Genomic DNA, 111024 nt, shown 5'->3' with positions numbered 1-111024 from the left:
GTGGCTTTCGGCTTCGCCATCGTCTCGGGACTGTTCCTGTGGGAGACCTTCCGCGGCGACAGCGACCGGACCATCGGCACCGACCCCGAGGGCGAGAACCAGGGTTAGAGCTAGCGGCCCTCGGCGAACGCGTAGGCCGCCCGGACGTAGATCTCGGCGTTGGCCCGCAATGCGTCGACCGTGGTGTACTCGTCGACCCCGTGGACCGTGTCGGTGCCGAGTGCGAACTCCAGGGTCGGGATGCCCGCGTGCCGGAGTTTCTTCGCGTCGCCACCGCCGGTCGCGGACCGTCGGAAGACGCGGTCGCCGGTGACGGCTTCCGCGGTCTCGGCGACGGCCGGGACCAGCGGGTCCGCCGTGGGCGTGAAACTGCCGACGCTCCAGTCGCACTCGGCGACGACGACGCCCTCGTGGTCGTCGATGCGGTCGCGGATCTCCTCGATGACGGCCCGTGTATCGACGCCCGGCGATAGCCGGACGTCGAGTTCGGCCCGGGCGTGTTCGGGGACGGTGTTGATGGCCTCGCCACCCTCGATGGTGCCGAGGTTGCAGGTGGGATGCGAGAACAGTGCTCCCGCGGCTTCCTCGCCGAGGTGCCCGGCGTAGTACTCGACGGACTCTTCGATGACGTCGTCGACCGCCGGGTCGGTCTCGAAGGTGACCGTGCAGAGGTAGCTTCGCAGGTCGGTGATGGCGCTGTAGAGGCGGTCGATGGCGTTGGTCCCGAACATGGGGCGCGACCCGTGGGCGGCTTCGCCCCCGGCTTCGAGGGTGAGCCAGATGCTCCCCTTGTCGGCGACGGTGACGGAGTGACGGCCGCGCTCGCAGGTCGTCTCCCCGATGATGCAGCCGTCGGCCGCGATGGCGTCGCGTTCGACCATCGCGCGGACGCCGGCGTGGCCGCCGGTCTCCTCGTCGCTGACGACCGCGAAGCAGAGCGTGACCGGTGGCTCCCCCTCGGCCTCGGCGAAGGCACGGGCCGCTTCGAGCATCGCCGCGAGGGGCCCTTTCATGTCGGTCGCGCCGCGGCCGTACACCCGGCCCTCGGCCTCGTCGTACTCGCCGAGTGGGTCGCGAGTCCAGTCGTCGGCGTCGTACGGGACGGTGTCGACGTGGCCCATGAAGCAGAGGGTCGCGTCTGTGGCGCCGGGCAGGGTCGCGAGCAGGTTGGGCTTCGCCGGGTCCGCGACGACGCGGTCGGTCCGGTAGCCGAGCCCCTCGAAGAACCCCTCTAGCTGGTCGACCAGTCCGTCGGTCTCGCCCGGCGGGTTCTGCGTGTCGACCGAGAGCAAGTCGAGTGCCCGGTCGACGAGTCGACGGGTGTCGGTAGCGGCCGCGACCACCGCGTCGGCCGGGGCGGTCATCCGGCACCACCGCGTCGGAGTCGGTTCATGGTGGATGGTACGGTCGAACGATGCAAAAGTATTGCCCAAGTTAGACACAACCGAACGGCAGAGCGTACGCTTTTGCTCCCACTTGGCGCGCTAGAGGCAGCCACACCGGTTCTGGTATTGTGCAAATCGTCCAAAACCGTTTTGTACTCCCGGGGCGTACTGCAGGATGAAATGTCGAACCAAGACGAACTCGAGGAGATCCGAGAGTCCAAGCGAGAGGAGATCATCGACCAGGAGAACGCTGCGGACACCCCGGACGAGCCCGTGCAGGTCGAGGGGCCGGACCACTTCCAGGAGCTCGTCGGGACGTACGACGTCGCCCTCGTCGACTTCTACGCCGACTGGTGTGGCCCGTGTATCGCGCTCGGCGAGTTCATCGGCGAGGTCGCTGCGGAGACGGACGCCGCCGTCCTGAAGGTGGACGTCGACCAGCAGCAACAGCTCGCCAGCCAGTTCGGCGTCCAGAGCATCCCCAACATGCTCGTGTTCAAGGACGGCGAGCCGGTCCAGCGCCTCGTCGGCCTGAAGGACAAGAGCGAGCTCGTGGCCGCGGTCGAGGCCGCAGCCTGAGGACGGACGGGAACGACCGGGTCAGTACCCGGACGGCAGGTCGTACTCTTCTTCGAACCGCTGTGTCCCGCTGGGCTCGGCGTCGGCGTGCTCGACGTAGTAGGTGAGCAGGTACGTCTGCGTGAAGGCGGTGACGAGCGTCGTCGAGGCGATGCCCACGAGCACGATGGCCGCGAACGTCGCGGTCTCGAGCCCGCCGTAGACCGAGCCGTTCACGAACAGCGACTCGGCCATGGCGGGGTTCTCGCCGAAGCCACCACGGGAGAACTCGCGGTAGTACCGGGCGAACAGCAGGAGGACGACCGAGCCGCCGGCGAGGGTGCCCGGGATGGCCTTGAGGACGGTGAACCCGAAGACGCTCACGAGGTTCTCACGTGCGAGCCGGTAGCTCCGCTTGAACGACTCGCCGATGTCGGCGTCGTCGACGACGATGGCCGGCGAGAAGAACTGCAGGAGCATCGAGAGGACGAAGAACACGGCGACGGCCAGCAACACCAGCACGCCGACGATGCCGAGGCTCACCATGCTGACGCCCCCGGTGCCCGCAGCACTCAGGCCGATGACGAACACGCCCGCGATGATGAGGACGAACGCGGTGACGAATCCGATGGCCGCGAAGACGGCCGAGTAGAGGAGCGTCGAGAGCAGCATGGTCAGGTAGTGCTCCTTCCCACCCTCGACGAACGTGGAGAGGCCGGTGGATTCGTCCAGGGCCTCGTGGGCCATCGAGAGGATACCGGCGGTGAACAGCGGTGTCACCACGACGGTCGCGAGGCCGTAGAGCGACCCCGCGACGTTGAGGCCGAAGAACTGGAGGGCCTGCTGGGGGACCTGTACGAGAGCGAGCCCGAACGTCGCCAGGAAGACGACGGGGTTCCGGACCAGGGCCTGGCCGGCGTCTCGGGCGGCAGAGATGGCTCCCATACGTATCACGTTCGAAAGAAAACACATAAAACCGGCGATATTTCTACTGCGACCCGTTCGCCGGGGACGAACAACAGGGACAGCAGTCGGCCGGCAGACCGTCACTGCCAGCGAGCACGACGACGACGGGGCGGCAGCAGTCGGTTGTCGAGTCGGTACAGCAGTTCGTGGTGGTCTCCCCGCCGTGGGCACTGTCTCCACAGCAGGGGCAGGTGGTTCGCGCCATGCGTGTCGTTGGTGGCACCGAACCGGCGTAAACCGGGCAGCCAGCTCCCGTCGGCGGAGTGTCCTCTCGGCCGCGAAAGTCGACACCGACCCTTTTGTCGTACCGTCCCGAACCCGGGGGCATGGCAACCGACGACAGTGACGAGGGGTCCATCGGGCCGTACTCCCGGACCGACACCCTCGGCTGGGAGACGCGCTGGCACGCTATCCGGCAGCTCCTCGGGCGAAAGTGGTCGCTGCACGTCCTGCACCGGCTCGCCGACGACGACCCGCTGTGCTTCACCGACCTCGAGACGAGTCTCGACGGGATGACCGCGACCATGCTCTCTCGCCGCCTCTCGGAGCTGCGCTGTGCCGGGCTGGTCGACCGGCAGGTGGAGGCTACCTCCCCACCGACCACGACCTACCGGCTCACCGCGGGCGGTCGCCAGGTCGCGGTCGCGTTGCGCGGGCTGGGAGCTGCGACCGAACACGTCGAGTGCGCCCCGGATGCGTGCGAGGACGACGCGTGCGACGAGGAACTGGCCGAGACGGCGTGCTCGCCGGAATCGCCCGACTGCGCCTGTATATCGTAACAGTCGTAACCGTCCCCGCCAGCGTCTCGGGTATGCGAGTAAGCGTCATCGGCGGAAGCTCCGTCTCCGACGAATCCTACGACCTCGCCGAGGAGGTCGGCTACCGCCTCGGCAAGCGGGGGCACACGGTCATCTGCGGCGGTCTGACGGGTGTGATGCGGGCCGTCTCGGAGGGCGCGAACAACGGCGGCGGCACCACCATCGGCATCCTCCCCGGCGAGAACTACGACGGCGCGAACGCCTACGTCGACATCCCCATCGCGACCGGGATGGGCCACGCCCGGAACTCGCTGGTCGCGATGAACGGCGACGCCGTCATCGCCATCGACGGCGAGTGGGGGACGCTCTCCGAGATCGCGCTCTCGAAGGTGTACGACCGCCCGGTCGTGGGACTCAACACCCACGACGTGCCGGGACTGGACGAGGTCGAGACGCCGGAAGAAGCAGTTGAGTACGTCGAAACGAACCGCTGAGTCCTCTCCTGAGCCCTTCCTGCGCCGCTACGTCGACCCGCGCTCGGCCTCGAACACGTCGGCGTGCAGCGAGTCGGCGACGATGTCCATGAGCGTCTTGAGGTTGCGGGTGTCGTCGCGGTTGTACTCGACGAGCGTGTCGAGGGCCTCCTGACTGCCGCGTTCGTACTCGTTCCAGAGCCGAACCGCGTCACGCCCGGAGATGTCCGGCCCCTCGCGGGCGATGCCGACGTCCTGCTCGATGGTCTTCAGCCCGCCGTCGAGGCCGATACGCTTGCAGGGGTACATGAGGTCGATGTGGGGCAGGTCCAGCGCCAGGTCGAAGGAGGTCTCGAGGAACGGCACGTCGAAGCGGGCCCCGTTGAACGTCGCCATCAGGGCCGCGTCCTCGAACTGCTCGCGGATGGTCTCGGCGGTCAGGTCGTCGCCCTGCACCAGCGTCGTCGTCTCGTCCCCCCGGTGGAACGACACCGTGGTCACGCGGTCGCGCTCCTTCGAGAGGCCGGTCGTCTCGATGTCGAAGAAGCAGGTCTGCTCGCGGAAGTTCTCGTAGAGCCGCCAGCGCTCCTGGCTCGGGAACGCCTCGCCGAAGAAGCGGGTGTCCCCCTCGCGGAGTCGCCCTCGCGCCTCGTCGATGAACGCCTCGATGCGGTCCGCCGTCGTCGGCCCGACGACCGACCCGTCGAAGTCGTCCCAGTGGGTCACACCCGACCGCCACAGCTCGCGCTCCGTCTGCTCGCCCACACCCCGAACCGGGATGAAACTGTTCTCGATGCGCACACGCGAACCTCGACGCGGGCTGCCGAAAACCTGTCGTTCCCCGTGGCTTCCCTCCCGACCAGCCTCGTTCAGAGCCCTTCGAACTCGCGGACCCGCTGCTTCCACGCCTCGGGGATGGGGCGGGATTCGCCGGCCTCGGCGTCGTAGGCGACCTGGACCGTCGTCGCGGTCGCGGCCACGTCGCCAGACGCGCGGACCTCGTACTCGAAGTGCAGCGTCGAGTTCCCGACCTCGGTGATGGCGATGGCGACCTCGACGTCGTCTTCGAGCGTGATGGGGCGATGGTAGTCGATCTCGAGGTTGGCGATGACGCCGTCGAGCGCGTCGGTGTCGCCCAGCACCTCGGGGAGATACTCGACACGTGCCTCTTCCAGATAGCTGACGTAGATGGCGTTGTTCACGTGGCCCAGCAGGTCCACGTCGTTGTAGCGGACGTCGATATCGACGATGAACGGGTCGTCGCGCATACCGGCCATCTGCGGGCGGGGTACCTCGGCCTTTCGGAACCGGCGGGCCGTGGTCACCGGTTCACTCGCGCGGTGCCGCGAGCGAACGAGTCCCGCCGGCCGGGCTCACTCGTCGCTCGCCGTCAGGTACAGCGTCCGGTCGACGATCTGTATCATCGCGTCGGCCCAGGTATCGACCGATTCCGCGGTCGCCCCGGGTATCTCCAGGACGAGGTCGCCCTCGTCGACCAGCACTTCGCCGTGAGGCGTCGCCTCGCCGTCGAGGTAGTTCCGGAGCTGGTACCGGAGGAGTCGCTCGCGGGCCCCACTCAGGTCGAGGTCGTCTCCCGGCGTGAACCGGATGGTGACGGTCTCGGTGTCCACGCTCGCCGAGACGTCGAACGCCCGCCCCGACAGGGGGAACGTGTAGTCGGTCTCGTCGAGCGCGTCGACCGCGGCCTGCAGTTCCATCTCGCTCACGTCCGGCGAGAGGCTGGTGCCGCCGACCTCCTGGGTCAGCGAGTGCAGTTCCTGGTTGACAAGGTCCGCGATGCCGGGGCCGTCTGCTTCGGGCGAATCGTCTCCGGGGGTGTCGGGGGCCGATTCGGGTTCTTCCAGCCCGTCTTCTTCGGATTCGGGTTCCTCAAGCTCGGTTTGCCCGGATTCGGGTTCCTCTGGCTCCGCGGGGAGGGATTCCGACACGTCCAGCAGTTCGTCGTCGGCACTTTCATCAGCACCCGTCTCCTCGTTCGCCGGTTCGTCGTCGACTGTCTCGTCTTCGGCCGGTTCGTCAGCAACCGCCTCCGACGGACGCGCTTCCAGGGCTGCCGCGGCTGCTGCCTCGACGGGACCGACGCCGTCAGCATCTGGTACTCTCGTGTCGTCTTCTGCCGGCTTCGCGTCCTCAACCGCCGACTGATCCTGTCCACTGTCCGCCAGCGAAGCCGGTTCGATGGCGGTCCGGTACCACGGTTCCTCGGCGTCGGTCGCGAACCGGCCTTCGTTCGAGACTGCGCCACCGTCTGCCTCCACGTCGCCCGTCTCGGCGTCGTCGTCGGTAGCCTCGGTCTGGCCGGCCGAGTCGTCCTCGTCGGTGGTCTTCGACTCCCTGGTCGGCGCGGGCCCGAACCCGCGGTTGGTCTGGGCGTCCCGGCCGAAGTTCTGGACCGCCCTCGCGGCGGAGCGGTCGGGTTCGAGGCGCTCGTCATCGGCTTCTTCGGGGTCCGGGTCCGGTTCGGGCTCCTCGGCTGCCGAGGTCGCATCGTCGGCCACCGTCGCTTCGCCATCTGCCGCGTCGGCGTCTCCGACCACATCCTCGTCGGCTGGAGGGGTGCCCTCCTCTGCCGCCAGGGTCTCCGCCTCCCCACCGGCCGCGACGGCCTCCTCGGGGGCGGAACCGGCCTCAACCGCGTCGTCCGGTCGTTCGTCGTGCGCGGGGACTTCGGTGTCTTCCAGGGCCTCGGCCTCTTCTGCGGCCTCTACGTCCTCGGGAGTCTCCGCGTCGTCCGCCTCCTCGGGTTCACCGGGAGAATCGCCGTCCTCCCCGGCTTCACCATCGTCGATGGACGAGTCCGAGGCGTCAGCTGGGTCGGTTGCCTCCTCGTCGACGCTCTCGGCGCTGGATTCGCCGCCATCGTCGTCGATGGCTGCGGCGTCGATGCCCCGGGAGTCGGCTTCCTTTCGCTCCCGGTCACGGTCGGTGACCTGGAACCCTCCGATGGCCGTGCTCGGCGAGAGCTGCTGGTTCCCGGTTCGGCCGACGGGGACACCGGTCGAGCGACCACCGGGCGCGCCGAGGCCGACCCGTGGCCGCGCGCCCGTGCCGGTCGAGCGAGCCGTGGCGGCGAACGGAGACTGGTCGGTCGCCGGCCGGCTGTACTGTCCCGCTGCGCCGGCGGCGGCAGCGAAGTCGGAGTGTGCGTCACGGTGGTCCGCGGGCGACCCGGGTGCCTGCGCGTTCCGTGCCGCCTCGGAGCGCTGTTGCTGGGCGGCGACGATCTCGCTCATCCGGTCGTGGATGCGGGTGAGTGTCCCGTCGACCTTGCCGAGGTCCTCGTCGACGTCGTCCTCCAGCGAGTCGATCTTCTCGGCGACGTCCCGCAGCGCCAGGGCGATGTCCCAGGCGACGACGACGCCGAGGAAGACCAGCATGAGGAGGACGGTGACGGCGATACTCGCCAGCAACTCCACCGTGACTTCGACCATAGGTTGTTCTTATCACGCGTACGATGTATCTCGATATAGTGGTTCGCTCGATATCGAGCGCTGTAACGTACATAAAGGGCCATCGAGGACGGTCGTGCGAGCCACCCGACACCCCGAGAAACGGTTAAACCCCGACTCGTCCTACCGGGTGCCATGAGCGGAACTGACGGCGAGGACGACCTTCGTGCCGGGGCGAACGAGCAGACGACCGAGACCACGACCGGGTCGGAGCCGGTCCACGTCGAGAGCGAGGCCCACCTCGAGGAACTCGTCTCGGAGAACGATGTCGTGCTCGTGGACTTCTACGCCGACTGGTGTGGCCCCTGCCAGATGCTCGAACCGGTCGTCGCCGAGGTCGCAGCAGAGACCGCCGCCGTCGTCGCGAAGGTCGACATCGACGACCTGCAGGCGCTCGCCCAGCAACAGGGCATCCGGGGCGTCCCGACCCTCATGCTCTACGCCGACGGCGACCTGGTCGAGCGACTCGTCGGCGTCCAGGAGAAGTCGACGCTGGTCGAGCTGGTCGAAGCGAACGCGTGAAGAAGCCGATTTTCAGAGTGGAATCCAGCCGCTGTCGGCGTCGCGGTCCCGGAGGTGCCAGCGCTGTTCCAGCGTGTCCGTGTCGTCGTCGCGGCGGACCTCGACGACCGCGTCGAACAGCGGTTCGAGCAGCCGGACGTAGTCGCTGTCGCGGTCGAGCGGGAGGTGGAAGTGACTCATCCCCTGCTCCTGCCGGATGCGGGAGGTGATCATGTGCAGGAGCCGGAACACGTTCTGTGACTTGTGTTCGCGCAGGAGTGGCGTCACCGAGTCGAAGCAGAGGCGCAACTCGGCAGGTGCCACGTCGTCCTCCGAGAGGTCCTCGATGGCGTCGATGACCTCGGTCCCGAGCGTGCTCAACAGTTCGGGGCCGACGAGGGCCTCCTCGACGTCCGGACCGACCGAGGGGGCCGTCGAGTCGCCGACCTCGTCGGTCTGGCTGACGAGTCTGGTCGTCCCCGCCGCCTCCGAGGCCGGGGCGTGGCCGCAGCTCTCGTTACCGAGCGTGTACACGTAGAGGCGCTGTCGGGGCTCCTCGCCGTCGGCCCCCATCAGCCGGCGGCAGGCACCCTTGTGGGCCTGCGAACTGGTCCGCCCGACCAGCAGGATGCTGCTCCCGTCCTCTTTGAGCGCCGACAGCGACTGGGCGAACGCCGTCGACTCCGGGACGCCCCCGCCGTGCTCGGTCCTCATTCTTTCAGGAAAGACGAAATAGTATATAATAAATATTGTGGCTGCTGGTTAAGGATAATAACCCGTTATCCCCCTTTCATCCGCCATTCTAGATGGTACCTGCCATCGGTGCGCAGCAGCCGGAGCTGGAGCCGGAGGTAGGGCATGAGATGGGGCAGGGTGGGCCGGGCGTCGCACCGTTTTTGTCGTGGAGGTGAGAACAGGAGTGTATGAGCGATTCCCCGGACGACCGCGAGTTGGCAGACGACGCCGAAGCACTCGCCCGAGAGCTCCGCGAGCTCCGCACCGCCCTCGAACGTCGCGGCCCTCGGCCCCCGCGCGGCCCCCTCGGCCTCCCCCGTCCGCCGACACCGCGCGAGTTCATGGAGTTCGCCGACGAGGTCGCCATCCCGGCGACCATCGCCATCCTCGAGACCAACATCAAGCTCCTCGAGGCACTCCAGCGTGCCATCCGCCTCGCCGAGGGCGGCCGCCGGGCCAGAGAGCGCGGTCGCGAGGCGAGCGACAGTGCCCGGTCCCGCGTCGAGTCGGTCAGCCGCGAGACGCTGACGCGGGTCAGCGACGCCCTCACCGACCTCCAGTCCGTCCTCGAGGGGACCGAACTCCCCGAGAACGAGACGGCCGCCGGAATCCTCGAGGAGGCGCGCTCCCTACGCGAGGAGATACAGCGCGAGATCGGTGCCTCCCGGCGCGAGGACCACTCACTCGACGAGTTCACCCGGACGTCCGGCGACCGAGACGGGGCGGACGCCGCCGACGTGCAGGACAGGACAGCAGACCGGGCAGACGACGGCGGGGCAGCGGACGACGAGGACGACGAGCCCGTCGAGATAGACGTGGATGCCGAGCTCGAGACGCTGAAGGAGCGCTACGGGACCGACGAGGACGACGAGTCGGTAGCAGAGGACGACGGGCAGGAGGCCGGCGACTCCGGCGCCGACGACGATGCGAGTGCCGACGGTGCGGACGGCGAGGACGACGACTCTCCGGCCGGGACTGCGTCGTCTCCATAGGAAACCGGCGGAGGTCCCGGGAATCGACGGGGTCCTCCCGGGCAGGGCTCGAGCCCCCACCGCGGTGCGCCGTGAATGCTTGACCTCTCGCGCACAATGGGGATACGGTTGCACGCCGTCTGTACGCGTATGCAACCGACAGAGATGACCGTCCTCGTGGCCGGTGCCAGTGGTCGAACGGGCCGTGATGTCCTCGACGTGCTCCTCGACGCCGGAATCACGGTGCGCGCCCTCACGAGTTCGCCCCACAAGGTCGAAACGCTCCGCATCCAGGGGGCCGACGAGGTCGTCGTCGGTGACCTGCTCTACCCCGACGACGCCACCATGGCGGTCGAGGGCGTCGACGCCGTCATCTGTGCGGTCGGGACCGGACCGGGCCCGAAGATGTTCCTCGGCGGCGACCTCGTCGACGGTGTCGGGGTCCAGAACCTCGTGGACGCGGCCGTCGCCGCGGGTGTCGAGCACTTCGTCTACGAGTCCTCCATCGGCGTCGGCGACTCGAAGCCGAAGATGTTGCTCCCGTTCCGGCTGCTCCTCTCGCGGGTACTGGAGGCCAAGGAGCGCTCGGAGCGACACCTCCGCCAGTCCGGGCTGTCGTACACCATCATCCGGCCGGGCGGGCTGACGACGGCCCCGGCGACGGGGGACGTCCTCGTCGGGGAGGGCGGTGACACCGTCTCGGGGACGGTTCCGCGTGCCGACGTGGCACGGCTGCTCGTCGCGGCCCTGTTCACGCCCGAGGCCAGGGACCGGACCTTCGAGGTCGTGAGTCGGCCGGGGGCGCGCGGTCGGGCGACGGGACTCGTCGACGTCGACTGGCAGGTCCCGGAACCGACGTTCGCGAAGAAGTAGCGGCGGAGTCTGGCGGCGGAGTCTGGCGGCGGAGAAGTAGCGGTGCAACCGGGAAGCGGTGCAGCAGCGAGCCGGTCAGACCGGCTCGAACCGGTAGCCGTCCCAGTCCTGGCTCGCGGGCTCGCGGATACCCGCTTCCGGGTCGCGGAGGTCGTCGGCGTACACGGGTTCGACCGTGTCGCCGGTCTCGACCTCGTCGGTCGTGAGCTGGCCGATGGCCCGGACCGACTCGCCGTCGACGTCGAACTCGACGATGGCGAGCGGGTTCGGTGCACGGACGCCGACCGGCGTCGCCGCGCTGACCGTCCAGGTGACGACCTCGGCGGTGTACTCGCTCAGGTCGACCGTGTCGACCGGCTCCTGTCCGCCCGGACCGATGGGGTGGCCGGGGTACTGTATCGTGCCGTCCTCGTAGACCGTCGCTTCCATCGTCATTGTGCTGCCTCCATGATGGTGGTGATGACGCAGTTCCCGAAGCCGCCGACGTTACACGCCAGCGCGACCTCGGCGTCGTCGATCTGTCGCTCGCCGGCGTCGCCGACGACCTGCTTGTATATCTCGTAGCCCTGTGCGACACCGCTGGCCCCGAGCGGGTGCCCCTTCGACTTGAGGCCGCCCGAGGTGTTGATGGGGAGTTCGCCGTCCATCTCGGTGTGCCCCTCCTCGACGAGTTCCCACGCCTCGCCGGGGTCGGCGAAGCCGAGGCCCTCCATCTGGAGGAACTCGAGGATGGTGAACATGTCGTGGAGTTCGGCGACGTCCACGTCGTCGGGGGAGAGCCCGGCCATCTCGAAGGCCTGCTTCCCGGACTCGACGACGCCACCCATGGTCGTCGGGTCCTCGCGCTGGTGGACGACGTGGGTGTCCGTCGCGCCCGCGACGCCCGAGACGATGGCGTAGTCGTCGGTGTACTCCTCCGCGACCGACTCCGGGCAGAACATCAGGGCCGCGCTGCCGTCGGTGATGGGACAGAAGTCGTAGAGGCGCAGTGGGTCGGCGACGATGGGCGAGTCCATCACCGTCTCCACGTCGACCTCCTTGCGGAACTGGGCGTGGGGGTTGTTCAGCCCGTTCTTGTGGTTCTTCACGGCGACCTTCGCGAGTGATTCGCGGGGTGCGTCGTACTTCTCGAGGTAGTGTCGCGCGGTCAGGCCGGCGAAACTCGGCAGGGTGACGCCGTGTTTGTACTCGGTCGGATGGGTGATGGAGGCGATGACGTCGGTCGCCTCCTCGGTCGTCCGGTGGGTCATCTTCTCGCCGCCGACGAGCAGCGTCATGTCGGACGCCCCGGAGGCGACCGACTGCCACGCCGCGTACATCCCGGCCCCGCCCGAGGACGAGGTCTGGTCGACGCGCTGGGTGTACGCCGGGAGCAGGTCGAGGTCGTGCGCGAGGGCGTTCATGATGCCCGTCGCCCCCTCGAACTCCCCGCTGGCCATGTTCGAGACGAGGAGGTGGTCGACCTCGTCGGGGGCCACCCCCGCGTCGTCGAGACACTCCTCGCCCGCCTGCGCGAGCAACTCCTGTATCCACGCGTCACGCTTCCCGAACTGGGTCATCGACGCGCCGATGACGGCTACGCGTTCCATGTTCCTCGTGTCTCGGGGCAACGATTTAGTGCTTTGCCACGCCGGGAATTCTGCCCGTTGGACCGTGTCTCGTTGGTACAAATACGAGGGGTTGAGTGGTACAGGTCTTCGGTTGCGAGTCGGTGGAGACGTGTCGATCGAGACGGTCCGTCGGGGACGCACCCACACACCACTATTGCAAGTGAACGGTTCGCCCGCTGTTCGGAGTTCAGTTGGTCACCGGGACTCGACGAGGGGCCAGTCTGGGGGCGGACGACCCACCCCACCCCCACCACCGATGCACGTGAACCTGTGGAACTCGACCACGCGGTACACCCGTCCTACCACCCACACACACCACTGTTGCAAGTGAACCGTACCTTCGGAGAGGGGTGGGTGCGAGCTGACCGGTGGAGGTGTCGCCGATGGGGGACCCCCACCACCGTTGCAAGTGACCTGGGTCGGGGTGGAGGAGAGGTCGGGGCAGGATAGTCAGGAAACAGGAGGAGAGAGACACCACTATTGCAAGTGAACGGGCGAGCGAGGAGAGGGTGGGTGTACTGGAGACACCACCGTTGCAAGTGAACGAATCTCGACACGGGTTCTGGGTGGAGCGACACACAGACACCACTGTTGCAAGTGAAGCGCGACGAGAGAGGGTGGGGGAGGGGTGGTGTCGGGACAGAGTGGGAACGTTTCGCACAGAACTAGTCCCGACGGTGCCGGGGTTCGAGATGTCGGCAGCGGGTAGAGCGTTCGAAACTTTCGATATTCCCCTTCTTCACTTGCAACGATGGTGTGTCTTCCACGGCGCTATTCCCGCCTCGAGGCCTGTACTCCAGTCGCTCGTACGCTGTCACCGGCTTGCCGGACCTGTTTCCCATCGAACACGACCCGCGTGTTCCCGCCATCTGCGTTCAGGCTCGCGCCGGCACCCACCACCGTTTCATGTAATCGCTTCACCAGAAATGCCGGTGTGTTGTTCTACTACTAGACTCTCTCACTCTAGCTTCACATGAAAAAGTGGTGTCTGTGTGTCCCTGTTTCCTGCTAGCACACTCCTCGGTTACGACCGTGTACATTCACATGAAACACTTGAATCACTTGCAATGGAGGTTCTTTTATACCCGGAGTGACACCCGCAAGGTATGCGCCGGTTCGAGCGCAAGCGCGCCATCTTCGCGAACAAGGACGCCCTCCGGGAGAGCTACCAGCCCGATCGCATCGAAGAGCGTGACGAGGAGATCGAGGCCTACATGGACGCGCTCCAACCGGTCATCGACGGATGGGAACCGAACAACATCTTCCTCTACGGGAACACCGGGGTCGGCAAGACCGCGGTCACCGAGTACCTGATGAGCCTCCTGCAGGAGGACGCCGACGACTACGAGGACATCGACCTCTCGGTCATCAACCTCAACTGCAAGCCACTGTCCTCCTCCTACCAGGTCGCGGTCGAACTCGTCAACGAACTCCGCCCCGACGGCGCGGAGATCTCCACGACGGGTTACCCCCAGCAGACCGTCTTCAACAAGCTCTACGAGGAACTCGACAAGCTCGGTGGGACCATCCTCCTCATCTTCGACGAGATCGACTCCATCGGCGAGCGCGACGAACTCCTCTACGAGCTCCCCCGGGCGCGCTCGAAGGGTGACCTCACCGAGGCGAAGGTCGGCATCATCGGCATCTCGAACGACTTCAAGTTCCGCGACCAGCTCGACCCTCGCGTGCAGGACACCCTCTGCGAGCGCGAACTCCAGTTCCCGCCGTACAACGCCCAGGAACTCAACAACATCCTCTCCTCGCGCGCGGACATCGCGCTCCGCGACGGCACCTACGACGACGCGGTCATCCGCCTGTGTGCCGCCCTCGCCGCGAAGGACCGCGGCTCGGCCCGGCAGGCGCTCGACCTCCTCTTGCTCGCGGCCGAGCAGGCCGAGAACGCCGACGACGAGACCGTCACCGAGAGCCACGTCGAGGAGGCTCGCCACGTGCTCGAACGCGAGCGCGTCGAGGAGGGTATCCGCCAGCTCACCCAGCACGGCCACCTGACCCTGCTCGCCGTGGTCTCCATCGCCGCCGAGGGCGACACCCCCGAGCGCTCGCGCGCCATCTACAACCGCTACCTCGACATCTGCGACGGGTACGGCGTCGACAGCCTCGCCCAGCGGTCGGTCCACAACCACCTCTCGGACCTCCGGATGCTCGGTATCCTCACCGCGCGCGAGAACCGGTCCGGGTCGCGCGGGAACTTCTACTCCTACGAACTCGACGTCCCCCTCGAATCCGCCCTCACCGCGCTGGAGGACGAACTCGACATGCAGGAGCGGTTCTCGGACCTGCGGACGGTCGCGAACCTGAACGGGATTCGCTGAGTACAAGCGATCACTCTGTAAGGTCTTCGGGCTGTCTGACTGTCTGGCTGCCTGTCTCGATTCTACCCTTCCGTCCATCGAAGCTATAGGCTCGCTCCCCGTGCCAGAGCCATGCATCGCCGACGGTTCCTCGCGCTGGCCGGCGCGACAGCCACCGCGACGGCCCTCGCCAGCTGTACCGGGAACGGCGCGAGTGACCTCCTCGACTCCGCAGGACCGCCGACGACCACCGACTCGACCGCGACTACGCCACCGACAACGGCCGCCGCCGCCGACCCCGACGACGCCGCGACACCGGACGACGGCACCGACCAGCCGGACGACCAGCAGACCGCGGGCGACGGGCTCCCCCTCGACCGGACGAACTACGGCGTCTCGCTCTCCCCACGGAGCTACGAGGGCGCCGACTTCACCGAGTTCTTCGAGCGCGCGGGCGAGGCCGGTACCGTGGTCCGGTCGGGTGGCGCGTGGGCCGAACTGGGCAGTCCAGACAGCGGCGGGACCGCCGTCGCGGGACTCGCCGAGCAGTTCGGGTACACCGCCGCCGTCGAGGTGAACGTCTTCGACTCCGGGTCCGGCGAACCGGATCGGCCACTCTCCGAGGCGACCATCGAGGAGAACGTCGAACTCGCACGGGCGTTCGCACAGGAGTACCGCCCCGCGTTCCTCGGCCTCGGCGTCGAGGTCGACACCTTCTACCGCGAATCACCCGAGGCCTTCGAGCGGTACGTCACCCTCGCCGAGGTCGCGGCGCAGGCGGTGAAGGAGGCCGTCCCGGAGACCACTGTCGGCGTCGGCTTCCAGCTGGAGCGACTCCGCGGGCTTCGCGGGGGCATCTTCGGCGGCGAGAACGACCCCGAGAGCGCGAACTGGGAGCTGCTCGACCGCTTCCCCAGCGCCGACGTGCTGACGTTCACGTCCTATCCCGGGATGCTCTACGAGGACCCCGCCGACATCCCGGACGACTACTACACGAGCGTCTTCGACCGCGTGGACCGACCCGTCGGCCTCACCGAGACGGGGTGGACCGCGAGCACCGTCGTCGAGGGGTGGCCGAGTTCGGAGGCGAAACAGGCGCGGTACGTCGACCGGCTGTTCGAACTGACGACGGACGTGGAACTCGCGCTGGCGCTCTGGGCGTTCGTCTACGACCAGCCCGGGGTGCCGACCGCCTTCGAGACGATGGGGCTGCGCCGACCCGATGGGTCACCCCGGCCGGCGTGGGACGCGTGGGTCGAGGGGGTGTGACCCCGGAATCGACTGTCGAAGAAGAACGACTGCTGAAAAAGACGGATGCGTTCGCGGCCCGGTGCCGGATGCGACCGGACGTGTGTCGGCGTCGGTGCGTGCTCGCGGGCCCTACAGGTCCATCCCGCCGTTCACGTCGATGACCTCGCCCGTGATGTACGACGAGTTCTCGCTCGCGATGTACCCCACGAGGTGGGCGATGTCCTCGATCTCGGCGAAGCGACCCAGCGGAATCTGGGAGACGATGCGGTCTTTGACCTTGTCCGGGACGTCCTCCAGCATGTCGGTCCGGGTGAAGCCGGGGGCGACACAGTTCGCCGTCGAGCCGCCGGAGGCCAGTTCGATGGCGATGGTCCGGGTGAACCCGAACATGCCGGCCTTCGCGGCGGCGTAGTTCGCCTGCCCGAAGTTGCCCTGCTTCCCGACGATGGAGGAGATGTTGATGAGCCGTCCCTCGGAGGCCTCCCAGATGTCGTCGTAGAAGGTCTTCGTGCAGTTGAACATCCCGCCCAGGTTGACGTCCATCACCTGGTCCCACTCCTCGCGGGACATGTTCACGAAGCGGGTGTCCTTCGTGATGCCGGCGTTGTTGATGAGCACGTCGATGGGGCCGAAGGCCTCGTGTGCCTGCTCGCGCATCGCCTCGACCTCGTCGAGGTTGGTCACGTCGGCCTGTGAGGTGATTGCCTGCCCACCGAGGTTCTCGATGCGGTCGACGACCTCGTCGGCGCCACCGCCCGAGGACCGGTAGTTCACGACGACGTTCGCGCCCTGGCTGCCGAGGTGTTCTGCGATTCCTGCACCGATACCACGTCCTGCGCCTGTTACGACGCACGTGCGTCCGTCCATTGACATATATGTATACCTCGCGGGGACGATGAACGGTCACGGCGACGCTCGTACAAGCGAGCACGCGACCAGAGGTCGTCCGTCCGTGGAAGAACTGTCGCAGAAAAGCACCTTAAATATTCCTCAGTAATCAGTGATAGCAATCACCATCCGTCTGGCGTGGCTGACGCCCGGGAGCTACCGTGCGCTGTGGTCGGTGTCTGGTAGCCGGTGGCCAGTGACCGGTGGCCATCCTGGAAGCAGACGGCAAACGCCAGAGAGTGCGGTCCTACTCGACCAGGTCGGTCGCCTGATCGACCCAGCCCTGGATGCGCTGGGGGTTGAGGTCCGTCTCGGCCGCGAGCTCGTCGACGTCGACCGCCGCGAGGTCGGCGATGGAGTCGACGCCCGCGTTCCGGAGGCGCTCGGCGTAGGACGGCCCGATGCCGTCGATGACCTCGAGGTCGGTCTCGTCGACGCCCTCGACCTCGATCTCGACTGCGTCGTCCTCGGTCGAGTCCGCTGTGGCCGCTTCGGTCTCGACCGATTCCGCCTCGGCCGCCCCGTCGTCACTGCCCAGCTCTTCGGCGATGGCCTCGGCGTCGGCGTCGGCGGTGTCCTCGACCATCCGCGTCTCGAACCACTCGCACACGTCGGGCCAGAGCTCGGCGTGGCTGCGCGAGGAGACGGACATCCCGATGTGGCCGGTCGGGAACTCCATGATGGTCTTGTCCTCGCTCGGGACGACGTCGTTGAACGGCTTCGACGCTCCCGGCGGGATGAGGTGGTCGTACTCCGCGACGATCTGGAGCACGGGCATCGTGATGTTGTCGATGTCGACGTGCTCGCCGCCGAGGGTCAGCTCGTTCTTGTAGAGCTTGTTGTCCTGGTAGACGTCGGAGATGAACTGGTTGTACGTCTCGCCGGCGACGTCGATACCGTCACCGAGCCACTCCTCCATGCGGGCGAAGTTCTCGACGAAGTCCTCGTCCTCGACGTTCTCGTAGAAGCGGACGTACTTCGTGACGTAGTTCTGGACCGGGTCCATCAGCGCGAAGCCGATGTCGAGGAACTCGGCGGGCACGTTGCCGAACGTGTCCGTGACCTTCTCGGGGTCGTAGTGGTCCTCGGCACCCCATTGCTCGAGCACGCCACCCTCACCGGCGAAGCACAGGCCCGCAGCCATGAGTGCGAGCGTGTGGACCTTCTCCGGGTGGAGTGCGGCGTACATCGTCGACATCGTGCCGCCCATGCAGTAGCCGAGGACGTTGATGGCGTCCTGGCCGGAGCGCTCGCGGACCTCGTCGACGCAGTTGTCGATGTAGCGGTTGACGTAGTCGTCGAGGGTGAGCGAGCGGTCGAGGTTCGACGGCTCGCCCCAGTCGATCATGTACACGTCGAAGCCGTTGTCGAGCAGGGTCCGGATGACCGACCGGTCGGGCTGCAGGTCGAGGATGTACGGCCGGTTGATGAGCGCGTACACGATGAGGATGGGCACGTCGTGTTGCTCCTCGGTGCGCGACTCGTAGTGCAGCAGTTTGAGCTTGTTCTCCTCGTAGACGACCTCGCTCGGGGTCTCGCCGACGTCGACCTCCTGGAAGGTCTCGGCGCTGTCGGGCGCCTTCTGTGCCTTCTCCGCGAGTTCGGCGGCGTTCTCCCACGCCTGCCGCTGGATGTCGAGTGTCGCTGCGAACGGGTTCTGCATCTTACTCCTCCAGGTGCTCCAGGACGCGGTCGAGCTTCTGTTCGACGGCGTGCTGGCGGCGCTCGAGTTCGACGAGCCGGTCGCCGATCTCCTCGACGTCGCCCTCGGTGGCGAAGCCGAGCGTGTGGAGCGTGTCCTCGGCGGCCTCGTCGGCCTGCTGTTGCATCTCGAGCATCTGGCCGACGGATGAGCCGGTCCAGGCGGCGAAGGCGGTCGTGTCCATGACCTCCTTGAACGCCTTGTTGGCCGTGTTGAGCCAGATGTCACGGAACTCCTCGAACTCGACGTCCTCGCCTTCCATCGAGTCGTTCGCGCGGTCGACCATCTGCTCGGCGGCGTCCATCCACGCCTCGTAGGCGCGTCGGTAGCCCTCGACGCCGTCCTGGAAGTCCATCTCGCCCATGGCCTCGCTGTCGACGGTCTCGGACCACTGCTCGACGAACTCGGCCTGTGCCTCCATGTTCTTCTCCATCGCCTCGAAGAACTGCTCGTTCATCCGCGAGACGAAGTCGTTCCAGTCTGTCGGTACCGAAGCTTGGGGGTATGAATCTGTCATTGTCGAAATATGGGGTTGGGTGGTTATAAAAGGAACCGTCGGATCAGGCCGAGAGGTCCTCGGTGACGTCCTCGACGCTACCCTCCATCCGCTCGTGGGCCTCGAGGAAGTTGTCGAACGAGGTGTCGACGGCGTCGGCGTAGCTGTCGGCGTAGTCGTCGAACGCCTTGGTGCCTTCCTTCATCGCGTCGAGCGTGGCGTCCATCATCTGGACCTGGCTCTCGGTGAGGGCGTCGTACTGGTCGTCGAGGGCGGCCTCGAACTCCTCGAAGTCGACGGAGCCTTCCGGCATCATCGACTCGACGGCGTCGAAGTAGGCGTGGACGGCCTTCTTCGAGAGGTCGTTGTTCTGCTCGGAGAGCTTCTGGAAGTTCTCCATCGACTCGGTCATCTGGTGGACGGCCTCCTTCTGGGCCTCGATGACGTCGTGTGTCGCTTTCTGGCTCTGCTCGAGCATGGCGCGCTGCATCTGGAAGACGGGCTTCATCGGGTTCTGGGTCTGGGTTTCACTCATTGGAATCACGCTCTTGGCGTTTGACCGGGATGACGATTGTCTGGACGATATCGCCTTCCCCGATGTCGAGCGCCTCGCGCTCTGCGTCGGGGATGCTGATACGGCCGCCGCTCTGGACACGCGTCTTGAACATCGCTGTCCCGCGGCTCATCGCCGTGAGGTCGGACATCGTGTCCGAGGACCCCGCGTTCCCCGCGAAGAACTGTTTCCACAGCTCCTGGGGGTTGCCCATCATCTGCTCTCCAGCGTCCTGCATCTGCTCTTGCATCTGCTGCATGAAGAACGGCGACCAGGGCATCTTCGGCGAATCGTCCGTCATCAACAGTACGTATCACGGCGGAGAACTTAAGGTTTCCGCTGAGAACCATTCAATACCATCGAGCACCAATCAATGGTTGAGATGACTGCGAACCCGGTAATGGGGTTGTCCCACCAGATGTCCGAAAATCAACGACTCAGCGACCCGAGACCCAAGCAGAGAGCCAAAGGAGTCATAGTCGACCCTGTCCTACGGAGGATAGAATGAGCGAACGAACTACCGACGCCTCGTCCCCCCTCACAGCGATGGCGAGCGCGTGGACACAGTTCGCGGAAAGTGCGTTCAAGGGTGCCACGGCGGCCAACCGAGCAGCGTTCGCGGCGTTCAACCCGGCCACGACCACGCGGTCGCGGTCGAGACAGACCGACGACGTCGAGGTACTCGAGAGTACCATCCCCTCTCTCGGCTACGAGGAGGCGGGGTGGACCTTCGAGCGGACCGTCGACGACCCGGACGAGCTGAACGTGGGCGACTACGTCCAGTTCTCGAAGGTCATCGACGAGGACGACGTGCGCGAGTTCGCGAACGCGAGCGGTGACACCAACCGACTCCACCTCGACGAGGAGTTCGCGAAGGAGAGCCGGTTCAAGGGCCGTATCGTCCACGGGACGCTCGCGGCGGGGCTCATCAGCGCCGCGCTCGCGCGCCTCCCCGGGCTGACGATCTACCTCTCACAGGACGTCGAGTTCCAGGCGCCGGTCCGCATCGGCGACCGCCTGACGGCGACCGTGGAGGTACTGGAGGTACTCGGCAACGGCCAGTTCCGCCTCTCGACCATCGTCGAGGACGTCAGCAAGGACACCACCATCATCGACGGTGAGGCGGTCGTCCTCATCGACGAGATGCCGTCCGAGTGACGGTCGCCGCACCACCCGCGAGCAGTGCACCCCGGTCGACCCGGGACGAGGAGCGATATCTCTACCCGGAGGACGGTTCATCGACCGGGCACGGGGTGGGCGGACAGTGGTGAAGCGCTGATAACACGAGCAACCCCGTCTCAGTCTCCGATTTCTCCGGTGACCTGTCTCCCGGCTGTTGTCCGGGTACCCGGTCTACACGGTCGCCTCGAGCGTTCTCGTCCCGGATAGACACTCTTTTTAGGCCGGCCTAAACAGTGTGTAGCAACGCATGACAGGAGATTGCTGCGTCATCGTGCCGACCATCAGGGAGTACGAGTGTATGCGGACGTACATCGAGAACGCCCGCGAACACGGCTTCGACACCGACCGGCTCCACGTGGTGCTGGTCACCGAGGACTTCTGTGACACCGACGAGATGCGGGCGATGCTCGACGACCTCGACGTCTCGGGCCGCGTCTTCGACGGCTCCGACCGCGAGGAGTGGTACGAGGAGCACGGCGTCTCGGAGTACAGCCACCTCGTCCCCGCCGCGAGCCACGCCCAGACCTCCTTCGGGCTGCTCTACATGTGGGCACACGACTTCGAGTTCGGCTTCTTCATCGACGACGACACGCTGCCCCACGAGGACCAGGACTTCTTCGGCCAGCACCTCGCGAACCTCCAGTTCGAGGGCGAGGTCGAGTCCGTCAGCTCCGACGAGAACTGGGTCAACGTCCTCTACCAGAGCGACCACGACCTCTACCCGCGCGGCTACCCCTACGCCGCGATGCACGAGGAGATCGAGACCGACACCGAGTCGGTCTCCGACGTGGTCGCCTCCCAGGGCCTCTGGACGAACGTCCCCGACCTCGACGCGGTCCGCATCCTCATGGACGGCGACCTGCAGGGACAGGCCCAGACCCGGACCGGGACCGAGGACTTCGACCGCAACTTCGTCGCCGGGCGCGGGAACTACCTCACCGTCTGCTCGATGAACCTCGCGTTCCGCCGCGAGGTCGTCCCCGCGTTCTACCAGACGCCGATGGACGACAACCCGTGGGAGGTCGGCCGCTTCGACGACATCTGGTCGGGCGTCTTCCTCAAGCGCGCCTGCGACGTGCTCGACGACCGCATCCTCAACGGCTTCCCGCTGTGCGAGCACAACAAGGCCCCGCGCTCGACGTTCGACGACCTCCACAACGAGGTCGCCGGCCTCGAACTCAACGAGCACTTCTGGGAGGTCGTCGACCCGGTCGGCGCCGACGCCGACACCTACGCCGAGGTCATGGCCGCGATGGCAGACGCCCTCGCCGAGGGCGACTTCTCCGACTACCAGAACGGCGAGTTCCTGAACCACGTCGGGGAGTACTGCCGCGACTGGCTGGACTGCCTCGACGAACTCAGTGCGGTACCGGGCCACGAACAGACCGCGGTTCCCGCAGACGACTAGATTCTCATGACACGAAAAGACGACACGGAATCGGCAGGTATAAATGATTTAGGGCGGCCTAAACCACATATGAGAGACAACGACGACCGTAGTGACTCGTCCCGGTCCCGGGTCAACCGGCGACGGTTCCTCGCCGCGGCGGCGGCGGCCGGCGTCACGGCCTCGGCCGGGTGCCTCGGGTCGATCATCGACAACGACGAGGAGACCGAGACAGAGGACGGCGGCGGCGGACAGGAGATCGGCGTCATCGGGTCCGGCATGCAGGGGCGGCCGGCCCCCGGCGGGACCTCGATGGCGGACATGCCGGACCTCTCCGGCACGCTGACGCTGTACTCCGGGCGCGGCAAGCCCCTCGTCAACACGCTCATCGAGTACATCGAGAGCCAGTACGACGACTTCACCATCAACACCCGCTACGACGCCTCGAACACGCTGGCCAACAAGATCACCACGGCCGGCGCGGCGACCGAGGCCGACGTGTTCTTCTCGGTCAACGCCGGCGCGCTCGGCCTGCTCGCGGACGAGAACCGGACCGTCGCGCTCCCGAGCGACGTCCAGGAGATGGTCCCGACGCAGTACCGCAACAACGACGGCGAGTGGACCGGCACCTCCGGTCGCGCCCGGACCATCCCGTTCAACACGAACGCGTACTCCGAGTCCGGCATCCCGGACGACATCTTCGCGTTCACCGACTTCGACGGCTCGATGGGCTGGGCCCCGAGCTACGGTTCCTTCCAGGCGTTCGTCACCGCCATGCGCGTGATGAACGGCCGCGAGAAGACCAAGCAGTGGCTCCAGGGCATGCTCGACGCGGGCGTCGAACGCTACCCCGACGAGTTCATCGTCTCGCGCGCCGTCGCGAACGGCGACCTCGACGCCGGGTTCGCGAACCACTACTACATCCAGCGCGTCCTCGACGGGAACCCGAACGCCCCCCTCTCGACCGCGTTCACGAAGAACGACGCCGGCGCCATCTTCAACGTGGCCGGCGCGGCGGTCGTCGACAACTCCCAGGGCGGGGACCAGACGGCCGACGACCGCACGACTGCGGTCAATTTCGTCCGCCATCTGCTCTCCGCGGAGGCACAGGAGTACTTCGCAACGCGTACATTCGAGTATCCCGTCATCCCCGAAGTGAACCCTGTCGGCGACCTGCCACCTGTCGACGAACTCGACACTCCGGACTTCGACCTCGCGAAGCTCTCCGACATCGGGCCCACCATCGACCTGATGCGCGAGGTCGGCATCCAGGTCTAGGCCGGCACCTCCCCCCATGACAGTCGAAGAGACCGACGCTTCCACGACGACGAACCAGGGCGGTGAAAGCGGGTCCTATCCACTGGGACTGACGTTGGCGAGCGCGGCGGTCGCCGCCGCCGTCGTCCTGCCACTGGTCTGGCTGTTCGTCGCGGTCGGCGAGGTCTCTTCCGGCAACGCACTCGACCTGCTGACCAGAGACACCACCGTCTCGGTGTTCGTCAACTCGGCCGTGATGGTAACCGGTGTCACCGGCTTCTCCATCCTCATCGGTGTCCCGCTCGCGTTCCTCACGGTCAGGACGAACCTGCCCGGGCGCCGTCTCTGGACCATCCTCGTGACCCTGCCGCTGGTCATCCCGAGCTACATCGGCGCGTTCGTCTTCACCGCCGCGTTCGGGAGCCGCGGCCAGTTACAGGGGGTCCTCGCCCCACTGGGCGTCGAGTCCTTACCCGCCATCAAGGGTCTGGAAGGGGCGGTACTCGTCCTGACGCTGTACACCTACCCCTACGTCTACATCACCACGCGGGCGGGCCTGAAGACGGTCGACACGTCGCTCATCGACGCGGCCCGGACCCTGCAACACACCCGGCTGGAGGCGGTCCGCCGGGTCGTCCTGCCCCAGCTCCGCCCGGCCATCGCGGCGGGCTCGCTGCTCACGGCACTCTACGCGCTCTCGGACTTCGGGACGCCTGCGATCATGCGCTATCCCGTGTTCACGACCGTCATCAAGTCCGAGACGGACACCGGGAGCATGGGCATGGCCGCCCTGCTCTCCATCCAGTTGCTCGTCGTGACCGTCTTCATCCTCGGCGTCGAGAGCCGCCTGCGCAGCAACGAGAAGTTCACCAGCGGCCGCCAGGGCGGGCGCGCGTCCCAGGCCCGGCTTGGCAGGTGGAAGTGGCCCTCGCTCGCCTTCTGTGGCTCCGTCGTGATGGTCGCGCTGGTCGTGCCGGTCGTCATCCTCATCGGCTGGCTGCTCCGCGGGCCGACCTCGAACTGGCGGCTCCCGTTCGAACTCTCGTACCTGACCAACTCCGTCACGCTCTCGGTCGGCGCCGCGCTCGTGGCGACGCTCGCCGGCCTCCCCATCGCGTACCTCTCGGCGCGCCACGACACCGTCGTCGGGAACCTCACCGAGCGCCTGAGCTACGTCGGCTACGCCGCGCCGGGCGTCGTCATCGGTTTCGCGCTGGTGTTCATCACGACCCGAAGTTTCACCAGCCTCTACAACACGCTCCCGGTCCTCGTGTTCGCCTACGTCGTCCGGTTCCTGCCCCAGTCCGTGGGGTCGACCCGGGCGTCGTTCCTGCAGGTCAACCCGTCGTTGCCCGAGGCGGCACGCACCCTCGGGCGCTCCTCTGTCGGCGCGTTCCGCGCCATCACGCTCCCGCTGGCAGCCCCGGGACTGCTCGGCGGCGCGGCGCTGGTGTTCCTGACGACGATGAAGGAACTGCCGGCGACGCTGATGCTCCGCCCGACCGGCTACGAGACCGTGGTCACGCACATCTGGCAGGCCCACCGCAACCAGGCGTTCTACGACGCCGCGGTGCCGGCGCTCATCCTGCTCGGCGTGTCCGCCGTCTCCATCTTCGTGATACTCTCCCAGGAGGGATACGATGTCAAGTGACGCTACCGACCCCACCATCACCGCAGACGTCGAGACCGTGTACGAACGCCCCTCGGTGGAGGACTCCGAGACCGTCCTCGAACTGGACGGCGTCTCGAAGTCCTACGGCTCCGAGGACGTCATCACCGACCTCTCCCTGTCGGTCCGGGAGGGCGAGATACTCACCATGCTCGGCCCCTCGGGCTGTGGGAAGACGACGACGCTCCGCCTCATCGCGGGCCTCGAACGCCCCGACGGCGGCCTCGTGAACCTGAACGGCTCGGCCGTCTCGGGCGACGGCTCGTTCGTCGCGCCCGAGCGCCGCGGCGTCGGCGTCGTCTTCCAGGAGTTCGCGCTCTTCCCGCACATGACCGCCCGCGAGAACGTCGGCTTCGGGCTGACGGACGTGGACGAGGCCGCGAAGCAGGAGCGCGTCGACGAGATGCTCGACCTCGTCGGCCTGCACTCCCACGCCGACGCCTACCCCGACGAGCTATCCGGCGGCCAGCAACAGCGCATCGCGCTGGCCCGGTCGCTCGCGCCCGAGCCGCGCATCCTGCTGCTCGACGAGCCGTTCTCGAACCTCGACGTGGACCTCCGCGTCGAGATGCGCGAGGAGGTCAGACGCATCCTGAAGGAGGCCGGCGTCACCGCCATCTCGGTCACCCACGACCAGGAGGAGGCGATGAGCATCTCCGACCGCGTGGCCGTGATGAACGACGGCGACCTCGAACAGGTCGGCCGGCCGGAGCAGGTGTTCCAGCACCCCGAGTCCCGCTTCGTCGCGGGCTTCCTGGGGCACGCGTCGTTCCTCTCGGGCTACCTCCGCGGCGACCGCGTCGAGACCGGCATCGGCGCCATCGACCGCGAGGTCATGCACGGCCTGGCGACGGAGTACGACGGGACGACCCTCGACGTGCTGGTCCGCCCCGACGACATCGACGCCAACCCCTGCCCGGCGTCCGAGGCGAACGGGCGGGTCGTCTACCGGCGCTACCTCGGCCCGACCATCCTCTACCGGGTCGAACTCGACAACGGCGACGTCCTCGAGTGCATGCACAACCACACGGACCAGGTCGACCTCGACCAGCCGGTCCGGGTCGAACTGACCGCCGACCACGAACTCGCGTGGTTCCCGAAGGTCGACGAGTCGGGGAACTACAGCGAGGCGGACGACTGACCAGATGACGCTGGCGGCCCGCATCCGCGGTCTGGTCACCCGTCGCTACGTCCCGACCCTCCTGCTCTCGCTGGCGGCCGGCCTCGTCGTCTTCCTCACCGCCAGAGGGCTCTTTCCGTACCACTCGCTGAACCACGACGAGGGCGTCTACATGCAGCAGGCGGCACTGCTGCTCGAGGGGCAGGTCCAGCACTACCCACCGCCGGCGCTGGCCGACGAGTTCCGGCCGTGGTTCTTCGTCGTCGAGGACGGCACGATGTACCCGAAGTACGCGCCGGTCCCGGCGGGGATGTTCGCGCTCGGGCTGGCGGTCGGGCTGCCGCGCCTCGCCCTCGCGGCCATCGCGGTCGGCAACGTCGCGCTCGTGATGGCACTCGGAACCGAGGCGTTCGACCGCCGGGTCGGCGTCCTCTCGGGCGTCGTGCTCGCGCTCTCACCGATGTTCCTGCTCGCGTCGAGCCTGTTCCTGCCCTACGCGCCGACGACGTTCCTGAACCTGCTGTTCGCGCTCGGGTACGTCCGGGCGGTCAGGGCGTCGGAGGCCACCACGAGCCGTCGGTGGGCCGGCCTCGCCGGGGTCGCCATCGCGCTGGCGTTCTTCGCCCGGCCCTACACCGCGGTCCTGTTCGCGCTCCCGTTCATCGGGCACGCCTGCTGGACGCTCTGGACCGGCTACCGCCACGAGGCCGGACGCCTGCGCCCGCACCTCGCCCGGAACCTGGTCGTCGCCGTGCTCGGCATCCTCGGCGTGGCCACCGCCCTCGGCTACAACTGGCTGTTGACGGGCGACCCCCTCCTCTTCCCGTTCGAGGCGTTCGCACCCCTCGACGGCCTCGGGTTCGGCAGGCGCCGCATCGTCGACCACGAACTCGTCTGGACGCCCGCGCTCGCGCTCCGGGCGAACGTCGCCCTGCTGCGCCAGTTCGCGACGACGTGGACCGCCGCCGGCTGGGTCGGCTCGGTCGTGTTCGCGGTCGGTGTGGTCGCCTGGGCGGCCCACCTGCGCGGGAGCGACGCGAGCCCCACGTTCGACCGCCCGCACCTCTCCGACGACGCCCTGCGCCTGCTCGTCCTCGGGGTGTTCGTCTCGGTCGCCGTCGGCAACATCTACTTCTGGGGGAGCTACAACGTGCAGGGCGGGCTGGAGGAGGCCCACGACGGCCTGATGGCCATCCACGGGCCGATATACCACTTCGACATGCTCCTGCCCCTGTCGGTGTTCGGGGGCTTCGGCGTCCTGCGGACGGGCGAGGTGCTCCGCGACCGGGTCGCCAGCCGGTACTCGCCGCGGGCCGCCCGCGTCGCGCTCGTCGTCGCGCTCGTCCTCACGGTCCCGGTCGTCGGCGTCGCCGAGCAGGCCGCGCTCTCCCAGCCGGTCCGGACCAGCGCGGACTACACCGAGAAGTACGAACAGGCGTACGAGCCGCTCGAATCGACCGACTTCGACGACGCGCTCGTGTTCGTCCCGACGGCCTACGGCCCGTGGTCGAACCACCCGTTCCAGTCCCTGCGGAACGACCCCGGCTTCGACGGCGACGTGGTCTACGCACAGCACCAGGACGCCGAGAGCGTCTACGAGGTGGTCGACCACTATCGCGACCGCAATCTCTACCGCTGGACCTACCACGGCGTGTGGACCCCCGACGAGACCGAGCGCGTCACCGGCAAGCTCGTGCCGCTGGACGTTCGCGAGGGTGAGCGACTGCGCGGGACGACGCGCATGGGCATCCCGCCGGGCGTCGACAGCGCCATCGTCCGCATCGAGGGCGAGGACGAGGTCCACGAGTACTACCTGAACGACTCGGTCGGCGAGAACGTCACGGTGAACTGGACGGTCGGCCCCGGGAGCCTCCGGGTCACCGACGACGACCTGCGCCCCCTCGGTGAGAGCGGTCCGGTCGCGTTCGACGGGGCGGAGGAACTCGCGGTCGCGGTCGTCCTGAACTACGACGGCGGGGCGACCCTGACCTACCGTCAGGAGTTCGACACCCGGGCCCGGGGCGGTACCGTCGAGGTCCTCTGGCCGGCCGAGACCTCGGTCTGTTCGCTCACCGTCGACTGCGGCACCGAAGGCACCTACCTCCCGGACCACCCCGACGAGCACATCGACGGGGTCTGGATCAACGGCACGCTGACCGCGACCGGTCGGGACGGATAACCGGCACCGGTACCGACCGGCCGACCAGCACCGACCCCCGCCTTCGTCCTGCGATTCGCTCCACCAAACCATCTTGGCGGGGCGCATTCGGCACCGTGGCCGATAGCATCTCCCGTCGACCTATGATGGACGAATCCCCCTCCAGACGGACCGTGCTGAAAGGACTCGCCGCCGGCCTGGCGACCGCCACGGTCGGCACGTCGGCAGCCAGTGCGGCGACCGGTGATTCGGCGTCCGGCTGGACCGTCGCGGAGACGCCGACCGGCAAGGCCCTCCACGACGTGGTCTACACGGACGCCGGCGCGTTCGCCGTCGGCGGCGGTGGCATCGTCCTGGAACGGACCGAGACGGGCTGGACGAAGGTCATCGACGGTGGTCCGACCGGGAACGGGAACGACCTCTACGGCGCCGACGTGACCGACGACGGCGAGCGCCTCTGGTTCGTCGGGGCCTCCGGCGCCATCGGCGAGTACGACGTCGCGGCCGGCGTCCTGACGGACCACTCCGCGCCGAACGACTACACGAACAACTTCAACGCCGTCTCGGTGACCGGCACCGCCGACGAGGCGAACGTCTACATCGCGGACGACTCCGGCATCGAGCACTACAGTTTCGCGAACGGCACGACGGGCACGTGGGACTACACGAAGCCCGGTAGCGGTGCAGCCCTGACCGCCATCGACTTCCACGACACGCGCTCGGGCCACGTCGTCGACACGAACGGGAAGGTGTTCGCGACCGACGACGGCGCGACCTGGGACGTGGTCGGCATCGCCGACGCCAACGTGAACTTCTACGGCGTCGACTCCGACGGCCCCGACGACGTCTGGGTCGCCGGCGGTGGCGGGATGGTGTTCCACTGGACCGGCAGCCGCTGGGTCCCGACGGACCTCGGCGACAAGAGCCTGCGCGACGTCGAGGTCGTGACCAGCACGGCCGCCGACGGGGACGCGGTCTGCGACGGCTACACCGTCGGGGGCGGCGGTGCCGTCTACGACCTGACGGACGACGTCTGGTCGCAGGACCAGACCCCGACCGGGTCGAACCTGAAAGCGGTCGCTCGCGGTGAGCCGACCATCGCGGTCGGTGCCGGCGGGACCATCATCGAAGGGAACTGACGGGCGGGTTCGGGCGCGCTCCGGCGCGTTCCAGCGCATTGCAGCGCGCCCGACGCGCCCGATTGCGCCCTGCCCCATCCTGCCCGCCTTCTTTCGGCTAGAAGAGTCGTCTGGCCTGTTCTTCGAGACAGACCTTCACGATGGACTTCCCGATCGCTGCGCCGCCCTCCAGCGGGTCGAGCTTCGTCTCGCCCTTGCGCTCGGCGTACCGGATGGGCGTCTCGACGACGCGGTAGCCCCGCATCGCGGGCCGGATGAGCAGCTCCGCGGAGAGGCCGGTGTTCTCGGTCCACGTGATGTCCTGCACCACCTCACGGCGGTACGCCCGCATCCCGGTCGTCGTGTCGTGGACGCGCTCGCCCATCAGCGACGAGGCGGCGAGGGCGAACATGTGGTTGCCGAACCGGTTGAACGCGGGCATCGCGTCCGCGCCGTGGTAGAGCCGGTCGCCCGAGACCACGTCGTAGCCCTCGTTGAGCAGGTCGAGGAAGCGCGGGAGCGCCTCCATCGGGTAGGTGTCGTCGCAGTCGGTCGTGACGACGACCTCCCGGTCCGGCGTGAGGACGGCCTCCCGGACCGCCACCCCGTAGCCCTGCGGTTCCTGTTCGATGACGGTCGCGCCGTGGTCGCGCGCGACCTCGGGCGTCTCGTCGTCCGACCCGTCCACGCAGACGACCTCTGCTCGTCCGTCCGTCACCTCATCGATGTCGGTGAGGACGTGCTCGATGGCCTCCGCCTCGTTGTACGTACCCATGACGACGGCGAGGTCGTCGAATGTGAGCTCGCCGTCCGTCGACTCCTGACTCATCGCTTCTGGCTCTGGTTCGCGCCTACTTTAGGCTTGCCAAAAAGTGTGGCCGACCGGGGCGCCTCGGCTCAGACCGGGTCCGTCTCGTGGAGGAACGTCTGGAACTCCATCGTCCGCCCGTCGGGGTCCTCGGCGAAGAAGTTGTAGATGTCGAAGGCCTCGGTGACCGAGGGCTCGTCGCGGGCCCGGTCTTCGAGGCGGTCGTAGAACTCGTCGACGCCCTGGCGGTCCTCGGTGACGAACGTGAGGATGCCCCCGGTCTCGGTCTCCTCGGCGTCGCAGAACCCGAACAGCATGTTGTCGTACTTGCAGATGGTGCAGGCGGACTGCTCCAGCCAGACCGACGCGCCGACCTGTTCGCAGTAGAACCGTGCCACTCGCTCGTAGTTCGTGCTCCGGAAGAAGACGATTCCCGACATGTGCGCCCCTGCGAGCGCCGGCGAGAAAACGCTTCGCCCGTTGCATGTCGTCGGATAGTTACTTCAGACTCGGCGACGTACCGAATGAAGATGGCTGACACACGCCGCACCCTCGACTACCTCGGACTGGTCGCGCCCACGCTCGCACTGGGGACGCTGTTCCTCGCGACCGTCGTCGACCCGAAGTTCGACTGGGCCACCCGGTCGCTGTCCAGCATGGGCGAAGCCACGCCGCACCCGCTGTTCGCGCTCGGGTCGGCCGACCAGCTCGCCTTCCTGCTGTTCAACGGCGGTCTGCTGCTCGGCGCGGCCCTCGGCCTGCCCTTCGCCCTCCGGCTCTGGCGACTCGCCCGGAACACCGCCGAGCGCGTCGGCGTCGGTTTCCTCGTCGTCGCGCTCGTCGCCATGGCCGGGGTCGGCATCGCCTACCTCGACGGGCCGGTGGCCAGCCTGCACTTCCTCGCCGCCGTCTCATTCTTCCTGTTCGGCACCTTCGCGCTGCTCGCGTACGGGACCGGGACCGTCCTCGCGGGCGAGGCACGCCGTGGACTCGCCGTCCTCTGGGGCGGCATCGGCCACCTGCTCGCGTGGGTGCTCTGGGTCGTCCTCGAGGCGCTGGCGTTCACGGGCGACGGCGACACCTGGACGTACTTCGCGGTGCCCGAGGCGGTCGGCGCGGTCGTCTTCGGCGTCTTCGTGTTCACGATGGCGCGCCGGGACCTCCAGGCCGCGACGACGCCCGCACCGGGCGAACCCGACGGCGAGCAGACCGCCTGAGTCGCACAATCAGTCCGCTTCTGCCGCACTGGGCGTCGGGTCCGCCCACGCCTGGAACTCGTTGATGTCCTCGTCGGTCCCCGCGACGATGGCGAGGTCCCCGTGCTGTATCTCGAACTCCGGCTCGATGTCGGTCAGGACCTCGTCGCCGCGTTCGACGGCGACGACCGTGACGCCGGTCTTCGCCCGCACGTCGAGTTCCGCCAGCGTCCGGCCGGCGAGGGCGGGGACCGGCGACCGGACCAGCCCGATCTGCGTGTCGAGCGAGATGACGTCCTCGCCGAGGACGATGGAGGCGAGCATCCGGCCGGAGACCGTCGTCAGCGCGAGCACGTAGTCCGCGCCGGCACGGTACATCTTCGGGATGCTCTCGGCGGTCGAGGCCCGGACGACGAGTTCGACCTCGGGATTGAGTTCGCGGATGACCAGCAGCGCGAACACCGCCGTCGTGTCGTCTGGCAGGGTGACGATGGCGGTCCGCGCGTTCTCGATGCCGGCGGACTGGAGGGTCCACTCGTCGAGCGCGTCGCCGACCACGTCCACTCCCGGCCGCTCCTCGATGTCGACCAGCGTCGTCGGGATGTCGCGGGTGGTCAGGACGTCGGTGACGGTCGACCCGACCTCGCCGGCCCCGACGACGACGACCTCGCCGTGGCTGTGGTGGCGCTTCGCCGACCGGGTCATCTCGGCGAGCTTCGTCAGCTGGTCCTCCGTGCCCGCGGCGAGGACGACCGTCCCCTCGTCGAGGGTGGTGTCGGGCGACGGTGGCGACTCGAACTCGCCGCGGTCCCAGACGCCGATGAGGTTCGCCCCGGTCTGCTCGCGGATGCGACTCTCCTCCAGCGGGCGATTGCACACCTCGCTGTTGCGCTGGACCGACAGCTCGGCGATCTCGAAGTCCCGGTCCGAGGGGATGGCCGACTGCATCGACCCGTCGTCGAACTCGGTCGTCACCCGCTGGGTCACCTTGTCGGCCAGGCTGCGCCCGAGGATGTGCTCGGGCGAGATGACGCGGTCCGCACCCGCGTAGCGGTGGTACTGCTCGTTCTCCGGGCGCTCCAGCAGGCTCACGATGGGCACGTCGCCGGCGCACTCGCGCGCCGAGAGGATGATGCTCGCGTTCTCCTCGTCGGTCTGGTCGGCGACGACGGCCCTGGCATTCCCGGCGTGGGCCGCCGCCAGCGTGTCGGTCTGTTCGGGGTCGCCGTGGAGCACCGACCGGCCCGCGGCGTACAGGTCGGTCGCGAGTTCCTCGTCCTTCTCGATGATGACGTAGTCCACGTCGCGCTGTTCGAGCTCCTCGACGAGCGTCGCACCGTGCTCGGTGTAGCCCGCGATGAGGACGTGCTCGGAGAGCTCGTCGATGGTCGTCGGGGCCTGCTGGGTGAGGCGAGCCTCGAACAGCGGGACGACGAACAGCGGCAGCGCGGCGAACACCGCGAGGACGCCCGTGAACTGCATGACGATGACGAACAGGATGGTCACGGGATGTGACCAGATGTCCGAGTCCTCGCCGAACCCGGACAGCGTCATCGACTCCACGACCACGTTGAGCGCCTCCCAGAACGTCCGCGGGGTGCCCTCGAACTGCCCCATCACGACCATGTACACGGTGGTGTACACGATGATGATCGCTGCCAGTGTGAGCAGGAACAGCACGAGACGGCGTCGCTGGTCGTCCATCTGGTTGGTCGAGCAAAGGAAGGTGAGTGGTAAGAAGAATTCGGTCAGGGCAGGCGGACGGGGCGAGTGCGGGCGCGCAGCTAGTTCGAATCAACGACGCGCTTCGGTCCTCGACCCTTGAGCGTCCCCGACTCGTTCGATATCTCGGTCCGTCGGAACCGCCAGACGCGCCGGCCGTCGCCGCCCTCGACCACGTCGACCTGCTTCAGCCCGGTCTTGATGCAGTCCCACCAGCCGTCCGGGGAGCCGTACTTCGCGGGGAACTCCTCGTACAGTTCGTCGACGAAGTCGGAGCGACGGGCCGACCCGACGTCCTTCAGGTAGGCCAGTGCGGCGCCGACGGCCTCGCGACGGGGCTCGGTCTTCTCCTCGGAGCGACCCGGCACCTCGATGTCCGCGAGGTCCGCGATGTCGGCTCCGAGCGAGACGTCGCTGGTCGTGGTGCTGATGGTGGTGTTCGAGCTGTAGCTGAGCCCGGTCGTCGGGTCCCGCCCGAGTTGCTCTCGTGTCTGGGCGACGGCCCGGCGGGCGAACTCGTCGAGGCGCTCGCCCTCGACCCCGCTGAGGACGCCCGCGTGGGTGTCGAGGTCCTCGTCGGTGAAGCGTTCGACGCGCTCGGGCGCGAAGTTCCCGCCGAGGCTGCGGTGGTCGGTGTCGTCGCCGCCGGAACTGGAGACCACGACCTCGCCGGTCCCGCGCCGGCGGCTGCCGCCGTCGGCCTCGGCCTGCTGGCTGCCCGTGTCTGCCCTGCCGCCACCATCGCCGCCGGTGGCGTCCGAATCCGCCTGTCTCTCCGCTTCGAGCTCCTCGACCCGCGCCTGGTACTCCGTGAGCAACTGGTCGCGTTCGGTCCCCTGCTCGATGGCCGCCCGGTTCCCGATGATCCACGTCAGGTACTCCTGGACGTCCTCGAAGCCGAGCAGGTCGGTCTCCATATCGAGCTTCTGCAGCGTCTCCTCGGTGAGGTCGAGGCGGAGGGTCGGCATTCATCGGCGAATACGACCGAGCATTACAAAAACCATTGTATGCCAGTCGTCTGACGCCCCGGCTGAGCCGGGTTCTCAGGTCCACAATAACGCTTAAATCTGGAACTATCCAACAGGCACCCATGCACAAGGACGAACTTCTCGAACTCCACGAACAGATGGTGCTCATCATGGAGTACTTCGAGGAGCAGAACGACATCCCGGACGAGATCTTCGAACAGTACCACGGCCTCAACGTCGACCCCTCCGACGTCCACAAGTCCAAGAGCGAGCACAAACACGCCGTCTTCGTCCTCGGGAACGCCCTGGCGAGCGCGATGAGCGAGGACGAGTTCTCCAGCGCGGGTCGCATCCAGAAGCGGATGGAGGAACTCGCGGACGACGCCGAGTCGAAGATTTAACTTTCTAACACGTCCGGCTGGCTGAACCGCGAGAATCCCCGGAAACTATTTGTTCCGCATCCGGTTTTAGCCAGTATATGGACTCGCGCACGGTAGAGCGCGTCGAGGGCTGGGACTCCCGGCCGTTCCCAGGCGGTTTCGACGAACTTCGTGGCCTCGCGGACACGGAGTTCACCGGGGCCGTGACGGCCGGGACGACGTGGCTGTTCATGCTGAACGGCCGCGTGGTCGGCGTCTTCGACGGGACTATCGACGATTACGACGATGCACCGGGGACGGCCTACGAGGCCCCACACCCCTCGTTGCCGCTCCTGTTCGCGATGCGGGAGCGAGGCGGCGAGGAACGTGCGAAGTACTACACCAACGACACACCCATCTCGGAGGCGGACTCGACGCTCACCTCCGGGAACTTCACGGGCTACATCGAACTCTCCGAGAACGTCCTCTCGGGCGACTACTACGTCGTCTACTACGGTGGCCGGTCGATGAGCTGTGCGTTCGTCGGCAACCAGGAACGCCTGCTGACGGGCGACGAGGCGTTCGACCGTGCCGACGACGAGGTCGGCATCTACACCGTGATGGACGTCGAGATCGACGTGGTCGACATCCCGGGCGACCCGGAACCCGAACCCGAACCGGACCCGGAGCCCGCCGACGACCCGGCCACGGACGCGACCCCGAACGGTGGGGCGGGCGTGACCACCCCGGCCGAGGAGCCGGAGGCGACGCCGGCACCGCCGGCCGAACCGGCGGACGACGACCCCGCGGGCGGGGCCGAACCGATGCCGAGCGCCGACACCACGACCCGCGACCCGGTCCCCGAGCCCGACCCCGCGGACGCGGAACCCGAGCCGGACCCGGAGCCAGCGACGGGCGCCGACCCCGTCACCGAGGCCGAGCCGGCACGCGGGGCGGAGCCAGCGCCCGACCCCGACACCGAGCCCGCCGACGGGCGAGCGGACGCCGGCCGCCGGGCCGACGCCGCGTCGGCCGAACCGACTCCCGATGCCGGGGCCGGGACGCCCGCCGAACCGGCTCCCGAACAGCAGTCCGACGACGAACAGTGGGAGGCGGTCTCTGACGAGGTCGACGCCGACCCCGTCGAACTCCCCGACGAGGTCCTCGAGGCGGTCGAGGCCGAGACCGAGGAGGACACCGACCCCGTCTTCCAGGAGGAGGAACAGTGGCGCAAGACCCGTTCCATCCCCTCCATCAACCCCGACCGGTCCGCCGAAGGTGACAGTCAGGGGGCGTCTGCGGCCGCGACCGAGGCCCGCAAGTCCCGGGCCCAGCGACGGAGCGGCGGGACCCAGCCCCCGCGAGAGATGGGTGGCTCGGGCTCGGACCGGAGCCAGTCCCAGGGCGGCTCGTCACAGCCGGCCGGGAACCAGCCCGCGACCGACCGGAGCCAGCAGTCCACCCAGACTCCGCAGAACACCGGCCGCACCGACGCGGGCCGGAGCCGGTCGAGCAGCGACGAGCCGCTGGAGCGCGAGATGCTCGAGCGCGAGGACAAGATCGACAGGCTCCAGCAGCGCCTCTCGAACGTGGAGGAGGCACGCGACGAACTCGAGGAGGAGCGCGACCGACTCCAGTCCGAGAACGAGCAGCTCCAGCAGACCGTCGACCGGCTGGAGGCGGAGGTCGCCGACCTCGAGGCGGAGATCGCCGACCTCGAGGCCGAACTGGCCGACGCCCGCGGCGCGGCCGCGACCGCCAGCGTCCAGTTGAGCCCGCGCGAGGCGCTCGAAGGGACCAACCTGTTCGTCCGCTACAACTCGAAGGGCGACGCCACGCTGGAGTCCGCTCACGCGGGCGAGGCCAACGCCGAGGCGGTCCACGGGAACCTGCGCCTCGAACACCACACCCAGTTCGACGCGGCCGACGCCGCGGTCGACGGGCAGGCGTTCGAGGACTTCCTCGTGAACACCATCGAGTACCAGTTCGTCGAGTGGTTCGTCTACGACCTGCTCTACGAGATCCGCGACACGGGCAACGCCAGCGCGATGTCGGACCTCTACGACGCGATTCCGGAGGCCGACCGTGCCGAGCTCAACGGCTCCGTCTCGCTGCGCTACGACGAGAACGGTGAGGAACACCGCGAGCAGACCACGTTCGACGTGGTCGTCCGCGACCGGATGGGCAACCCGCTGGTCGTGGCGAACCTGAACGACTCGCGCGACCCCGCGACCGAGGACATGATGGTCGACCTCGAACAGCGCGCCTCGCGAGTGAAACAGACGAGCGACCAGCTCTCGGGAGCGTTCCTGGTCACCGCGAGCTTCTTCGACCCTGGTGCGCTGGAGACGGCAGCAGAGGCGACGAGCGGGAGTTTCCTCAGCCGGGATTCGAAGAAGAGTTTCGTGAAGCTCTCACGAAAGTCCGGCTATCATCTCTGTCTGGTGGAGACTCGCGGCGGGGAGTTCCACATCAACGTCCCGGAGCTCTAGCTTTCGACTTCGGCCGCGCCTTCGATCTTCATGCCCTCCATCTTCTCGACGATCTCGTCGATCTTGCCGTCGAGTTCGTCGACGAACTCGGAGGTCCGCTCGGTCGTGATGGCACCCTGGCTCGACGGCTCGATGAGGTTCTCCTCCTCGAGGACGCGCAGGGAGTAGCGGACCTTGTGGTGGGGGTACCCGGTCTCGTTCGACATCTTCACGATGCCGATGGGCTCGTTCTCGATCACCATCTTCAGAACCTGCAGATGGCGTTCCAGCATATCGACTTCCTTCTCCAGTCGGTCTATCATGGCATTTGTTAACTTGTCTTTGGAGGTTTTAAACCTTGCTGTCGCAATGGCATACGAGAAGGGGGAATCGGATGGTTGGCGGAAGGCGGTTATATGTCTTTTGTTCACTGGGAACGGTTCACATCGACCGTGAACGACTCCGGCAATACTTCACGACGCTCGACGGACCGAAATCGGTTTACCGGGAGCCTCGGAATCCGTGTCTGTAAATGACCGTAACCATAGTCGGGTCGCAGCTGGGCGACGAGGGCAAGGGTCGTGTCGTCGACCTCTACGGTGACGGTGCCGACGTGGTCGTCCGCTACCAGGGCGGCGACAACGCGGGCCACACCGTGGTCGAGGGCGGCACGGAGTACAAGCTCTCGCTCATCCCGAGCGGCGTCATCCGCGGCAAGATCGGCGTCCTCGGGAACGGCTGCGTCGTGAACCCGGCAACGCTGTTCGACGAGATAGACGGACTGCGAGAGCGGGGCCTCGACCCCGACGTTCGCGTCGCAGAGCGTGCACACGTCATCCTCCCCTACCACCGCGTCCTCGACGGTATCGAGGAGGACGCCAAGGAGGAAGACGACCTCTCCGCAGGGACGACCGGACGGGGTATCGGCCCGACCTACGAGGACAAGGCCGGCCGCCGCGGCGTCCGCATCGGTGACCTGCTCGACCCCGACGTGCTCCGGGCACGACTCGAGTACGTCGTTCCCCAGAAACGAGCGCTCGCCGAGGACGTCTTCGGTATCGAGACGGGTGAGGAGTTCGACATCGACGCCCTGTACGAGCAGTACCGCGAGTACGGGCGTCGCATCGAGGAGGAGAACATGGCCGTCAACGGTGGGTCGTTCCTCGCGGACCGCATCGCCGAGGGCGACGAGGTCATGATGGAGGGCGCACAGGGGACGAGCCTCGACATCGACCACGGCAGCTACCCCTTCGTCACGTCCTCGAACCCGACCACCGGCGGTGCCTGTACCGGGACCGGCCTGCCGCCGACGGCCGTCGGGCAGGGCGAGGTCATCGGTATCGTGAAGGGGTACCTCTCGCGCGTGGGCACCGGCCCGATGCCGACCGAACTCGGCGGCGTCGAGGGACAGACCGCGGGCTACACCGGCGGCGACCCCGACAGCGAGGAGGAGCAACTCGCGACGTACATCCGCGACGAGGGTGGCGAGTACGGCACCGTCACCGGCCGACCACGCCGCGTCGGCTGGCTCGACATCCCGATGCTCCGCCACGCCGCCCGCGTGAACGGCTTCACCGGCGTCGCGGTCAACCACGTCGACGTGCTCGCCGGCATGGACGAGGTCCAGGTCGGCCACTCCTACACGCTCGACGGCGAGGAGCTGCTGACGATGCCCGCGACGACCGAGAAGTGGGCAGAGTGCGAGGCGAACTTCCGCACCTTCGACGGATGGGAGTCCGTCGACTGGAGCGCGGTCGAGGAGTGGGCGGACCTTCCGGAGAACTGCCGGACCTACCTCGAGTACATCTCCGAGGAACTCGACGCGGACATCTACTGCGTCGGGATGGGCCCGGACCGCGAGGACACGCTCGTCCTCGACAGCCCGTACTGACCCGCTGCCGACCGCTTCGCGGCTTCTTTCGTGGCCGATGAGGCCGGCGACATCCGCTACGGGAGCCGTCCCTACCGAGTACCGGGTCGGCCACGTCCCACCTCGCCGTCTTCCCGAAACCTTTTGCTCTCGGTGCCCAACTGCCCCGGTATGAAGGAATCCCTGATGGACATCCTCTGCTGTCCGATGGACAAGGGCGAACTCGAGCTGGAGATCGACGAGCAGAACGAGGACGAGGTCCTCACGGGGACGCTGGTCTGTGCCGACTGCGGCGAGTCCTACCCCATCGAGGACGGCATCCCGAACCTCCTGCCGCCGGACATGCGCGACGACGTCCCGGCCTGAACACACTACACTGACTTCTCACGCTCTCTTCGCATGGCACGTGACGCGCTCCCGGTCGACATCAGCAAGGACGGGCTCCACAGCATCAGCCCCACCGCCGACTCGTTCGAGACGACGGGGCCGTTCACCGTCACGCTCCGGAACCACGGGCGGGCCGTCCACGTGCACTGCAACCTCGACGACGACCTGGCGCGAGTGGCGCGGCTGCCCGAGACGAACCACTTCGTCGAGACCGACTCGGAGGTCTCGTTCCCCGTCGACGTGCAGGCGGGCGAGCGCCCGGTCTCCGGCCGCCTGAAGATCGTGACGGGCTACGGCGCCGAGGAGCACTACGTGCCGGTCACCATCACGGAGCCGAAGCCGGTCGGACCGCCGTCCGAGCGCACCAGCGACGAGGCGACGCCGGCGTCGGAGACGGGGAACCCCGGCACGTCACTCCGCGACGCCCTGCCGGTCGACGAGTCGCTGCCCGTGCTGGTGCTCGCTGGCCTCGCGCTCGTGCTGGCGCTCGGGGCCGCGGCGACGCTCGCCAGCCTCGAGGTGTTCCTCGGGCTCGCGGTCGTCGTCGTCGGCGTGGCGGTGGCACTCTGGATACTGTTCGTCTGACCCGCCGAAAACGAAGGTCCCCGACTACTCCTCGTCGCCGGTCTCGACGCCACAGAGGTTCCCGTGGTCGTCGAACCGTTTTGCCCGCAGGTAGCGCGCCCGGTAGCGGTTCGCACCCTCGTACACGTCGGCCTCGCGGATCTCGTCGATGCGGCCGTCGGCGACGGCCGCGATGATGTCCTCGACCTGTTCCTTCTCGCTCGGGGTCAGGTCGAACTCGTAGGTGTGCTCGTGCTCCTCCTCGAGTTTGGTCCACTTCCGCGAGGCGGCGACGACCAGCGAACAGGGCTCCCGGCAGGGGAACTGCCCGTCACCGCCGGGCGCGTCGAGATGGTCGTCCTCCTCGTAGTGCCACTCGCGGCGTTTGAGACACTGGGAGTCCACACAACAGGACTCGGCGACCCAGTCGACGGCCTCGCGCGGGAGCTCGGAGACGATGCCGTAGATGCCGGTCTGGCGCTCGGTGGTCTCGTGCCAGTGGCTCACGTCGAGGTTGCCCTGCTGTTCGCGGTGCCAGTTGGCGACGGTCGCGGGGTAGAGCGAGTCGACGACCGTCAGCAGCTCCTTGCTGGTCAGGTCGGGGAAGACGAAGCCGCCGGGGAGCGACGGGGCGGTCCGCAGGGGCCGGTAGCGCCCCTTCGCGTCGTACTTCGCCAGCTCGCGGGCCTCGCGCGGGTCCTCGTGGACCGCGAGGTCGGCGCGGTCGGCGTCGGCGTCGTCCTCGTGGCGGACCTCGTAGCGACGGTAGCCGACCTCGCCGAGGGCGACCGAGATGTGGACCTGCCCCCACTCGGTGACGAGGTCGCCCTCGTGGGCGTCCTCGTGGGCTTCCACGTCCCGCATGGCCGCGTAGCGTTCCGGGACGGTGTGGGACTCGGCGGCCTCGAGCTTCCGCAGGAAGGCACGACGGGCCGTGTCGTGGCCCTCGACGACCGTCTCCCAGTAGTGCCAGTTGGTCACCCAGTCGGCGTTGGCCGTACAGACGCGGTGCAGTTCGTCCTCGGCGAGGTGCTTGCGGGTGAGGTCCGGTACCGAGAAGACGTAGCCGTCGTCCTCGTAGCGGACCTCGAGGCCGTCGAAGTCGATGGGCCCCTCACGGACCGCGTCGAGGAGGGCCTCGAACTGGTCGTCCTCGATGGTGGCCTCGCCTGTCACCGCCATCGTCAGTCACCCATCGCCGGGACGCCACCGGTCGCGTCGCGGACCTTCTCCAGCGCCCGGGTCACGTCCGCGCCGGCCTCCTGGGCACGTTCGAGGACCACGTCGGCCATCAGGGCCTCGGTGCCGACGGCGCCGGCGTACCAGATGCGGTGCCCGTCGACCTCGGCGGGCGTGTCCCAGCCCTTCCGGTAGTCGTCGGTCAGGCCCATGTCCTCGGGGATGTCCTCCTGCGTGTGGTAGCCGTCGGCGATGAACAGCGGGACGACGACGACGTCCTCGCTTTCGAAGAAGTCGGTCACGTCGTCGACCTCCGGCTCCTCGTCCATGTACAGCGCCTGCACCTCGTCGAACCGGCCGGTAGCGCGGATGCGGTCGGCGTGGTACTCGATGGCCTTCGCGGAGTTCTCGTTGCGTTCGGTGCCGTGGCCGACGACCGCGAGGCCGACGCCCTCGCCCACGTCCGGGTCCCCCGTCACGGTCTCGGCGCGCTTGACGATGACGTCGGACATCGCGTCGTGCGTGCCGACCGGGCCGCAGTAGTGGATTGTCTTGTCGACGTCCTCGGCGTGGAGCGTCGCCTGGGAGGCGCTCGTGCCGTCGGAGTCCCACAGGTCGGGGTCCCAGTCGTCGAGCCGGAGCTCGCGGGGGATGACCTGCTCGGTGAAGTAGCCCTCCGAGATGAACATCGGCACGACGAACACTTCGTCCGATTCGACGGTCCGCAACGCCTCGCGGAAGCTCGGTTCCTCCTTCCAGAACGCCTCGCGCACCTCGTCGAAGGCACCAGCCTCGCGGATGGTGTCGGCGTGTGCGTACGTCGGCGTGCTGGACTCGGGATTCAGGTGTGACCCGTGTGCCACGATGACCAGCGCTTGCATACCCGTCCCTGAGGAACTGGAGGCCTTAGGGGCTTCGTCTCCCGGAAAAGCGTGGTCGTCACTCAGCGTCGTGGGCCACAGAAAATCCCGACGGAATCCAGCTCCCGTCTCAGCGTGCCGGTTCGGTCTCGAACGTCGATTCGAAGTCCGCCTGCGAGGTCGGGACCAGCAACAGCACCTCCCCACGGCGGGTCTCGACCAGTTCGCGCCCCGTGTCCTCGTCCCACAGACACGAGGTCCACCGCCCCGCCTCGAGCTTCTCGACGACCTCGGAGGCCGTGTAGTAGCGACCGTTCGAAGCGACGAAGACCGACATCCCTACCGGACGCTCGCTGGTGCCAGTTCGCGCTGGGCGATCTCGCCTTCGGCGTCGGCCTCGATGGTCGCGACGCGGTCCTCGACGGTCTGGAGCGTCCCGTCGATGATGCAGGGTGCGACGTGGACGACCTCGCCGTTCTCGTACTCCGCGAGCGCGAGCGTCGGCAGTTCCTGGACGAGGTAGGATTCGTTCACCAGCTGGGAGTCCATCATCCGCTTCTCGAAGAACTGGTCGATGGTCGCGTCGTTCCGCTCTGCCCACGTGCGGAAGTCGGTGACGCGGTCGAGTATCTCGGTCCCCTCTTCGGTCCGGGCGGCCATCGTCGAGAGGCCCACGCGCTTCCCCCACAGGCGCGCGGCCACGTCGTCGAAGTAGCCGGCTTCTTCGAGGGTCTCGAGCGAGTCGAGCACCGTCGCACGTTCGGGCGCGGCACCGAACGGCGAGTGCGAGCGGACCCACAGCTCGGCGGTGCGTGTGTCGGTCGGGTGCGAGTCTGTTGGAGCCACGCTCCTAGATGCTACGGCAACTACCTAAAACGTTCCTGTGATTGGTAAATTATAGCACTATTGTCTATTCTATAGACAGTATATATAGGGTGGCCTGATTGGTCAGGACGACTGCGCAGGAGACGCTCTGAAACGGCTATTCTTCGTCGTTCCGCTCGTCTCCTCGATTCCACACGTTGGTGACAGATTCGCCGTTCGGTGGGGTGTGACTGACATCTTTCATGGTCCGCTTGTCTGCGTTCATGTGGTGATTCATAGCATGGCTCACCCTCATAAGCCTTTCTTGCCAATCATTATAAGTATCAATAGCATATTAACAGCCTTATATCTCTGCGGAGCACCGGACGGCGGTAGAATCGGCCGAACCACCTCGTCCCGTGGAACACCCACCAGTCGTCCGAGGTGTCAACGCATATCCCCGTGCACGCCCTACTCCCGGGCATGGAATTCACGACCGTCCAGGGAGAGCAGGTCCCGCGACTCGGCCTCGGCACGTGGCAACTCGAGGGGCAGGACTGCTACGCGGCCGTCAAGACCGCCCTCTCCGTCGGCTACCGGCACGTCGACACCGCACAGGCCTACGACAACGAGCAGTACGTCGGCAACGCCATCCACGACAGCGACGTCGAGCGCGAGGACGTCTTCCTCACCACGAAGGTCCGCCCGGACCGCTTCGCCCCGGACAAGCTCAAACGCTCGGTGGACGAGAGCCTCCGCAAGCTCGACACCGACTACGTCGACCTGCTCCTGCTGCACTGGCCGAACCCCCTCGTCGACCTCCACGACACCATGCAGGCCATGGCCGACCTCGTCGAGGAGGGCGCGGTGCGCCACGTCGGCGTCTCGAACTTCTCGAAGAAGCGCCTGCAGAAGGCCCAGCGCGTCTCCCCCGAGCCCATCTTCACGAACCAGGTGAAGTTCCACCCCTACAAGCCCCAGCGCGAACTCCTCCGGTACTGCCAGGACTCCGACATCCTGCTCACGGCGTACTCGCCCCTCGGCACCGGCGGCATCCTCGACGACGACGTGCTCCGCGTCATCGGCCAGCAGTACGACAAGACGCCGGCACAGGTCGCCTTGCGGTGGGCGACCCAGCACAGGAACGTCGCCGCCATCCCGAAGGCGACCAGCCGGGAGCACATCGAACAGAACTTCGACATCTTCGACTTCAAGCTCACCCGCGACGAGCTCGACCGCATCGCGCGCCCGGACCCCGTCAAGAACGGGATGGCGTTCGCGAAGGCGACGCTCGGTATCTGACTCACTCTGTAGCCAGCGTTTCACCGAGCAGGCCGGCCACCCTCCCGAAAAGATAGCCCACGACACCGACGGGAACACCGAATCCGATTCCGCCGAGTACCGCCGCAACGACGTACTGTTCCCAGACCGTCGGTGAGCCGTGGAACCCGGCGAAACTCCCGCTCGTGACCGCTGCCGCGGCTACTACCCACGCGACGAAGACGCCCACGAGGAACCCGTCTCGCCTGAATCCGACCGCGGCGGCCAGGAGCAGGCAGCAGCCGAAGAACAGGTACGAGACGGGAGCCATCGAGAGGTCGATCGCGAACAGGAACGCATCGACAAGCACGGTCGCTATCGCGATTGCGACCGCGAGGACGACCACACGCCCACTCTCGTCTCGATTCTGTCCGAAGAGGTTCGTGGTGAGCGTTCGCGGCACGGAGACCATGCTGATACCATGACGGAGAGATGGCAAAAATCGTCGGCCTGAACGCCACGACCACACCGACCGGCCAGCAGGGACCGCACGACACGCCGGACGGAACACTCAACCACCTTCCTTTCGTACGCCCACCCGAACACGCGATGGCCGACCCGGACGACCCGACCCCGACCGGCGAACGCCTCCCCGGCGTCGCGCCGGAGCCGGAGGACGCCGACCGCATCGTCCTCCACGTCGACATGGACTGCTTCTACGCGGCCTGCGAGCGCCTCCGCGAGCCCGAACTCCGCGGCGAGCCGGTCGTGGTCGGGATGGGCTACGAGGCCGGGGACGACGGCGGCGCGGTCGCGACCGCGAGCTACGAGGCCCGCGAGTACGGCGTCGAGAGCGCCCAGGCCATCACGACTGCCCTCGAACGCCTCCCCCGGCGGGCCACCGCCGACGACCCCGCGGACACCGGCTACTACCGGCCGGTCGACCTCGACTACTACTCGGAGGTCGCGAGCGAGGTGAAGGACATCCTCCACGACTGCGCCGACGTGGTCCGGGAGGTGAGCATCGACGAGGCCTACCTGGACGTCACGGAGCGCACCGCTTGGCCGGTCGCCGAGGGCTTCGCCCGCCACGTCAAACAGCGCATCGAGCGCGAGGTGGGCGTCGTCGCGAGCGTCGGGGTCGCCCCGAACATGTCGGCCGCGAAGGTCGCCAGCGACCACGACAAACCCGACGGGCTGGTCGTCGTCACCCCCGACGAGCTCCGCGACTTCCTCGACCCGCTCCCCGTCGAGGAGATCCACGGCATCGGCCCCGTCACGGCACGGAAGCTCCGCGACTCCGGCATCGAGACGGCGGGCGACCTCGCGGCGGCCGACCGCGCCGAACTGGGCGACCGCTTCGGCGAGCGCGGCCGGGAACTCCACGACCGGGCCCGTGGCATCGACGACCGGCCCGTCACGCCGCGGGGCCTGCCCAAGAGTTTCTCGCGCGAGTCCGCGTTCGGGAGTCCCGTGACCGATTCGGACAGGAAGCGCGAGCAGGTCCGGACGCTGGCCGAGGCGGTCGCCGACCGGGCGCGTCGCGAGGGCGCGCTCTACCGGACCATCGGCATCAAGGCGGTCGAACCGCCCTTCGACGTGAACACCCGTGAGTGGTCGCTCCCGGGCCCCGTCGAGGACGAGTCGCTGCTGGTCGAGACGGCGCTGGACCTGCTCACGGAGTTCGCGGACGCCGAGATCCGGAAGGTCGGCGTGCGGGTCTCGAACCTCGAGTTCACCGACCGTGAGCAGGCGAGCCTGGACTCCTGGCCCGGAGGCGGCGGCGAGGAGCGACCGACAGGCGGCAGCGCCGGAGACGCCGACGACCGGGCGGAGGACACCGACGGGGCTGCGCCAGCAGAGGACAACCACTCGGCCAGGGGCGGCCCCGAACTGCCCAGCGGCCAGACCTCCCTCTCCGACTTCTAGGGGCCCGCCGATGCCATTGCATCTATAACCCCCCGCCTCGTTTTCGATGACTGACGAGAGTCTCCTCACTCATGCCCGACGACGAGATGGACTTCTACGACCTCCTCGAACTGGACGAGGACGCCTCCCAGGAGGAGGTCAAGAAGGCGTTCCGGAACAAGGTGCGAGAGTACCATCCGGACCTCAACGACGACCCGAACGCCCCCGCCCAGTTCAACGCCCTGAAGAAGGCGTACGAGACGCTCAACGACAGGTCCGAGCGCAACGCGTACGACCGACTCGGACACAGGGACTACGTCGCCAAGCGGAAGGTCAGTTTCCCCTCGGCGGACATCTGGAACCGGGGCACGAGCAGCAGCACGACGTCCAGTTCGACGAGTTCGTCGACGAGTTCGCGCTCGTCGAGCACCGGCTCCGGGTCGGCCGGTAACTCGCGGTCGTCGCGGAGCAGCCGGTCGCGGTCCGGCCGGTCGAGCAGCAGTCGCTCCGGCAGCAGCAGCCGTTCTGGCAGCAACCGGCGGACACGGACCAGCAGTTCCAGCAGTGGCAGCAGTACCAGCAGTCGCTCGGGGTCGTCGTCCAGCCGGTCCAGTTCCTCGGCGTCGACCTCCTCCGCCACGTCCTCGGCCACCTCCACGTCGCGCAACCGGTCGAGTTCGTCGAGCACGCGGTCGAGCCGGACTGGCGGTTCCACCGGCTCGGGCCGGTCTTCTCGGTCCAGCAGTGCCGCGGACAGCGACATCGGCACCGCCTCTGGGACGGCCTCGGGGTCGTGGACCGACAACGCGCTGTTCAACTGGTGGAACGACCTCAGCCTCGGCTGGCCCCTGATGTTGCTGTCGACGCTGCTGTACGTCGGCGGGCTGGCCCAGTTCGGGCTGGCCTACGCCGACGGCCTCCGCCAGCTGTCAGGCGAACTCGCCGCCGCCGGCACCGACACCGCGGCGCTCTGGGCCGCCCTGTCGTCGACCCGGTACGACATCGCCCAGCCGATGTCGTTCGTGCTCGGGGACGCCGCGCTGGTCGCTGACCCGCCGCTCCCGACCCAGCAGTGGTACGGCGCGCTCGCCGCGCTGGTCGTGGTACCCATCGTCCTGTTCGGCATCAACCGCGCCTGGCGGGCCACCCGCCCGTACAAGTGGGTCAGCATCAACGAACTCGTCGGCAGCTCGCTCGCGCTGGCCATCGCGGCGGCCGCCTTCGGCGGCGTGTTGCTGGCCGGCGCGCTGGTGATGCCGTTCGTGTTCATGGTCATCATCAAACACACGCACAAGGCGAAGAACTTCCGCCCGTCGTACCTGTACGTCCTGGCGGTCTCGACGCCGCTGGCCGGGTTCGCGCTGGACTACGCCGGCGCGGTCCCCTACCTCTACGTCGACCTGCTCACGCTGGTCTTCCCGGTGCTGGCGGTCGTCGTGTTGCTGCTGTCGGCGTTCGTCCGGCCGCGCGTGATGGCCCTGTTCTGAGCTACCCGACGAGGGTCGCGACGCCCTTCGTCTGTCTGTAGTCCGACGCGAGGATGGCGAGCAGTCGCTCCCGGAGCGCGGCCTCCTCCTCGTCCTCCCACTCGCTCGGCTCCTTCACGGGGACGACCATGAAGCCGCGCCCGCGCAGTTCCATCGCGTGCATCGCGTCGACGTCGAGCGGGTCGGGGAATCGATGCCGCAGCGTCGTGTACTCCCGGACGACGTGCTCGATGGCGGTCTCGCCGACGGGGACGAGGATGTGCGCGTTGATGGCACGCAGTTCCGCGTCGAAGTAGCGCTCCAGCTCCCAGTAGTCGTCCTCGGTCGGCGCCTTTCCCGCGGGCAACCGCGGGAAGAACAGGTAGCTCAGGTAGAGGTTCTCTGGGACCGGCGCGTCCGCGTACTCGTCCGCCAGGAAGCCGGCGTCGTGCAGCACCCGCTGGAGTCGCTCCCCGCTGGGCGACGCGGTGAACGGGACGCCGGTCGACTGCCCGCCGTGGACGCCGGCGTGGTCGCCGATGACGTGGAAGTCCGCGTTCGCGTCGCCGTAGCCCGGGACCGACTCCGGCCCGCCGTCGGCCGGCAGGAACCGTGCCGGCGGTTTGAAGCCGAACGGGTTCGACACCCTGTCAGTGACGTTCTCCACGGATGTGATATCGTCAGGTCAGTTTTTAACCTTCTCGCTCAGCGACGATACTTGGGCCGGCCACGTCGCGTCGTGGGTGCGCTCCGACGGCGGGTGCCCACACGTTTCATACGCCGGGCGGCCGTCGGGCAGCGTATGGCAGACGACGTCCCAGCCATGACCCGGTTCCCGGTGCCCGACGTTGAAGACCTCCCGGAGGACCTCAGAGAGCGAATCGACGCTGAGGAGGAGCGCGCAGGGTTCGTCCCGAACGTCTTCCTCGCGTACGCCTACCGCCCCTCGCACTTCCGGGCGTTCTTCCAGTACTACGACGCGCTGGTCGAGCACACCGAACTCGAACGCGAGGAGATCGAGATGATCGTCGTCGCCGTCAGTGGCGTCAACGACTGCTACTACTGCAACGTCGCCCACGGGGCGCTGGTGCGCATCTACGCCGACGACCCGCTGCTCGCCGACCACCTCGTCGCGAACCACCGGACCGCCGACCTGAACGACGCCCACCTCGCGATGCTCGACTTCGCCGTGACGCTCACCGAGTCCCCCGGGGAGATCGACGAGGACGACTTCGCCCGCCTTGAGGACCACGGGTTCTCCCGGCGCGCCATCTGGGACATCGGCAGTGTCACCTCCTTCTTCAACCTCTCGAACCGCATGGCCCACCTCGCGGACATGCGCCCCAACGCCGCGTTCCACACGATGGGCCGCTGACCCCGGACTGGTCACCGGACCTGAAACTTCGCTCTCGTGAGGCAAACGCCGGTCGTCGGTCACGCCGGAAGAGTCCGGGTGGACACGACCGTGCCATCTATGCTGGTGAAACCGAGTGACACAGGAGGTTGAGAACAGTAAACGGATTTAAATCATGTATTTTAATCTCTCAAACAATGTCGAAAAATGTATGGTGGTGAATCCACCAACTGCTGACATGCGAGACCTGGACGACACCGACCTGAACATCCTCCGGCTCCTCCTCGAAGACGCCAGCAGGACGTACAGCGACATCGCCGAACTCGTCGGCGTCTCCCCGCCCACCGTGTCCGACCGTATCGACCGCCTCCGCTCGATGGGGATCATCCGGCGGTTCACCATCGACGTCGACACCGACAAGCTCGCCGACGGGGTCGCCGTCCTGGCCGAGGTCGACCTCTGCCCCACCGTCGACGACGAGGTCCTCGACCGGTTCGCCGGCCTCGAAGCCGTCGACCACGCCTACCTGACCGCCGACTCCCGCGTCGTCCTGAAGGCCAACGTGCCCCGCGGCGAGGTCCGCGACCTGCTCGCCGACGCCGTCGAACTCGACCTCGTCGAGAACTACGAGGTCAGTCTCCTCTCGGCCGACCGGTGGGAGCCCCAGGTCGCCGACCCCGACGCCCCCGAGGGAACCGAACAGCCCGTCGTCCGCTGAGGGACCGGTTCGACCAAAACTGTTCTATAGGTACGGGACGCAGGGACAGCCATGACGACGCGCATCCGCGTCAGCGACATGACCTACCACACGCACGAGGAGATCGTCCAGACGGCCATCGAGATGGCCGACGGGGTCGATTCCGTCGACATCGACAGCGAGGAGCAGGTCGCCACGGTCGAAGGCGACGTCTCACCCGACGAGGTCCTCGAGAAGGTCCAGATGGCGGGGTACGAGGCCGAGACGGTCGAGTAGCGCACCCGCCGCCGCGCTCGCGCGGTGCGATGAACGCCTATTTGTTATTCGCGTGGCTAGTTCCGGCCGATGACAGACGCCAGTCCGTCCCGTCGTCGCTTCCTGCGCGCAGGTGTCGCTGCACTCCCGGCCGTGCTCGCCGGGTGCATGGGTGGTGGTGGTGGCGACAGCACGTCCACGAGAGAGCCCGGAACCGTCGCCGTCGGCCCGAACGGGGAGTTCGTCTACGACCCGAAGGAGCTCACGGTCGCCGTCGGCGACACCGTCACGTGGGAGTGGGAGTCGAACACGCACAACATCGTCGTCGAGAGCCAGCCAGCGGAGGCCGACTGGCCGGGCACCGAGGGCGGCGCGACGAAGACCTACGACGAGGGGTATACCTACGAGTACACCTTCGAGGTCCCCGGCACGTACGAGTACTACTGCTCCCCGCACCGGAACGTGGGGATGGTCGGGACGGTCGTCGTCGAGGAATAGCGAGACGTCTCAGAGCCGTATCTGGTTCAGGTAGACCATGACGGCGTAGAAGAGGACGCCGATGGCGAACAGGGTGGCCGGGATGAGGAACGGCCCGAACGTCTCGTAGATGTCGCCGAGTACCGAGAGCATATCCCAGCCGTCGTTCCGGTGATACTTCGGTCTATTCGTCGGCGGGTTCCTCTGCCGCGACCGGCGTGAACTCGCTCGTCTCGACCTGGTCGGCCTCCTTCGCCGCCCGTTCGACCTCCCCGAGCGACCCGATGTCGTCCCCGGCCCGGGCGACGGTGAGGTTCACGTCGCGCTTCGGGAACGGGATCTCGATGCCGGCCTCGTTCATCGCGGCGTAGAGGCTCCGGTTGAGGTGGTGGCGGGCGCGTTGCTCGCGGTTCGGGCTGGTGACCCAGCACAGCAGTTCGTACTCCAGCGCCGAGTCGCCGAAGCGACGGAACCGCATCCGGGGCTTGGGCGAGTCGAGTGTCATCGTCTCGGCCTCGGCGACCTCGACCGCGAGTTCCTCGAAGGCATCGAGGTCGGTGCCGTAGGCGACCCCGAGGGGGATGCGGATGCGCTTTCGGCGCTGTGGCGCGGACTCGTTGATGATACGGGCGGAGTTGAGCACGGAGTTCGGCACCGTCACCATCACCTCGTCGCGGGTCAGGAGCGTCGTCGACCGGATGCCGACCCGGACGACGGTCCCGGCGTCGCCGGTGTCGAGGACGATGTAGTCGCCGATCTTGTACGTGTCGTCGAAGTAGAGCGCGAGGCCGCCGAAGAAGTTCGCGACGGTGTCCTTCGCGGCGAACCCGACCGCGATGCCGGCGATACCGGCGGCCCCGAGCAGGGGCGTGATGTTTATCTCGAAGATGGCGAGGATGGCGCCGGTCGCACCGACGAGCATCAGCAGCGTCCAGACGTTCGAGAACACCGGCGCGAAGTCGTAGCGGCCGCCGTTGTCCTTGACCTCCTCGACCGCACGGTTGACGATGTTGTTCAGGGCGCGCGCCCAGACGAGGACGATGACCGCCAGCGACGGCTTGCCGAAGAACTCGGTCAGCTGCTGCTGGAAGGCGACGGAGGTCGACCCGTCCGGCGTCGCGGTCAGGACCCACACGCCTGCCAGTGCTGCCGAGATGACCAGCGGCCAGCGGAGTTCGTCCAGGACGATGTTGTCGAGTCGGCTCTCGGTCCGGCTGACGAGCCGCCTGGCCAGCCGGATGAGTCCGACCTCGAGGACGACCGCCGCGAGCAGCGAGAGGCCGAGCACCAGCACGGTCCGCTCCCAGAGGGGGAACCCCGAGAGGTACTCGGTGATTTCGGCGAGCATGGTATCCCTATACTCCCTGTGAGGTTAAGTATCGATGAGTGCCGCGTGCTCGCAGGCTCCAGTCGGAAAGGCCGGGGTTTCATTTCGTGGGCCGTGGTCGATACTGGTGATGTATCGCACCGGTCACTACGGTGTCTCGTTGCTCGCCTACGCCCCGGTCGGGGCGGCGATGCTGCTCGCGGACCGCCCCGCGTTCGCGCTGCTGGGCGGCGCCATCGTCCTCGGGCTCTCGCGCGTCCCCGACCTCGACCACCAGGCCCCGTTCATCCAGCACCGCGGTCCCACGCATACGCTGGCGTTCGCGCTGCTCGTGGGCGGGGCCGCGGGGGTGGTCGGCTACTACGGTGCGCCGGCGCTGGGGCTCGACGCACAGCTACTCGCCGGGTTCTGTCTCGCGATGGGTGCCTACGGCATCCTCGCGCACCTCCTCGGCGACGTGCTCACGCCGGCGGGGGTCCCCCTGTTCTGGCCGCTCTCCTCGCGGACCTACTCGGTGTACGTCACCCGGGCGGACAACCGGGTCGCGAACTGGCTGTTGCTCGCGCTCGGCGTGTTCGTGACGGTCGTGACCGCGGTCGCGGTCGCGCGGGTCGCCTGACGGCCCGCCGAACATCTCGAACAGCGTTCATGACAGTTTATTTCTAACATTGTTTTTCATCCTCTCGGCGACACCTACCGCGTATGGACCCCATCGACTACGGCCGCTTCGAGGACGGCCGACACGTCAACTACTACGAACTGGACCGGACGTTCCGGCGGGAGGTCCGGCGCGTCACAGGCGCCGACGACCACGAGTGGGCCGCCGAGCAGTTGCGGTCCTTCGGCGACGTGGTCGGGAACACCATCGCCGACAACGCGGACGTCGTCGACGAACACGGCCCCATCCTGCACACCTACGACCGCGACGGCGAGGTACAGAACTACGTCGAGTACCACCCGAAGCAGGCAGAGAACGAGCGTCTCGCCTACGGCGCCGGCATCGTCAGCGACGCCTTCGAGGCCCCGCCGGGCCGGGACGACCCCATGCCACTCACGCACCACCTCGCGATGGAGTACCTGCTCTCGTACGCCGACCCGGGGTTCACCTGCCCGGTGTCGATGACGGCGGGGGCCGCGCTCGTCCTCGACAAGTACGGCGAGGGCGAGACCCTCGAATCCTACTACGAGGGCCTCGTGACCCGCGACGGCGACGAGAACATCGAGGGCGCGATGTTCCTCACCGAGAAACAGGGCGGCAGCGACGTGGGCGCGAACGAGACGGTCGCGGAACACGTCGCGGGGAACCGGTACGAACTCACGGGCGAGAAGTGGTTCTGTTCCAACATCGACGCCGAGGGCACCCTGGCGCTGGCCCGGACCCCCGACGCCCCCGAGGGTACGAAGGGCCTCTCGCTCTTCCTCGTCCCGCACACCGTCGACGGGGAGCTGAACGACCAGCTCTACCGCCGGCTGAAGGACAAGCTCGGGACCATCTCGGTGCCCACGGGCGAGGTCGAGTTACAGGGCGCGACGGGCTACATCGTCGGCGAGGAGCAGCGCGGGTTCAGGTACATGACCGACATGCTGAACCTCGAACGCCTCTCGAACGCGACCGCCTCGGTCGCCATCATGGGCCGGTGTCTCCTCGAAGCAAAGGTCCACGCCGCGAACCGCGAGGCCTTCGGGTCGCCCATCCAGGAGTACCCCCTGATGAAGCGGGACCTCGTGGACATGGCGGTCGACCACGAGGCCGCGGTCGCGTACACCTTCGAGGCCGGGCGGGTGCTGGACCGGCGCGAGCGCGAGGGCGACGACGACGCCTACCGCCTGATGCGCGTGCTCGTCCCCATCGCGAAGTCCCGGACCGCCCGGATGGCCGTCGACACGGCCAGCTACGCGATGGAGATCCTCGGCGGGAACGGCTACGTCAAGGACTTCGTGACCCACCGGATGCTCCGGGACGCGCAGGTCCTGCCCATCTGGGAGGGCACCTCGAACATCCTCGCGCTCGACGTGCTCCGCGCCCTCGACCGCGAGGACGCCCACGAACCGCTGCTGGAGACCATCCAGGCCAACCTCGACGCGGCAGAGCACCCGGCGCTGGCCGAGACGACGGAGACGATACAGGACGCCTACGCCGACCTCGGGACCGCCATGGCGACCCTCGCCACCGAGGACGGCGAGTACGCCCAGCTACAGGCGAAGGAACTCGCCGACTACATCTTCGACGTGTTCACCGGGTCGCTGCTGCTCGCGGAGGCCCAGGCCGAGATCGACGCGGAAGCAGACGCCCGGCTCGCACTGGTCGCCGAGCGGTTCGTCGACCGCCGGCTCCGAGACCACGACGCCCGGGGCATCACCGGCGGAGACCGGTTCGCGCTGGAGCACTTCGATGCCGTGGTCCGGTACGAGTCGGTCGACCCCGAGACGCTGGTCGAGACGGCGCCCGCGGACGACTGACGCGAGCCTCTCCCCGAACCCCGGTTCGGAAGTGAAAAAGCGGCTTTCGAGCCACTGTAACATCTACTTTCGAAACTGCAGTCTTCACTTTCACCCTGATATTCCGATATCCACTGTCACCTCTCGTTGGCACGACGACTATGCCCGTTCCCGCCCCAGTACGTCCATGGAACGAAACGCGGTCCGCCGCGCCTGGGACCGGGTCGGCGACGCCTACGGCGACTTCAGGAACGCCGACGGCCCCGAGACGGCCCTCTTCGCGGCGTTCGCAGAGCCACTCGAACCGGGGAGCCGCATCCTCGACGTGGGCTGTGGCGACGGCCGCCGCACCGCCGCCCACCTCGTCGACGAGTTCGTCGTGCTCGGCATGGACTTCTCGCGGGGGCAACTCGACCGACTCTGTGAGTCCGTCCCGGCCGCGACGCCGGTACAGGGCGACATGACCCGGCTCCCGGTCGCCGACGCGAGCGTCGACGGCATCGTCGCGTACTACTCGGTCTTCCACGTGCCCCGAACCCAGCACCAGACGGTCTACGACGAGTTCGCGCGGGTCTGCCGGCCCGGCGGCCGACTCATCCTCACCGTCTCGCGGCAGGCCCACGAGGGGACCCGGCAGGGGTGGCTCCGCCCCGACGTGGAGATGTTCTGGAGCGCGCCCGGCCGGGAGGCGACGATGGCCGAACTCGACGACGCCGGGTTCGACGTGGTCTGGGCGCGGGACGTGGTCGACGGGCTGGGCGAGACGGTCCACGTTGCCCTCTGCGAGCGTCGAGAGCACGAGGAGTGAGGACCGCTACTCGACGCCGATGACGTTCTTGCAGCCGGCGCAGACGTACACGTCGCTCGACTCCGGGCCGACCTCGTAGGACTCCGGGTCGAGCTGGGGCACGTCGCTGACGGTCTCGATGTCGTCGTGGTCGAGTTCGCCGCAGTTCTCGCAGACGAGGGGGTCTCGCTCGATTCGCATGTCCGATGGAACTCGTGCGAGGGACATAGCCCCACCCCGGTCGTGCGACCGCCTCGCACGGGGCCCACCCGGAGGCGACCAGAAGTGCCGGAAAACTTTTGTAATACATCTGTAACGGTTCTCGTATGCTCCGACGCGACCGGTCCCTGCTCGCGACAGCGTGTCTGCTCCTTCTGGCCTGCGCCGTGGCGCTGGGTGCCGCGCCGGTGGGCGCCGAATCGACACCGGCCGACGACCCGAACGTCACCGTGGTCGCACACTACCCGACCGACGACGGCTACCAGAACGAGACGGTCGTGACTCCGGATGACGTGGCCGCCGTCGGCGCCATCTCCGAGCAGAACGGGCTGTACCGGGTGCCGATTACGCTCACCGAGAAGGGCGGCACGTCGTTCGCCTCGACCCTCGTCGAGAGCGGCTTCACGTCCGACGGCGTCTCGGGCTGTCGCTGGCAGCAGACCGAGGCCGACGCCGGCTACTGCCTGCTGACGGTCGTCGACGGGGAGGTGACCTTCGCCGCCTCGCTGTCCCCCGGCCTCGCCTCGTCGATGGAGTCCGGTGACTTCGAGGACGACCCGCGGTTCGTCCTCGCCGCAGAGTCCAAGGCGAAGGCCGAGACCATCGCCGAACAACTGGAGGCTGGCGGCGACGACGGCGAGAATAACACGACCGGTTCCGGCGACGATTCCGCGACGACAACCGACGGAGAGAACCCACGCGCAGAGAACACTGCCACCGACTCGGCCGGGTCGACGCCCGGGTTCACCGCCGTCGGCGTCGTCCTCGCGCTCCTCGGAACGCTGCTGGTCGCCCGGCGCTGACTACCGCGGCGTCTCGCTGCCCCACTTCTCCAGCGCGGTCGCCAGTTCGTCGTGGCCGTCCGCCGCGTACTCTTCGAGGGCCACGTCCTGCATGCTCGCCTCGACGGACTGGCGGAGGGCACGCGCCCCGGCCTCGGTGCCGTCGGGGTGACCGTGGATGCCGCCGCCGGCCTGGATGGCGATGTCGGTGCCCAGCGCGTCGATGAGCGCGTCGATGACGCCCGGGTGCAGGCCGCCGGAGGCGACCGGGAGCACGTGGTTCAGGCCGTAGAGGTCGGACGTGAGCCACTGGTTGATGCCCGGCGTGTCCTCGTTGGCGAGCTTACCGAGGCCCGCCGTCCCGGTGTGGATGTGGTCGACGCCGCAGAGACGGGCGACCTGCGCGATGACCCGCATCGAGACGCCGTGGTGCTCCATGCGGTCGAAGGCCGCGTGCATGGCGCGGTGGGCGTGGATGGCGAGGTCTAAGTCCTCGCAGTGCTTGCGGACGGTCTGGACCGCGGACCAGCCGCAGGTGACCACGTCGACCATCACGAAACCGCCCCCCTGCTGTTCGACGAACTCGGCGCGGCGGATCATCTCGTCGGTCTCGGCGGTGATGTTGACGAGGTAGTCCTTCTTCTCGCCGGTCTCGTCGGTGAGTTCGCGGGCGACCTCGAGCGAGCGCTCGACGCGCTCCTCGAAGGGGTTGAAGTCCTGGTCGGTGAGGTTCTCGTCGTCCTTGAGGAGGTCGACGCCGCCGCGCCAGGCCTGCTCGGCGATGTCGACGTGGGCCTTCGTGGAGAGGCCGACCTTCGGCTTCGGGACGGTGGCGAGGACCGGGCGGTCGCCGGCGTCGAGTTTCTCGGTGGTCACGTCGGTCCCGTACTGCGGGCCGGGGAACCCAGAGACGGTCTGCTCCGGCCACCCGCAGTCGAGCAGGCGGATGGAGTCGACCGCCTTCATGCCCATTATGTTCCCGGCGATGCACGAGAGTATCTGGGGCATGGAGCCCGGCTCGAACAGGTCGGCGGGGTAGGCGACCGTGATGGTTCCCGCGTCCTCCGCGACGTCGCAGGCGACCGCGGAGAGGTCGGTCAACTCGGCCTCGTCGACGTGGAGTGCGGCCCACGTCCCGTTCGAGGACTCGCTGGCGACGCGGGAGGCGGCGTCCGCCCACGACATCCCCTCGGCGGGGGCGATGCGGAACTCGCACACGAGGTCGGTGTCTGTCGGGGTGTAGTCCAGGTCGAGGAAATCGTCGTACTCGATGCCGGTCATGGTTGAATCTGAAAGGTTTACTGGCGAACTACTTGGTCGTTCCCCTGGCTGACAGGTTCCGGGCCGCTGACTCCCTCTCGCCGCCGCTCAGAACAGGTCGGGGACGTCCGCCAGCGAGTCGACCACGAAGTCGGGGTCGTGCTCGCTCTCCTCGACCTCGGCCCGGCTGGTCACGCCGGAGAGGACGAGGACGGTCGTCATCCCGGCACCCTCACCGAGCGCGATGTCGGTGTCGAGGCGGTCGCCGACGACGAGGCAGCGCTCAGGGGGGACCCCGAGTCTGGCCAGCACCGCCTCGCGGGCCGCGTCGTGGGGCTTCCCGAGGACGGCCTCGGGGTCGCGCCCGGCCACGTCGGCCACCGCGTTGATGATGGCACCAGAGCCCGGGATGAGGTGGTCGGCCGCGGGCACCACCCGGTCCGGGTCGGTCCCGACGAACCCGACCGCGTCGTCCGAGAGTGCCCAGAGCGCGGTCTTCAGGTCCTCGTAGGTGAACTCGCGGTCGATGGAGGCCACCACGGTATCGGCCTCGGTGTAGTCCCCGGTGAGCTCCAGGTCGAGGTCGCGGAGCTGGTCGCACAGCCCAGGCTCGCCGATGACGAAGAACCGCTCGCCGGCGTGGTTCCGGGACAGGTACTCGGCGGTGACGGTCCCCGAGGTCAGCACCTCCGCGGTGCTCGCCTCGACACCGGCCGCGGTCAGCCGGTCGGCGTAGGCGGCGGGGAACTTCGTCGGGTTGTTCGAGAAGAACGCCAGCGAGAGGCCGGCGTCGCGGAGTGCCTGCACGGCCTCGACCGCGCCCGGGATGGCGTCGGGGCCGCGCAGGACCGTCCCATCAACGTCGAGTATCGCGCCGTCGAACCGGTCCATTGCCGGACCCTTGGCGCCGGACCGTAATTAGCTCAGTCCAGCCGGACCGTCTCGCCGGTGTCCGCGCTCTCGTACAGCGCGTCGACGACCCGCATGTTCGCGGTCGCCTCGGCCGCGTCCGTCCGGGGCTGGCGGTCCTCGGCGACGCAGTCGGCGAAGTGCTCGACCTGCAGCCGGTACTGGTCGGTCGCCTCGAACGACTCCGTGACCTCGCGGCCGTCCACCCCGTACTCGAGGGTCACCTCGTCGGGGTTCGCGGGGTTGAACGCGTCCTCGACCTCCAGCCAGCCGTTCTCGGCCTCGACGCGGTACTGCTGGACGAGCTGGGTGTCGAAGCTACTGGACAGCTGGGCGGTCGCGCCCTCGTAGTCGAACCGGCCCGTCAGGTGCGTGTCGACGCCGCAGTCGCGGGTGTCGAGCGCCCGGGCCGAGACCGCCTCGGGCTCGCCGAGCAGCGTCCGCAGGACGCTGACGGCGTAACAGCCCACGTCCATGAGGCTCCCGCCGGCCAGCTCGGGGTCCAGCCGGATGTCGTCCGGGCGACCCCGGAGCGGGAACTGGAAGGTCGCGAAGGCACCGCGGACCGCGCCGAGTTCCTCGGCGACGATCTCGGCGGCGCGCTCCGTCCGCGGGTGGTACCGGTACATGAACGCCTCCATCAGCGTCACGCCGGCGTCCTCGCAGTACTGGCCGAGTTCGCGCGCCTCCGCGGCGTCGACCGCGAGGGGCTTCTCGCAGAGGACGTCGAGCCCGGCGTCGGCGGCCCGCTTCGTCCACTCCGCGTGGTGCGAGTTCGGGAGTGGGACGTACACCGCGTCGACGGCCGCCTCGTCCAGCAGCTCCTGATAGGAGCCGTACGCCTCCGGGACGTCGTGGTCGCGCGCCACCGCCGCCGCCCGGTCCGCGTCGCGCGACGCGATGGCTGCGACCTCGTGCTCGGAGGCCTGGATGGCCGGCACGACCGATTTCAGTCCGATGTTCGCGGTCGAGAGGATACCGAATCGCATGGGCGTCCGGTCGCGCCCTGTTGCCTAAAGTTCCGGTGGCACGCGTCGATGGTTGCAGACTTTCAACAAATTAGGTGTAATGATAGTAAAAATTTAACTGGGTGTGGTACGAGTTTACGTACTAACACCTCGATGACCAACAGCACGCTGGAAACCGGTTCCTCGCTCGATATCGACGAGCTCTTCGCCGACCCCGACGCCGAGCCAGCAGACGAGAGCGAACCGACGACGACATCCGAGCCCGAGAGCGAACCCGACGAGACCGACGACATCGAAGACGTGACCGCCGGCGAGCTGTTCAAGCAGCTCAGCGACGACCACGCCGCCGCCGTCGACTCCGAGGACGGCTACGCCGAACTCTCCGACGAATCACCCGAAGAGATAATCGCGAGCGCCGACGAGGCGGTCGAACACGTCGACGAGGTCGACGAGGCCATCGCGGCCGACGACGACCTGCTCGACGACCTCCTGCTGGACGGCCGGACGAAGGCTGACGGCTTCCTGTGGGTGGAGACGGAGGACGACGAGTCGGCCGAGGGGACGGACGCGGCCGACGCCGCGGACGAGTCCGAACCCGTCTTCGAGTCCCTCGAGGACGAGGACGAATCGGCCGCCGGGGACGAGCCCGACTTCGACGACGCGGAGGCCGACGAACCCGAACCCTTCGATGTCCCCGACGCGGAGGTCGAGGCCGACCTGGCTTCGGAGGACGGAACTGCGGAGGACGCGACCGAAGACGAGCCAGAACCGACGGCGGAATCGACCGCCGAACCGGAACTCGACTCCGGTTCGTCCCTCGACGCGACGTTCGAGGCCGACGAACCGGCCCCGGAAGCGACCACCGAGGAGGAAGCGACTCCGGAGGCCGCGCCAGAGGCCGAGTCCGGCGAGGACGACGAACCGGATGCTGAGGAGGCTGCCGACGCCGAGCCCGCCGCCGACGACGAAGACGACGACAGCTCCGGCGGGCTCGCCAGCAAGATCCGGTCCATCCTCTCGTCCTGACCGCTCTCCGGGCAGACAGGTCATCGACCCTTCTCGTTCTCTCGCCCCGCGAGCGGCGCCGCTCCCCCGAAACGGCCGATACGCCTAAGGGTAGGAGACTGGTGAAATCCCGTATGGTTACTTCCCAGGATCTCATCGCCCACCACATCACGGTACTGGAACGGTGTGGTCTCTCTGCGGAGGAGATCTGCGAGGTCTACGGGCTCAGCGACCCGCCAGACGACGTCTCGCTGGAAGCCGTCGTGGAACGGGGCTACGACGGCGAGTTCACGCCGCGCACCATGTACGACCAGACCCACCGGGTGCTCGCCGCCTCCAGCCGGGGCATCGACGTGCCGCGGCAGTACCCGGACCGCGTGGTCCCACAGCAACTCGACACGGTGTTCGGTGCGTACGGGTTCGGCATCTACTTTCTCGACGAACACGGCGACCCGGTCGATTCGGGCGCGGAACCGACGCAGCCGTTCACCATCGCCCTCGAGGACCCGAACGGGAACGTCCGCAAGACGCGCTTCTCGTACCCGGAGACGGCCCTCGGCGAGCACAACTACCCGGCACTCATCGCTACACTCCAGGAGGACCTGCTCGACGGCGTCCCGCTCACGTTCGCGATGCTCTCGAACTGGGCCGAGGACCGCTGGCGGTTCGTCCTCTTCGAGGCCAAGCGCCTGGACGCACTCGAATCGCACTACGGCGACGGTATCGAGGCGTTCGGCGAGCCGCTCCTGCACGAGCAGAGCCCCGCCGACTTCGCTGCCGAGGCCACCGCGGCCGCCGAGGCCACTGCTGCCGCCGGGAGCGCGGCGGAGGAGACGGACGCACAGACCGCGGCCGCCGGCGGGAGTGGCTCCGGCACGACGGGGTCCGGTGACGGCGACATCGGCGTCGACGAGTCCACCGAGGGCTGGCTTGGCGACGGGCTGGCCGACCTGAGCGAGGTCGACCTCGACGGCGAGGACGAGGACCCGGCCGAGGAGCCCGCGGAGGCCGCCGCCGAGCCGGAGGCTGACTCCGCACTCGACTCCATCTTCTCGGAGATGGAGGCCGCCGCCGACCCCGCCGGGGAGACCGGCGTCGAGGTCCAGTCGACGGGCAAGAGCGTCCGCGACCTCGTCGGTGGGACGGGCAGGGACGCCGGCACTGCCGACCCGACCGGAGACCCGGCAGGGACGGCGGAGCCGGAGCCCGAGCCGGCGTCGGCACCCGACCCAGAGCCGGAACCGACTCCGGATGCGACCGACCCCGAATCCGCCGACGCCTCGGCCGCCGCGGAACCGGTAGCGGCGAGCGACCCGGAACCGGAACCCGAGCCCGCCGAGAGCGGCGGTCCGGACGAGGACGGTGGCTTCGTAATGGCCGAGCCAGAGCCCGTCGAGGAGGCGCCCGAGCCTGCAGCCGACCCGGAACCGGTCGCAGAAGCGCCCGAGTCCGTCGAGGAACCGGAACCGGCTTCCGACCCGGAACCAGCCAGCGCGGAATCGGCTGCCGCCGAGGAGCCCGAAGCCGTGGATGCGGCGTCAGAGACAGCGGAGGCAGAGCCGGCCGGCGAGTCCGAGCCGGCCGAAGCCCCCGAGCCGGTCGCCGAATCCGAGCCCGAGCCGGCTCCGGAGACCGAACCCGAACCGGCGGCAGACCCGACGTCCGAATCGGAGCCGGCCGCAGACCCGGCACCCGCCAGCGAGGCGGACCCCGACCCGGAGCCGGAGCAGGCGAAACCGGCGGACACAGAACCGGCGACCGCGCAGACCCCGGACCAGACCGACGGCCCCGAACCGGTGACCATCGGCGGCGGAACCGACACCGGTGCCGACGACGCGCAGGCTTCAGCTGGGAACGAAGAGACCGCCGACGCGGACGCGGCAGACTCTCAGCAGTCGGAGTCGAAGGGGTTCGTCGGCAAGCTACTCGGTGCCATCAGGGGCCTGTTCTAGTCGCGGAAGACGATCTCGTCTATCTCGCGGCGTTCACCGTCGTCGTCGTCGTTCTCGTACTTGTAGCGGACGTCTTCGTCCTCGTCGTGGGTCGCGCGGTGCGAGCCATCACAGAACGGTCGGGTCGCGGAGAGCCCGCACTGGCAGATGGCCACGTCGCCCTTCTCGTCGTGGATGTCGTCCGGCGTGATGATGTAGGGGCTGTCCTCGGTGTGGGTCACTTCTCTGGCCATACCCGAAGGCCCGCCACGCAGGGTGATAGCACTTGCCCCACAACGCTCCCCCGCCGGGACGCCGTGGGCGACTTTCCGGCTGCCAACAGTTAATATCCGGGCCCCGTGATTGCTAACCAATCGATGACCGACCGTGACCGGAGCGACCGGCTCGCGGAGTACGTCGCCGTGCTCCGCGGGTTCGGCCTGTCCGACGCCGACATCTGCGCGCGACACGGGCTCGACCCCGACGACGGGGCCGACCTCGTCGACCGCCTCGACGAGCCGCTGGAGACAGCGACCGAGCAGTCGCTGTACGAACACACCCACGACGCCATCGCGGGGTCGGCTCGCGGTATCGACGCCGACCGCGAGGCCGAGGACCACGTCCCGGCCCTCGCCGCGGTGCTCGACGAGCAGGGCTGGGACCTCGCGGTCGAGGACCAGGGCGAAGACGAGGACTCGCTGGAACTCACCGTGACCGGTTCCGACGGCGACGCCCGGTCCGGGACCTTCAGCTACCCGGACCACCCCCTCGGCGCCGGGAACCTCCCGGCGCTGGCTCACGCCGTCGGCTCCCTGCTCAACGGCCAGACGTTCGTCCTGCTGACCGAGAAGGACGGGCGCTGGCGGCTCGTCCTCCTCCCCGAGGACGACCTCGACGCCCTCCGCGGGGACTACGGTGAGCGCATCCGTGTCTTCCGCCGGCCCCTGCTGGCCGCCGACCAGCCGGCCGACTTCGCCGAGGCGGTGGCCGGGTCGGACCGCGAGGACGAACTCGCCGGGCTCGCGGGTGACGCCTTCGCGGAGTCGTTCGGGACCGGTCCCCGGGTCCATCGCTCCTCGCGCCCGCTGGACGAGGACGCCGGCGGCTCGGCGGAGCCGAAGACGGTCGTCGGCGAGAGCGTCGACGAGGTGTTCGAGGCGATGGCGGACGACGCCGAGTCCGCCGATGACCCCTCGACTCACACCGTCAGCATGGACGACGACGAACCGAGCGAAGTCGGAAACTCGTCGTCCGGCTCCGGCGACAGCCTCGTCGGCGGGACCCCCCGCACGACCGTCGTACAGGGCAGCGTCGACGACATGTTCGACGACGAGGAAGCGGCGGATGAAGACGAGCGCCCGGCGGCAGAGGCACCCTCAGCAGACACCGAGGCTGGTGACGCAGACGACGAACCCGCAGCTGAATCGGCCGACCGGTCCGGCCCCGACGCCGAGGCCGAACAGCGCGTCGCCGACCTCGCGGCGGCCGCGGCCTCCGTCGGCCCGTCGAAGACCCCGGATGACGAGGCGGAAGACACCGCCGAGGACGAGGAGGACGCCAGCGAGGCCGTGGATTCCGCCGGCGAAGACAGCGAGTCCGCGGACGAGGTCGAACCGGAGCCAGTCGCCGATTCCGTCGCTGACGAGGAGGACGTGGCGGCCCCGGATGCCGAGTCTCCAGAGCCGCCCGAAGCCGAGACGGTCGGCGACGCGGCCCCAGAACCGGCCCCTGCCGAGACGCCAGCAGCCGACCCCGAGGCCACCCCGGCGACCGACGACGAGCCGGAGGACACGCCCTCCATCTCCGACGTGGAGCTCGACGTCGACGACTTCGAGGAGCCGGACCTTGGCGACGGTGAGTCGAACACGGACGGCCCCCTTGCGGGCAACCTGGGTGGGCCGGCGATAGAAGAGGCGGAGACTGGAACGGGCGACGCTCCCGCCGACCCGAGCGACGCGGAACCGGACGACGAGGGGAAGAGCGAATCGAGCCCGGGACTCCTCGGGCGCTTCTCGGCGTGGCTCCGCGGGCTCTTCTGAGCCACGGCTCCTCGAGTTCCAGTGCTGCGTCGCGAAGAAATGAACCGAGAGAGTAGTGAGCTTACAGGAAGCTCTCGATGTGGTCTGCGACCTCCTCGGGAGTGTCGCCGACCGGGACGCCCGCGTCGTTGAGGGCGTCGATCTTGGACTGCGCCGTGCCGGTCCCGGAGCCGGAGACGATGGCGCCGGCGTGGCCCATGCGCTTGCCCGGCGGGGCGGTGCGGCCCGCGATGAAGCCGGCGACCGGCGTGTCGACGTGCTCGTCGATGTAGGCCGCGGCCTCCTCCTCGTCCTCCCCACCGATCTCACCGCACATGACGATGGCCTCGGTGTCGGGGTCGTTCTCGAACAGCTCGAGGGCGTCGATGAAGTCCGTCCCGATGATGGGGTCGCCGCCGATGCCGATGGCGGTGGTCTGGCCGATGCCGCGCTCGGTCAGGTTGGAGACGACCTGGTAGGTGAGGGTACCGGAGCGGGAGACGAGGCCGACGTTGCCGGCCTCGAAGATGTTGCCCGGGAGGATGCCCAGTTTGGCCTCGCCCGGCGTGATGAGGCCGGGACAGTTCGGGCCGACGAGTCGCGTGTCGACCTCGGTGAGGCGCTTGTTCACCTTCGCCATGTCCTGGGTCGGGATGCCCTCGGTGATGGCGACGGCGAGGTCCAGCGGCGCGTCGAGCGCCTCGAAGATGGCGTCCGCGGCGAACGCCGGCGGCACGAAGATGACCGACGTGTCGGCGTCGTGCTCCTCGGCGGCCTTCTGGACCGTGTCGTAGACCGGCACGCCGTGGACCTCCTCGCCGCCCTTGCCGGGGACGGCGCCAGCGACCACGTTCGTGCCGTACTCGATCATCTGGCCGGCGTGGAACTTGCCTTCGCCGCCGGTGATGCCCTGTACGATAACCTTGCTGTCGTCGTCGACGAGTACACTCATTATTCGCTCACCTCGTCTGCGAACTCGACCGTGCGCTGGACCGCGTCCTCCAGCGTCGCTTCGACGGTCACGAGTTCCTTGTTCAGAATCTCCATACCTTCCTCGGCGTTCGTGCCCGCGAGGCGGACGACGACCGGCTTGGGGATCTCGTCGAACTGCTCGAGTGCCTCGTTGATACCCTTGGCGACCTCGTCACCGCGGGTGATGCCACCGAAGATGTTGAACACGACGGCGTCGACGTTGTCGTCGGAGAACACCATGTCGAGTGCGTTCGTCACGCGCTCGGCCTTGGCGCCGCCACCGATGTCCAGGAAGTTGGCGGGCTTGCCGCCGTAGTAGTCGACGAGGTCGAGCGTCGTCATGACGAGGCCGGCACCGTTGCCGATGATGCCGACGTTCCCGTCGAGCCGGACGTAGTCGAAGCCGTACTCGTCGGCCTTGCGCTCGAGTTCGTCAGCGCCTGCTGCGGCTTCCTCCTCCATCTCGGCGAGGTCGGGCTGACGGAACAAAGCGTCCTCGTCGATGTTCATGACGGCGTCGGCCGCGACGACCTCGCGGTCCGACGTGATCATGAGCGGGTTGATCTCGGCGTCGGCGCCGTCCTTGTCGTCCCAGAGCGTGTACAGTGTGCGAAGCACCGAGGCGACGTCGTTGGCGACGTCGCGCTCGACGCCGGCGTCGTAGACGGCCTTGCGGGCCTGGTAGGGGTGCATCCCGAAGGAGGGGTCGACGTGCTCGCGGACGATGGCGTCGGGGTCCTCCTCGGCCACCTGCTCGATGTCGACGCCGCCTTTCGTCGAGACCATGGCGACCGGCTTGCCCTCGCCGCGGTCCATCGTGACACCGACGTAGAGCTCGTTGACGAAGTCGACGGCCGCCTCGACCAGCACCTTGTCGACGTGCAGGCCCTTGAGGTCCATCCCGAGGATGGACTCGGCAGCCTCCCGCGCTTCGTCTTCGTTCTCGGCGAGCTTGATGCCGCCCGCCTTGCCTCGACCTCCCACCTGTACCTGCGCCTTGACGGCGACCGGATAACCGATATCCTCGGCCGCCGCGACGACGTCCTCGACGCTGTCGGCGAGCGTCGAATCCGGCGTCGGAATACCGGCGTCGGCGAAGACCTGCTTCGCCTGGTACTCGTGAAGTTTCATGCGTTCGAAACCCCGCCCCGTGGCCGCTTAAATCCCGACGATTCGGTCGTTGACTTGCCGGAGAATCGACCGGAACCCACGGCCGTCGGAGTTAAGCCGGCGCCCACCCTGGGGATTCACGACAGACATCCTGTCCGGTGAGATCATTCCGACCACCCCTTCCCCACTCGTGTCCGAGCGGCTCGCGTACGTGGGTCTGCTCGTCCTCGCGACCGTCGTCCTCTCGACGCTCTCGGGGTACGCGGGGGTCGTCGCGCGGCGCCGGCCCGAACACCGCCGGACCCTCCTGCTGTTCGCGGTACTGATGGGGAGTTCTGCGTTCTGGGCGGGCGCGTACTCGCTCCAGCTCTGGTCGACGACCGAGGAGGCGAAACTGGTCTGGCTCGCGCTCGCGAACGTCGGGACCGTCGTCGCGCCGGCGACGTGGTTGCTCTTCGCGCTCTCGTACACCGGAAAGGACCGGTGGCTCGACTGGCGGACGGCCGGGGTGCTGGCCATCGAGCCGCTCCTGGTCGTCGCGACGGTCCCGACGACCCAGACGACCCGGCTCTACTGGTACGACACCGGCATCACCACGGAGCCGTTCCTCCTGCTCACCCGGGAACTCGGCCCCCTGTTCCACGTCCACGCGCTGTACTCGTACCTCGTCATCCTGCTCGGGACGGGCATCCTCGTCCAGTGGTCCCGTCGCCAGCAGGGGGTGTACCGGGGGCAGGCCGTGCTGCTGACGGCAGGCGCGCTCTTCCCGGTCGTCTCCAACATCGCCTTCCAGCTCGGGGTCGGCCCCGACAACATCAACCTCACGGCGCCCGTGTTCGCGCTCTCGGGCGTCGCCTTCTGGACGGCCATCGCCCGCTACCGGTTGCTCGACGTGGTCCCGGTCGCCCGCGAGTCGGTCATCGAGGACATGCGCGACGGCTACCTGGTCGTCGACGAACAGGACCGCATCGTCGATACGAACCCGGCCGCGACGCGATTGCTCGGCGAGGGCTCGCTGGCGGGCGAACACGTCGAGTCGGTTCTCCCGGCGGTGACCGACCTCCTCGACGACGGGGCGGCGACGCCCCCGGACGACGCGGAGGGGAGCGACACCCGGACCGAACTCGTCCTCGGGGACGACAGTGACCGCCGGTACATCGACGTCTCGGTCTCCTCGCTGGGGCCCGGGACCCGCAGCACGCTGGTCGTCCTGCGCGACATCACGGAGCGCCGCAGCACCGAGCGTCGGTTCCGGGCACTCATCGAGAACTCCTCGGACATCGTGACGGTGGTCGACCCGGACGGGACCGTCGAGTACCAGAGCCCCTCGACCGAGCAACTGCTCGGGTACGACCCCGAGGACGTCATCGGGACGAACGCGCTCTCGTACGTCCATCCCGACGACAGGGACGACCTCGCGTCGCTCTTCCAGGAGGGGGTCGGCGAAGGGGGGCGCATCGAACGAAGCGAGTACCGCATCCGCACCGCCGAGGGCGACTGGCGGACGTTCGAGGCCCTCAGCCGGAACCTGCTCGACGACCCGGCCGTCGGCGGCTTCGTCGTCAACTCGCGCGACATCACCCGGCGGAAGCGCCGCGAGCGCGAACTCGCCGAGACCAACGACCGACTCGACCAGTTCGCGAGCGTGGTCAGTCACGACCTGCGCAACCCGCTCAACGTCGCACAGGGCTACGTCGAACTGCTGGAGGAGACGGTCGATGGCGACGCGGCCACCTACGTCGCGGAGGTCGCCGAGAGCCACGACCGGATGGGGCGCATCATCGACGACGTCCTGGCGCTCGCGCGCGACGGGACCGAACTGGGCGAGACGGAGGCCGTCTCGGTGGCCGCCCTCGCCCGCGATGCCTGGGGCAACGTGGAGACGGGCGCCGCGACGCTGGCGACCGACACCGACCAGACAATCGTCGCCGACCGGAGCCTCCTCGAACGCGTCTTCGAGAACCTCTTCCGCAATGCGGTCGAGCACGGCGGCGACACGGTCACGGTCACCGTCGAGGACCTGCCGGACGGCACCGCCGGCTTCGTCGTCCGCGACGACGGGCCGGGAATCGACCCCACGGTCAGGGACCACCTGTTCGACCCCGGTGTGTCGGGGTCGTCCGGGACCGGCCTCGGGCTGGCCATCGTCGAACGCATCGTCGAAGCCCACGGCTGGACGGTTCGACTCGGTGAAGAAGCCGGGAAAACGTCGGTCGATCCGGCGGCCGACGAGGCCGCACAGGCCGCCGAGGTGGAACTGTCGGGGGCGCGGTTCGAGTTCCTCACAGGAGCGTGAGGACGAGCCCGGCGAGGTACAGCCCGACGACGAGGTAGACGAGCACGAGCAACGCGTTCCGTTTCGGCGCGTTCGCTCGCAGCCCGACGCGGTAGCGCAACCCGCGCTTTCGTCCCTGTTCGCCGGAGTCCGCGCTGTTCCAGAGCGACCCGGGGACCGCCAGCAGGGAGAGTATCACCAGGCGCCAGGGCCCACGACGGCGGGAATCGCCACGAGCGTCAGGTGGCTGCCCCATCGGTGGTCTGGTCGTCGGTCGTGGAGTCGGGGGTCGCTCCAGCGGACGTGTCGGTCGTCTCGGTCGCGGTTCCAGTCGAGGAGTCCGTCTCGGATCCGGTCTCGGTCTCGGTCTCACCCGTCGAGTCGTCGGTCGTGGTCGTGCTGTCGTCGGTGGTCGACGAGTCGCTGGTGGTCGAGTCGTCGGCCGTCTCCGTGCCATCACCGCCATCCGTCGTGGTGGTGTTCGTCCCGTCGTCCGAGCCGGTGGTGGTGCTGTCGTCGCCGGTGTCCGTGCCACCGTCGTCCGTCTCGCTACCGCCGGTCGTGTTGTCGGTGGTGTCGTCGCTGCCGGTCGTCGAGTCGTCGACGGTCGTGTTGTCCCCACCAGTCACGTTGTCGTCGGCGGTGTCGTCGCCGGTGGTAACGTTGTCGTCGGTCGAGTTGTCACCGCCAGCCACGTCCCCGCCGTCGGTGACGTTGTCGGTGCTGTCGTCGCCAGTAGTGACGTTGTCGTCGCCGGTGGTGACGTTGTCCGTGGTGTTGTCGCCGGTGGTGACGTTGTCGATACCGTCAGTGACGTTGTCGCCGCCGGTCACGTTGTCAGTGGTGTTGTCCTCACCAGTGACGTCGTCGCCGGTCGAGCTACCGCCACCGGACTGGCCGCCGACGGGTGCGCCGCCGGTCGAGCCGTCCTCGACGGTGCCGTTGTCGTCACCCGCCGGTTCGGGCTCGGGTGCCACCGCGATCTCCACCGTCCGGGTGGAGAACGAGTCGATGACGAACGTGAGGTACACGCCACTGCTGCCCGACTGCTTCGCCTTGCCCGTCACCGTCGTCTCGTACAGGCCGCTCTCGACGAGCGCGCTGTCCAGCGAGACGGTCGCTCTGGTGAGGTCCGTCGTGGACACGCCGAGCACGTCGGCGAGGCGGGCCGCGTCGATGTAGATGCGGGCCGGGTCGTCGGCCTCGCGGGTGAACGTCATCGTGACGGTCCCGTCCGCGGACCGGAGTACCTCGACGTAGATGACGTCGCTCCCGTACTCGGCTGCGAGGACGTGTCCCTGCAGGGTGTCCGCGTGGAAGCCACTGACCTCGACCGTCGTCGGCTCGACCTGGTCGATGGTCGCGGCAGCGAAGACGGAGACGTTGGCCGCCTCGCTGTCGCTGAAGAAGGCGGCGGCGCCGCCGCCACCGACGAACGCCGCCGTGACGACCACGAGGGCGACCAGCGCGACGAGCAGCCGTCTCGCGTCAGTCATCGCTGTCTCCGCCCGCGGACGGGGATTCGTCGCCGAGGAAGGGCCCGAACGTCCCACGTCGCGGTGAGTGCGTGTCGGCCCCGTGTTCGTCCTCGGCCTCGGTCGTCTCGTCTGTGCTGTCGGCTGCATCCGCGGCCGACCCGTCGTCATCGGCATCCGCATCGTCGGTCGAGCCGGTGTCGATGGCGGGCTCGGCCTCGGCTGCCGGCTCCTCGTCCGCGACCCGGACCGGGGCTCGCGGGACGATTCGGGGCTCGTCGGCGACAGTCACGCCGCCGTCGGTGACCGAGCGGCCCTGGTCGGCTGGCTCGGGCCACTGGCGCCAGAAGCTCCCGAGCAGCACGAGCAAGCCGATGGAGGCGACGAAGCCCATCATGCTGACCGTGAGGAACTGCTGGAAGCCGAGCATCCGGCTGTACACCAGCCAGAGGATGACCCCCGAGTACAGCACCAGCAGACCGGTCACGCCGATGCCGATGCGGAGCTCCTCGCGCGTGAACGTGAAGGCGTCCTCCTCGGCTGCATCCGTGTCGGCCGCGGCGGCGGTCGCCGCGGACGCGCCCGCCTGTTCGGTGGCGGCGGACTGGTCCTCGTCGTCCCCGGTGGCCGACTCGGTGTCGCGCCCACGCCCGAGGACGCCGGTGCTGATCAGCGACCAGACCTCGCTCAGGATGAGCAGGCCGAACGGGACCAGTACCAGCGCCAGGAAGCCGGTCTTCGAGTTGACGAACTGGATGACGTAGCCCACCTTCGGCAGAGTCAACGAGATCTTCCCGATGACCGCGCTCGTGGTGACCAGTCCGCTGTCCGGGTCCTCGTTCGCGTCACCCTTGGTGACGAACGCGACGTCCCCTGTCTCTGTCGTGGTCCGTTCCACGACCCGGTGGGTCGTCGGGACGTTCATGTTCGCCCGCTCGTAGATGATGACGTCGCCGACCCCGATGGTCGTCGGGTCGACGTGCGTCACGATGACCACGTCACCCGGGCTGATTGCCGGTTCCATGCTCCCCGTCAGTACGACGTAACTCTGGTCGCCACCGGCGACCTGTGGGACCGCGTAGATGACGAAGGGAACGACGATAGCCAGTAACAGCAGTAACCCGACGACGTTCAGCACCGTCCCCAGTGCCCCCCTGATGAGCCATCGCCGGTCGTTTGAATCCTTTCGTGTCATGTGAACTCCCTTCCCTGGGGCGTCGCGTGACGCCCCGGAATACTCTCCCCGAAGGGACGCCCGCCGGCGGCATCGAACCGCCGCGGTGGCCTCGTACCACGCGGGTCTGGTCGGTCAGTCGGTCGGTCAGTTGTTCGGTCCCGGGTCGTCCGGGGCGGAGTTGTCCGGAGCGGAGTCTTCCGGCTCCGACTCGTTCGACTCGGGTTCCTTCGACGTGTCCCGCGTCTCGTCGAACGCCCAGTCGTCCGGCACACAGGGGTCGTTCGGGCTGTCGAAGCCGGCCTCGTAGTCGTACTTGATGCCGGTGTGGCCCTCCTTGCACGGGCTGGAGGGGACCTGCTCCGTCTCGGCCGGCTCGCCCTGGTGGATGGTCGCCGACCCCTCGGTTCCGGTGGTGGAGTAGAAATTCTCCATCGCGAAGTCCGTCGGCATCGGACCGTTCCCCGTCTTGAGGACGACGTAGTCGACGCCGTCGACGCCACGCTCGATGGCAGCCTGCGTGAGGTACCAGTCGATCCGGGTCGGTTCGCCGTCGCTGTTGGTCCCGGTGACGGCGAAGCAGACGTCGCCGTCCTGGAGCGGTTCGCCGTCCGCGACGCAGAACGACACGAAACTGATGCCCTTGCCCTGGACGCACTCCTGGCAGACCTCCTCGCAGTCCACGGTGCACTCGTCGTCCCACGGCGACTCGACGGCCATGTTGTGCCGGGCCTGTTCGCCGTAGAACTCGATGCGGAAGTCCGCCCGCGAGCCGCCCTCGATGCAGATGTCGCCGACGAGTTCCCACTCGAAGCCGATGCAGACCTCCTGGCCGGGCTCGAACGGTTCGACCGCGTCTGGCGTTTCCAGGTCGCTGTCGAGGCGGAACCCGGTGTGGAGCTCCGAGAGGACCTCACAGAGCGTCCCCTCGGTGATGGTGACGGTCTCCTCCCCCTCGGACTCGCCGTCGCAGTCCACGTCGTAGAACACCCGCACCTCGAGCTGGCGGTAGAGGTTCGCCAGCGCGTGGTCGCCGACGTCCGTGCACGGCGACTCCGGGCAGCTGGTCCGGAACCAGAGCCAGGCGACGTTGTTCGTGCCGTCGTCGGGGAGGCGCACCCGGGCGCTGCCCGAGCCGGTCCGGTTCTCCGCGTCGAGGTCCGGGAGGTCGATGTCGATGACCGTCCCGTTGACGAACTCCGGGCACATGCCGGGTTCGACGACCTGGCCTTCGCCGCCGGCGTCGGCCGCGTGGAAGCCGGCGTCCTGCCAGCAGATGTCGAGGTCGAGGCTCCCTGCGGTGAACAGGCCGCTGAACGCCTCCCTGTCGAGCAGGGTGGCGGTCGTCCCCGTCGCGCCGGCTGCCGCGGTGATGGCGCCCACGCTTCCCAGCGTGTACAGCAGCCGGCGGCGGCTGACGCGTCCACCCTCTCTCACGATGTCACCTCGCGAGTTTCCCTCCGTCCTCCGTGGCGATTCGCACGCCCCCGCGCGGACGCGACCGTCTCGCGTCTCTGTCGGCTTCGTGCGTCTCCTGTTCGAGTCATGTCTGATTCCCCATTGATGTGGCGTCGTGCCAGCTGTCGCTGCCCGTTTCGGCTCCGGCCGGGCGGGCACGCGACTCCCCCTGACAGACGACCATATGTTTCTTGATACATTAGGTATGCTGAAGCTACTGCGCGGTAACCCGGGTGAACGTTCACAGAACCGTTCGATAGGCCGGGACAGTTCCGGTCGAACAGCCGGTTAGACGCCGCGCAGTCTACCGGTTCTCTGGTGAACTGTTCCGACCGTCCACGAGATCACCGGCGCCACCGCGGCTACGGTCCGTTCCCGGCGACCGCCGAGATGCGGCAGGTCGACCACACGTGCGCGTCACCGGGGCTGGCTCACGGAGCCACTCCGAGTTCGGTTCGTGTGAAGCGATGGACGAAAGACGTAGCCGAAAATCGGGGGCGACCACGCACCTACAGGTTGGCGCGGCACTGCTCCAGCGTGAACTCGAAGCCGACGCGGACCGAGTCCGTCTGGGTGACGTTCACGTCGACGGTGATGCCCGTCTCGATGTCACCGGCCTGGTAGAACCCACGCTGGCGGAGCTCGTCGTTGAGCGTCAACTTCGCGTCGCCGTCGTTGTCGTCGACGGTGACTCCACCCTCGACGACGAAGGTGTTCTCGGTGAAGCGGTTGACCAGCAACAGGTCTTCGAACCCGAGCCCCTGCGGGTCGGTCTCCGCACACGCGAGGAACCAGCTCAGCTGGTAACTGTGGACGTCGAGATCGAAACAGAGAGCCTCTGTCGCGACCGCGTTGCCCGACGGTTCGAGCTGGACACCGGGCGTGCCGGCGTCGACCAGCGTCTCGACCAGTCCGGTCAGCGAGCCGGCGTAGAGCACGTCGTCGTCCATGTCGTCCGCGGCGGCGACCACCTTGTCGAAGACGACGTCGAACGACTGGTAGACGCCGTCGGACTTCAGGAGGACAGCGTAGAGGTACGGGCCCAGTTCGCCCGCCAGCTCCGTTCCCGAGAGGATGTCGAAACCGGCGGTGTCGAAGTTCGCGTCCAGCGTCTCGCCTGCCTCCTCCTCCGACTCGAACACGCCGTTCTCGACGTTCTCGGCGACGCCCTCCTGCGTGAGCTCGTCGACGGCGAGCGAGAGGAACGCGAGCGACGGGTTCCCGCAGACGTGGATGTCGAACTGGAGCGCGCCGAGGTCCTTCGGCTTCACGTCGTCGAGTTCGAGGAAGATACCCTCGGCGCCGTCGACCAGTCCCGGCAGGAAGAGGTCGTTCGGTACCTGGTCGACCCCGACCGCGGTCAGCCCCTCGATGCTGTCAATGCTGATACCGATGTCGGTCAGGTCGGTCAGCGAACAGGCGTCGATGGTTCGGATGTCGTCGCGCCACGACGCGAACGAGAGCGGTTCGTCGGTCGCGTCGCGGAACGCCGGCGCCTCCGCCAGCAGGTACTGCATGTCATTCCCGCCGGGGACGATCGGCGGGCGGTCCGCAAGCGGGACCTCCTGAAGGTCGTAGCGCTCCCAGGCCTCGTAGACCGACCGGAAACTGAGGACGTTGTCGACCCGGCCGGCCTCGAACCAGCCCTCGAGTGCTTCCCTGTCGCTGTAGAAGGCCGTCGTGCCGAGCCCCGCTCCTGCACTCGCCACCCCGATGGTCCCGAGCCCGGCCAGGACCTTGCGACGTGTGAGTTGTGACCGTCGTGATTGCATGATGTAGATACCTCTTCCGAGGTGAGGACCCACCGGCGGTGTCGAACCGCCGCGTGACCGGCCATCGGGTCACGGATTCCCCTCGTGGGTCGGGTCAGGTGTCGGGAAGAGACGGACCGGTCCGGACCCGCGGTCGGGTCAGGGGCGTCTGGTCCCGGTGTTCACGATCAGGCCGGCGCGGTGGTGCCGTCGTCGCCGTTGTCGCCGTTGTCGCCGTTCTCTTCCGGAACGGTGTTGTGGCGGCACTGTTCGGCGGTGAACTCCAGCCCGAAGTGGACCGTGTCGGTCTGGGTGATGTTCACGAGGCCGTCGAGTTCGTCCGCACTGCCCAGTTCGTATTCCTCGATGAGGAACTCGGCGTAGTTGTCGAAACCACAGGCTCCGAGGTCGATGTAGCCCGGCTCCGCCATGGTGCCCTCTGCCTTGCACGGGATGTACCACTCGAGGGCGAAGCAGTGTACGCCCTCCTGCCAGCAGTTGCCCGCGGTGTTGGTCGCCTCACCGAGCGTGCAGACCGCCTCCTCACCGGCTCCGGGCGGGAGGATGACGCCGTCTTCGTCGATGATGTCGAGGAAGCCCGAGAGGGGACCCTCGTACAGGCAGACCTCTTCACCGGCGACGACCTGGGCGGCCTTCACCAACTGAACGATGTCGAGCCATGCGGCGTCCGTCTCCTCGGGCGTGTTGACCACGAAGACCTGTCCGTCGAAGTCGGCGAACTCGTCCACGGTAGCGTCACCCGGCTGGATGAGCACCATGACGACCTCGTCGACACCGTCGCGGCCAAGGGCTTCGTCAGCTGCGTCACGAGCACCCTCGACGTTCTCGACACCGTTCGAGGTGGCGACGACGATGTTGTAGTCCGCACAGTCCTCGACGCGGTCGGCGGCGTCGGTGATGCCGGTCGCGACGCTCCCGTTGGCGTCGGCCTGGTCACCGTTGTAGTCGTCGTTGATCAGGGTCCGGAGCGCTGCTGCGTCCGTCGTGGGGTCGATGCTGTTCGCGTTGATGATGGGGTTCTCATCCCCGTCACCGTTGAACAGCGTGACACCGATATGCTTCGGGGTGAGGTCATCGTCGTCCGGGTCGACCTCGTCCTCGAGTGCGTCGATCAGGGCGAGTGCCCCGTCCTTCGTCTTCGCGATCTTGGTCGGGTCTGCCTCACCGCCGGGAACGTACTCCGCGTCCATGGAGTCGCTGTTGTCCAGTGCGAGCTGGACACAGACGGTCTGGGGTTCCTGGTCACGCACGTTGTTGCAGTTCGGGTCGTACCAGAAGCACACGTGCATGAAGTCCTGGAGCTCACCCATCGGGTCGTCGAGGATGTCACCGAACTCGATCTCGGGCTCGGTGCTGTTGTTGACGCCCTCGCGGTAGTCCTCCTCGAAGCGCGGTCCGTCGGTGTCGCCCTCGGAGTCACCGGTCGCACGCATCTTCAGGTACGACGGGTTGCCACAGAGGTGTAGCGAGAAGGTGGTCTCACCACGGTCGAGCGGCTTGATGTCCATCAGGTCGATGAACATGCCCTCTTCGCCGTCGATGAGTTGTGCGCCGAGTTCGGTCTTCGGTGTCGCACAGGCGTCGATCTCGAGGACACGGCGGCCCCACTCGTCGTGGGTCAGGACCTCACCGAAGTCCGGGACGGAGCCGAGCTGGTACACCATGTCGTCCGTCTCAGGGACGATGGGCGGACGCTGTTCCATGGGGATGTTCTGCAGGTCGTAGCGCTCCCACGGCATGTAGGTCGTGCGGTAGTCCAGAAGCAGGTCGACGCGACCAGCCTCGAACCATCCCTCGACGGATTCACGGTCACTGTAGAACGCAGTGGTGCCGAGGCCTGCGCCCGCGGACGCGACCCCGATCGTTCCGAGTCCGGCCAGTACCTGGCGCCGGGACAGTTTCATCGAATTCTTTTGTGTCATGGTTCTTCGTTGTTGGTATCGCTGTTGCGTGTGCCCGCCTCCCCCCGGAGGTCCGGTCGGAACGGGTCGAGCTATCCTTGGGTTGTTACCAACTTACTTATGATTCGCTTCGTGGTGGTCGAAGCAACCAGTAGAGTTCCCGAGTACCGGGTTACCACGAGGATATCACCGGTTAGAACCCCGTAGCTCGAGCCTACAGTCGATGCAGTCGCTCGGTTTTCAGCCGAGAAACCTCAAAATATCAGGAAATTACGGTATCAAATCCATATCTAAGTATATCACAGCCGCTATATTCGGATAGCACACATGCTAGCCGGGACCGGGGGGTCCTGGGGAGGCAGCGTGGGGGAAGTATGTTTCCAGTTACGACACGACGCAATCGGCTACAGGAGTGCGACATCCACCAGATTCTCAGCAACCCGCGCAGGCGGGAGACACTGCGGGTCCTGAACCGCTCGGCGGGGTCGATCTCGCTGCGGGACCTCTCAGAGCTCATCGCCTCCATCGAATCTGGCGAGACACCGGCACCGCGGAACATCCGCGAGACGGTCTACATCTCGCTGCACCAGACGCACCTGCCGAAGCTCGACGAACTCGGCATCCTCCAGTACGACTGCAACCGCAAGGTCATCACCCTCGACGAGGGGGCTCGCGAGGTCGCCCAGTACATGGACGTGACGACGGGCCACGGCATCACCTGGGGCGAGTACTACCGCGGGCTCGGCGTGCTCGGCCTCTGTGCCGTGGTCGCGTCGGTCAACGGTCTCCCGCTCCTCGGACAGCTCCACCCGAGCCTCGTCGCCAGCGGGTTCCTCGCGACGTTCGCGGCCTCGACGGCCTACCAGCTGTGGAAGTTCCGGGGGTCGCTCCGGCGGCAGTTCTTCGGCTGATTCTTTCTCCGTTCTCTGCTCGACGCCGACCCGCGAGCGACAGCCCTCGTCCACGGGCTCGGTCGGGGTCGAACGTCGCGTTCGCCCACCGGTAGGGCGTGCCAGAAACGGCCGCAGTGGGCGGGTTTTCTCCCGGTATCGGTGTGCCCACCCTTCGTGCCCAATGCAGCTGGTCGGCTGGTCGGTAGGCAGGGTGCAACCGGGTCGGCAGGCGCATCCGACGGCCCAGGGCGGCGACCAGCGACAGGGGGAGTCGCGTCCGAAGGTTCGTGGCCACCCCGGCCGTTTTCCGTCTCGTGGCTGTCTCGTGGCTCCGTAGCTCGCGCTCTCGCTGACGTACCGGGCAGGTCCATCTTGCCATACCCGACTGGTCCATCGGTCGCACCCGGGCAGCACCCTGGCAGCAGTGACGCTCACCGGCCGAGGGTCCGGTGGCACTCGCCCGGCAGAACGAAGAGCATCGATGTAGCCGTGAAGGAACAGACGCCGGCAGTGCCGTGGCTCTGTGCCCGAACGGTGTACAGTACGAAAAGGACCGGGTCTCGTCGCTCGCGCTCGACAGGCGGGACTACGGCTGTTGCTGTTCCAGCGACTCCGTGTCGATCTCCGTCTCGAACAGCCGTGCGCCACACTCCTGGCACGACGTGGCGACCACGTCGTACGACCGGCAGCAGGACTTGACGACGCGCTGGCCGAGCGTGACGCGGCCGCCACAGATGGGGCACTCCTCGAGGAACAGGCGCAGGCCACCCAGCATCTCCGAGCGGAGCATCATCGGGAGGTCGTGCCAGTCGTCGTAACGCGACTCGAGTTCCTTCGCGGCGGCCATATCCGCGACGAACGCGCCGCGGGACTCCCACTGGGCCAGCCACTCGCCGTCGACCCAGGCGATGAACGACTCCGAGCCGTGTTCGGTGATGGCGAGCCGCTCCTCCTCGACGCCCAGCAGGCCGGCGAGTTCGTCGATGTCGGCGTCACGGGCGGCGACGTGTGCCATCCGCTCGGCCCACGCCGCGGCGAACGTGGGCGTGAGCATCACGTCGTTCTGGTCCGGCGTCTCCTCGATGATACCCGCCTCGAGCAGCGTCGATTCCATGTCGAACTCGCCGCCGTCGTACCGTGGCTTCGCCTCCTTGTCGAAGACCCGTAGGAGCCAGTCCGGGAAGTACCGCTTGGTCAACTCGGGCGTCCCCGGGACCAGGTAGCCCCGGAAGTAGATCATCCCGAGCGAGAACGCCGCCACGCCCACGGCGGCCGGCGGCCAGAGGAGGACCGACCCGCCCGTCAGCACCGCGGCTATCGCGAGATTGGTCACGGTACACGGGATACAGCGGTTCTCCCCGGTGTACTCCGGACGACGTATCCGACTCACTATCGACTCTCCTGGCGTAGATGTGCCTGCCTGTTGCATGCTGTCTCCCCCGGTGGTCGCGACAGCGACCACACGTCACGTTATTTACAGCCCAGCAGAGTATAGGTATGATACCATTACCCAGAGGTGGCTGCGTCTCCCGGCGGGATACGACGCCCAAAAGACCAGAATCGATACACTTAGCCGACGAAACCGCAACACGACGAAACCGCCGCCTCTCCCACCATTACCCCGCCAAGCGAAAGATTAAGACTACTCACTCCCTTGTTAACTACTAGTGAAACACACTTCTCCATCGACGGATATGGTCGTCGCGGACCCGGGGGACGGGGGGCCGTCTGTGACGGTGGCACAGGTGGCGGGCGATGGAACGGGGGGCACTGTCCTCACACAGGACACCGTGTTCCACACGCTGAGCAACCAGCGTCGCCGCCTCGTCCTCGAGGCACTCGCGGAGCACGAACAGGTGACGGTGCGGGAGCTGACGAGTTACGTCGCCGCGCGCGAATGCGGCATCGACGAGGCGGACCTGGACTACAAGCAGCGAAAGCGGGTGTACACCTCGCTCGTCCAGACCCACCTCCCGATGATGCAGAAACACGACATCGTCGCGTACGACAAGTCACGCGGGACCGTCGAGCCGGCGGCCGACCTCGCCGCGTTCGACGTCTACCTCGAGGTGGTGCCCGAGGACGAACTGCACTGGAGCGAGTTCTACCTCGGCCTCTCGGCCGTCTTCGGCATCCTCGTCGGGCTCGCCTGGCTCGGGCTCGCACCCTTCGCGAGTCTCGGCGGCCTCGCGTACGCCGCGCTGTTCACGGTCGCACTCGCGGTCACCGCGGCTGTCCACCTGCGGTCCGCACGGCAGAAACGGCTCGACGAGCAGGAACGGCGGTCGTTCGTCGAAGACGACGACCCTACGCGATGAGTTTCTCCTCGCCACGCTCGACGACGACGCGACACGGCGGGGAGATCTTGTTGTACGCGCGGCGGAACGCGTCCTTGACGACGGGTGCCTGCTCGACGGTACACCAGCACGTGAACAGTCGCTCGCCGCGCTGGATGCGCGCGGCCGTGCCGACGACCTTCCCGAACGCCTGGCGCATCCCGTCGGAGACACGGTCTGCCCCAGCACCGGTCGCCTGCTTGTTCTCGCGCAGGACGTGGTGCGGGAACTTCCGCAGGATCATGTAGTAGTTGCCCTCACCGAGCTCCTTGATGAGGTGGCGGTTCGCCGAGAGCCGCGAGGCCTCCAGCGACCCGTGGCGAATCTGGCACTCCTCCTCGAGCACCAGACTGATCTGGACCGGCCAGTCGTCGGGTTCCGAGCCGGTGTCGCCCATCTTGTGCTGTGCAATCTTCGAGCCGGGGATGCCCGTGATGTACTCGCGTCGCGTGTACGCGGGCTTGGAGATCTCCCGGTACATGGAGGCGGGTTTGTCCGACATGGTCAGTACGGAAAACTCACTGTCAGGGTGCGAATAAACCTGTTCATTCGAAGTCGGCCCGTGGGTCGAACCACGCGTAGGCCACGTCCTGCAGGAAGTTCGCCCCGATGCCGGCGTACGCGACGGCCATCGTCGTCCCGATGATGACGGGGACGTTCCGGTCCCGGATGGCCTGGAGCGCGAGCGACCCGAGGCCCCGGACGGGGAAGACGAACTCGAGGACGAACACCTGCACGACCAGCGTCGACACCATGTCCGCGAAGACGAGCGAGACCAGCGGGAGCGCGGCGTTCGAGAGCACGTGCCTGACGATGCGGAGGTTCCCCGCGCCAGTCGAGCGTACCAGTTTGATGAAATCCTCGCCGAGTATCTCGGCCGACTCGGCCCGGACGTACCGCAACTGGCCGCCCGTCAGCGTCGACGTGAGCACCAGCGTCGGGAGGAGGTAGCCCCACACCGAGAGCGGGTCGCCGACCAGGGCGCCGAGCGGGTCGCCCGGGTACGTGGGCTGGAGGCCCAGCTCGACCGCGAGCCCGAACGTCACCAGCGCCGCGAGGAAGTAGTTCGGGAGGCCGAGCCCGAAGTAGCCGGTGGTCGAGACGAACGACGTGAGCCGGGAGTCGGGGTTCATCGCGGCGTAGGACCCGATGGCGAGTGCGAGGCCGAACGAGAGGGCGAGCGCCGGCAGGACGTACGCGAGCGTCCGCGGGATGGTCTCGGCGAGCAGGTCGGTCACCGGGGCGCGCTTGTTGCCGAAGCTCCCGACCGAGCGCCCCCAGTCCAGCGTGGAGAGGTCGACGAGCCAGTTCACGTACCGGTCGAGCAGTGGCTCGTCGAGGTTCTTCGCCTCCTTCACCGCGGCGACGGCGGCCTCGGGGTCCTCCGCGCCGTAGGCGACGAGGCCGAGGTTGGGGTCCGGCATGAGCGCCACCACGAAGAACGCGATGCTCATCACGATGTACGTCGCGAGGAGGGCGAAACCGAACCGCCGGAGGACGAACGTGGCCCTGCTCACGGGGTCTCACCCCGGTCGAATCGGTCGTTCTGGGAGGGTACGGAGACCATACCGGAGTATCTCGCTAGGGGAGGAAATACCGGACGGAGACGCAAACGAGCGTTTGACATTCCGTCTCACGGCCGGCGGCTGCGGGCCGGCCGGTCGGCGGCCGCTGCAACCCTGACTCACTCCAGGTCGGTCCGGGGGTCGAACCAGGCGGCCGCCACGTCCTGCAGGAAGTTCGCGCCGATGCCCGCGTACGCGATGGCCATGGTCGAGCCGATGATGACCGGCATGTTGCGGTCGGAGACGGCCTGGAGCGTGAGCGTCCCGATGCCCTGCAGGCCGAACACGAACTCGATGACGAACACCTGCACGACCAGCGTCGACACCATGTCCGCGAAGAAGAGCGAGAGGAGGGGCAAGGCGGCGTTCGAGAGCACGTGCCGGACGACCCGCAGGTCGCTGGCGCCCTTCGCCTCGACCAGTTTCACGAAGTCCCGTCCGAGCAACTCGCTCGACTCGGCCCGGACGTAGCGCAACTGCCCGGCCGCAAGCGAGGTCGCGAGCACCACCGCCGGGACGAGGTAGGGCCACAGCGAGACCGGGTCGGCGAGGTCGATGCGCCGGGGGAACGCGAGCGTCACCCAGTCGAACTCCGTGTTGGCCGCGAAGAACAGCAACTCGGCGACGAAGAAGCTCGGGACGCCGAGCGCGAGGTAGCCGACCGAGGAGACGGCCTCGGCGAGGCGCGAGTCCGGGCGCAGAGCCACGTAGGAGCCGAGGGCGAGTGCGAGCGTCGTCGAGAGCAGGAGTGCCGGGACGAGGTAGGCGAGCGTGACCGGAATCGTGGTCTCCAGGAGCTCCGTCACCGGTAGCCCGCGGTCGCCGAACCCACCGACCGAGCGCCCCCAGTCGAACGTCGTCACGTCGACGAGCCAGTTCACGTACCGGTCGTACAGCGGCTCGTTCAGGTTCTTCGCCTCGACGACGGCCTGTGCCGCCTCGTCGGGGTCGTCCTTCGCCAGCCAGGCGGCGTACCCGACGTTCGGGTCCGGGATGATGGCGACGACGAAGAACGAGACGGTCATCACCACGTAGGCCGCGAGGACGGAGAACCCGAGCCGGCGCGCGAGAAACGAGAGCCTGCTCACGGGCGCACCACGCTCTCGGGCACGACTGTCGGCTGCATATGTCTCCGTGACCCCGTCGCACACGAAAACGTCTCCGGTGACGAAAATGGCCATTTTACATTATGTCAATTACTAATACTGCGTCCGTGTGGAGTCTCTCATGGTCTCGCTCACCAGACCCCGCGACCCGTCGAAGACGGAGGCGATACGATGAGCGAGACGTTCGAGAACGTCGACTGGGACGAACTCGACGGCGGCGCCTCGCTGCCCTCGATCCGCGTCCTCGTGTTCCTCGTCGGCGTGGCCGTCCTCGTCGCCGCGTTCCTCTACGACTACTTCGTCCTCCCACCGACGACGTCGACCTTCCAGGCGGTCGGCCCGCGCATCGACCTCGGGTTCTTCCTCGTCACCAAGTTCACGTGGGACCTCGTCGAGACCGACTGGCTGTTCGTGCTCTCGGTCTGGACCGTCCTGCTGTTCGTCGTGGTCCCCTTCGCGACCTCGGCTCGGCTCCGGGGCCGCTACTGGCGGGTCATCCGCGCCCGTCCCCTCGCGATGGCGAGTCTCGCGTACCTCACGCTCGTGGTCGTGACCGGCTTCCTCGGCCCCATCTTCTGGAAGCCCGACCTCAACCTCCCCCACGCCTTCCAGCCGCCGGCGTTCCTGTGGGGGCCCGCCCGCCCGGCAAACCCCTGTGTCGGCGTCGAGACGGCAGAGCGCTGCTACGGGACGCTCAGGTACCCACTCGGCACCAGCCCCTACGGCAAGAACATGATCCCCCTCCTCTTCTCGGGTGCCCACATCGCCGTCAAGGTCGCCCTCATCACCGGCACCATCATCGTGCCCATCGCGACGGTCGTCGGCTCCGTCGCGGGCTACTTCGGCGGCCGGGTCGACACCGTCCTGATGAGCTACGTCGACGTCCAGCAGACCATCCCCGCGTTCGTCGCCTACCTCGTGCTCTCGTACTGGGGCCGGTCGCTGTTCCTGTTCGTCGCCGTCTTCGGCCTGCTGTCGTGGGGTGGCCTCGCCAGGCTGGTGCGCTCGGAGGCCATCCAGCGCAGCGAGGACGCCTACGTGCTGGCCGCGAAGAGCGCCGGCGCCTCGGACCTGTCCATCCTCGTCAAGCACGTCATCCCGAACGTCGCGAACGCCGCCATCGTCGGCCTCACGCGCCTGATTCCGACCATCATCCTCATCGAGGCGGCCATCTCGTACATGGACATGAACGACATCATGATCGCCTCCTGGGGCGAGATCGCCGCCCAGGGGATGGGCACGTTCAGCGCCGAGTTCCCCTACGTCTACTGGATCGCCCTCTGGCCGGTGCTGGCGCTGGCGCTGACGGTCGTCTCGGCGTCGATCCTCGGGGACGCCGTCCGCGACGGCCTTGACCCCCGGAGCGCCCGGTAGCACACAGATGCCGGGTCACGCCGGCTGCAGGCGTGCCCGTCTTCAGTCGTCGGCGGCAGCCCAGACCGGCGAGAAGTCGCTCTCGTCCTCCGCCACGTCCTCCCAGGCCGCGACACCGCGTTCCTCGTCGGTGCCCGGAATCGTGTTGTCGAGCAGCAGCGCGACCAGCCCGCCGACGGCCATGCCCGTGCCGCCGATGACGAACAGCGTGTTCGCGACCGGGTCGGTGCCGAGCACCGGCCCGAGGACCGCGATGCCCGCCAGGCCCTCCTTCAGTGCCGCGACGCCCTCGAGCCCGTTCATGTAGTTCGGAATCGCGAGCCCCGTGAACAGGGCGATACCGATGACGAACACGTTCCGCGAGGAGTCGAGGTCGACGTACTCCAGGTTCGAGAGGCCGACCGCGACGATCTGGCCGAACATCGCGACGAACAGCCCGCCGACGATGGGCGCGGGGATGGTCGCGATGAGCTGGCCGAAGGGACCGAAGAACCCGACGACCAGCATCACGGCCGCACCGACCTGCACGACGCGCCGGGAGGCGACACCCGTGAGCCCGATGGCCCCGATGTTCTCGGAGTAGGAGGTCGACCCGCCGGCGCCCATGATGCCGGCGAAGACGTTCATCAGCCCCTCCATCCCGATACCGTGGTTGATGCGGGACTCGCTCGGCGCGCCGGACCCGGTCAACCGGGCGACCGCGTGGTAGTCGCCGAAGCTCTCGACGATGGAGGCCAGCACGCCCGCGAACATCCCGATGGCGAACGCCGCCTCGAACCGGGGCATCCCCCACTGGAGCGGGTAGATGGCGAACACCAGCTCGACGTCGGTGACCGACGCGAGGTCGACGTAGCCCTTCGTCCCCGACGCGAGGACGCCGGTGACGCTGAGCCCCGCTGCGACCAGCCACGAGAGGACGATGGCGAGCAGCACCGGGAACAGCTGGAACACCCGGTGGCCGTCGCCGAGGTACTGCGAGAACAGCACGACCAGCCCGACCGTCAGCCCGAGCAGCCACCAGTTCTGGTCCGGCGCGGTGATCTGCGGGACGTTGAACAGCGACAGCCCGATGAGGGCGATGGTCGGCGCGACCACGACCGGCGACAGCAGCCGGCGGAGGCGCCCGACGATACCGAGGTAGCCGATGAACACCTCGGTCGTCGCCGCCGCGATGATGGCGCCCTGCAGGAACAGCAACTTGCTCTCCCAGGCGACACCGCCCGGCAGCGTCGGCGCGGTCGCCACGATGGCCAGCGCCGGCGCGAGCATCGAGAACGGTGCCCCCTGCACGATGGGGTAGCGGTTCCCGAACGTCGTCTGCGCCAGCGTCGCGATGCCGGAGACCACGAAGAACGTCCCCACGAACTTCGCGGTCACCCCCGCGGGCATGCCCATCGCCCCCGCGAGAATCAGCGGGACCGCGATGTTCGCGCCGACCATCGTCAGGTAGTGCTGGACCCCCAGCAGTACCGACGTGGACAGCGGCGGTTCGTCCTCGATACCGTACTCGACGAAACTCGACCCGTCGTCCGAGCCCGTCTGCGATGTTCCGTCCGTGTCTCCCTCGGTCATGACGTCACCACTCGGTCCCTCCACATCGTCCAGAATAGGTGTATTGATTCGTTCCTGCACGACCGGAATCCGCGAGAGCGTCGTGCCGGCTGGTTCTCGCCGGCGGAGAACCAGCAGCGGCGTTGACGTTCACGGGACACGTCTCGTCTAGTATGACCACCGCCACCACGACCAGACCCGTCCCTGCCGCCGGTGCCGGCATCGGCATCGGTGTCGGCTTCGGCGCCTTCGTGGGCCTCCTCGTCTCGACGCTCGTCGGCGCCGACCTCGCGAACGGCCTCACCTTCGGCGCCGGCAGCGGGCTGTTGACCGGCCTGCTCACCGGCAGCCTCATCGACGCCTACCACGGTTCCGATTCGGCCGTCCCGGGCGTCGTCCTCGGTGCCGGTATCGGACTGCTGTTCGGCACCGCGGCCGGCATCGTCTCCGCCTGGTCGGTCTCCGGGTCCCTCGTGACCGGCCTCGTGCTCGGCGCCGCCGCCGGCCTCTTCACCGGGTCGGTCCTCGGTGCGGTCCTCGACTGGCTGACCACCAGGGAGTCCGACACCGAAGCCTGAGAGCGTTCTCGTTCGGGTCTATCGGGTGCTTCTCGGAATTGGGCGCTCGTAGGATGCTGCTCGGTCGGGGATTTGAACTCACCGAGACGGTCCGGGCATGCGGCGCTTCGCGCCGTTCCGGGCTGCGACTCGTCTGCTCAAATCCCGCTCCCTGCGCGTTCACGAATCACCACCCGCTCGCTGTCGCTCGCGGATTGGTTCAAGGAAAATGCTCGGTCGGGGATTTGAACCCCGGTCATCGGCTCGAAAGGCCGAAATGATTGGCCGGACTACACCAACCGAGCGTGCTCCGCATCCGAGACGAAGATGTGGGTAAGTATAAATCCGTCCTTTTGTTCCGGCGGTGGGTGGTGAATCACACTCACGCGAAGGAGAGCACGAGCGCGTAGACGCCCGTCAGGAGCGTCAGGGACGCGCCGAAGGTCGCGAACAGGAGCGGGTTGTTCATCCCCTCCACCTCGAGGAACGCGACATCGGGTTGCGCCGGGTCGACGTGTGCCGTCACGGACGCCCTGCCCTCGTACCGGGTGACGATCTCCCGGACCGGGTCGCGGTAGGGGTAGCCGACCCGCGTCCGGGTCGGGTAGACCTGCTCGGACTCGTAGGTCTCGCCCTCGAACTCGTACTGGTACCGGACGTGGGGGACGAAGTACGCCCCGTCGTCCGCCGGCGACCGCTGGCGCTCCTCGATTCCCGTCTCGACGACCCGTGCGTCGACGGCGACCGTGCCTGCGAGGACCCGCCGCTGTGACCGGTACTCCTGCACCCCGGCGTAGGTGAGCCACAGGCCGGCCAGCGCGAACGGGAACCCGATGAGGAACTCGATCATCCCGGCTAGATAGAGGCGCCCACGGCGCAAAAGTACGGGGGCGGGCGAGGCCTCTGCCGGTTCACCGGGCCGTCGATTGCCACCGCTACAAGCTTTAACCCGGGGCGGCGAGACAGGCCCGAACATGAAGCAGGTACGCTTTCGCGACCCGGCAGGCGCGGTCAGGACCGGCGAGTGGGACGACGGTACCGTCCGGTTCGGTGGCCGCGAGTACGACCAGTCCGCGGTGGAGATCCTCCCGCCCTGCGAGCCGACGAAGATCGTCTGCATCGGTCGCAACTACGCCGACCACGCGGCCGAGATGGACAGCGACGTCCCGGACCGACCGCTGCTGTTCCTGAAGCCGCCGAACGCGGTCTCGTCGCACGGGTCCGAGGTGACCCTGCCGGCGGGCAAGGACCGCCTGGACTTCGAGGCCGAGCTGGGCGTGGTCATCGACGAGCAGTGTCGCCACGTCGACGAGGCGGACGCGATGGACGTGGTCCGCGGGTTCACCTGCGTGAACGACCTCTCGAACCGCGACGACCAGCGTCAGGAGACGAACTGGGTCCGCGGGAAGGCCTTCGACGGGGCGGCTCCCATCGGGCCGGTCATCGCGCCGGCCGAGGACGTGCCCGCGGACGCCTCGGTCCGGTCGTACTGCAACGGCGAGGTGCGCCAGGACGGCACGCGCGACCAGATGATCTTCTCGGTGCCGGAGCTCGTCGCGGAGATCACCCAGTACATGACCCTCGAACCCGGCGACGTCATCGCCACCGGGACGCCCGAGGGCGTCGGCAAGCTCGAGGACGGCGACGAGGTCGTCGTCGAGGTCGAGGGCGTCGGGCGACTCGAACACACGGTCGAGATTCCCAGCGCTTAAGGTTTAGGTTGGCCTAATCCGCGTCGAATGGAACTGACACGGCGCGACGCGCTCGCCGCGCTCGCCTCGGGTGGGGTGGTCGTCGGCTCGGGGGCGGCCGCCCTCTCCCGGGCGGACCTGCGCGAGGCCGAGGAGACGGTCGAGGCAACGGTGGACGTCGAGACGCTGGTCGCGGTCGCCGAGGTGGTGTACCCGAGCGAGGTCGCGAACGTCGAGTCGTTCGTCCGGACCTACGTCGCCGGCCGGACGCAGGACCGACCGGACTACCGGGCTGGCGTCGCCGAGGGGCTCCAAGCCATCGACGACACGGCGAGGGACTGGTACGACGACGCCTACGCCGACCTCGACCGCGACCAGCGAGACAGCCTGCTCCGGGAGATGGGCGTCGACGCCATCGACCCCGACCCGGCCGGTTCGACCGCGGCGCGGATCCGCTACTACGTCGTGAACGAACTGCTCTACGCCTTCTACACGTCGCCGACGGGTGGCGAACTGGCCGGGACGGAGAACCCCATCGGCCACCCCGGCGGGACCGAGAGCTACCAGCGGGGGCCAGAATGAGCCGGCAGGACGGCCAGGGCACGGACCGGAGCCCCGCACCACGGGCCGACGTGTGCATCGTGGGTGCCGGGCCGGCAGGCGCCCTCGTGGCGGCCGAACTCGCCACGTCGGGGCACGACGTGGTCGTCCTCGACGCCGGGCCGCGGTTCGACCCCGCAGAGCGCACGGAGCGCATGGAGCGGCGCATCCGCCCCGCCCACGGCCCCGAGTCGGTCTGGGACATGGGCGGCGAGCGCGACGCCTTCACCAGCGAGGGCGACATGTACTACCCCCTCAACGCGGCGCGGGTGAAGGGTATCGGCGGGACGACCCTGCACTGGCAGGGGATGGTGTACCGGCTGCACGAGGCCGACTTCGAGCGCCGGAGCCGCGACGGCGTGACCGCGGACTGGCCCATCGGCTACGACGACCTGCAGTCGTACTACGCCGCCGCCGAGACCGAACTCGGCGTGGCCGGCGCCGACGACAACCCCTTCGCGCCCCCGCGCGCGGAACCATACCCGATGCCGGCCTTCCCACCCTCGTACTCGGACTCCATCTTCGCGGAGGCGTGCGAGGCACTGGAGATAACGACGCACTCGGCCCCCAACGCCCGGAACTCGGAGGCCTACGACGGCCGGGTGCCGTGCCAAGGCTACGGGACCTGCAAGCCCGTCTGCCCCTCGGGGGCGAAGTACGACGCGACGGTCCACGTCGCGCGAGCCGAGGAGGCCGGGGCCAGAGTCATCGACCGTGCCCCGGTCCAGCGCCTCGAACACGACGACGCTGGCGACACCATCGAGGCCGCCGTCTACGCGACGCCCGACGGCGAGGAACACCGCCAGGAGGCTCGCCAGTTCGTGCTCGCCGCGGGTGGCATCGAGATCCCGCGCCTGCTCTTGCTCTCGCGGTCGGAGCAGTACCCCGACGGCCTCGCGAACTCGTCCGGGCTCGTCGGGAACTACTTCATGGACCACCTCGCGGCCCGGGTCGGCGGGACCGTCGACCAGGAGACGCGCCAGAACCACGTCGGCTTCATCACGACCGAGAGCCACCAGTTCTACGACGATGGGGGCGAAGCGCGCGGCCCCTTCAAGCTCGAGTTCCTGAACTACGCGGGGCCCTCGCCGGTGGGCGAGGCCCTGACCTCGGGCCCGGAGGCACCCTGGGGCGACGGCCTCCTCGACCACATCCGCGAGTCCTACGGCAACTACCTGGAGGTCACGGGACTGTGCGAGCAGACGCCGCAGAAGGCCAACCGGGTCGAGTTGAACCCGGACGTGACCGACGACCACGGGAACCCCGTCCCGGAGATCCACTGGTCCATCGACGACCGGACCAGACGGACCATCGAGGCCGCCAACGAGCGCCAGCGCGCCATCATGGACGAACTTGGCGCCGACGTGCACTGGGTCGTCGGACCCGACAGCACCGGCCCGGCGTTCCACCACATGGGCACGACGCGGATGGGCGAGGACCCCGCCGAGAGCGTCGTCGACCCCGAGTGTCGCACCCACGACCTCGACAACTGCTGGGTGGCCTCGTCCTCCGTCTTCGTCACCGGCGGGGCGCTGAACCCGACGCTGACCATCGCGGCGCTCTCCTTGCGGGTCGCGGACCGGCTCGACGCGGAACTGTAGGTCCGGCCCCTCGTCCTCGTCGTCGAACCCTGTGACGGTAGTGACTCTCTCGCAACCCCATGTGTATAATTGACATGTAATTATTAGTACTATATTCTCGTCCTTCGGGAATCGGGTCCCGTTTATATCGTGTCGATGTTCCAAGTTGCAGTCGATGAACGACGCAATCGGCGCACCCGGCAAGGGCATCTCCCGACGAAAGTTCCTGGCCGCGACGGGCGGCACCGGCCTCTTCGCGATGGCCGGGTGCACGACGACGACGGAGCCGACTGTGAACCAGGTGGACATGGGTGGGAACACGGCGAAGTTGCTCCCCGACCTCCCGACGACGAGCAAGCCCGAGGTCGTCGACCTCGACGAGCGCGACCACGAGGTCACGCTCAAGCCCGTGAAGGCGACCCACCACATGCACCCGCTGGAGAGCATGAACGGGCCCATCTCGCTGCCCGTGACCTGGGCGTTCGCGGCCGACGACGGGGAACCGAGCGTCCCCGGCCCCATCCTCCGGTGTACCGAGGGTGCCGAACTGAAGATCACCCTCGACAACACCGACGCCCCGCACCCGCACACGCTGCACTTCCACGGCGTCCGCAAGTCCTGGGAGAACGACGGCGTCCCGACGACGACCGGCATCACGGTGATGCCCGGCGAGAAGCACACCTACACGATCCCCGCGAACGTCGCGGGCACGCACCTCTACCACTGCCACTACCAGACGCCGATGCACATGGACATGGGCATGTTCGGCGTCCTCCGCGTCGACCCCGAGGGGTACGAGGAGGCCGACAAGGAGTACTTCATGACGGTCAAGGAGTGGGACACCCGGCTCTCGCGCCAGTACGCCGGCGAGGACGTCCAGTACAACCTCTCCGACCGGATGGGCGACGCCTTCACGATCAACGGGAAGTCCGCGCCCCGGACCCTGCACCCCGAGGACGGCTCGCCCATCATCGTCGAATCGGGCGACACGGTGCGCATCCACTGGGTCAACGCCGGCTTCATGAGCCACCCGATGCACATCCACAACCACCGCTTCAAGGTGGTCGAGAAGGACGGTAGCCCGTATCCCGAGGAGATGCAGCTCCTCCAGGACGTCATCAACATCGCGCCCGCAGAGCGCTACACCATCGAGTTCGAGGCCGACGCCGACCCGGGCATCTACCTGATGCACTGCCACAAGGTGAACCACATCCGGAACGGGGACTCCTACCCCGGCGGCATGCTCGGCGGCATCGTCTACACCGACGCCATGCAGAGCGACATCTTCGCGAAGCTCATGGAGTACGCGGGGTACGAGGCCTGAGCCATGGACCGACGTGACTTCCTGCGGGCGACGGCCGGGGCCGGCGTCGCGGGCCTCGCGCTCGCCTCCCCCGTCGGCGCACAGGAGGAAGGGGCCGAATCCCTCGCCGACTGGTTCGCTAACACGGACAACGTCTCCGGCCTGACCGACGCGACCGGACAGGACGAGGTGACCATCACGGTCGGCGGCGAGGGCAACGGTGGCGCCTTCGGCTTCAGCCCTGCAGCCGTCCGGGTCGACCCCGGGACGACGGTCGTCTGGAAGTGGTCCGGCAAGGGCGGCATGCACAACGTCGTCGCGAAGGACGGCTCCTTCGAGTCCGAGATGCTCTCCGAGGAGGGCGCGACGTTCGAGTACGCGGCCGAGGAGGCCGGTGTCTACCGCTACGTCTGTGCGCCCCACGAGCCGATGGGCATGAAGGGCGCACTCGTCGTTGGCGACGCCGAGGTGTCGCTGGCCGCCCCCGAACCGGAACCCACCGAACCCACCGGCCCGACCTTCGACGGCTGGCTGGCGGGTGTGGATAACTACACCGACGTCGTCGACATGCGCGGCAAGGAGGAGGTCCGCGTGAAGGTCGGCGCCGACGGGAACGGCGGCGAGTTCGCCTTCGAGCCCGCGGCCATCCACGTCGACCCCGGGACGACAGTCGTCTGGGAGTGGGTCGGCTCGGCCGGCGCGTACAGCGTCGTCGACGACGACCTCGGCTTCCAGAGCGAGCGCGTCGCCAGCTCGGGCACGGAGTACGCCCTTGAGTTCGGCGGCGACGGCGTGAGCAAGTACTACTGCGAGGACTACGGCGAGCAGGGCATGCGCGGCGTCGTCCTCGTCGGCGACGGCGTCCAGACCGTGCCGACCGCGCGAGCCTACGCGACGGCCGGCCTCGGCGCGACGGCCATCGCGGCGCCCCTCGGCCTCGGCCTGTACGTCCACTACAAGGACACGACCCAGCCGAACGAGTAGCACCTCAGCCTCCCGCCTTCTCTCTCGGTCGACTTGCTCCACTCGAAGCCGTTCGATAGTCTCGCGAGCGCGGTCGAGGACCACCGTTTCCAGTCCCTATCGACCCGTGAAGACGGCCGCTGAACACCCGGCCGGGCCGCCCCCTATCACGGCGACATCGTCGTCGAACTCGGCTTCGGTGGTCGTGGTCGCCATCAGATCTCGCCGTCGATGATGTCCGCGACCCGCTGGCGGTCGAACAGCTGGTCCTCCTCGGGGACGTCGAGCGGTGCCTCGAAGTCGATCTCGCCGAACTCCTCGGGGTAGAACAGGCGGGCGGTCAGTTCTGTCTGGAAGGCGTTGATGAGCGGGCCCTGTTCTGCGGTCGGGCCGGGGATCACGCGTCCGTTCTCGACGGCGGTGAGCTGACTGCCGACCTCGTGTTCCTCCATCGGCGTGACGAACTGCTCGCGGAACTGCTCGGCGTCGAACGCGCCGTCCCCGCCCCACGTCACCGACCCCGTCGTGATGCCCCAGTGGACGACGAGGACGTCCGGGTCGACCTCCAGCAGCGTCTCGTAGTCGGTCTTGCCGTACTGGCCGGTCTCGACGCCAGCGAAGGCGTCGTCGTCGACGAGGCCGAGGTCGCGGTAGGGCTTCATCTCGTAGCCGTCGTCCTCGAGGTACAGGACGTAGAACTCGCCCGTATCCGGCGACGATCCGCTGTTGATCAGCCCGATGGACGGCGTGTCGTCGCCGGAGGGGAGTCGCGACTGCACCTCGGCCTGCAGGTCCTCGTGCAGGTCCAGCCACGCATCGACCCTGTCCCGTTCGTCGAGCACCGTCCCGACCTTGTCGAACGCTTCCAGCATCGACGGAGCATTCTTGGCGTAGCCCAGCTTCTGCTGCCACTTGTTCCGGAAGCGACGGTTCATGCACCCGAAGAACGGGGCGACGTTCGACTCGATCTCCTCGACGTCCGAGTCGTCCCAGTTGTCGTCCCACGCCTGGATCAGGTTCGGGTCGATGAGGAACGCGTCGGGGTCGTGCTCGTAGAAGACCTCCTTCGGCATCCCGCCGTCCTGCCAGAGCGGCGGCCAGTCCCTGTCGTAGTCGATGTCGAACCGGTCGTAGAACAGCGTGGGGCCGCTCAATCTATCGGTCTGGAGCTTGTCTGCCTGCCCGAGCGAGATCACCATGTCGGCCCACGCCATGGAGTACGTCGTCACCGACTCCGGAACGGAGTCGAACTCGACCTCGCCGACGGGGAACATCTCGACGGTGAAGGAGCCGTCGTCGGTCGCGGTCTCTGTCTCTTCCCCTGCCTCCGTGTCCGTCACCCCCGAAGTTGCAGTCTCGGTGGTCGTGGACTCCGGGGTCGATGCGGAATCGGACTGGCCCGTACACCCGGCGAGCAGTCCGCCGCCGATGACTGCCCCGCCGTACTTCATGTAGTCACGCCGTGTCGGTGCGCTCTCGTCTCGATTTTCCTTCGGCATAGGATTTAGGCTTGCCTAATTATTGAAAAGCGTTCTGGATTTTAGGCGCGCCAAAACGAACCAGCCCATCCGTTCGCTAGCAGGTTCAAAGCGTTCTGACTGCTTCGGACAGGGACAACACGGTCCTGTTCTCCGGAACAGTGGTTCCCCCAGAACCACCGATTTGATATAGCGAAATATAGTGTATGAGTCGCCTCTCGGGCGCGGTCGGCCCGCGAATGCGGTCGGTTCACAGACACGTTCTCTCGCGAAACCGGGACCGGCAGCTGTCGCTCGGACCGAGTATGACAAAAAGTCGCATTGGCGGGGTACGCTTATCCGGGAATGACTCGATCTTGCTGCTAGGTCGTCCATGGAAACCCTATCCACTTTCTGACGAGGGGTCGCCCGCGTCACCGACGTTCACAGCCGACACGGCTAGCGTCGACCGCGCGTCTCCTCACCCTCTCGAACTCCCGGAGCGACGCTGCGACCGCGTCGCTGGGATAGAACCCGACGCGTCGAGCCCCGGCTCTCGATACCAGTCGACGAGCTGCTAGCTCACCCTCGCGTCCCCCGAATCGTCCGCAGACCACGACACTGACCGATACACGATGTCACGACAGTCATCACACGCCATCGTCGCCGCACGAACAGACACGGAAACACCGAACACAGCAGAAATCGAGGCCCTCACCGAGGCTGCCGGCTTCGAGACCGAGGCGATCTACACCCAGACCCGGCCGGAGGACCCGACGTACGACCTCGGTGCCGGGAAGGTCGACGAGGTGGCCGCGGCGGTCCGGGAGCACGACGCCGACACCGTCATCGTCGACAACCGGCTCTCGCCCGCCCAATTGTTCAACCTCACCGACCGGCTCCCCGACGGGACCGAGGTCCGGGACCGCTACCGGCTCATCCTCGACATCTTCGAGGCCGGCGCGACCACGAAGCGCGCCCAGTTGCAGGTCGAACTCGCCCGCCTGCGGCACGAACTCCACCGCCGCCGGGAGGTCCAGAGCGAGGACCTCGAGTACAATGGGATCCCCACCCACGACCCCGAGGGCGAGTGGATCCGCGAGGTGAAACTGCGCATCGACCGGGTCCAGAACAAACTGAACGCGCTCCCGGACGAGCCGGACCCGGGCCGCGACCGGAGGCGGGAGGCCGGCTTCGACTTCGTCGCCCTCGCGGGGTACACGAACGCCGGGAAGTCGACGCTCCTGCACCGGCTCGCGGACGACCTCGCCCTCGACGAGGCCGACCCGGCACACGACGACCTCGGGGAGACTGCCGGCGTCGAGGACCGCCTGTTCAAGACGCTGGAGACGACGACCCGCCGGGCCACCATGGCCGGCCGGATGGTGCTGCTCTCGGACACAGTCGGGTTCATCCGGGACCTCCCGCACGACCTGGTCGAGGCGTTCCGGTCGACCCTGACGGCGGTCCACGACGCCGACGTGGTCGTCCTCGTGGTCGACGCGAGCAAGCCGGTTTCGGCGCTCAGAGACCGCATCGAGACCTGTCGCGACGAGATAGCCGAGACGGACGGACGGGTCGTCACCGTGTTCAACAAGGCCGACCAGCTCACCGAGGCCGAACTGGCGCGCCGGAAGACGGAACTATCCGACGTCGCGCCCGACCCGGTCGTCGCGAGCGCGACCGAGGACGTCGGTCTGGAGGAGCTTCGAGCTCGCATCGTCGAGGCTCTGCCGACCGAGTCCGCCGAATTCGACCTCTCCCACGGTCCGGCGACCCAGCAGTTCGTCTCGTGGTGCCACGAGCACGCGGCCGTGGACGCGGTCGACTACGGCGAGTCCGTCTCGCTGTCGGTTCGGGGCCGTCCCGCGATTCTCGAGCGTGCCAGGGCCCGGGCCCAGGCCATCGAATGACCAGCCGGGTTGACTACGCTTAAGGCCCCGCGGGCCGGTCTGTCGCACATGCAACCACGCGACCTCTCGGCCCACGTCGCCTACGAGGCCGGGCGCGGCATCGAGGAGGTCGCCAGGGACCTCGGCATGGACCCGGCGGCCCTCACGAAGCTCGCGTCCAACGAGAACCCCCACGGGCCCTCTCCGGACGCCATCGCGGCCCTCCAGGAGACGGCACCCGGGGTCTCCGCCTACCCGAAGGCGGCCCACGCCGACCTCACCGCGGCCATCGCCGACCGCTGGGCCTGCGACCCGGCGCAGGTCTGGCTGGCCAACGGTGGCGACGGCGCACTCGACTACCTCGCCCGCGCGATGCTCGACCCGGGCGACGCGGTCCTCGTCCCGGACCCCGGCTTCGCCTACTACGGTATGAGCGCGCGTTACCACCACGGCGAGGTGAACGAGTACGCGCTCGAGACGCCGGACCTCGCGCTCACCGCCGAGACCGTCCTCGCCGACTACGACGGCGAGCGCATCGTCTACCTGACGAGCCCGCACAACCCCACGGGCGGGACGTTCACGCTCGACGCCATCGAGACCGTCGCCGACGAGACCGGCGAGGACACCCTCGTCGTCGTCGACGAGGCCTACGGCGAGTACGCCGAGACCGAGAGCGCCCGCGGCATGCTGGACGAACGTGACGACGTCGCCATCCTGCGGACCTTCTCGAAGGCCTACGGGCTGGCCGGCGTCCGCCTCGGTTACGCGCTGGTGCCCGAGGACTGGGCCGACGCGTACGCGCGGGTGAACACGCCTTTCGCCGCGAGCGAGCTGGCCTGCCGGGCCGGCCTCGCCGCACTCGACGACGACGAGCACGTCGAGAAGTCGGTCGAGACGGCCCGCTGGGCGCGCTCGTACATGCGCGACGAGATCGAGGCACCGGTCTGGGAGAGCGAGGGCAACTTCGTCCTCGTGGACGTGAGCGAGGCCCGCGGCGAGGCGGCCGCGGCGGTCGTCGCCGACGAGATGCAGCGCGAGGGCGTCATCGTCCGCGACTGCACGAGCTTCGGGCTGCCGGGCTGCGTCCGCATCACCTGCGGGACCGAGGCCGAGACCCGCGAGGCCGTCGAGACGCTCAACGAGGTGCTGTCGCGGTGAGGGTGGTCGTCACGGGGACGCCCGGGACGGGCAAGACCACTGCGACGGAGCTGCTCGCCGACGATTCGGCCGGGGACTTCGGCGTCGACCTCGACGTGGTCCACCTGAACGAGGTCGTCGAGCGCGAGGAACTGTACGAGGCGGTCGACGAGGAGCGCGACAGCGTGGTCGTCGACCTCGACGCGCTCGAGGAGTGGGTCGGCGACCGTGACGACGTGCTGCTGGACTCACACCTCGCGCACTACCTCGACGCCGACCGCGTCGTCGTGTTGCGCTGTGACCCCGAAGAACTGGAGCAGCGCCTGCTCGACCGCGGCGAGAGCGAACCCAAGGCGGGCGAGAACGCCGAGAGCGAGGCGCTCGACGTCATCCTCTCGGAGGCCGTCGAACTGCACGGCCTGGAGACCGTCTACGAGATAGACACCACCGGGCGCGACCCCGCCGACGTGGCCGCCGACGTCGCGGCGGTCGTCCACGGCGAGCGCGAACCGAGCGCCGGCGAGGTCGACTTCATCGACTACCTATGACGCTCGACCAGCTCCGCCCCCGGGTGAAGTCGCTGCTCGACCCGTGGGTCCGCGCCGCCGACGCCCTCGGCCTCTCCCCGAACGGGGTGAGCACCATCGCGTTCCTGCTGGCGGTCGCCGCCGGCGGTGCCTTCGCCTACGCCGGCCCGGCGTTCGCGGACGCCCCGCTGTTCTACGCGGTCGGGGCGACCTGCGTCGCGTTGAACGGCTGGCTCGACGTGGTCGACGGCGAACTCGCCCGGGCCCAGGACGTCGCCAGCGAGGCCGGCGACATGCTCGACCACGTGCTCGACCGGTACGCCGACCTCGTCATCATCGCCGGGTTCGCGGCCGGTATCGGCCGGTACGACATCGGCCTCGCGGCCGTCACGGGCGTCCTGATGACTTCCTACCTCGGGACGCAGGCGCAGGCCGTCGGCCTCGACCGCGTGTACGCGGGCTACCTCGGCCGGGCCGACCGCCTCGCGCTCTCGGGCGTCGTCGGCTACGTCGCCGCGGTCTTCCCCGGCGCCATCTACGGCCTGACCGTCGTGGGCTGGCTGCTCGTCGTCTTCGCGGTCGTCGGCCACCTCACGGCGCTCCAGCGGTTCTCGGGCGCCTGGAAGGCGCTGAGTTGAGGCGTCGAACTGACAGCCAGCACCACCACGGCGTACCTTTTATGACTGCTGGCGGTCAACACACGTGCATGGTTCAGTGTGAGATGTGTGGCGCCGAGACGTCGCAGCCGAAGACGGTGAAGGTCGAGGGCGCAGAGCTGGACGTCTGTGACGACTGCGCCGACTTCGGAACCGAAGTGAAGACCCAGCAGTCATCCAGCACGTCCACGAAGTACTCGACCGGGTCCTCCGGGTCCTCTTCGTCGTCGTCCTCCTCGAAGGCCAGTGGGTCGGGCGGGGGCGGTGGGAGCTCCCGTCGTCGCAGCGACATGTTCGACGACATGGACGAGATCGCACAGGATTACGACGACCGCATCCGCCGCGCGCGAGAGCAGAAGGGCCTGAGCCAGTCCGAGCTGGCCGACGAACTCAACGAGAAGGCGAGTCTCGTCCGCAAACTCGAACGCGGCGACACCCTTCCGTCCGACCGGATGCAGTCCAAGTTAGAGAAGTTCCTCGGCATCAGCCTCAAGGCGGGCGGCTCCAGCGACGACGAGAAGGAGTGGAAGAGCGACTCCGCGGGGACGACCCAGACCCTCGGCGACGTGGTCAAGCGCAAGGACTGAAGTCGGTCTGACGGCCGTCTGACGTTGGTCACACGGCGACTTTTTTCAAGAAGTATACGGTTAACCAAACAGTCATGAGAGATGCCCCTGTAATCAGGCACAATGTCAGACGAGGTAACTACCGAGGCGGGTGGTGCCGGGGGCGACTCGACCCCGGACAATCCCCTCTACAGACTGTACGAGCGGTACATCGGGGAACCCGAGGAAGAGACCGACGTCTACCTCGGCTTCGGCCTGTTCTTCAGTGGTATCGTGGTGGGCGTGGTCGCGCTGGTGCTGGCGATGGTGAGCTTCAGCACGCTCGAACCGCAGAGTGACGCGTTCTGGAACTGGACGCGCATCTCCTACGCCCTCGGGATGCTCGCGCTCCCGGCCACCATCACGGGTATCGTGGTGTTGCTCCCGGTCGAACGCCGGGCGGTCTACGCCTCCGTGATCGGGTCGGTCCTCGACCTCGGAGCGGTCGTCTGGTTCGTCTCCGTCTACCCCTCGCAGTGGAACGACTACGGTGCCGGCACCACCCTCGGCGTCATCAGCCTCTACGCGCTGGGGCTCGTCCTCGTCGTCGGCTCGACCGGCGCGGCACTGGTCGCCGACCAGCTCGAACGCTACAAGAAGCCCGGTCCGGCGGACATCCAGCCCGTCGAGGAGGAGGACGACGAGGAGGGCGAACACTACAGCGACGAGGAGATCGCGGCCGACATCGAGGACGCGATGTCCGGCGTCGACCTCTCGTGGGGTGGCGTCGAGAAGAGCGACAACCGTAACCTCGACTTCAATATCGACGACGGAGACATGGACACCTCGGGTTTCAGTCAGAAGACCGCGAAGGTGACTCGCTCGAGTGGTATCGACTCCCAGCTCTCCAATCTCAAAGCGATGAGAGGTGGCGAGAAGAAGACCGCGACCTCGAACTCGACGGTCGACGACCAGACCCAGAAATTGAAGGAACTCCGCGAGCGTCGCCAGCGCGAAGCAGAACGCAAGGAAGAGGACGCATCGCTGGGTGGCGTCGACTCCTCGCCCGGCTTCTGGAGCAAGCTCAAGCGGACGTTAGGCCTCGGCTAACCGGCCGCAACACATTTCTTCTCTGAGCTGTTTCTTCGCATCTTCTAACTGATGAAATAATTTCACATAGTTTTATACTCCGGTGGGTTGGAATTGGCAAATATGGCTAAAGGCCTTGACGTTGGCACGATGAATATCCTGTCGGCGCAACAGGATGGGAACGACACGGTATTCGTACAGCAGCGAAACTCCTTCGTGGAGATCGAGTACTCGGACATGGCCGAGCAGATGCTCTCTCGCTCGGAGGTCCTCCACATCCGGAAGGACGACAAGGTGTACGTCGTCGGTGACGACGCCCTGAACTTCGCGAACATCTTCAACAAGAACACCCGGCGGCCGATGAAACACGGCATCCTCTCCAGCCAGGAGAAGTCCGCCATCCCGATGATGAAGCTCATCATCGAACAGGTCGTCGGCGAGCCGAACTACCCGGACGAGAAGCTCTACTTCTCCGTCCCGGCCGACCCGAGCGACTCCAGTCTGAGCACACTGTACCACCAGAAGACCATCGAGTCGTTCCTGTCCAACATGGGCTACGACGCCGAGCCCATCAACGAGGGGATGGCGGTCATCTACTCCGAACTCGCGGACAACAACTTCACGGGGCTGGGCATCTCCTTCGGCGCGGGCATGACGAACGTCTGTCTCGCGTACTACGCGGTGCCGGTCATGAAGTTCTCCGTCGCCCGCGGTGGCGACTGGATCGACGAGCAGGCGGCCCAGGCGACGGGCACCCCGGTCGACAAGGTCACCTCCATCAAGGAGAACGACTTCGAACTCGACTTCACCACCGACGTCGGTGGCGTCGAGGGTGCACTCAGCATCTACTACGAGAACCTGCTGGACTACGTCATCGAGAACGTCGTCCGCGAGGTCGACGAGGAGGACGTCGAGGAAGGTCTGGACGTGCCGGTCGTCGTCACGGGTGGCACCTCCAGCCCCGACGGGTTCGAGGAGCTCTTCCGCGACCACCTCGAGGACGCCAACATCCCGTTCTCCATCAGCGGCGTCCAGCACGCGAGCGAGCCGCTGTACAGTGTCGCACGTGGTTCCCTCGTCGCCGCACGGTCCGACGAGGACGTCGACGAGCGCGAGCAGGAAGCCGAAGCGCCGGCCGCAGACGAGTAAGCAGTCCCGCGACACGGTCACCGTTTTTTCGCGCCGCCAGCAGCAGAGCGCCAGCGTCGCTGGTCGGTTTCGACCCTCGAGAGCTGGGCGTCGGAAACCTGGAGAGAAGTGTGCCGGAACTGCCGGGTGTCGTGGTCGCTACTCGGCCTGGGAGTTCGTCGGTGCGGCGGTCTCGGGGGCCGCCTCGGCGCCGGGGTCGGCCTCGGTGTCCGCGCCGTCGGCGTCGGTACCGTCAGCAGCGTCCTCGCTCTCTGTGCCATCCTCGGTACCGTCGTCCGACTCGGTCGTCGCGGTCGCACCGTCTTCCTCGGCCGTCGGCGACTCCGTATCGTCCGCAGTCCCCTCGTCGGCAGCCTCCTCGGCCGTGGTCGTCTCCTCGTCTTCACCACTCTCGTCGCCGTCTCCGACCGCGTCGCTGTCGGCCGACTCCGCGTGCTCGTACGCAGGCTCGTCTTCTGCCATGACCGCCTGGCGCTCCGCCTCGACCCGGCTCAGGTTCTCTGCGTGCTCGTCGAGTTCGCTGTCGGAGAACTGCTGGTGGAAGCGCCGGATGGCGTCCTGCCAGGACTCGATGCGGACCGGCTCCGACCGATGTTCGACGTCGATGCCGACCCACCCACAGCTATCACAGCCGTACGCCTCGACCTCGCTCAACGCGTAGCGACTCAGCGACGACCCACAGCGCGGGCACTCTTTCATACAGGCTTCTCTCTATACGGAATAATAAGCGTGGCCCATTCTCTCACGGTCGTTGCTGGTGTATCCTACCCAATACGTATCGAAACCCCAACTGCATAACTACAGCACATACACGAACCTTTTTGTATTCCTACCATGTATGCGTTGGTAGCATGAGCGCGACCCCGTCACCCAACGTCGAACGGACCATCGAACACTGTCGACACGAGGACGTCCAGCCCGTCCGCCTCGACGCCGAGGGCCTCGATTCGACCGCCCCCGAGTACCTGCGCGACCTCAAGCACGAGCTGACCCGGGAGGGCTACGTCCCGTCGGCCATCGACGTGCGCGCCCGGTTCGACGAGGACTGCTCGCTGGCCACCCAGCGCGAGGCCGACCGCCTCCGGAACTACGTCCGCGCCGCCTCCTTCATCGGCGCCGGGACCGTCTCGGTGCGGTGCTCGTCCGTCGCGAACCCGGAGAAGGTCGAGCCGGCCCTCTCGGCGTGTGCCGAGCGCGCCCGCCGCGAGGGCGTCGCCTTCGAAGTCGACGGACCCATCAGCCTCGACGACTGAGTACCAGCGATGAGTACACGGCGCGCCCTGGCCCAGCAACTCGGCGTCGTCGCTGGCTTCGATTCGCCCAGCGTCGAACTCGAACAGTACCCGACACCCCCGGAGGTCGCGGCCTCCCTCGTCCACGTCGCGGACATGGAGGACGACGTGGCCGACCGGACGGTCGTCGACCTCGGGACCGGGACCGGGATGCTGGCGCTCGGGGCCGCCCTGCGGGGCGCGACCCGCGTCGTCGGCGTCGACCTCGACCGCGAGGCCCTCGATACCGCCCGCGAGAACGAGCGTCGCGTCGGCGCGCGCACCGACATCCACTGGGTCGCCGGTGACGCGACCCGCCCGCCGCTGTGTCCGGCCGAGGACGACCCGGTCACCGTGGTCATGAACCCGCCCTTCGGCGCCCAGCGCGGCAACGAACACGCCGACCGCGCCTTCCTCGCGGCCGCCAGCGGGGTCGCAGACGTCTCTTACTCCATCCACAACGCCGGCAGCCAGGAGTTCGTCGAGTCCTTCGCCGCGGACCACGGCGGCGCGGTCACCCACGCCTTCGCGGTGGAGCTGGACCTCGACAGGCAGTTCCCGTTCCACGAGGAGGAGTCGAAGCCCATCGACGCCGAGGCCTACCGCATCGACTGGACCGGTGACGGGGCCAGCGACGACTAGCGGTACGTCTCCTTGACGAAGACCCGGACCTTCGTCTCGCCGACGACGGCGTAGATCCTGTCCGGCCCGTTCTGCTGTTCCTCCCTGACGAACTCGATGCCCGAGACCGTCACGGAGGCGTTCTGGACCGACTCGTTCGTGATGGGGATGGCGGCCCGGCCGAGTTCGGTGTCGTTCTCCCAGACGAACAGCTCGTAGCCGTCCTCGGTGGCCGCGATGGAGACGTTCTTGCCGGCGAGGCGTGGCTCCGCGGTCGCGTTGCCGGAGGTGAAGGCGACGCGCCAGTCGCCCTCGGGCGGCTTCATGAACACCCGGTAGGCGGTCCCGCCGCCGACGGCGTTCCAGCCGTCACGGCTCGCCGTGACCGTCTCGCGCCAGCCCAGGCCGCCGACCTTGACCTGTCGCTGGCCGCTGAACGCGAGTTGGCCCTTCGAGACGGCCTGGTACCAGATGTTGCGCTCCTCGTTCACCACGATGACGCCGGAGGAGGTGATGTTCGTGCTCTGGCCGAACGCCTCCACGTCGACCACGGAGACCATCTGGTTCTGCACGTCCTCGGCGTAGACGACCTCGTACCCCCGGACCTCGATGGGGTCACCCGGGGCCGCGGTATCGTCGACCGTCATGAGGTTCACCGGGACGCCCGAGCCGACGAGCCCGGCCGTCACGATGACCAGGACGACCAGCGCCGCGGTCCGCGGGCCGAACGATTCGAGGTCGCGCTCGCGGAGGTGGAGCGCGGTCGCCACGACGATAGCCAGCGCGACGACCATCGCCAGCCCGGGGCCGCGGAACAGCCGGTAGGTCTCGTTCCCGAGGAACCAGTAGATCGCCCAGAGGTTCTTCGCGACCGCGAAGAACAGCACCGCGAGCCAGATGCGGAGTGCGCTGGGGCGGGTATCGCGCCGGTAGAAGACGAACACGCCGAGCATGATGCCGAGGAACAGGCCGAGGGCGTGGCCCTGGATGGCGATGCCGGCCCACCACGGCGGCGAGGGCGGCGAGGGCTGGGCCGTCGTGGTGATGATGGGATTCTGGAGCGAGCTGTAGAGCAGCGAGAGGACGCGCTGGCCGCCGAGGACGGCCACCACGGTCGTCATCGGGTAGCGGACCAGCGCGAACCCCGCGAAGGCGAAGACGACGCCGGAGAACCCGATGACCGGGCCGAGCGCGAACAGGGAGGTGCCGAGGCCGACCAGCAGGACGACGCCGGGGAAGACGACCAGCGCCCGGACCCACGGGTTGGCGGTCCAGTCGGCGAAGGAGTGCGAGCCGCGCTCCTCGGGGAAGTGCCCGTAGGCGTACTCCGCGATAGGGGCGAGGACGAGCGTCCCGATCATGTTCCCGGTGAGGTGGCCGGCGTCGGCGTGGGAGAACGGTGCCAGTACCATCCCGGTCGGGTAGAGGTACGACCACGCGCGGAAGGGCAGGGTCACGGGGTCGTACCAGTGGTTCCAGCCGTCCTGGACGAACAGGTAGACGGCGACGACGAAGACGACCGACACCAGCGTCCCCCAGGGGACGCCCATCACGAGCCGGCCGCGGAGGTGCTGGCCCCAGGTCCCACCCGGGCGGTCCAGCAGGGCGACGACGGCGAGGGAGACGGAGAGCGTCACCACGACGAAGACGGCGATACCGAGCGACAGCAGGTCCATGTGCGGCGGGAAGGCCGCGGCGTACAAATGGTTTCGTGCTGCTGTGGTGGGGTGGCGGCGGGTTGCGGAATGATTCAGTCGCGCGCGGGTGCGCGAGGAGAAGAGTTCGAACGGAGACGGACCCGCGGTGCTAGACGTCCACCCGGTCGCCGATCTCCACGATGTCGAGGTTCGCCGGGTACGCGAAGCTCCTCGCGTGGTGGTGCAGGACCTTCGGGTCGCTGGTCAGGCCCTTCCACATGTCCCAGTGGCTCGGGAGGAGCCGGTCGAGCTGGAGGTCGCTCGCGGCCTCGACGACCTGGTTCTCGTCGTTGTACCAGCGCGTTCGGACCGGCTCACGCGTCTCCTTGTCGGGGATGTTCCCGACGGTCCCGAACGCGAGGATGCCGAGGTCGATGTCGTACTCGCTGCCGAGGCGGGCGAACTCGTCGCTCGGTTTGGTGTCGCCGCCGTGGAAGACCGTGCGCCCCTCGTGCTCGAAGACGTAGCTCACGGGGTGGGTGGCGTCGGGGTCGTGGGCGGGTTCGACGTGGACGGTGAAGCCGCCGACCTCGACGGTGTCGCCCTCCGTGACCTCGTGGAACTGCCCGTCCGCGATGTCGTAGTCGGCCTGCCAGTCCTCGTCGTCGAAGGCGACGGCGAGGCTGTCGTCGGGGGCGTAGAAGTCGGCGCCCGTCCCCTCGAGGATGGGTGCCTGGCTCGGCCCGTGGACGTGGTCGGTGTGCTCGTGGGTGGCGAAGACCGCGTCGGCCTCCGCCACGTCGGTCGGGTCGAACGGGACCGGGATCATGCGGACGGTCCGCGGCGGGTCGCCCAGCCCGACGTAGGGGTCGACGTAGACCGTCGTGCCGTCGCTCGCCTTCAGGACGAAGCCGTTACAGCCGAGGTACCAGATGGCGATGCCGTCCGGGTCGGCGGATTCTACGGCGCGGGGGAGCCAGTCGCCCCAGTCGCTTCGTGTCATGCGCGAGGATGCGAGCGGCCGCGCCGTAAGCGTTGTCTTGCCGGTCGAATCTTCGACGCACCGCGCGGTCGCTGGCGATGGCTCGGGTGCGAGTAGGGAAAGGATGGCGGAACTGGCAGTCCGCCGTGTGGGCAACGACTGGCAGCCAGTTGGCTGCATTCGAGAGGACGCCCGAGTCGGATATAAGTTAATTGGCCAACAGGAGTCCACCGGTGGACAGACCAGTCCACTGGTGCCTCGCCCGTTTCCTTTATAGGCGTGGTGGGGGTACGTGGCCCTATGAGTAGCGAGGTCGACCCGAGCGCCACAATCGAAGTCGCTGCGGACGGTATCTCCGTCGAGAAGTCGTTCGCCGCCGACGAGTTTCCCGTCCCCGCGATACGGTTCAGCATCACCTCGAACCGCGACGAGACGGTGACAATCCGACTCCACGAGGACATCCCCGAGGAGTTCCCCATGGATGGGGTGGGCTTCCATCCGGACTACGAGTCCGACAACTGGACCGCCTTCCAGGACCACCACGTCGAGTTCGAGCGAACGCTCGACCCCGGCGAGGAGATCGTGACCGTCTACGGCATCCGCATCGACGACCGGTCCGAGGTCCCGAAGTTCCTGACCGAACCCAGCGTGTGGGACGTCGACGGCGAGCGCGCCGTAGACGACGCCGAGGGTGAAGAGGAGGACGACGAGAGCGACGAGACCATCGACGAGATCGTCTCCGACGACTCCAACCAGGTCGTCAAGGACATGCTCTCTGGCGAGTCCGACATCCCCGGCCTCGACGACGAGGAAGAATCCGCCGAGGCCGAGGCAGACGCCGAGGCCGAGACGGCCAGCGGCGACGGGGGCGCCGTCGATATCGACCTCGGCTTCGACGAGGAGGAAGACGAGGGCGAGGACGCCGCCGACGCCGCCGGCGCCGAGGAGGAGGACCTCGGCATCGAACTCGACCTCGAAGCCGCCGAAGAGGAGGTCTACGGCGAGGAGGCCGACGACGAAGACGCCGCCGAGGCCGAGAGCGACGGCCCGGAGATCGAACTCGACGTCGACGAGGACGAGGCCGACGACGAAGACGAGGACCTCGTGGTCGACGCCGAATCCCAGCCGGAGGCCGAGGACGGCGACTTCGCCGACGCGGACGACTTCGACGTCGACGAGACGGACGACGACCTCGACGTGGACTTCGCGGACGAGGACGAAGCCCTCGAAGACGACGAGGCAGACCTCGAGGTCGAGGCGGAGGCCGACGCCGAGGCAGCCGCCGATGCCGTCGACGTCGAGGACGAGGCGGAAGCGGTCGAAGCGGACGTGGACGACGAGGACGACATCGACGAGGAACCCGACCTCGACGACGAGTCGGCAGCGGTAGAGGACGAGGCCGAGGACGTCACGGAGGCCGAAGAGGACGCAGAATCCGGGGCAGAGCCCGATGAACCGGCAGTCGAGGCGGCCCCGCAGGTCGCCGCCGAGAGCGTCGTCGACGCCCTGCTGGCCGAACTCCGTGAGGAGTCGGTCTCCACCGAGGACCGCGAGGCGCTCCGTGCCGAACTCGACCTCGAACCCAGTGGCACGGACGTCGCGAAGGTCGAGCACCTCCAGTCTCGCGTCGAAGAGCTGGCGGCCTACACCGGCGCACTCGAGGAGTTCCTCGACGACGAGGGGACCGCACAGCAGCTGCTCGACGACTACAGGGAGGAGGTCTCGGAACTCCGCGAGGAGGTCACCGACGTCCGCCAGAGCGTCGAGTCCCACGACGACCAGCTCGAGACGGTCAGCGGCGACCTCGCCGCCGCCGAGGAGTCCATCGGCGCCGTCGAATCCGACCTGAACGCGCTGGACGAGCGCGTCGACACCGTCGACGAGGACGTGCTCGCACTCGACGACGAGGTCGACGACATCCGCGAGAACCTCGAGACCACGACCGAGCGCATCGACGACGACGTGTCGTCGGTCCGCGAGGCGACCGAGGACAACAGCGAGGCCGTCGAGTCGGCCCGCGAGGACATCGACATGCTCCAGGAGGACGTCGACGCACTCGAGAACGACGTCGAGAGCCTCGAAGAGGAGGTCACCGCCATCCAGGACTGGCGTGACCAGCTCGGCGAGATGTTCTCCTGAAACGAATCTGTTTTTAGCCGGCAGGTCGTTCCTCCGCTAAATGGCCGACACGATAGCTGTCGCGGTGCCACGGAAGGGGCGGCCCCTCGAGGCCGTCCTCGAACGCATCGCGAACCGCGTGGGCGCGACGGAGATGGCCGACGACATCATCTCCATCCTGCGCTACGAGAAGGCGATCACGAAGGGCAAGAAAGCCGACGCCCGCGACGTCTACGAACGCCTCGCGGAGTACAGCGACCTGTCGGACCATCGCCAGCCGGAGTTCACCCTCCTCCGGGACGACCGCGAGGGCATGCCCCGCCGCGTCGTCTTCGACAGCGTCACCGTCGAGGTCGACGGCTACGACGTCCAGCTCGTCGGCCGCGAGGAGCCGTTCCGCGCGCTGCGCACCCATTCGTTCGCGCTGGGCTTCGACAGCGCCGACCTCGTGCTCGAGGAGGTCGTCGGGCTCCGGCCGGAACCCCTCGGTTCCCTCGAGGACATCAACGCCCGTATCGACCCCCACGACACGGACGTCCGGGTGGTCACCGGCCTCGGCGACACCGTCTACCACACGCTGATGGCCACGCCCGACGTGCTCGACGCCTACGGCGGCGGGGACGCCACGCGAGAGTTCATCCGCCAGTACGAGGGCCAGCTCTGCATCTCCCCCCGGTACGAGCGACTCGTCGAGGCAGTCCTCGGCACCGAGGCCATCGAGGACGTGGAGTTCTGCTACCCCGCGGAGGGGCGCGAGGAGGAGGCCGCCATCGCCGACGTGGGTGCGGGCGTCTACCTCACGATGACTGGCTCGACGGCCCGCGACCACGGTCTCGAACTCGGGACCCGACTGTTCCCCAGCGAGACCGTCCTCATGGAGAACGAGGCCGAAGCGACGCCGGAATCCGAGGCGGTGAAGGCCCTGTTCGACGGTGCGGACCTCGAGACCGCGCTCGCCGTGAACTGACCGCCGGGCGCCCGGGTCCTCGTGCTTCGGGGCCGCCATTCTGTATAGCGACATGTGATTTATGGGATGTGTCTCCATCAGGGTCGAGAGCACTGCGAAACCCATGTGTTTCACTCAGAACCGCTGAGACGGGCGCTGTCGGGTTTGCCTCTCTGGGCAGTGGATGGGTCAGAGATGCGGATTCACCGTGCTCTCGGGGCTCTCGGTTCGGCGAAGAGCTTTCTCGCTCGGTGTGCCGACCCCGTCTCCCGGCCTCTTTCGTGGTTCCCTCACCGGAGAAATCCAGCCCACTCCCAGTCGCTGTGGACTCTCGAAGGAGGAGTCGTTCTGTCTGACTTTCCAGGAGCCCATCGAGTCCGGTCGACGATCAGACCTGCCCCAGGTCACCGTCGACCGAGCTGGGCTTGGACTGTGCTCGAATCGCCCCGACCCCCAACTGGATCTGCGCAGGTTTCCTACCGAGAGTGCCCACACTCGAGCGCCACGCCGGGCAGGGCGAGATGCAGAATTGGCAGAATCTATATGTCTTCTCTGGTCGCTAACTCTTCTCGTGACGGACCTGTTCCCGACCTGCTGTCGAAACCTGTCCTTATCGGAGCGACAGAGCCTGAGATTTGTATCTCGGTCACTAGTACTGCAACACGTGATTTACAGTCCCGAAATAACGTATAAGATGAATCTGGCGGTGGTAAAGCGGGCCTTCAGAGGAAGATAAGGACTCTTATCCCGAACTGTGGGACAGATTGAAGTATCGGGGACGAGTCGCTGCGGACAGAGCGACATGCCGAGAAGCTACCAGAATCTATATACTACCTGTGACTGGGCCACGGCCACTCACCAGGGTCGCTGGAGTCGCGGGTCGACGGAACGCCACCGAGAGCGCAACCGGCAAGAATTGCTGGGTGATTGGGTGTGTCTACGACCCCGTCCTGAGCACGCGACCCCTGGGGTTCGACCCACCAGAACGCCCTTCCAGACGCCCGGGCGCAGGCATGATATATCATGCTTTCCGGGGTGGTGTCTGTGAGCCAACAGGACACCAGCCGGTCGGTGGTCAAGACCTACGTCCCCGAGTACCAGAAAGACGAGTGGGCCGACCACGCGGACGAACTCGACATGAGCCAGAGCGAGTTCGTCCGGACGATGGTCCAGGCCGGCCGCCGGAAGTTCGACCTGCCTGACTCACCCGATAGCAGGGCGAACCGGGGCGACCAGGAGACCGTATCGGGTGACTCGGACTCCGGCGACCTCACGGCGCGGGTCGTCGACATCCTCGAGCGCGAGGACGGACCGTGTACCTGGGACGACCTGCTGGCCGCGGTGAGCGACGACATCGAGGACCGCCTCGACAGCGCCCTGCAGGACCTCCAGGCCGACGGACGCGTCCGGTACAGCGGTCGCGAGAGCGGCTACGTCACCGCAGAGGGCACCTGAGATGTCCGATTCGGTCGCGTACTTCCTCGAGGACCAGACCTACCACGGGAAGGCGAAACGGACGCAGGAGGCCTACGAGCGCGTCCTGCGGCGGTTCGAGGCGTTCCTCGCGGACCCGGACGCCGGCCCGGGCGGCGGCTCCGTCACCCCGGCGGAGGCCGACCGCCGGCAGTGCATGGCGTGGGTGCACTCGCTCCGGGGGGAGCACGCCCCCAGCACGGTGGCCTCCTACGCCTCATACGTCCACCGGTTCTACGCCTACATGACCCAGGTCGGCGAGTTCGACGCCAACCCGATGGCGCTGGTCGTCGAGGAGATGAACGAATCCATCGACAAGGACCCGACGAGACGGGAGCTCACGGTCGACCAGATGCGCGAGTTCGTCGCCGACATCGGGCATCCACTGGAGCGAGCGCTGGTCGTGGCCCTGCTCAAGACGGGGATGCGTGTCGGCGAACTCTGTAACCTGGACCTGCGGGACATCTCGCTGTCGGTTCCGGCGCTCGAGGACGAGTACGACCTCGGCGGTCGCGTCCAGCTCGACGGCCGGCCCGATTCGATATTCGTGCCCGCAGAACCGGCCCACGGCGTCGAGTACCACGGGGAGGAACGCACCGCGGCGAACAAGCGCAAGCGCTCGACCGTGGTGCCCGTCGACGAGGAGCTGAAACGGGTGCTCGTGGGCTGGCTCGCGATCCGCCCCGACGCCGTCTCGCCCGCAGAGCCGCTGTTCGTCTCGACGTCGGGTGACTGGGGCGAACGAGTCACCCCACAGGGCGTCCGCCACATCGTGGAGACCCACGCCAGAGACCACGGCTGGTACCGGACCGGTGGTGGGGCCGCCGAGAACGTCACCCCGCACTACTTCCGGCACTTCTTCACGACCCATCTCCGGGACCGCACCGGGGACCGTGGCATCGTGAAGTACCTCCGCGGGGACGTGGCGAGCGACATCATCGACACCTACACCCACAACTGGGGCGACCGCGTCCGCGAGGTGTACGAGGCGAACGTCTACTCCCTGCTCTGAGACCGGGTCTGGGATTCACCCGATTCTGCGATACGGATTCTCGCGGTGAGACGGTGGTGGATACCGAACCCATAAATCAAATATCGCTATACAGAATACGCGTGGTTCGGTCGGGAGCGGACACTGTCGAATTTCGGACGGAGAACCGTCAGCTCGTGCGACGACCGGTTCTATGGGTTCCGACAGGGACGGGAGATTCTACAGGGTCACGTTGGCAGCCCACCCCGGTCGCTCGATGGACGTCTGTCCGACGTCGCGGTAGACCAGTCGTCTCGTCACCCTGACCGGCCGGCCGTCACGCGATGTGACGTAGCTGAACCGGAACTCCCGGACCAGCCCGTCGCTGTCGACGATGACCTCAAGGCTCGCGTTCCGGACCGACGCGTCGGCGTCGATGCTGAGCTGCGACCGGTCCCGGACCGAATCCCCGCGGAGGCGGTAGAGCGGGTCCTCGACCTGTCGTGGCGAATGCCCGAGGCGCTCGACCTCGTCGATGGCGACCGATTCGAAGGCCATCGCGAGCAGGTCGGTCTGTTGCCCGCGGAAGATGCCGAGGTCGGTCGGGGAGAAGGGCGTGCCGTCAGAGTCCCGCAGTACCGTCACCTCGGTCCGGTCGCCGATAGACCGGCGGCTGTAGACGGTGTGCCCGTCGGCGAACAGCTGGGTCTCCTGCGTCGGGCCGACCCGGGTACCTGCAGCCCGCTCGTGGTACAGGTAGCGCGAACGGTTCGGCGGGTAGGCCCCTTCGCGGATCAGTTCTCGGAGCAGTGTTCCGTTCGCCGTGGTCTCCCGGTAGACCGCGGTGACCCGGTAGCCCGTCCCGTCGAGCACGCGCTCGTGTGAGTCCAGCAGGGCGTCGAGGTTCTGGACGCGGTCGCGGGCGGGGTCGGGGTCGAAGACGGCGTGGGTCCCGGGCCCTGTCGCATCGGTGGAACCGGTCGTCGGCTGCTCGACGGAGAACGGGTCGCGCGTCGTGCCGGTATCGGCGAGGCCGCCGCACCCGGCCAGGCCGACCAGCAGGGCGAGAGCGAACACCCGTCCCACGCGCATTGTCACCTCTACCCACTACCGGGCAATGAACGTTGGCCCAGCGGGTGCGAAGGCCACCAGACCGACGGTCGTGTCAGGCCTGGGCGAGTACCCTGGCCGTGGTCGTCGTCCCGTTCTCGGCCTCGTAGTCCTCGACCCAGTCTGGACGCGGGACCGTCGTGTT

112 protein-coding genes, 1 tRNA gene and 1 pseudogene (2 of these 114 cut by a window edge) are annotated in these 111024 nt (G+C 67.7%); 60 read left to right on the top strand and 54 right to left on the bottom strand.

What is annotated here, in order from left to right; all coding sequences use genetic code 11:
* On the top strand, positions 1–108 hold the 3' portion of the coding sequence (locus tag NOV86_RS01425; protein WP_267639443.1) for a hypothetical protein. Its footprint begins 120 nt before the window's first position; the window shows 108 of its 228 coding nt (coding positions 121–228); the start codon falls outside the window, past its left edge; its stop codon occupies positions 106–108.
* A gap of 2 nt (positions 109–110) precedes the next feature.
* Here NOV86_RS01425 and NOV86_RS01420 read toward each other — a convergent pair whose 3' ends face one another.
* Positions 111–1364, bottom strand: a complete 1254-nt coding sequence (locus tag NOV86_RS01420; RefSeq protein ID WP_267639442.1) for a M20 family metallopeptidase — start codon at positions 1362–1364, stop codon at positions 111–113.
* Between the two features lie 201 nt (positions 1365–1565).
* On the opposite strand from NOV86_RS01420, the gene NOV86_RS01415 reads away from it, so the two are divergent.
* The gene (locus NOV86_RS01415) at positions 1566–1964 is read left to right on the top strand and encodes a thioredoxin family protein (protein WP_267639441.1); all 399 of its coding nucleotides are present in this window, start codon (positions 1566–1568) and stop codon (positions 1962–1964) included.
* A 21-nt stretch (positions 1965–1985) separates the two neighbouring features.
* Here the strand turns inward: NOV86_RS01415 and NOV86_RS01410 are convergent, their stop codons facing one another.
* Positions 1986–2888 carry a DUF7847 domain-containing protein gene (locus NOV86_RS01410; RefSeq protein ID WP_267639440.1) on the bottom strand — a complete coding sequence of 301 codons (903 nt, stop codon included), beginning with the start codon at positions 2886–2888 and terminating at the stop codon, positions 1986–1988.
* Between the two features lie 347 nt (positions 2889–3235).
* Here NOV86_RS01410 and NOV86_RS01405 point away from each other — a divergent pair, with 347 nt between their 5' ends.
* Together NOV86_RS01405 and NOV86_RS01400 are read left to right on the top strand one after the other, a co-directional pair.
* Positions 3236–3688, top strand: a complete 453-nt coding sequence (locus tag NOV86_RS01405) for a winged helix-turn-helix transcriptional regulator (protein WP_267639439.1) — start codon at positions 3236–3238, stop codon at positions 3686–3688.
* A gap of 32 nt (positions 3689–3720) precedes the next feature.
* A complete protein-coding gene (locus NOV86_RS01400) occupies positions 3721–4161 on the top strand; it encodes a TIGR00725 family protein (RefSeq protein WP_267639438.1) in 441 nt (146 codons plus the stop codon).
* Positions 4162–4188: 27 nt separating this feature from the next.
* Here NOV86_RS01400 and NOV86_RS01395 read toward each other — a convergent pair whose 3' ends face one another.
* The 3 genes from NOV86_RS01395 to NOV86_RS01385 all read right to left on the bottom strand — a co-directional run bounded on the left by NOV86_RS01395 (position 4189) and on the right by NOV86_RS01385 (position 7592).
* Positions 4189–4941, bottom strand: a complete 753-nt coding sequence (locus NOV86_RS01395; RefSeq protein ID WP_267639437.1) for a ribonuclease H-like domain-containing protein — start codon at positions 4939–4941, stop codon at positions 4189–4191.
* A gap of 68 nt (positions 4942–5009) precedes the next feature.
* Positions 5010–5408, bottom strand: coding sequence for an acyl-CoA thioesterase (locus NOV86_RS01390; RefSeq protein WP_267639436.1), 399 nt, complete (start codon positions 5406–5408; stop codon positions 5010–5012).
* 105 nt (positions 5409–5513) lie between these two features.
* Positions 5514–7592, bottom strand: a complete 2079-nt coding sequence (locus tag NOV86_RS01385; protein WP_267639435.1) for a midas domain-containing protein — start codon at positions 7590–7592, stop codon at positions 5514–5516.
* Between the two features lie 153 nt (positions 7593–7745).
* Between NOV86_RS01385 and trxA the strand changes: the two genes are divergently transcribed.
* The gene (gene trxA / locus NOV86_RS01380) at positions 7746–8132 is read left to right on the top strand and encodes a thioredoxin (RefSeq protein ID WP_267639434.1); all 387 of its coding nucleotides are present in this window, start codon (positions 7746–7748) and stop codon (positions 8130–8132) included.
* A 12-nt stretch (positions 8133–8144) separates the two neighbouring features.
* Here trxA and NOV86_RS01375 read toward each other — a convergent pair whose 3' ends face one another.
* A complete protein-coding gene (locus NOV86_RS01375; protein WP_267639433.1) occupies positions 8145–8825 on the bottom strand; it encodes a DUF7504 family protein in 681 nt (226 codons plus the stop codon).
* Between the two features lie 209 nt (positions 8826–9034).
* Between NOV86_RS01375 and NOV86_RS01370 the strand changes: the two genes are divergently transcribed.
* Entirely contained in the window at positions 9035–9838 is an 804-nt protein-coding gene (locus NOV86_RS01370) for a DUF7547 family protein (protein ID WP_267639432.1), read from the top strand.
* A 129-nt stretch (positions 9839–9967) separates the two neighbouring features.
* Positions 9968–10690, top strand: a complete 723-nt coding sequence (locus NOV86_RS01365) for an SDR family oxidoreductase (protein WP_267639431.1) — start codon at positions 9968–9970, stop codon at positions 10688–10690.
* 75 nt (positions 10691–10765) lie between these two features.
* On the opposite strand, the gene NOV86_RS01360 is transcribed toward NOV86_RS01365, so the two are convergent.
* Both NOV86_RS01360 and NOV86_RS01355 read right to left on the bottom strand, forming a co-directional pair.
* On the bottom strand, positions 10766–11125 hold the full coding sequence (locus NOV86_RS01360; protein ID WP_267639430.1) for a PhlB family protein: 360 nt from the start codon (positions 11123–11125) through the stop codon (positions 10766–10768).
* Positions 11122–12279: a thiolase family protein gene (locus NOV86_RS01355; RefSeq protein ID WP_267639429.1), complete on the bottom strand. Its 1158-nt coding sequence runs from the start codon at positions 12277–12279 to the stop codon at positions 11122–11124. Before NOV86_RS01355 ends, NOV86_RS01360 begins: the two co-directional genes overlap by 4 nt.
* Positions 12280–13406: 1127 nt before the next feature.
* Here NOV86_RS01355 and NOV86_RS01350 point away from each other — a divergent pair.
* Both NOV86_RS01350 and NOV86_RS01345 read left to right on the top strand, forming a co-directional pair.
* Complete coding sequence (locus NOV86_RS01350) at positions 13407–14633, top strand: orc1/cdc6 family replication initiation protein (protein WP_267639428.1); 1227 nt, start codon at positions 13407–13409, stop codon at positions 14631–14633.
* A 111-nt stretch (positions 14634–14744) separates the two neighbouring features.
* A complete protein-coding gene (locus NOV86_RS01345; protein ID WP_267639427.1) occupies positions 14745–15881 on the top strand; it encodes a hypothetical protein in 1137 nt (378 codons plus the stop codon).
* A 111-nt stretch (positions 15882–15992) separates the two neighbouring features.
* Here NOV86_RS01345 and fabG read toward each other — a convergent pair whose 3' ends face one another.
* From fabG to NOV86_RS01320, 5 genes are all read right to left on the bottom strand, one after another.
* A complete protein-coding gene (gene fabG / locus NOV86_RS01340; RefSeq protein WP_267639426.1) occupies positions 15993–16736 on the bottom strand; it encodes a 3-oxoacyl-ACP reductase FabG in 744 nt (247 codons plus the stop codon).
* Between the two features lie 262 nt (positions 16737–16998).
* Positions 16999–18414: a class III poly(R)-hydroxyalkanoic acid synthase subunit PhaC gene (gene phaC, locus NOV86_RS01335; protein ID WP_267639425.1), complete on the bottom strand. Its 1416-nt coding sequence runs from the start codon at positions 18412–18414 to the stop codon at positions 16999–17001.
* A 1-nt stretch (position 18415) separates the two neighbouring features.
* A complete protein-coding gene (locus NOV86_RS01330) occupies positions 18416–18970 on the bottom strand; it encodes a poly(R)-hydroxyalkanoic acid synthase subunit PhaE (protein WP_267639424.1) in 555 nt (184 codons plus the stop codon).
* 43 nt (positions 18971–19013) lie between these two features.
* Entirely contained in the window at positions 19014–19484 is a 471-nt protein-coding gene (locus NOV86_RS01325; RefSeq protein ID WP_267639423.1) for a hypothetical protein, read from the bottom strand.
* Entirely contained in the window at positions 19477–19803 is a 327-nt protein-coding gene (locus NOV86_RS01320; protein WP_267639422.1) for an AbrB/MazE/SpoVT family DNA-binding domain-containing protein, read from the bottom strand. The genes NOV86_RS01325 and NOV86_RS01320 overlap by 8 nt, the downstream gene beginning before the upstream one ends.
* 203 nt (positions 19804–20006) lie before the next feature.
* On the opposite strand from NOV86_RS01320, the gene NOV86_RS01315 reads away from it, so the two are divergent.
* From NOV86_RS01315 to NOV86_RS01285, 7 genes are all read left to right on the top strand, one after another.
* Positions 20007–20660, top strand: coding sequence for a MaoC family dehydratase (locus tag NOV86_RS01315; RefSeq protein WP_267639421.1), 654 nt, complete (start codon positions 20007–20009; stop codon positions 20658–20660).
* Between the two features lie 271 nt (positions 20661–20931).
* Positions 20932–22092, top strand: a complete 1161-nt coding sequence (locus NOV86_RS01310; protein WP_267639420.1) for an alpha-1 4-glucan-protein synthase — start codon at positions 20932–20934, stop codon at positions 22090–22092.
* Between the two features lie 69 nt (positions 22093–22161).
* A complete protein-coding gene (locus tag NOV86_RS01305) occupies positions 22162–23349 on the top strand; it encodes an extracellular solute-binding protein (RefSeq protein ID WP_267639419.1) in 1188 nt (395 codons plus the stop codon).
* A gap of 16 nt (positions 23350–23365) precedes the next feature.
* Positions 23366–24979, top strand: coding sequence for an ABC transporter permease (locus NOV86_RS01300; RefSeq protein ID WP_267639418.1), 1614 nt, complete (start codon positions 23366–23368; stop codon positions 24977–24979).
* Positions 24969–26138 carry an ABC transporter ATP-binding protein gene (locus tag NOV86_RS01295; RefSeq protein ID WP_267639417.1) on the top strand — a complete coding sequence of 390 codons (1170 nt, stop codon included), beginning with the start codon at positions 24969–24971 and terminating at the stop codon, positions 26136–26138. Before NOV86_RS01300 ends, NOV86_RS01295 begins: the two co-directional genes overlap by 11 nt.
* Before the next feature lie 4 nt (positions 26139–26142).
* A complete protein-coding gene (locus tag NOV86_RS01290; protein WP_267639416.1) occupies positions 26143–28296 on the top strand; it encodes an ArnT family glycosyltransferase in 2154 nt (717 codons plus the stop codon).
* Positions 28297–28418: 122 nt separating this feature from the next.
* Positions 28419–29414, top strand: coding sequence for a beta propeller repeat protein (locus tag NOV86_RS01285; RefSeq protein WP_267639415.1), 996 nt, complete (start codon positions 28419–28421; stop codon positions 29412–29414).
* 97 nt (positions 29415–29511) lie between these two features.
* Here NOV86_RS01285 and NOV86_RS01280 read toward each other — a convergent pair whose 3' ends face one another.
* Entirely contained in the window at positions 29512–30222 is a 711-nt protein-coding gene (locus NOV86_RS01280; protein ID WP_267639414.1) for a dolichyl-phosphate hexose transferase, read from the bottom strand.
* 68 nt (positions 30223–30290) lie between these two features.
* Positions 30291–30641, bottom strand: a complete 351-nt coding sequence (locus NOV86_RS01275) for a VOC family protein (protein ID WP_267639413.1) — start codon at positions 30639–30641, stop codon at positions 30291–30293.
* Between the two features lie 90 nt (positions 30642–30731).
* Between NOV86_RS01275 and NOV86_RS01270 the strand changes: the two genes are divergently transcribed.
* The gene (locus NOV86_RS01270) at positions 30732–31418 is read left to right on the top strand and encodes a DUF998 domain-containing protein (RefSeq protein ID WP_267639412.1); all 687 of its coding nucleotides are present in this window, start codon (positions 30732–30734) and stop codon (positions 31416–31418) included.
* A gap of 9 nt (positions 31419–31427) precedes the next feature.
* Here NOV86_RS01270 and NOV86_RS01265 read toward each other — a convergent pair whose 3' ends face one another.
* Positions 31428–33101 (bottom strand): potassium channel family protein, encoded by a 1674-nt coding sequence (locus NOV86_RS01265; protein WP_267639411.1) that lies wholly within the window; start codon positions 33099–33101, stop codon positions 31428–31430.
* A gap of 80 nt (positions 33102–33181) precedes the next feature.
* Positions 33182–34087, bottom strand: coding sequence for a hypothetical protein (locus NOV86_RS01260; RefSeq protein WP_267639410.1), 906 nt, complete (start codon positions 34085–34087; stop codon positions 33182–33184).
* Positions 34088–34209: 122 nt separating this feature from the next.
* Between NOV86_RS01260 and NOV86_RS01255 the strand changes: the two genes are divergently transcribed.
* On the top strand, positions 34210–34488 hold the full coding sequence (locus NOV86_RS01255; RefSeq protein ID WP_267639409.1) for a UPF0058 family protein: 279 nt from the start codon (positions 34210–34212) through the stop codon (positions 34486–34488).
* 77 nt (positions 34489–34565) lie between these two features.
* Positions 34566–36938 carry a DUF7527 domain-containing protein gene (locus NOV86_RS01250; RefSeq protein ID WP_267639408.1) on the top strand — a complete coding sequence of 791 codons (2373 nt, stop codon included), beginning with the start codon at positions 34566–34568 and terminating at the stop codon, positions 36936–36938.
* On the opposite strand, the gene NOV86_RS01245 is transcribed toward NOV86_RS01250, so the two are convergent.
* Positions 36935–37240 (bottom strand): hypothetical protein, encoded by a 306-nt coding sequence (locus tag NOV86_RS01245; RefSeq protein WP_267639407.1) that lies wholly within the window; start codon positions 37238–37240, stop codon positions 36935–36937. The genes NOV86_RS01250 and NOV86_RS01245 overlap by 4 nt on opposite strands.
* A 209-nt stretch (positions 37241–37449) precedes the next feature.
* On the opposite strand from NOV86_RS01245, the gene NOV86_RS01240 reads away from it, so the two are divergent.
* The 3 genes from NOV86_RS01240 to NOV86_RS01230 all read left to right on the top strand — a co-directional run bounded on the left by NOV86_RS01240 (position 37450) and on the right by NOV86_RS01230 (position 39759).
* Entirely contained in the window at positions 37450–38808 is a 1359-nt protein-coding gene (locus NOV86_RS01240) for an adenylosuccinate synthase (protein WP_267639406.1), read from the top strand.
* Positions 38809–38958: 150 nt separating this feature from the next.
* Positions 38959–39153: a methytransferase partner Trm112 gene (locus NOV86_RS01235; RefSeq protein ID WP_267639405.1), complete on the top strand. Its 195-nt coding sequence runs from the start codon at positions 38959–38961 to the stop codon at positions 39151–39153.
* A gap of 33 nt (positions 39154–39186) precedes the next feature.
* Positions 39187–39759, top strand: coding sequence for a DUF7524 family protein (locus NOV86_RS01230; protein ID WP_267639404.1), 573 nt, complete (start codon positions 39187–39189; stop codon positions 39757–39759).
* A 24-nt stretch (positions 39760–39783) separates the two neighbouring features.
* Here NOV86_RS01230 and NOV86_RS01225 read toward each other — a convergent pair whose 3' ends face one another.
* The 5 genes from NOV86_RS01225 to NOV86_RS23420 all read right to left on the bottom strand — a co-directional run bounded on the left by NOV86_RS01225 (position 39784) and on the right by NOV86_RS23420 (position 42867).
* Positions 39784–40920, bottom strand: coding sequence for a DR2241 family protein (locus tag NOV86_RS01225; RefSeq protein ID WP_267639403.1), 1137 nt, complete (start codon positions 40918–40920; stop codon positions 39784–39786).
* A 2-nt stretch (positions 40921–40922) separates the two neighbouring features.
* Positions 40923–41798: a CbiX/SirB N-terminal domain-containing protein gene (locus tag NOV86_RS01220; RefSeq protein ID WP_267639402.1), complete on the bottom strand. Its 876-nt coding sequence runs from the start codon at positions 41796–41798 to the stop codon at positions 40923–40925.
* A gap of 109 nt (positions 41799–41907) precedes the next feature.
* Entirely contained in the window at positions 41908–42114 is a 207-nt protein-coding gene (locus tag NOV86_RS01215) for a hypothetical protein (RefSeq protein WP_267639401.1), read from the bottom strand.
* Between the two features lie 2 nt (positions 42115–42116).
* A complete protein-coding gene (locus NOV86_RS01210) occupies positions 42117–42623 on the bottom strand; it encodes an HTH domain-containing protein (protein ID WP_267639400.1) in 507 nt (168 codons plus the stop codon).
* A gap of 136 nt (positions 42624–42759) precedes the next feature.
* Positions 42760–42867 (bottom strand): DUF7989 family protein, encoded by a 108-nt coding sequence (locus NOV86_RS23420; protein WP_497007453.1) that lies wholly within the window; start codon positions 42865–42867, stop codon positions 42760–42762.
* Between the two features lie 197 nt (positions 42868–43064).
* Between NOV86_RS23420 and NOV86_RS01205 the strand changes: the two genes are divergently transcribed.
* Positions 43065–43883, top strand: coding sequence for an aldo/keto reductase (locus NOV86_RS01205; RefSeq protein ID WP_267639399.1), 819 nt, complete (start codon positions 43065–43067; stop codon positions 43881–43883).
* 1 nt (position 43884) lies between these two features.
* Here NOV86_RS01205 and NOV86_RS01200 read toward each other — a convergent pair whose 3' ends face one another.
* Positions 43885–44247 (bottom strand): hypothetical protein, encoded by a 363-nt coding sequence (locus tag NOV86_RS01200; protein WP_267639398.1) that lies wholly within the window; start codon positions 44245–44247, stop codon positions 43885–43887.
* A gap of 203 nt (positions 44248–44450) precedes the next feature.
* Here NOV86_RS01200 and dinB point away from each other — a divergent pair, with 203 nt between their 5' ends.
* Both dinB and NOV86_RS23180 read left to right on the top strand, forming a co-directional pair.
* A complete protein-coding gene (dinB, locus tag NOV86_RS01195) occupies positions 44451–45770 on the top strand; it encodes a DNA polymerase IV (RefSeq protein WP_267641695.1) in 1320 nt (439 codons plus the stop codon).
* Between the two features lie 71 nt (positions 45771–45841).
* Positions 45842–45985, top strand: a pseudogene (locus NOV86_RS23180) (DnaJ domain-containing protein); the annotation flags it as partial.
* Between the two features lie 77 nt (positions 45986–46062).
* On the opposite strand, the gene NOV86_RS01185 reads toward NOV86_RS23180, so the two are convergent.
* Positions 46063–46566: a hypothetical protein gene (locus NOV86_RS01185; RefSeq protein WP_267639396.1), complete on the bottom strand. Its 504-nt coding sequence runs from the start codon at positions 46564–46566 to the stop codon at positions 46063–46065.
* A gap of 34 nt (positions 46567–46600) precedes the next feature.
* Between NOV86_RS01185 and NOV86_RS01180 the strand changes: the two genes are divergently transcribed.
* Entirely contained in the window at positions 46601–47236 is a 636-nt protein-coding gene (locus NOV86_RS01180; RefSeq protein ID WP_267639395.1) for a hypothetical protein, read from the top strand.
* A 1-nt stretch (position 47237) separates the two neighbouring features.
* On the opposite strand, the gene NOV86_RS01175 is transcribed toward NOV86_RS01180, so the two are convergent.
* Positions 47238–47882, bottom strand: a complete 645-nt coding sequence (locus tag NOV86_RS01175) for a uracil-DNA glycosylase family protein (RefSeq protein WP_267639394.1) — start codon at positions 47880–47882, stop codon at positions 47238–47240.
* 135 nt (positions 47883–48017) lie between these two features.
* On the opposite strand from NOV86_RS01175, the gene NOV86_RS01170 reads away from it, so the two are divergent.
* The 4 genes from NOV86_RS01170 to NOV86_RS01155 all read left to right on the top strand — a co-directional run bounded on the left by NOV86_RS01170 (position 48018) and on the right by NOV86_RS01155 (position 50019).
* Complete coding sequence (locus NOV86_RS01170) at positions 48018–48590, top strand: peroxidase-related enzyme (RefSeq protein ID WP_267639393.1); 573 nt, start codon at positions 48018–48020, stop codon at positions 48588–48590.
* Between the two features lie 217 nt (positions 48591–48807).
* Positions 48808–49287 (top strand): Lrp/AsnC family transcriptional regulator, encoded by a 480-nt coding sequence (locus NOV86_RS01165; RefSeq protein ID WP_267639392.1) that lies wholly within the window; start codon positions 48808–48810, stop codon positions 49285–49287.
* Positions 49288–49338: 51 nt separating this feature from the next.
* On the top strand, positions 49339–49542 hold the full coding sequence (locus NOV86_RS01160) for a heavy-metal-associated domain-containing protein (protein WP_267639391.1): 204 nt from the start codon (positions 49339–49341) through the stop codon (positions 49540–49542).
* Positions 49543–49611: 69 nt separating this feature from the next.
* Positions 49612–50019: a plastocyanin/azurin family copper-binding protein gene (locus tag NOV86_RS01155; RefSeq protein ID WP_267639390.1), complete on the top strand. Its 408-nt coding sequence runs from the start codon at positions 49612–49614 to the stop codon at positions 50017–50019.
* Between the two features lie 9 nt (positions 50020–50028).
* On the opposite strand, the gene NOV86_RS01150 is transcribed toward NOV86_RS01155, so the two are convergent.
* Together NOV86_RS01150 and NOV86_RS01145 are read right to left on the bottom strand one after the other, a co-directional pair.
* Positions 50029–50151 (bottom strand): hypothetical protein, encoded by a 123-nt coding sequence (locus tag NOV86_RS01150; protein WP_267639389.1) that lies wholly within the window; start codon positions 50149–50151, stop codon positions 50029–50031.
* A gap of 31 nt (positions 50152–50182) precedes the next feature.
* Positions 50183–51346 carry a mechanosensitive ion channel family protein gene (locus NOV86_RS01145; protein ID WP_267639388.1) on the bottom strand — a complete coding sequence of 388 codons (1164 nt, stop codon included), beginning with the start codon at positions 51344–51346 and terminating at the stop codon, positions 50183–50185.
* A gap of 109 nt (positions 51347–51455) precedes the next feature.
* Between NOV86_RS01145 and NOV86_RS01140 the strand changes: the two genes are divergently transcribed.
* The 3 genes from NOV86_RS01140 (at position 51456) to NOV86_RS01130 (ending at position 54572) form a co-directional block, all read left to right on the top strand.
* A complete protein-coding gene (locus NOV86_RS01140) occupies positions 51456–51944 on the top strand; it encodes a metal-dependent hydrolase (RefSeq protein WP_267639387.1) in 489 nt (162 codons plus the stop codon).
* A gap of 83 nt (positions 51945–52027) precedes the next feature.
* Positions 52028–53785 carry an acyl-CoA dehydrogenase family protein gene (locus tag NOV86_RS01135; RefSeq protein WP_267639386.1) on the top strand — a complete coding sequence of 586 codons (1758 nt, stop codon included), beginning with the start codon at positions 52028–52030 and terminating at the stop codon, positions 53783–53785.
* 166 nt (positions 53786–53951) lie between these two features.
* Positions 53952–54572, top strand: a complete 621-nt coding sequence (locus NOV86_RS01130) for a class I SAM-dependent methyltransferase (protein WP_267639385.1) — start codon at positions 53952–53954, stop codon at positions 54570–54572.
* Positions 54573–54578: 6 nt separating this feature from the next.
* Here NOV86_RS01130 and NOV86_RS01125 read toward each other — a convergent pair whose 3' ends face one another.
* Positions 54579–54752, bottom strand: a complete 174-nt coding sequence (locus NOV86_RS01125) for a hypothetical protein (protein WP_267639384.1) — start codon at positions 54750–54752, stop codon at positions 54579–54581.
* Positions 54753–54877: 125 nt separating this feature from the next.
* On the opposite strand from NOV86_RS01125, the gene NOV86_RS01120 reads away from it, so the two are divergent.
* Positions 54878–55573: a hypothetical protein gene (locus NOV86_RS01120; protein WP_267639383.1), complete on the top strand. Its 696-nt coding sequence runs from the start codon at positions 54878–54880 to the stop codon at positions 55571–55573.
* On the opposite strand, the gene rbcL is transcribed toward NOV86_RS01120, so the two are convergent.
* The 3 genes from rbcL to NOV86_RS01105 all read right to left on the bottom strand — a co-directional run bounded on the left by rbcL (position 55574) and on the right by NOV86_RS01105 (position 58710).
* Entirely contained in the window at positions 55574–56833 is a 1260-nt protein-coding gene (gene rbcL, locus NOV86_RS01115) for a type III ribulose-bisphosphate carboxylase (RefSeq protein WP_267639382.1), read from the bottom strand. It abuts the gene before it with no gap.
* A gap of 87 nt (positions 56834–56920) precedes the next feature.
* Positions 56921–57703: an HAD-IIA family hydrolase gene (locus NOV86_RS01110; RefSeq protein ID WP_267639381.1), complete on the bottom strand. Its 783-nt coding sequence runs from the start codon at positions 57701–57703 to the stop codon at positions 56921–56923.
* 32 nt (positions 57704–57735) lie between these two features.
* Positions 57736–58710, bottom strand: a complete 975-nt coding sequence (locus NOV86_RS01105; protein ID WP_267639380.1) for a Gfo/Idh/MocA family protein — start codon at positions 58708–58710, stop codon at positions 57736–57738.
* Between the two features lie 132 nt (positions 58711–58842).
* Between NOV86_RS01105 and NOV86_RS01100 the strand changes: the two genes are divergently transcribed.
* Complete coding sequence (locus NOV86_RS01100) at positions 58843–59715, top strand: hypothetical protein (RefSeq protein WP_267639379.1); 873 nt, start codon at positions 58843–58845, stop codon at positions 59713–59715.
* Positions 59716–59828: 113 nt separating this feature from the next.
* Positions 59829–61646: a hypothetical protein gene (locus tag NOV86_RS01095; protein WP_267639378.1), complete on the top strand. Its 1818-nt coding sequence runs from the start codon at positions 59829–59831 to the stop codon at positions 61644–61646.
* Here NOV86_RS01095 and NOV86_RS01090 read toward each other — a convergent pair.
* On the bottom strand, positions 61643–61879 hold the full coding sequence (locus tag NOV86_RS01090; protein WP_267639377.1) for a CDGSH iron-sulfur domain-containing protein: 237 nt from the start codon (positions 61877–61879) through the stop codon (positions 61643–61645). The two genes, NOV86_RS01095 and NOV86_RS01090, sit on opposite strands and share 4 nt — an antisense overlap.
* A 123-nt stretch (positions 61880–62002) precedes the next feature.
* Here NOV86_RS01090 and NOV86_RS01085 point away from each other — a divergent pair, with 123 nt between their 5' ends.
* Entirely contained in the window at positions 62003–63664 is a 1662-nt protein-coding gene (locus NOV86_RS01085; RefSeq protein WP_267639376.1) for a hypothetical protein, read from the top strand.
* Positions 63665–63725: 61 nt separating this feature from the next.
* On the opposite strand, the gene sucD is transcribed toward NOV86_RS01085, so the two are convergent.
* On the bottom strand, positions 63726–64595 hold the full coding sequence (gene sucD, locus NOV86_RS01080; protein WP_267639375.1) for a succinate--CoA ligase subunit alpha: 870 nt from the start codon (positions 64593–64595) through the stop codon (positions 63726–63728).
* On the bottom strand, positions 64595–65746 hold the full coding sequence (sucC, locus tag NOV86_RS01075; RefSeq protein WP_267639374.1) for an ADP-forming succinate--CoA ligase subunit beta: 1152 nt from the start codon (positions 65744–65746) through the stop codon (positions 64595–64597). Before sucC ends, sucD begins: the two co-directional genes overlap by 1 nt.
* A 169-nt stretch (positions 65747–65915) precedes the next feature.
* Here sucC and NOV86_RS01070 point away from each other — a divergent pair, with 169 nt between their 5' ends.
* Positions 65916–68021, top strand: coding sequence for a histidine kinase N-terminal 7TM domain-containing protein (locus NOV86_RS01070; protein WP_267639373.1), 2106 nt, complete (start codon positions 65916–65918; stop codon positions 68019–68021).
* Here the strand turns inward: NOV86_RS01070 and NOV86_RS01065 are convergent.
* The 6 genes from NOV86_RS01065 to NOV86_RS01040 form a co-directional block, all read right to left on the bottom strand.
* Complete coding sequence (locus tag NOV86_RS01065) at positions 68008–68199, bottom strand: hypothetical protein (RefSeq protein WP_267639372.1); 192 nt, start codon at positions 68197–68199, stop codon at positions 68008–68010. The two genes, NOV86_RS01070 and NOV86_RS01065, sit on opposite strands and share 14 nt — an antisense overlap.
* A gap of 40 nt (positions 68200–68239) precedes the next feature.
* Positions 68240–69496, bottom strand: a complete 1257-nt coding sequence (locus NOV86_RS01060) for a hypothetical protein (RefSeq protein ID WP_267639371.1) — start codon at positions 69494–69496, stop codon at positions 68240–68242.
* Positions 69489–70670, bottom strand: coding sequence for a signal peptidase I (locus NOV86_RS01055; RefSeq protein WP_267639370.1), 1182 nt, complete (start codon positions 70668–70670; stop codon positions 69489–69491). The genes NOV86_RS01060 and NOV86_RS01055 overlap by 8 nt, the downstream gene beginning before the upstream one ends.
* A gap of 126 nt (positions 70671–70796) precedes the next feature.
* Positions 70797–72086, bottom strand: coding sequence for a hypothetical protein (locus NOV86_RS01050; RefSeq protein WP_267639369.1), 1290 nt, complete (start codon positions 72084–72086; stop codon positions 70797–70799).
* Positions 72087–72616: 530 nt separating this feature from the next.
* Positions 72617–73879 (bottom strand): hypothetical protein, encoded by a 1263-nt coding sequence (locus NOV86_RS01045; protein ID WP_267639368.1) that lies wholly within the window; start codon positions 73877–73879, stop codon positions 72617–72619.
* Between the two features lie 167 nt (positions 73880–74046).
* The gene (locus NOV86_RS01040) at positions 74047–75801 is read right to left on the bottom strand and encodes a SipW-dependent-type signal peptide-containing protein (protein WP_267639367.1); all 1755 of its coding nucleotides are present in this window, start codon (positions 75799–75801) and stop codon (positions 74047–74049) included.
* A gap of 353 nt (positions 75802–76154) precedes the next feature.
* Between NOV86_RS01040 and NOV86_RS01035 the strand changes: the two genes are divergently transcribed.
* Positions 76155–76691 (top strand): DUF7344 domain-containing protein, encoded by a 537-nt coding sequence (locus tag NOV86_RS01035; protein WP_267639366.1) that lies wholly within the window; start codon positions 76155–76157, stop codon positions 76689–76691.
* 568 nt (positions 76692–77259) lie between these two features.
* Here the strand turns inward: NOV86_RS01035 and NOV86_RS01030 are convergent.
* Entirely contained in the window at positions 77260–78063 is an 804-nt protein-coding gene (locus tag NOV86_RS01030; protein WP_267639365.1) for a DUF8054 domain-containing protein, read from the bottom strand.
* A gap of 304 nt (positions 78064–78367) precedes the next feature.
* On the opposite strand from NOV86_RS01030, the gene NOV86_RS01025 reads away from it, so the two are divergent.
* Complete coding sequence (locus NOV86_RS01025) at positions 78368–78991, top strand: DUF7344 domain-containing protein (RefSeq protein WP_267639364.1); 624 nt, start codon at positions 78368–78370, stop codon at positions 78989–78991.
* On the opposite strand, the gene NOV86_RS01020 is transcribed toward NOV86_RS01025, so the two are convergent.
* The 3 genes from NOV86_RS01020 to NOV86_RS01010 all read right to left on the bottom strand — a co-directional run bounded on the left by NOV86_RS01020 (position 78981) and on the right by NOV86_RS01010 (position 81662).
* Entirely contained in the window at positions 78981–79511 is a 531-nt protein-coding gene (locus NOV86_RS01020; protein ID WP_267639363.1) for a 50S ribosomal protein L16, read from the bottom strand. The two genes, NOV86_RS01025 and NOV86_RS01020, sit on opposite strands and share 11 nt — an antisense overlap.
* Before the next feature lie 43 nt (positions 79512–79554).
* Entirely contained in the window at positions 79555–80526 is a 972-nt protein-coding gene (locus NOV86_RS01015) for an ABC transporter permease (RefSeq protein WP_267639362.1), read from the bottom strand.
* 167 nt (positions 80527–80693) lie between these two features.
* Entirely contained in the window at positions 80694–81662 is a 969-nt protein-coding gene (locus tag NOV86_RS01010; protein WP_267639361.1) for an ABC transporter permease, read from the bottom strand.
* Positions 81663–81851: 189 nt separating this feature from the next.
* On the opposite strand from NOV86_RS01010, the gene NOV86_RS01005 reads away from it, so the two are divergent.
* Positions 81852–83054 (top strand): ABC transporter permease, encoded by a 1203-nt coding sequence (locus tag NOV86_RS01005; RefSeq protein WP_267639360.1) that lies wholly within the window; start codon positions 81852–81854, stop codon positions 83052–83054.
* A gap of 42 nt (positions 83055–83096) precedes the next feature.
* Here the strand turns inward: NOV86_RS01005 and NOV86_RS01000 are convergent, their stop codons facing one another.
* Positions 83097–84626, bottom strand: a complete 1530-nt coding sequence (locus NOV86_RS01000; protein WP_267639359.1) for a uracil-xanthine permease family protein — start codon at positions 84624–84626, stop codon at positions 83097–83099.
* A 152-nt stretch (positions 84627–84778) separates the two neighbouring features.
* Between NOV86_RS01000 and NOV86_RS00995 the strand changes: the two genes are divergently transcribed.
* Positions 84779–85183 (top strand): hypothetical protein, encoded by a 405-nt coding sequence (locus NOV86_RS00995; protein WP_267639358.1) that lies wholly within the window; start codon positions 84779–84781, stop codon positions 85181–85183.
* A 209-nt stretch (positions 85184–85392) separates the two neighbouring features.
* Here NOV86_RS00995 and NOV86_RS00990 read toward each other — a convergent pair.
* Together NOV86_RS00990 and NOV86_RS00985 are read right to left on the bottom strand one after the other, a co-directional pair.
* Positions 85393–85467 (bottom strand) — tRNA-Glu (locus NOV86_RS00990).
* A 77-nt stretch (positions 85468–85544) separates the two neighbouring features.
* Positions 85545–86012 carry a DUF3592 domain-containing protein gene (locus NOV86_RS00985; protein ID WP_267639357.1) on the bottom strand — a complete coding sequence of 156 codons (468 nt, stop codon included), beginning with the start codon at positions 86010–86012 and terminating at the stop codon, positions 85545–85547.
* Positions 86013–86136: 124 nt separating this feature from the next.
* Here NOV86_RS00985 and NOV86_RS00980 point away from each other — a divergent pair, with 124 nt between their 5' ends.
* From NOV86_RS00980 to NOV86_RS00960, 5 genes are all read left to right on the top strand, one after another.
* A complete protein-coding gene (locus NOV86_RS00980; RefSeq protein ID WP_267639356.1) occupies positions 86137–86874 on the top strand; it encodes a fumarylacetoacetate hydrolase family protein in 738 nt (245 codons plus the stop codon).
* Between the two features lie 27 nt (positions 86875–86901).
* The gene (locus NOV86_RS00975; protein ID WP_267639355.1) at positions 86902–87435 is read left to right on the top strand and encodes a gluconate 2-dehydrogenase subunit 3 family protein; all 534 of its coding nucleotides are present in this window, start codon (positions 86902–86904) and stop codon (positions 87433–87435) included.
* Complete coding sequence (locus tag NOV86_RS00970; RefSeq protein ID WP_267639354.1) at positions 87432–89054, top strand: GMC family oxidoreductase; 1623 nt, start codon at positions 87432–87434, stop codon at positions 89052–89054. Before NOV86_RS00975 ends, NOV86_RS00970 begins: the two co-directional genes overlap by 4 nt.
* A gap of 154 nt (positions 89055–89208) precedes the next feature.
* Positions 89209–90357: a multicopper oxidase domain-containing protein gene (locus tag NOV86_RS00965; protein WP_267639353.1), complete on the top strand. Its 1149-nt coding sequence runs from the start codon at positions 89209–89211 to the stop codon at positions 90355–90357.
* Positions 90358–90360: 3 nt separating this feature from the next.
* The gene (locus tag NOV86_RS00960) at positions 90361–91320 is read left to right on the top strand and encodes a halocyanin domain-containing protein (RefSeq protein ID WP_267639352.1); all 960 of its coding nucleotides are present in this window, start codon (positions 90361–90363) and stop codon (positions 91318–91320) included.
* A 194-nt stretch (positions 91321–91514) separates the two neighbouring features.
* On the opposite strand, the gene NOV86_RS00955 is transcribed toward NOV86_RS00960, so the two are convergent.
* Positions 91515–92798 (bottom strand): ABC transporter substrate-binding protein, encoded by a 1284-nt coding sequence (locus tag NOV86_RS00955; RefSeq protein WP_267639351.1) that lies wholly within the window; start codon positions 92796–92798, stop codon positions 91515–91517.
* A gap of 593 nt (positions 92799–93391) precedes the next feature.
* On the opposite strand from NOV86_RS00955, the gene hflX reads away from it, so the two are divergent.
* From hflX to NOV86_RS00920, 7 genes are all read left to right on the top strand, one after another.
* A complete protein-coding gene (gene hflX, locus NOV86_RS00950) occupies positions 93392–94669 on the top strand; it encodes a GTPase HflX (protein WP_267639350.1) in 1278 nt (425 codons plus the stop codon).
* 48 nt (positions 94670–94717) lie between these two features.
* Entirely contained in the window at positions 94718–95806 is a 1089-nt protein-coding gene (gene hisC, locus NOV86_RS00945; protein WP_267639349.1) for a histidinol-phosphate transaminase, read from the top strand.
* Positions 95803–96333 carry an adenylate kinase family protein gene (locus NOV86_RS00940; protein WP_267639348.1) on the top strand — a complete coding sequence of 177 codons (531 nt, stop codon included), beginning with the start codon at positions 95803–95805 and terminating at the stop codon, positions 96331–96333. Before hisC ends, NOV86_RS00940 begins: the two co-directional genes overlap by 4 nt.
* Positions 96330–96950, top strand: coding sequence for a CDP-alcohol phosphatidyltransferase family protein (locus NOV86_RS00935; protein ID WP_267639347.1), 621 nt, complete (start codon positions 96330–96332; stop codon positions 96948–96950). The genes NOV86_RS00940 and NOV86_RS00935 overlap by 4 nt, the downstream gene beginning before the upstream one ends.
* A 68-nt stretch (positions 96951–97018) precedes the next feature.
* Positions 97019–97555, top strand: a complete 537-nt coding sequence (locus NOV86_RS00930; protein WP_267639346.1) for a multiprotein bridging factor aMBF1 — start codon at positions 97019–97021, stop codon at positions 97553–97555.
* Between the two features lie 102 nt (positions 97556–97657).
* Positions 97658–98623: a cell division protein CdpA domain-containing protein gene (locus tag NOV86_RS00925; RefSeq protein WP_267639345.1), complete on the top strand. Its 966-nt coding sequence runs from the start codon at positions 97658–97660 to the stop codon at positions 98621–98623.
* A gap of 102 nt (positions 98624–98725) precedes the next feature.
* Positions 98726–99751 (top strand): disk-shape morphogenesis protein volactin, encoded by a 1026-nt coding sequence (locus tag NOV86_RS00920; RefSeq protein ID WP_267639344.1) that lies wholly within the window; start codon positions 98726–98728, stop codon positions 99749–99751.
* Positions 99752–99889: 138 nt separating this feature from the next.
* On the opposite strand, the gene NOV86_RS00915 is transcribed toward NOV86_RS00920, so the two are convergent.
* Complete coding sequence (locus NOV86_RS00915) at positions 99890–100450, bottom strand: TFIIB-type zinc ribbon-containing protein (RefSeq protein ID WP_267639343.1); 561 nt, start codon at positions 100448–100450, stop codon at positions 99890–99892.
* A gap of 152 nt (positions 100451–100602) precedes the next feature.
* Between NOV86_RS00915 and NOV86_RS00910 the strand changes: the two genes are divergently transcribed.
* Both NOV86_RS00910 and NOV86_RS00905 read left to right on the top strand, forming a co-directional pair.
* Complete coding sequence (locus tag NOV86_RS00910; protein WP_267639342.1) at positions 100603–101004, top strand: DUF7961 family protein; 402 nt, start codon at positions 100603–100605, stop codon at positions 101002–101004.
* A 9-nt stretch (positions 101005–101013) separates the two neighbouring features.
* The gene (locus NOV86_RS00905) at positions 101014–101664 is read left to right on the top strand and encodes an METTL5 family protein (RefSeq protein WP_267639341.1); all 651 of its coding nucleotides are present in this window, start codon (positions 101014–101016) and stop codon (positions 101662–101664) included.
* Here the strand turns inward: NOV86_RS00905 and NOV86_RS00900 are convergent.
* Both NOV86_RS00900 and NOV86_RS00895 read right to left on the bottom strand, forming a co-directional pair.
* A complete protein-coding gene (locus NOV86_RS00900) occupies positions 101661–103319 on the bottom strand; it encodes a rhomboid family intramembrane serine protease (protein ID WP_267639340.1) in 1659 nt (552 codons plus the stop codon). The two genes, NOV86_RS00905 and NOV86_RS00900, sit on opposite strands and share 4 nt — an antisense overlap.
* Before the next feature lie 130 nt (positions 103320–103449).
* Positions 103450–104283, bottom strand: coding sequence for an MBL fold metallo-hydrolase (locus NOV86_RS00895; protein ID WP_267639339.1), 834 nt, complete (start codon positions 104281–104283; stop codon positions 103450–103452).
* Positions 104284–104562: 279 nt separating this feature from the next.
* On the opposite strand from NOV86_RS00895, the gene NOV86_RS00890 reads away from it, so the two are divergent.
* The 4 genes from NOV86_RS00890 to NOV86_RS00875 all read left to right on the top strand — a co-directional run bounded on the left by NOV86_RS00890 (position 104563) and on the right by NOV86_RS00875 (position 109811).
* Positions 104563–106401: a hypothetical protein gene (locus NOV86_RS00890; RefSeq protein ID WP_267639338.1), complete on the top strand. Its 1839-nt coding sequence runs from the start codon at positions 104563–104565 to the stop codon at positions 106399–106401.
* 40 nt (positions 106402–106441) lie between these two features.
* Positions 106442–107347: a phosphoribosyltransferase HisG-related protein gene (locus tag NOV86_RS00885; RefSeq protein ID WP_267639337.1), complete on the top strand. Its 906-nt coding sequence runs from the start codon at positions 106442–106444 to the stop codon at positions 107345–107347.
* Between the two features lie 1002 nt (positions 107348–108349).
* The gene (locus NOV86_RS00880) at positions 108350–108781 is read left to right on the top strand and encodes a DUF5805 domain-containing protein (protein WP_267639336.1); all 432 of its coding nucleotides are present in this window, start codon (positions 108350–108352) and stop codon (positions 108779–108781) included.
* Position 108782: 1 nt separating this feature from the next.
* The gene (locus tag NOV86_RS00875; RefSeq protein WP_267639335.1) at positions 108783–109811 is read left to right on the top strand and encodes a tyrosine-type recombinase/integrase; all 1029 of its coding nucleotides are present in this window, start codon (positions 108783–108785) and stop codon (positions 109809–109811) included.
* A 198-nt stretch (positions 109812–110009) separates the two neighbouring features.
* Here the strand turns inward: NOV86_RS00875 and NOV86_RS00870 are convergent, their stop codons facing one another.
* Together NOV86_RS00870 and NOV86_RS00865 are read right to left on the bottom strand one after the other, a co-directional pair.
* Positions 110010–110861, bottom strand: a complete 852-nt coding sequence (locus NOV86_RS00870; protein ID WP_267639334.1) for a DUF7537 family lipoprotein — start codon at positions 110859–110861, stop codon at positions 110010–110012.
* A gap of 73 nt (positions 110862–110934) precedes the next feature.
* Positions 110935–111024, bottom strand: partial view of a DUF7537 family lipoprotein gene (locus NOV86_RS00865; protein ID WP_267639333.1) — the 3' end only. The gene runs 819 nt beyond the window's last position; only the last 90 of its 909 coding nucleotides appear in the window; its start codon lies off the right edge, out of view; its stop codon occupies positions 110935–110937.

The organism is Haloarchaeobius amylolyticus, assembly GCF_026616195.1.
Classification (GTDB): Archaea; Halobacteriota; Halobacteria; order Halobacteriales; family Natrialbaceae; genus Haloarchaeobius; species Haloarchaeobius amylolyticus.
The sequence above is the reverse complement of the archived record's forward strand: the minus strand, read 5'-3'. Positions and strand labels throughout refer to the sequence as shown.

Excerpts from the sequence above, each read along its gene's own strand:
- NOV86_RS01225 (WP_267639403.1), bottom strand. The coding sequence starts at position 40,920 with ATGGCGGTGACAGGCGAGGCCACCATCGAGGACGACCAGTTCGAGGCC.
- NOV86_RS00880 (WP_267639336.1), top strand. The coding sequence starts at position 108,350 with ATGCTTTCCGGGGTGGTGTCTGTGAGCCAACAGGACACCAGCCGGTCG.
- NOV86_RS01145 (WP_267639388.1), bottom strand. The coding sequence starts at position 51,346 with ATGCTCGCCGAAATCACCGAGTACCTCTCGGGGTTCCCCCTCTGGGAG.
- NOV86_RS01110 (WP_267639381.1), bottom strand. The coding sequence starts at position 57,703 with ATGGACCGGTTCGACGGCGCGATACTCGACGTTGATGGGACGGTCCTG.
- NOV86_RS00870 (WP_267639334.1), bottom strand. The coding sequence starts at position 110,861 with ATGCGCGTGGGACGGGTGTTCGCTCTCGCCCTGCTGGTCGGCCTGGCC.
- NOV86_RS01270 (WP_267639412.1), top strand. The coding sequence starts at position 30,732 with ATGGCTGACACACGCCGCACCCTCGACTACCTCGGACTGGTCGCGCCC.
- NOV86_RS01325 (WP_267639423.1), bottom strand. The coding sequence starts at position 19,484 with ATGAGTGAAACCCAGACCCAGAACCCGATGAAGCCCGTCTTCCAGATG.
- NOV86_RS01140 (WP_267639387.1), top strand. The coding sequence starts at position 51,456 with ATGTATCGCACCGGTCACTACGGTGTCTCGTTGCTCGCCTACGCCCCG.
- NOV86_RS00905 (WP_267639341.1), top strand. The coding sequence starts at position 101,014 with ATGAGTACACGGCGCGCCCTGGCCCAGCAACTCGGCGTCGTCGCTGGC.
- phaC (WP_267639425.1), bottom strand. The coding sequence starts at position 18,414 with ATGCAGAACCCGTTCGCAGCGACACTCGACATCCAGCGGCAGGCGTGG.
- NOV86_RS00900 (WP_267639340.1), bottom strand. The coding sequence starts at position 103,319 with ATGGACCTGCTGTCGCTCGGTATCGCCGTCTTCGTCGTGGTGACGCTC.
- NOV86_RS01235 (WP_267639405.1), top strand. The coding sequence starts at position 38,959 with ATGAAGGAATCCCTGATGGACATCCTCTGCTGTCCGATGGACAAGGGC.
- NOV86_RS01215 (WP_267639401.1), bottom strand. The coding sequence starts at position 42,114 with ATGTCGGTCTTCGTCGCTTCGAACGGTCGCTACTACACGGCCTCCGAG.
- hflX (WP_267639350.1), top strand. The coding sequence starts at position 93,392 with ATGTCACGACAGTCATCACACGCCATCGTCGCCGCACGAACAGACACG.
- NOV86_RS01410 (WP_267639440.1), bottom strand. The coding sequence starts at position 2,888 with ATGGGAGCCATCTCTGCCGCCCGAGACGCCGGCCAGGCCCTGGTCCGG.
- NOV86_RS00890 (WP_267639338.1), top strand. The coding sequence starts at position 104,563 with ATGAGTAGCGAGGTCGACCCGAGCGCCACAATCGAAGTCGCTGCGGAC.
- NOV86_RS01155 (WP_267639390.1), top strand. The coding sequence starts at position 49,612 with ATGACAGACGCCAGTCCGTCCCGTCGTCGCTTCCTGCGCGCAGGTGTC.
- NOV86_RS01020 (WP_267639363.1), bottom strand. The coding sequence starts at position 79,511 with ATGTCGGACAAACCCGCCTCCATGTACCGGGAGATCTCCAAGCCCGCG.
- NOV86_RS00955 (WP_267639351.1), bottom strand. The coding sequence starts at position 92,798 with ATGCCGAAGGAAAATCGAGACGAGAGCGCACCGACACGGCGTGACTAC.
- NOV86_RS01085 (WP_267639376.1), top strand. The coding sequence starts at position 62,003 with ATGACCGACCGTGACCGGAGCGACCGGCTCGCGGAGTACGTCGCCGTG.
- NOV86_RS01385 (WP_267639435.1), bottom strand. The coding sequence starts at position 7,592 with ATGGTCGAAGTCACGGTGGAGTTGCTGGCGAGTATCGCCGTCACCGTC.
- sucC (WP_267639374.1), bottom strand. The coding sequence starts at position 65,746 with ATGAAACTTCACGAGTACCAGGCGAAGCAGGTCTTCGCCGACGCCGGT.
- NOV86_RS01405 (WP_267639439.1), top strand. The coding sequence starts at position 3,236 with ATGGCAACCGACGACAGTGACGAGGGGTCCATCGGGCCGTACTCCCGG.
- NOV86_RS01055 (WP_267639370.1), bottom strand. The coding sequence starts at position 70,670 with ATGACACGAAAGGATTCAAACGACCGGCGATGGCTCATCAGGGGGGCA.
- NOV86_RS01350 (WP_267639428.1), top strand. The coding sequence starts at position 13,407 with ATGCGCCGGTTCGAGCGCAAGCGCGCCATCTTCGCGAACAAGGACGCC.
- NOV86_RS01240 (WP_267639406.1), top strand. The coding sequence starts at position 37,450 with ATGACCGTAACCATAGTCGGGTCGCAGCTGGGCGACGAGGGCAAGGGT.
- NOV86_RS01265 (WP_267639411.1), bottom strand. The coding sequence starts at position 33,101 with ATGGACGACCAGCGACGCCGTCTCGTGCTGTTCCTGCTCACACTGGCA.
- NOV86_RS01150 (WP_267639389.1), bottom strand. The coding sequence starts at position 50,151 with ATGCTCTCGGTACTCGGCGACATCTACGAGACGTTCGGGCCGTTCCTC.
- NOV86_RS01420 (WP_267639442.1), bottom strand. The coding sequence starts at position 1,364 with ATGACCGCCCCGGCCGACGCGGTGGTCGCGGCCGCTACCGACACCCGT.
- rbcL (WP_267639382.1), bottom strand. The coding sequence starts at position 56,833 with ATGACCGGCATCGAGTACGACGATTTCCTCGACCTGGACTACACCCCG.
- NOV86_RS00970 (WP_267639354.1), top strand. The coding sequence starts at position 87,432 with ATGAGCCGGCAGGACGGCCAGGGCACGGACCGGAGCCCCGCACCACGG.
- NOV86_RS01040 (WP_267639367.1), bottom strand. The coding sequence starts at position 75,801 with ATGACACAAAAGAATTCGATGAAACTGTCCCGGCGCCAGGTACTGGCC.
- hisC (WP_267639349.1), top strand. The coding sequence starts at position 94,718 with ATGCAACCACGCGACCTCTCGGCCCACGTCGCCTACGAGGCCGGGCGC.
- NOV86_RS01135 (WP_267639386.1), top strand. The coding sequence starts at position 52,028 with ATGGACCCCATCGACTACGGCCGCTTCGAGGACGGCCGACACGTCAAC.
- NOV86_RS01100 (WP_267639379.1), top strand. The coding sequence starts at position 58,843 with ATGACCAACAGCACGCTGGAAACCGGTTCCTCGCTCGATATCGACGAG.
- NOV86_RS01365 (WP_267639431.1), top strand. The coding sequence starts at position 9,968 with ATGCAACCGACAGAGATGACCGTCCTCGTGGCCGGTGCCAGTGGTCGA.
- NOV86_RS01285 (WP_267639415.1), top strand. The coding sequence starts at position 28,419 with ATGATGGACGAATCCCCCTCCAGACGGACCGTGCTGAAAGGACTCGCC.
- NOV86_RS00975 (WP_267639355.1), top strand. The coding sequence starts at position 86,902 with ATGGAACTGACACGGCGCGACGCGCTCGCCGCGCTCGCCTCGGGTGGG.
- NOV86_RS01220 (WP_267639402.1), bottom strand. The coding sequence starts at position 41,798 with ATGCAAGCGCTGGTCATCGTGGCACACGGGTCACACCTGAATCCCGAG.
- dinB (WP_267641695.1), top strand. The coding sequence starts at position 44,451 with ATGGCCGACCCGGACGACCCGACCCCGACCGGCGAACGCCTCCCCGGC.
- NOV86_RS01320 (WP_267639422.1), bottom strand. The coding sequence starts at position 19,803 with ATGACGGACGATTCGCCGAAGATGCCCTGGTCGCCGTTCTTCATGCAG.
- NOV86_RS00885 (WP_267639337.1), top strand. The coding sequence starts at position 106,442 with ATGGCCGACACGATAGCTGTCGCGGTGCCACGGAAGGGGCGGCCCCTC.
- NOV86_RS00915 (WP_267639343.1), bottom strand. The coding sequence starts at position 100,450 with ATGAAAGAGTGCCCGCGCTGTGGGTCGTCGCTGAGTCGCTACGCGTTG.
- NOV86_RS01255 (WP_267639409.1), top strand. The coding sequence starts at position 34,210 with ATGCACAAGGACGAACTTCTCGAACTCCACGAACAGATGGTGCTCATC.
- NOV86_RS01330 (WP_267639424.1), bottom strand. The coding sequence starts at position 18,970 with ATGACAGATTCATACCCCCAAGCTTCGGTACCGACAGACTGGAACGAC.
- NOV86_RS01125 (WP_267639384.1), bottom strand. The coding sequence starts at position 54,752 with ATGCGAATCGAGCGAGACCCCCTCGTCTGCGAGAACTGCGGCGAACTC.
- NOV86_RS01205 (WP_267639399.1), top strand. The coding sequence starts at position 43,065 with ATGGAATTCACGACCGTCCAGGGAGAGCAGGTCCCGCGACTCGGCCTC.
- NOV86_RS00965 (WP_267639353.1), top strand. The coding sequence starts at position 89,209 with ATGAACGACGCAATCGGCGCACCCGGCAAGGGCATCTCCCGACGAAAG.
- trxA (WP_267639434.1), top strand. The coding sequence starts at position 7,746 with ATGAGCGGAACTGACGGCGAGGACGACCTTCGTGCCGGGGCGAACGAG.
- NOV86_RS01025 (WP_267639364.1), top strand. The coding sequence starts at position 78,368 with ATGGTCGTCGCGGACCCGGGGGACGGGGGGCCGTCTGTGACGGTGGCA.
- NOV86_RS23420 (WP_497007453.1), bottom strand. The coding sequence starts at position 42,867 with ATGAACGCAGACAAGCGGACCATGAAAGATGTCAGTCACACCCCACCG.
- NOV86_RS01415 (WP_267639441.1), top strand. The coding sequence starts at position 1,566 with ATGTCGAACCAAGACGAACTCGAGGAGATCCGAGAGTCCAAGCGAGAG.
- NOV86_RS00935 (WP_267639347.1), top strand. The coding sequence starts at position 96,330 with ATGACGCTCGACCAGCTCCGCCCCCGGGTGAAGTCGCTGCTCGACCCG.
- NOV86_RS01275 (WP_267639413.1), bottom strand. The coding sequence starts at position 30,641 with ATGTCGGGAATCGTCTTCTTCCGGAGCACGAACTACGAGCGAGTGGCA.
- NOV86_RS00985 (WP_267639357.1), bottom strand. The coding sequence starts at position 86,012 with ATGATCGAGTTCCTCATCGGGTTCCCGTTCGCGCTGGCCGGCCTGTGG.
- NOV86_RS01290 (WP_267639416.1), top strand. The coding sequence starts at position 26,143 with ATGACGCTGGCGGCCCGCATCCGCGGTCTGGTCACCCGTCGCTACGTC.
- NOV86_RS00980 (WP_267639356.1), top strand. The coding sequence starts at position 86,137 with ATGAAGCAGGTACGCTTTCGCGACCCGGCAGGCGCGGTCAGGACCGGC.
- NOV86_RS01400 (WP_267639438.1), top strand. The coding sequence starts at position 3,721 with ATGCGAGTAAGCGTCATCGGCGGAAGCTCCGTCTCCGACGAATCCTAC.
- NOV86_RS01390 (WP_267639436.1), bottom strand. The coding sequence starts at position 5,408 with ATGCGCGACGACCCGTTCATCGTCGATATCGACGTCCGCTACAACGAC.
- NOV86_RS01005 (WP_267639360.1), top strand. The coding sequence starts at position 81,852 with ATGAGCGAGACGTTCGAGAACGTCGACTGGGACGAACTCGACGGCGGC.
- NOV86_RS01045 (WP_267639368.1), bottom strand. The coding sequence starts at position 73,879 with ATGCAATCACGACGGTCACAACTCACACGTCGCAAGGTCCTGGCCGGG.
- NOV86_RS01355 (WP_267639429.1), bottom strand. The coding sequence starts at position 12,279 with ATGGAACGCGTAGCCGTCATCGGCGCGTCGATGACCCAGTTCGGGAAG.
- NOV86_RS01105 (WP_267639380.1), bottom strand. The coding sequence starts at position 58,710 with ATGCGATTCGGTATCCTCTCGACCGCGAACATCGGACTGAAATCGGTC.
- NOV86_RS01315 (WP_267639421.1), top strand. The coding sequence starts at position 20,007 with ATGAGCGAACGAACTACCGACGCCTCGTCCCCCCTCACAGCGATGGCG.
- NOV86_RS01120 (WP_267639383.1), top strand. The coding sequence starts at position 54,878 with ATGCTCCGACGCGACCGGTCCCTGCTCGCGACAGCGTGTCTGCTCCTT.
- NOV86_RS01000 (WP_267639359.1), bottom strand. The coding sequence starts at position 84,626 with ATGACCGAGGGAGACACGGACGGAACATCGCAGACGGGCTCGGACGAC.
- NOV86_RS01165 (WP_267639392.1), top strand. The coding sequence starts at position 48,808 with ATGCGAGACCTGGACGACACCGACCTGAACATCCTCCGGCTCCTCCTC.
- NOV86_RS01230 (WP_267639404.1), top strand. The coding sequence starts at position 39,187 with ATGGCACGTGACGCGCTCCCGGTCGACATCAGCAAGGACGGGCTCCAC.
- NOV86_RS01160 (WP_267639391.1), top strand. The coding sequence starts at position 49,339 with ATGACGACGCGCATCCGCGTCAGCGACATGACCTACCACACGCACGAG.
- NOV86_RS01260 (WP_267639410.1), bottom strand. The coding sequence starts at position 34,087 with ATGCCGACCCTCCGCCTCGACCTCACCGAGGAGACGCTGCAGAAGCTC.
- NOV86_RS01245 (WP_267639407.1), bottom strand. The coding sequence starts at position 37,240 with ATGATAGACCGACTGGAGAAGGAAGTCGATATGCTGGAACGCCATCTG.
- NOV86_RS00895 (WP_267639339.1), bottom strand. The coding sequence starts at position 104,283 with ATGACACGAAGCGACTGGGGCGACTGGCTCCCCCGCGCCGTAGAATCC.
- NOV86_RS01310 (WP_267639420.1), top strand. The coding sequence starts at position 20,932 with ATGACAGGAGATTGCTGCGTCATCGTGCCGACCATCAGGGAGTACGAG.
- NOV86_RS01090 (WP_267639377.1), bottom strand. The coding sequence starts at position 61,879 with ATGGCCAGAGAAGTGACCCACACCGAGGACAGCCCCTACATCATCACG.
- NOV86_RS01300 (WP_267639418.1), top strand. The coding sequence starts at position 23,366 with ATGACAGTCGAAGAGACCGACGCTTCCACGACGACGAACCAGGGCGGT.
- NOV86_RS01360 (WP_267639430.1), bottom strand. The coding sequence starts at position 11,125 with ATGACGATGGAAGCGACGGTCTACGAGGACGGCACGATACAGTACCCC.
- NOV86_RS01130 (WP_267639385.1), top strand. The coding sequence starts at position 53,952 with ATGGAACGAAACGCGGTCCGCCGCGCCTGGGACCGGGTCGGCGACGCC.
- NOV86_RS01170 (WP_267639393.1), top strand. The coding sequence starts at position 48,018 with ATGGCAGACGACGTCCCAGCCATGACCCGGTTCCCGGTGCCCGACGTT.
- NOV86_RS00930 (WP_267639346.1), top strand. The coding sequence starts at position 97,019 with ATGGTTCAGTGTGAGATGTGTGGCGCCGAGACGTCGCAGCCGAAGACG.
- NOV86_RS01035 (WP_267639366.1), top strand. The coding sequence starts at position 76,155 with ATGTTTCCAGTTACGACACGACGCAATCGGCTACAGGAGTGCGACATC.
- NOV86_RS01345 (WP_267639427.1), top strand. The coding sequence starts at position 14,745 with ATGCATCGCCGACGGTTCCTCGCGCTGGCCGGCGCGACAGCCACCGCG.
- NOV86_RS01180 (WP_267639395.1), top strand. The coding sequence starts at position 46,601 with ATGTTGCTGTCGACGCTGCTGTACGTCGGCGGGCTGGCCCAGTTCGGG.
- sucD (WP_267639375.1), bottom strand. The coding sequence starts at position 64,595 with ATGAGTGTACTCGTCGACGACGACAGCAAGGTTATCGTACAGGGCATC.
- NOV86_RS01375 (WP_267639433.1), bottom strand. The coding sequence starts at position 8,825 with ATGAGGACCGAGCACGGCGGGGGCGTCCCGGAGTCGACGGCGTTCGCC.
- NOV86_RS01250 (WP_267639408.1), top strand. The coding sequence starts at position 34,566 with ATGGACTCGCGCACGGTAGAGCGCGTCGAGGGCTGGGACTCCCGGCCG.
- NOV86_RS00995 (WP_267639358.1), top strand. The coding sequence starts at position 84,779 with ATGACCACCGCCACCACGACCAGACCCGTCCCTGCCGCCGGTGCCGGC.
- NOV86_RS01095 (WP_267639378.1), top strand. The coding sequence starts at position 59,829 with ATGGTTACTTCCCAGGATCTCATCGCCCACCACATCACGGTACTGGAA.
- NOV86_RS01060 (WP_267639371.1), bottom strand. The coding sequence starts at position 69,496 with ATGACTGACGCGAGACGGCTGCTCGTCGCGCTGGTCGCCCTCGTGGTC.
- NOV86_RS00960 (WP_267639352.1), top strand. The coding sequence starts at position 90,361 with ATGGACCGACGTGACTTCCTGCGGGCGACGGCCGGGGCCGGCGTCGCG.
- NOV86_RS01305 (WP_267639419.1), top strand. The coding sequence starts at position 22,162 with ATGAGAGACAACGACGACCGTAGTGACTCGTCCCGGTCCCGGGTCAAC.
- NOV86_RS00920 (WP_267639344.1), top strand. The coding sequence starts at position 98,726 with ATGGCTAAAGGCCTTGACGTTGGCACGATGAATATCCTGTCGGCGCAA.
- NOV86_RS01370 (WP_267639432.1), top strand. The coding sequence starts at position 9,035 with ATGAGCGATTCCCCGGACGACCGCGAGTTGGCAGACGACGCCGAAGCA.
- NOV86_RS01280 (WP_267639414.1), bottom strand. The coding sequence starts at position 30,222 with ATGAGTCAGGAGTCGACGGACGGCGAGCTCACATTCGACGACCTCGCC.
- NOV86_RS00925 (WP_267639345.1), top strand. The coding sequence starts at position 97,658 with ATGTCAGACGAGGTAACTACCGAGGCGGGTGGTGCCGGGGGCGACTCG.
- NOV86_RS00875 (WP_267639335.1), top strand. The coding sequence starts at position 108,783 with ATGTCCGATTCGGTCGCGTACTTCCTCGAGGACCAGACCTACCACGGG.
- NOV86_RS01295 (WP_267639417.1), top strand. The coding sequence starts at position 24,969 with ATGTCAAGTGACGCTACCGACCCCACCATCACCGCAGACGTCGAGACC.
- NOV86_RS00910 (WP_267639342.1), top strand. The coding sequence starts at position 100,603 with ATGAGCGCGACCCCGTCACCCAACGTCGAACGGACCATCGAACACTGT.
- fabG (WP_267639426.1), bottom strand. The coding sequence starts at position 16,736 with ATGTCAATGGACGGACGCACGTGCGTCGTAACAGGCGCAGGACGTGGT.